Annotated in this window: 106 protein-coding genes, 8 tRNA genes and 1 riboswitch (2 of these 115 only partly in view); of the genes, 43 read left to right on the top strand and 71 right to left on the bottom strand. The window is 62.0% G+C overall.

From position 1 onward, the window contains the following. A protein-coding gene (locus ACP3TE_RS15220) for a TrkH family potassium uptake protein (RefSeq protein WP_105656661.1) crosses the window boundary here: on the top strand, positions 1–511 show its 3' end. 851 nt of this gene lie to the left of the window's left edge; 511 of the gene's 1,362 nt are visible here — the last part of the coding sequence; its start codon lies off the left edge, out of view; the stop codon is at positions 509–511. Next, complete coding sequence (locus ACP3TE_RS15215; protein WP_426734105.1) at positions 504–1,199, top strand: potassium channel family protein; 696 nt, start codon at positions 504–506, stop codon at positions 1,197–1,199. Before ACP3TE_RS15220 ends, ACP3TE_RS15215 begins: the two co-directional genes overlap by 8 nt. Before the next feature lie 66 nt (positions 1,200–1,265). On the opposite strand, the gene secG is transcribed toward ACP3TE_RS15215, so the two are convergent. The 12 genes from secG to uvrA form a co-directional block, all read right to left on the bottom strand. Further along, a complete protein-coding gene (gene secG, locus ACP3TE_RS15210) occupies positions 1,266–1,517 on the bottom strand; it encodes a preprotein translocase subunit SecG (RefSeq protein ID WP_105656662.1) in 252 nt (83 codons plus the stop codon). Positions 1,518–1,539: 22 nt separating this feature from the next. Beyond that, a complete protein-coding gene (tpiA, locus tag ACP3TE_RS15205) occupies positions 1,540–2,355 on the bottom strand; it encodes a triose-phosphate isomerase (protein ID WP_105656663.1) in 816 nt (271 codons plus the stop codon). A 2-nt stretch (positions 2,356–2,357) separates the two neighbouring features. Beyond that, positions 2,358–3,587: a phosphoglycerate kinase gene (locus tag ACP3TE_RS15200; RefSeq protein ID WP_133834207.1), complete on the bottom strand. Its 1,230-nt coding sequence runs from the start codon at positions 3,585–3,587 to the stop codon at positions 2,358–2,360. A gap of 16 nt (positions 3,588–3,603) precedes the next feature. Beyond that, positions 3,604–4,611 carry a type I glyceraldehyde-3-phosphate dehydrogenase gene (gap, locus tag ACP3TE_RS15195; RefSeq protein ID WP_332498357.1) on the bottom strand — a complete coding sequence of 336 codons (1,008 nt, stop codon included), beginning with the start codon at positions 4,609–4,611 and terminating at the stop codon, positions 3,604–3,606. A gap of 184 nt (positions 4,612–4,795) precedes the next feature. Continuing rightward, positions 4,796–5,425: a superoxide dismutase gene (locus tag ACP3TE_RS15190; protein ID WP_105656666.1), complete on the bottom strand. Its 630-nt coding sequence runs from the start codon at positions 5,423–5,425 to the stop codon at positions 4,796–4,798. 60 nt (positions 5,426–5,485) lie between these two features. Next, positions 5,486–6,466 carry a DNA-binding protein WhiA gene (gene whiA, locus ACP3TE_RS15185; protein WP_105656667.1) on the bottom strand — a complete coding sequence of 327 codons (981 nt, stop codon included), beginning with the start codon at positions 6,464–6,466 and terminating at the stop codon, positions 5,486–5,488. Between the two features lie 27 nt (positions 6,467–6,493). Next, positions 6,494–7,519 (bottom strand): gluconeogenesis factor YvcK family protein, encoded by a 1,026-nt coding sequence (locus ACP3TE_RS15180; RefSeq protein WP_105656668.1) that lies wholly within the window; start codon positions 7,517–7,519, stop codon positions 6,494–6,496. 5 nt (positions 7,520–7,524) lie between these two features. Next, positions 7,525–8,418 (bottom strand): RNase adapter RapZ, encoded by an 894-nt coding sequence (rapZ, locus tag ACP3TE_RS15175; RefSeq protein WP_105656669.1) that lies wholly within the window; start codon positions 8,416–8,418, stop codon positions 7,525–7,527. A 9-nt stretch (positions 8,419–8,427) separates the two neighbouring features. Continuing rightward, positions 8,428–10,371 carry an excinuclease ABC subunit UvrC gene (uvrC, locus tag ACP3TE_RS15170; RefSeq protein ID WP_426734101.1) on the bottom strand — a complete coding sequence of 648 codons (1,944 nt, stop codon included), beginning with the start codon at positions 10,369–10,371 and terminating at the stop codon, positions 8,428–8,430. A gap of 3 nt (positions 10,372–10,374) precedes the next feature. Further along, positions 10,375–11,046: a lysophospholipid acyltransferase family protein gene (locus ACP3TE_RS15165; RefSeq protein WP_105656671.1), complete on the bottom strand. Its 672-nt coding sequence runs from the start codon at positions 11,044–11,046 to the stop codon at positions 10,375–10,377. Next, entirely contained in the window at positions 11,047–11,751 is a 705-nt protein-coding gene (locus tag ACP3TE_RS15160; RefSeq protein WP_332498358.1) for an HAD hydrolase-like protein, read from the bottom strand. A gap of 86 nt (positions 11,752–11,837) precedes the next feature. Next, positions 11,838–14,708 carry an excinuclease ABC subunit UvrA gene (gene uvrA, locus ACP3TE_RS15155; RefSeq protein WP_286134096.1) on the bottom strand — a complete coding sequence of 957 codons (2,871 nt, stop codon included), beginning with the start codon at positions 14,706–14,708 and terminating at the stop codon, positions 11,838–11,840. Positions 14,709–15,490: 782 nt separating this feature from the next. Between uvrA and ACP3TE_RS15150 the strand changes: the two genes are divergently transcribed. Beyond that, positions 15,491–15,892 carry a nuclear transport factor 2 family protein gene (locus ACP3TE_RS15150; protein ID WP_181148795.1) on the top strand — a complete coding sequence of 134 codons (402 nt, stop codon included), beginning with the start codon at positions 15,491–15,493 and terminating at the stop codon, positions 15,890–15,892. Positions 15,893–15,999: 107 nt separating this feature from the next. Here the strand turns inward: ACP3TE_RS15150 and ACP3TE_RS15145 are convergent, their stop codons facing one another. After that, positions 16,000–16,398: a hypothetical protein gene (locus ACP3TE_RS15145; RefSeq protein WP_105656675.1), complete on the bottom strand. Its 399-nt coding sequence runs from the start codon at positions 16,396–16,398 to the stop codon at positions 16,000–16,002. 207 nt (positions 16,399–16,605) lie between these two features. Here ACP3TE_RS15145 and ACP3TE_RS15140 point away from each other — a divergent pair, with 207 nt between their 5' ends. Then, positions 16,606–17,091, top strand: a complete 486-nt coding sequence (locus ACP3TE_RS15140; protein ID WP_105656676.1) for a GNAT family N-acetyltransferase — start codon at positions 16,606–16,608, stop codon at positions 17,089–17,091. A gap of 121 nt (positions 17,092–17,212) precedes the next feature. On the opposite strand, the gene ACP3TE_RS15135 is transcribed toward ACP3TE_RS15140, so the two are convergent. Next, entirely contained in the window at positions 17,213–18,061 is an 849-nt protein-coding gene (locus tag ACP3TE_RS15135) for a hypothetical protein (protein ID WP_105656677.1), read from the bottom strand. 198 nt (positions 18,062–18,259) lie between these two features. Further along, on the bottom strand, positions 18,260–18,637 hold the full coding sequence (locus ACP3TE_RS15130) for a GntR family transcriptional regulator (protein WP_105656678.1): 378 nt from the start codon (positions 18,635–18,637) through the stop codon (positions 18,260–18,262). A gap of 82 nt (positions 18,638–18,719) precedes the next feature. Here ACP3TE_RS15130 and ACP3TE_RS15125 point away from each other — a divergent pair, with 82 nt between their 5' ends. Both ACP3TE_RS15125 and ACP3TE_RS15120 read left to right on the top strand, forming a co-directional pair. Further along, positions 18,720–19,373, top strand: coding sequence for an MBL fold metallo-hydrolase (locus ACP3TE_RS15125; RefSeq protein WP_105656679.1), 654 nt, complete (start codon positions 18,720–18,722; stop codon positions 19,371–19,373). Positions 19,374–19,485: 112 nt separating this feature from the next. Next, on the top strand, positions 19,486–20,127 hold the full coding sequence (locus tag ACP3TE_RS15120; RefSeq protein WP_219844113.1) for a phosphatase PAP2 family protein: 642 nt from the start codon (positions 19,486–19,488) through the stop codon (positions 20,125–20,127). A gap of 47 nt (positions 20,128–20,174) precedes the next feature. On the opposite strand, the gene ACP3TE_RS15115 is transcribed toward ACP3TE_RS15120, so the two are convergent. Then, complete coding sequence (locus ACP3TE_RS15115; protein ID WP_105656680.1) at positions 20,175–20,966, bottom strand: trans-aconitate 2-methyltransferase; 792 nt, start codon at positions 20,964–20,966, stop codon at positions 20,175–20,177. A 77-nt stretch (positions 20,967–21,043) separates the two neighbouring features. Between ACP3TE_RS15115 and ACP3TE_RS15110 the strand changes: the two genes are divergently transcribed. The 3 genes from ACP3TE_RS15110 (at position 21,044) to ACP3TE_RS15100 (ending at position 24,311) form a co-directional block, all read left to right on the top strand. Continuing rightward, a complete protein-coding gene (locus tag ACP3TE_RS15110; protein WP_426734095.1) occupies positions 21,044–23,578 on the top strand; it encodes a DEAD/DEAH box helicase in 2,535 nt (844 codons plus the stop codon). Continuing rightward, a complete protein-coding gene (locus ACP3TE_RS15105; protein WP_332486769.1) occupies positions 23,578–24,045 on the top strand; it encodes an NUDIX domain-containing protein in 468 nt (155 codons plus the stop codon). Before ACP3TE_RS15110 ends, ACP3TE_RS15105 begins: the two co-directional genes overlap by 1 nt. 74 nt (positions 24,046–24,119) lie before the next feature. Continuing rightward, on the top strand, positions 24,120–24,311 hold the full coding sequence (locus ACP3TE_RS15100) for a hypothetical protein (protein WP_332486767.1): 192 nt from the start codon (positions 24,120–24,122) through the stop codon (positions 24,309–24,311). A 16-nt stretch (positions 24,312–24,327) separates the two neighbouring features. On the opposite strand, the gene ACP3TE_RS15095 is transcribed toward ACP3TE_RS15100, so the two are convergent. Next, positions 24,328–25,266, bottom strand: a complete 939-nt coding sequence (locus tag ACP3TE_RS15095; protein WP_332486765.1) for a phosphotransferase — start codon at positions 25,264–25,266, stop codon at positions 24,328–24,330. A 78-nt stretch (positions 25,267–25,344) separates the two neighbouring features. Next, complete coding sequence (locus ACP3TE_RS15090; RefSeq protein ID WP_105656685.1) at positions 25,345–26,097, bottom strand: metal-dependent hydrolase; 753 nt, start codon at positions 26,095–26,097, stop codon at positions 25,345–25,347. A gap of 62 nt (positions 26,098–26,159) precedes the next feature. Here ACP3TE_RS15090 and ACP3TE_RS15085 point away from each other — a divergent pair, with 62 nt between their 5' ends. Together ACP3TE_RS15085 and ACP3TE_RS15080 are read left to right on the top strand one after the other, a co-directional pair. After that, positions 26,160–26,648 (top strand): GNAT family N-acetyltransferase, encoded by a 489-nt coding sequence (locus tag ACP3TE_RS15085; RefSeq protein WP_133834222.1) that lies wholly within the window; start codon positions 26,160–26,162, stop codon positions 26,646–26,648. Next, entirely contained in the window at positions 26,648–27,934 is a 1,287-nt protein-coding gene (locus ACP3TE_RS15080; RefSeq protein WP_332486761.1) for an alpha/beta fold hydrolase, read from the top strand. Before ACP3TE_RS15085 ends, ACP3TE_RS15080 begins: the two co-directional genes overlap by 1 nt. 81 nt (positions 27,935–28,015) lie before the next feature. Here the strand turns inward: ACP3TE_RS15080 and ACP3TE_RS15075 are convergent, their stop codons facing one another. The 5 genes from ACP3TE_RS15075 to coaE all read right to left on the bottom strand — a co-directional run bounded on the left by ACP3TE_RS15075 (position 28,016) and on the right by coaE (position 32,863). Continuing rightward, positions 28,016–28,468, bottom strand: coding sequence for a MarR family winged helix-turn-helix transcriptional regulator (locus ACP3TE_RS15075; RefSeq protein WP_105656688.1), 453 nt, complete (start codon positions 28,466–28,468; stop codon positions 28,016–28,018). A gap of 100 nt (positions 28,469–28,568) precedes the next feature. After that, complete coding sequence (locus ACP3TE_RS15070; protein ID WP_105656689.1) at positions 28,569–29,609, bottom strand: TerC family protein; 1,041 nt, start codon at positions 29,607–29,609, stop codon at positions 28,569–28,571. 246 nt (positions 29,610–29,855) lie between these two features. Next, entirely contained in the window at positions 29,856–31,943 is a 2,088-nt protein-coding gene (uvrB, locus tag ACP3TE_RS15065) for an excinuclease ABC subunit UvrB (RefSeq protein ID WP_105656690.1), read from the bottom strand. A 72-nt stretch (positions 31,944–32,015) separates the two neighbouring features. Then, positions 32,016–32,264 (bottom strand): hypothetical protein, encoded by a 249-nt coding sequence (locus tag ACP3TE_RS15060; RefSeq protein ID WP_105656691.1) that lies wholly within the window; start codon positions 32,262–32,264, stop codon positions 32,016–32,018. A gap of 2 nt (positions 32,265–32,266) precedes the next feature. After that, a complete protein-coding gene (gene coaE, locus ACP3TE_RS15055) occupies positions 32,267–32,863 on the bottom strand; it encodes a dephospho-CoA kinase (RefSeq protein ID WP_105656692.1) in 597 nt (198 codons plus the stop codon). Positions 32,864–32,888: 25 nt separating this feature from the next. Between coaE and ACP3TE_RS15050 the strand changes: the two genes are divergently transcribed. From ACP3TE_RS15050 to ACP3TE_RS15040, 3 genes are all read left to right on the top strand, one after another. After that, positions 32,889–33,563: an IMPACT family protein gene (locus ACP3TE_RS15050; protein ID WP_105656693.1), complete on the top strand. Its 675-nt coding sequence runs from the start codon at positions 32,889–32,891 to the stop codon at positions 33,561–33,563. Continuing rightward, a complete protein-coding gene (locus ACP3TE_RS15045; RefSeq protein ID WP_332486755.1) occupies positions 33,560–34,744 on the top strand; it encodes a class I SAM-dependent methyltransferase in 1,185 nt (394 codons plus the stop codon). Before ACP3TE_RS15050 ends, ACP3TE_RS15045 begins: the two co-directional genes overlap by 4 nt. A 62-nt stretch (positions 34,745–34,806) precedes the next feature. Beyond that, positions 34,807–36,483, top strand: a complete 1,677-nt coding sequence (locus ACP3TE_RS15040) for an HNH endonuclease signature motif containing protein (protein ID WP_332486753.1) — start codon at positions 34,807–34,809, stop codon at positions 36,481–36,483. Between the two features lie 28 nt (positions 36,484–36,511). Here ACP3TE_RS15040 and ACP3TE_RS15035 read toward each other — a convergent pair whose 3' ends face one another. The 5 genes from ACP3TE_RS15035 to polA form a co-directional block, all read right to left on the bottom strand. After that, positions 36,512–37,822, bottom strand: coding sequence for a hypothetical protein (locus ACP3TE_RS15035; RefSeq protein ID WP_402734785.1), 1,311 nt, complete (start codon positions 37,820–37,822; stop codon positions 36,512–36,514). Positions 37,823–38,068: 246 nt separating this feature from the next. Continuing rightward, on the bottom strand, positions 38,069–39,544 hold the full coding sequence (gene rpsA, locus ACP3TE_RS15030) for a 30S ribosomal protein S1 (protein WP_013349277.1): 1,476 nt from the start codon (positions 39,542–39,544) through the stop codon (positions 38,069–38,071). Positions 39,545–39,762: 218 nt separating this feature from the next. After that, entirely contained in the window at positions 39,763–41,076 is a 1,314-nt protein-coding gene (locus ACP3TE_RS15025) for a GNAT family N-acetyltransferase (RefSeq protein ID WP_426734089.1), read from the bottom strand. Between the two features lie 69 nt (positions 41,077–41,145). After that, positions 41,146–42,063, bottom strand: coding sequence for a polysaccharide deacetylase family protein (locus tag ACP3TE_RS15020; RefSeq protein ID WP_332502769.1), 918 nt, complete (start codon positions 42,061–42,063; stop codon positions 41,146–41,148). A gap of 67 nt (positions 42,064–42,130) precedes the next feature. Further along, a complete protein-coding gene (gene polA, locus ACP3TE_RS15015; protein ID WP_286172237.1) occupies positions 42,131–44,743 on the bottom strand; it encodes a DNA polymerase I in 2,613 nt (870 codons plus the stop codon). Positions 44,744–44,828: 85 nt separating this feature from the next. On the opposite strand from polA, the gene ACP3TE_RS15010 reads away from it, so the two are divergent. After that, a complete protein-coding gene (locus ACP3TE_RS15010; protein WP_105656699.1) occupies positions 44,829–45,314 on the top strand; it encodes a hotdog fold thioesterase in 486 nt (161 codons plus the stop codon). An 84-nt stretch (positions 45,315–45,398) separates the two neighbouring features. Here the strand turns inward: ACP3TE_RS15010 and ACP3TE_RS15005 are convergent, their stop codons facing one another. The 4 genes from ACP3TE_RS15005 to ACP3TE_RS14990 all read right to left on the bottom strand — a co-directional run bounded on the left by ACP3TE_RS15005 (position 45,399) and on the right by ACP3TE_RS14990 (position 48,424). Beyond that, positions 45,399–45,944, bottom strand: a complete 546-nt coding sequence (locus tag ACP3TE_RS15005; protein WP_105656700.1) for a dihydrofolate reductase family protein — start codon at positions 45,942–45,944, stop codon at positions 45,399–45,401. A gap of 94 nt (positions 45,945–46,038) precedes the next feature. Continuing rightward, positions 46,039–46,287, bottom strand: a complete 249-nt coding sequence (locus ACP3TE_RS15000; protein WP_105656701.1) for a hypothetical protein — start codon at positions 46,285–46,287, stop codon at positions 46,039–46,041. Then, on the bottom strand, positions 46,284–47,516 hold the full coding sequence (locus ACP3TE_RS14995) for an inorganic phosphate transporter (RefSeq protein WP_105656702.1): 1,233 nt from the start codon (positions 47,514–47,516) through the stop codon (positions 46,284–46,286). The genes ACP3TE_RS15000 and ACP3TE_RS14995 overlap by 4 nt, the downstream gene beginning before the upstream one ends. 290 nt (positions 47,517–47,806) lie before the next feature. After that, positions 47,807–48,424, bottom strand: a complete 618-nt coding sequence (locus ACP3TE_RS14990; RefSeq protein WP_105656703.1) for an ANTAR domain-containing response regulator — start codon at positions 48,422–48,424, stop codon at positions 47,807–47,809. 189 nt (positions 48,425–48,613) lie between these two features. On the opposite strand from ACP3TE_RS14990, the gene ACP3TE_RS14985 reads away from it, so the two are divergent. Further along, positions 48,614–48,698, top strand: a tRNA-Leu gene (locus tag ACP3TE_RS14985). A gap of 182 nt (positions 48,699–48,880) precedes the next feature. Here ACP3TE_RS14985 and pyk read toward each other — a convergent pair. The 12 genes from pyk to hisI form a co-directional block, all read right to left on the bottom strand. Next, positions 48,881–50,392 carry a pyruvate kinase gene (gene pyk, locus ACP3TE_RS14980; RefSeq protein ID WP_133834232.1) on the bottom strand — a complete coding sequence of 504 codons (1,512 nt, stop codon included), beginning with the start codon at positions 50,390–50,392 and terminating at the stop codon, positions 48,881–48,883. Positions 50,393–50,478: 86 nt separating this feature from the next. Further along, entirely contained in the window at positions 50,479–51,948 is a 1,470-nt protein-coding gene (locus tag ACP3TE_RS14975) for a glutamate synthase subunit beta (protein ID WP_105656705.1), read from the bottom strand. Beyond that, complete coding sequence (gene gltB / locus ACP3TE_RS14970) at positions 51,941–56,560, bottom strand: glutamate synthase large subunit (protein WP_426734083.1); 4,620 nt, start codon at positions 56,558–56,560, stop codon at positions 51,941–51,943. The genes ACP3TE_RS14975 and gltB overlap by 8 nt, the downstream gene beginning before the upstream one ends. Positions 56,561–56,865: 305 nt before the next feature. After that, positions 56,866–57,030, bottom strand: coding sequence for a hypothetical protein (locus tag ACP3TE_RS14965; protein WP_166650793.1), 165 nt, complete (start codon positions 57,028–57,030; stop codon positions 56,866–56,868). Positions 57,031–57,122: 92 nt separating this feature from the next. Then, positions 57,123–58,121, bottom strand: coding sequence for a prolipoprotein diacylglyceryl transferase (gene lgt, locus ACP3TE_RS14960; protein ID WP_332486733.1), 999 nt, complete (start codon positions 58,119–58,121; stop codon positions 57,123–57,125). Next, the gene (gene trpA, locus ACP3TE_RS14955; RefSeq protein ID WP_402734782.1) at positions 58,121–58,903 is read right to left on the bottom strand and encodes a tryptophan synthase subunit alpha; all 783 of its coding nucleotides are present in this window, start codon (positions 58,901–58,903) and stop codon (positions 58,121–58,123) included. Before trpA ends, lgt begins: the two co-directional genes overlap by 1 nt. Beyond that, positions 58,904–60,235 carry a tryptophan synthase subunit beta gene (gene trpB, locus ACP3TE_RS14950; protein ID WP_105656707.1) on the bottom strand — a complete coding sequence of 444 codons (1,332 nt, stop codon included), beginning with the start codon at positions 60,233–60,235 and terminating at the stop codon, positions 58,904–58,906. A 110-nt stretch (positions 60,236–60,345) separates the two neighbouring features. Next, positions 60,346–61,170, bottom strand: coding sequence for an indole-3-glycerol phosphate synthase TrpC (gene trpC, locus ACP3TE_RS14945; protein ID WP_105656708.1), 825 nt, complete (start codon positions 61,168–61,170; stop codon positions 60,346–60,348). A 1-nt stretch (position 61,171) separates the two neighbouring features. Then, positions 61,172–61,420 (bottom strand): HGxxPAAW family protein, encoded by a 249-nt coding sequence (locus tag ACP3TE_RS14940; protein ID WP_105656709.1) that lies wholly within the window; start codon positions 61,418–61,420, stop codon positions 61,172–61,174. A gap of 156 nt (positions 61,421–61,576) precedes the next feature. Beyond that, positions 61,577–62,167: a Trp biosynthesis-associated membrane protein gene (locus tag ACP3TE_RS14935; protein WP_105656710.1), complete on the bottom strand. Its 591-nt coding sequence runs from the start codon at positions 62,165–62,167 to the stop codon at positions 61,577–61,579. Beyond that, positions 62,164–63,735, bottom strand: a complete 1,572-nt coding sequence (locus tag ACP3TE_RS14930) for an anthranilate synthase component I (protein WP_402734781.1) — start codon at positions 63,733–63,735, stop codon at positions 62,164–62,166. The genes ACP3TE_RS14935 and ACP3TE_RS14930 overlap by 4 nt, the downstream gene beginning before the upstream one ends. A 103-nt stretch (positions 63,736–63,838) precedes the next feature. Further along, on the bottom strand, positions 63,839–64,240 hold the full coding sequence (gene hisI / locus ACP3TE_RS14925; protein WP_402734780.1) for a phosphoribosyl-AMP cyclohydrolase: 402 nt from the start codon (positions 64,238–64,240) through the stop codon (positions 63,839–63,841). Positions 64,241–64,374: 134 nt separating this feature from the next. Here hisI and ACP3TE_RS14920 point away from each other — a divergent pair, with 134 nt between their 5' ends. The 4 genes from ACP3TE_RS14920 to ACP3TE_RS14905 all read left to right on the top strand — a co-directional run bounded on the left by ACP3TE_RS14920 (position 64,375) and on the right by ACP3TE_RS14905 (position 67,515). Then, positions 64,375–65,016 (top strand): TIGR03085 family metal-binding protein, encoded by a 642-nt coding sequence (locus ACP3TE_RS14920; RefSeq protein WP_286134102.1) that lies wholly within the window; start codon positions 64,375–64,377, stop codon positions 65,014–65,016. A gap of 102 nt (positions 65,017–65,118) precedes the next feature. Further along, the gene (locus ACP3TE_RS14915) at positions 65,119–65,751 is read left to right on the top strand and encodes a hypothetical protein (protein ID WP_402696022.1); all 633 of its coding nucleotides are present in this window, start codon (positions 65,119–65,121) and stop codon (positions 65,749–65,751) included. 229 nt (positions 65,752–65,980) lie between these two features. Then, positions 65,981–66,616 carry a DUF6318 family protein gene (locus ACP3TE_RS14910; protein WP_133834239.1) on the top strand — a complete coding sequence of 212 codons (636 nt, stop codon included), beginning with the start codon at positions 65,981–65,983 and terminating at the stop codon, positions 66,614–66,616. Continuing rightward, positions 66,616–67,515, top strand: coding sequence for a PKD domain-containing protein (locus ACP3TE_RS14905; RefSeq protein ID WP_402696020.1), 900 nt, complete (start codon positions 66,616–66,618; stop codon positions 67,513–67,515). Before ACP3TE_RS14910 ends, ACP3TE_RS14905 begins: the two co-directional genes overlap by 1 nt. Positions 67,516–67,569: 54 nt before the next feature. Here the strand turns inward: ACP3TE_RS14905 and hisF are convergent, their stop codons facing one another. The 13 genes from hisF to ACP3TE_RS14840 form a co-directional block, all read right to left on the bottom strand. Continuing rightward, on the bottom strand, positions 67,570–68,340 hold the full coding sequence (gene hisF / locus ACP3TE_RS14900; RefSeq protein ID WP_105656715.1) for an imidazole glycerol phosphate synthase subunit HisF: 771 nt from the start codon (positions 68,338–68,340) through the stop codon (positions 67,570–67,572). Positions 68,341–68,361: 21 nt separating this feature from the next. After that, on the bottom strand, positions 68,362–69,210 hold the full coding sequence (gene hisG, locus ACP3TE_RS14895; protein WP_105656716.1) for an ATP phosphoribosyltransferase: 849 nt from the start codon (positions 69,208–69,210) through the stop codon (positions 68,362–68,364). Positions 69,211–69,352: 142 nt separating this feature from the next. Then, positions 69,353–69,616, bottom strand: coding sequence for a phosphoribosyl-ATP diphosphatase (locus ACP3TE_RS14890; protein WP_038991810.1), 264 nt, complete (start codon positions 69,614–69,616; stop codon positions 69,353–69,355). Positions 69,617–69,688: 72 nt separating this feature from the next. Next, positions 69,689–70,180 carry a 6,7-dimethyl-8-ribityllumazine synthase gene (gene ribH, locus ACP3TE_RS14885; protein ID WP_332594955.1) on the bottom strand — a complete coding sequence of 164 codons (492 nt, stop codon included), beginning with the start codon at positions 70,178–70,180 and terminating at the stop codon, positions 69,689–69,691. A 36-nt stretch (positions 70,181–70,216) separates the two neighbouring features. Beyond that, entirely contained in the window at positions 70,217–71,464 is a 1,248-nt protein-coding gene (ribB, locus tag ACP3TE_RS14880) for a 3,4-dihydroxy-2-butanone-4-phosphate synthase (protein ID WP_105656718.1), read from the bottom strand. Continuing rightward, positions 71,464–72,087, bottom strand: coding sequence for a riboflavin synthase (locus ACP3TE_RS14875; protein WP_105656719.1), 624 nt, complete (start codon positions 72,085–72,087; stop codon positions 71,464–71,466). The genes ribB and ACP3TE_RS14875 overlap by 1 nt, the downstream gene beginning before the upstream one ends. A 34-nt stretch (positions 72,088–72,121) precedes the next feature. Further along, a complete protein-coding gene (gene ribD, locus ACP3TE_RS14870) occupies positions 72,122–73,162 on the bottom strand; it encodes a bifunctional diaminohydroxyphosphoribosylaminopyrimidine deaminase/5-amino-6-(5-phosphoribosylamino)uracil reductase RibD (RefSeq protein ID WP_105656720.1) in 1,041 nt (346 codons plus the stop codon). Positions 73,163–73,177: 15 nt separating this feature from the next. Next, on the bottom strand, positions 73,178–73,879 hold the full coding sequence (gene pnuC / locus ACP3TE_RS14865) for a nicotinamide riboside transporter PnuC (RefSeq protein ID WP_105661574.1): 702 nt from the start codon (positions 73,877–73,879) through the stop codon (positions 73,178–73,180). A 115-nt stretch (positions 73,880–73,994) separates the two neighbouring features. After that, positions 73,995–74,132, bottom strand: a riboswitch (FMN riboswitch). Positions 74,133–74,173: 41 nt separating this feature from the next. Then, positions 74,174–74,836: a ribulose-phosphate 3-epimerase gene (gene rpe, locus ACP3TE_RS14860; RefSeq protein WP_402734779.1), complete on the bottom strand. Its 663-nt coding sequence runs from the start codon at positions 74,834–74,836 to the stop codon at positions 74,174–74,176. Between the two features lie 28 nt (positions 74,837–74,864). After that, the gene (locus ACP3TE_RS14855; RefSeq protein WP_402734778.1) at positions 74,865–76,388 is read right to left on the bottom strand and encodes an RsmB/NOP family class I SAM-dependent RNA methyltransferase; all 1,524 of its coding nucleotides are present in this window, start codon (positions 76,386–76,388) and stop codon (positions 74,865–74,867) included. Further along, the gene (gene fmt, locus ACP3TE_RS14850; RefSeq protein ID WP_402734777.1) at positions 76,385–77,317 is read right to left on the bottom strand and encodes a methionyl-tRNA formyltransferase; all 933 of its coding nucleotides are present in this window, start codon (positions 77,315–77,317) and stop codon (positions 76,385–76,387) included. The genes ACP3TE_RS14855 and fmt overlap by 4 nt, the downstream gene beginning before the upstream one ends. A 3-nt stretch (positions 77,318–77,320) precedes the next feature. Further along, entirely contained in the window at positions 77,321–77,884 is a 564-nt protein-coding gene (gene def, locus ACP3TE_RS14845; protein ID WP_402734776.1) for a peptide deformylase, read from the bottom strand. 93 nt (positions 77,885–77,977) lie between these two features. Continuing rightward, complete coding sequence (locus tag ACP3TE_RS14840) at positions 77,978–78,820, bottom strand: PD-(D/E)XK nuclease family protein (protein ID WP_402734775.1); 843 nt, start codon at positions 78,818–78,820, stop codon at positions 77,978–77,980. A 192-nt stretch (positions 78,821–79,012) separates the two neighbouring features. Here ACP3TE_RS14840 and ACP3TE_RS14835 point away from each other — a divergent pair. From ACP3TE_RS14835 to ACP3TE_RS14795, 9 genes are all read left to right on the top strand, one after another. Next, positions 79,013–79,085: transfer RNA gene (locus ACP3TE_RS14835), tRNA-Gly, on the top strand. A gap of 54 nt (positions 79,086–79,139) precedes the next feature. Then, positions 79,140–79,210 (top strand) — tRNA-Cys (locus ACP3TE_RS14830). A 27-nt stretch (positions 79,211–79,237) separates the two neighbouring features. Next, positions 79,238–79,309, top strand: a tRNA-Val gene (locus ACP3TE_RS14825). Between the two features lie 45 nt (positions 79,310–79,354). Further along, positions 79,355–79,427: transfer RNA gene (locus ACP3TE_RS14820), tRNA-Gly, on the top strand. Positions 79,428–79,481: 54 nt separating this feature from the next. Then, positions 79,482–79,553 (top strand) — tRNA-Val (locus ACP3TE_RS14815). A gap of 45 nt (positions 79,554–79,598) precedes the next feature. Next, positions 79,599–79,674: transfer RNA gene (locus tag ACP3TE_RS14810), tRNA-Gly, on the top strand. A 19-nt stretch (positions 79,675–79,693) separates the two neighbouring features. Then, positions 79,694–79,769: transfer RNA gene (locus ACP3TE_RS14805), tRNA-Gly, on the top strand. A gap of 237 nt (positions 79,770–80,006) precedes the next feature. Further along, a complete protein-coding gene (locus ACP3TE_RS14800; RefSeq protein ID WP_133834248.1) occupies positions 80,007–80,216 on the top strand; it encodes an antitoxin in 210 nt (69 codons plus the stop codon). A gap of 145 nt (positions 80,217–80,361) precedes the next feature. Further along, on the top strand, positions 80,362–81,549 hold the full coding sequence (locus ACP3TE_RS14795) for a benzoate/H(+) symporter BenE family transporter (protein WP_332498792.1): 1,188 nt from the start codon (positions 80,362–80,364) through the stop codon (positions 81,547–81,549). Positions 81,550–81,573: 24 nt separating this feature from the next. On the opposite strand, the gene zapE is transcribed toward ACP3TE_RS14795, so the two are convergent. Beyond that, positions 81,574–82,614, bottom strand: coding sequence for a cell division protein ZapE (gene zapE / locus ACP3TE_RS14790; RefSeq protein ID WP_426734074.1), 1,041 nt, complete (start codon positions 82,612–82,614; stop codon positions 81,574–81,576). A gap of 214 nt (positions 82,615–82,828) precedes the next feature. Here zapE and ACP3TE_RS14785 point away from each other — a divergent pair, with 214 nt between their 5' ends. Genes ACP3TE_RS14785 through ybaK form a run of 3 tightly spaced genes read left to right on the top strand, consistent with a single transcriptional unit; the run spans position 82,829 to position 84,741 of the window. Then, positions 82,829–83,743, top strand: a complete 915-nt coding sequence (locus ACP3TE_RS14785; RefSeq protein WP_426734072.1) for a sulfurtransferase — start codon at positions 82,829–82,831, stop codon at positions 83,741–83,743. Beyond that, entirely contained in the window at positions 83,740–84,180 is a 441-nt protein-coding gene (locus ACP3TE_RS14780; protein ID WP_105656729.1) for a SufE family protein, read from the top strand. Before ACP3TE_RS14785 ends, ACP3TE_RS14780 begins: the two co-directional genes overlap by 4 nt. Positions 84,181–84,237: 57 nt before the next feature. Then, on the top strand, positions 84,238–84,741 hold the full coding sequence (ybaK, locus tag ACP3TE_RS14775; RefSeq protein ID WP_332594950.1) for a Cys-tRNA(Pro) deacylase: 504 nt from the start codon (positions 84,238–84,240) through the stop codon (positions 84,739–84,741). Positions 84,742–84,826: 85 nt separating this feature from the next. On the opposite strand, the gene ACP3TE_RS14770 is transcribed toward ybaK, so the two are convergent. Beyond that, entirely contained in the window at positions 84,827–86,050 is a 1,224-nt protein-coding gene (locus ACP3TE_RS14770; RefSeq protein ID WP_426734070.1) for an alpha/beta hydrolase family protein, read from the bottom strand. A gap of 62 nt (positions 86,051–86,112) precedes the next feature. Here ACP3TE_RS14770 and msrB point away from each other — a divergent pair, with 62 nt between their 5' ends. The 8 genes from msrB to ACP3TE_RS14730 all read left to right on the top strand — a co-directional run bounded on the left by msrB (position 86,113) and on the right by ACP3TE_RS14730 (position 95,501). Next, a complete protein-coding gene (gene msrB, locus ACP3TE_RS14765) occupies positions 86,113–86,556 on the top strand; it encodes a peptide-methionine (R)-S-oxide reductase MsrB (protein ID WP_332498793.1) in 444 nt (147 codons plus the stop codon). A gap of 149 nt (positions 86,557–86,705) precedes the next feature. After that, positions 86,706–88,091 carry a DUF6421 family protein gene (locus ACP3TE_RS14760; RefSeq protein WP_332486054.1) on the top strand — a complete coding sequence of 462 codons (1,386 nt, stop codon included), beginning with the start codon at positions 86,706–86,708 and terminating at the stop codon, positions 88,089–88,091. Positions 88,092–88,113: 22 nt separating this feature from the next. Then, on the top strand, positions 88,114–88,818 hold the full coding sequence (locus tag ACP3TE_RS14755) for an SDR family oxidoreductase (RefSeq protein WP_426734067.1): 705 nt from the start codon (positions 88,114–88,116) through the stop codon (positions 88,816–88,818). 82 nt (positions 88,819–88,900) lie between these two features. Continuing rightward, on the top strand, positions 88,901–89,962 hold the full coding sequence (locus tag ACP3TE_RS14750) for a threonine aldolase family protein (protein WP_105656735.1): 1,062 nt from the start codon (positions 88,901–88,903) through the stop codon (positions 89,960–89,962). A gap of 61 nt (positions 89,963–90,023) precedes the next feature. Further along, positions 90,024–90,662 carry a DUF3000 domain-containing protein gene (locus tag ACP3TE_RS14745; RefSeq protein WP_426734065.1) on the top strand — a complete coding sequence of 213 codons (639 nt, stop codon included), beginning with the start codon at positions 90,024–90,026 and terminating at the stop codon, positions 90,660–90,662. A 46-nt stretch (positions 90,663–90,708) separates the two neighbouring features. Continuing rightward, complete coding sequence (locus tag ACP3TE_RS14740; protein WP_332486048.1) at positions 90,709–91,959, top strand: HRDC domain-containing protein; 1,251 nt, start codon at positions 90,709–90,711, stop codon at positions 91,957–91,959. A 157-nt stretch (positions 91,960–92,116) separates the two neighbouring features. After that, positions 92,117–93,367 (top strand): thiolase family protein, encoded by a 1,251-nt coding sequence (locus ACP3TE_RS14735; RefSeq protein ID WP_426734063.1) that lies wholly within the window; start codon positions 92,117–92,119, stop codon positions 93,365–93,367. A gap of 10 nt (positions 93,368–93,377) precedes the next feature. Further along, positions 93,378–95,501 carry a 3-hydroxyacyl-CoA dehydrogenase NAD-binding domain-containing protein gene (locus ACP3TE_RS14730; protein ID WP_426734061.1) on the top strand — a complete coding sequence of 708 codons (2,124 nt, stop codon included), beginning with the start codon at positions 93,378–93,380 and terminating at the stop codon, positions 95,499–95,501. A 201-nt stretch (positions 95,502–95,702) separates the two neighbouring features. Here the strand turns inward: ACP3TE_RS14730 and ACP3TE_RS14725 are convergent, their stop codons facing one another. Next, positions 95,703–95,834 carry a putative transporter small subunit gene (locus ACP3TE_RS14725; protein ID WP_426734060.1) on the bottom strand — a complete coding sequence of 44 codons (132 nt, stop codon included), beginning with the start codon at positions 95,832–95,834 and terminating at the stop codon, positions 95,703–95,705. Then, positions 95,834–97,525: a sodium:solute symporter family protein gene (locus tag ACP3TE_RS14720; RefSeq protein ID WP_400288210.1), complete on the bottom strand. Its 1,692-nt coding sequence runs from the start codon at positions 97,523–97,525 to the stop codon at positions 95,834–95,836. The genes ACP3TE_RS14725 and ACP3TE_RS14720 overlap by 1 nt, the downstream gene beginning before the upstream one ends. Positions 97,526–98,525: 1,000 nt before the next feature. Here ACP3TE_RS14720 and ACP3TE_RS14715 point away from each other — a divergent pair. Continuing rightward, the gene (locus tag ACP3TE_RS14715; protein ID WP_426734058.1) at positions 98,526–98,999 is read left to right on the top strand and encodes a Rieske (2Fe-2S) protein; all 474 of its coding nucleotides are present in this window, start codon (positions 98,526–98,528) and stop codon (positions 98,997–98,999) included. A gap of 74 nt (positions 99,000–99,073) precedes the next feature. Here ACP3TE_RS14715 and ACP3TE_RS14710 read toward each other — a convergent pair whose 3' ends face one another. After that, positions 99,074–100,048 carry an aldo/keto reductase gene (locus ACP3TE_RS14710; protein ID WP_426736235.1) on the bottom strand — a complete coding sequence of 325 codons (975 nt, stop codon included), beginning with the start codon at positions 100,046–100,048 and terminating at the stop codon, positions 99,074–99,076. A gap of 135 nt (positions 100,049–100,183) precedes the next feature. Here ACP3TE_RS14710 and argG point away from each other — a divergent pair, with 135 nt between their 5' ends. After that, positions 100,184–101,611 carry an argininosuccinate synthase gene (gene argG / locus ACP3TE_RS14705; protein WP_426734056.1) on the top strand — a complete coding sequence of 476 codons (1,428 nt, stop codon included), beginning with the start codon at positions 100,184–100,186 and terminating at the stop codon, positions 101,609–101,611. Between the two features lie 145 nt (positions 101,612–101,756). Here argG and ACP3TE_RS14700 read toward each other — a convergent pair whose 3' ends face one another. From ACP3TE_RS14700 to ACP3TE_RS14675, 6 genes are all read right to left on the bottom strand, one after another. Next, positions 101,757–102,092 (bottom strand): hypothetical protein, encoded by a 336-nt coding sequence (locus ACP3TE_RS14700; protein ID WP_426734055.1) that lies wholly within the window; start codon positions 102,090–102,092, stop codon positions 101,757–101,759. Positions 102,093–102,113: 21 nt separating this feature from the next. Then, complete coding sequence (locus ACP3TE_RS14695) at positions 102,114–102,575, bottom strand: N-acetyltransferase family protein (RefSeq protein WP_426734054.1); 462 nt, start codon at positions 102,573–102,575, stop codon at positions 102,114–102,116. 36 nt (positions 102,576–102,611) lie between these two features. Next, a complete protein-coding gene (locus ACP3TE_RS14690) occupies positions 102,612–103,181 on the bottom strand; it encodes a hypothetical protein (protein ID WP_133834259.1) in 570 nt (189 codons plus the stop codon). A gap of 28 nt (positions 103,182–103,209) precedes the next feature. Beyond that, complete coding sequence (locus ACP3TE_RS14685; protein ID WP_426734051.1) at positions 103,210–103,761, bottom strand: DUF402 domain-containing protein; 552 nt, start codon at positions 103,759–103,761, stop codon at positions 103,210–103,212. 65 nt (positions 103,762–103,826) lie between these two features. Then, entirely contained in the window at positions 103,827–105,794 is a 1,968-nt protein-coding gene (gene dxs, locus ACP3TE_RS14680) for a 1-deoxy-D-xylulose-5-phosphate synthase (protein ID WP_105656856.1), read from the bottom strand. A gap of 168 nt (positions 105,795–105,962) precedes the next feature. Then, positions 105,963–106,817 carry a phosphotransferase gene (locus ACP3TE_RS14675; protein WP_426734049.1) on the bottom strand — a complete coding sequence of 285 codons (855 nt, stop codon included), beginning with the start codon at positions 106,815–106,817 and terminating at the stop codon, positions 105,963–105,965. A gap of 94 nt (positions 106,818–106,911) precedes the next feature. Here ACP3TE_RS14675 and ACP3TE_RS14670 point away from each other — a divergent pair, with 94 nt between their 5' ends. After that, positions 106,912–107,526: a class I SAM-dependent methyltransferase gene (locus ACP3TE_RS14670; RefSeq protein WP_426734047.1), complete on the top strand. Its 615-nt coding sequence runs from the start codon at positions 106,912–106,914 to the stop codon at positions 107,524–107,526. Positions 107,527–107,621: 95 nt separating this feature from the next. Here the strand turns inward: ACP3TE_RS14670 and acnA are convergent, their stop codons facing one another. The 3 genes from acnA to ACP3TE_RS14655 all read right to left on the bottom strand — a co-directional run. Then, a complete protein-coding gene (gene acnA, locus ACP3TE_RS14665; protein WP_426734045.1) occupies positions 107,622–110,357 on the bottom strand; it encodes an aconitate hydratase AcnA in 2,736 nt (911 codons plus the stop codon). Between the two features lie 164 nt (positions 110,358–110,521). Continuing rightward, the gene (locus ACP3TE_RS14660; RefSeq protein ID WP_426734042.1) at positions 110,522–111,844 is read right to left on the bottom strand and encodes a class I SAM-dependent RNA methyltransferase; all 1,323 of its coding nucleotides are present in this window, start codon (positions 111,842–111,844) and stop codon (positions 110,522–110,524) included. 30 nt (positions 111,845–111,874) lie between these two features. Beyond that, positions 111,875–113,293 carry the 3' portion of an APC family permease gene (locus tag ACP3TE_RS14655; RefSeq protein ID WP_426734040.1) on the bottom strand. Its footprint extends 576 nt past the window's final position, so the window shows 1,419 of its 1,995 coding nt (coding positions 577–1,995); the start codon falls outside the window, past its right edge; the stop codon is at positions 111,875–111,877.

The following is a 113,293-nucleotide window of genomic DNA, read 5'->3' as shown; positions in this document are numbered from 1 at the left end:
TACCGCTGGCTTCAATTCCATCGATATCGGCGCGATGCATCCAGCCTCCTGGCTGGGCATGGATGTGCTGATGTTCATCGGCGGAGGGCCTGCCGGCACCGCCGGCGGCATTAAGATCACCACGGCTGCGATCCTGCTGTTCATCATCATGACCGAACTTCGCGGCGAGACCGCCGTCAATGTCCTAGGCAAGCGCCTGTCCCGCTCGGTGCACCGGCAGGCCATCACGGTGGCGCTGATGGGCGTAGCGGCGGTATTCGTCGGCACCATGGGCCTGCTGCTGCTGACCGGCTATTCCCTGGACCGCTGCCTCTTTGAAGCCACCTCCGCATTCGGCACCGTCGGGCTGTCCACCGGCATTACCCCGGATTTGCCGGACCCTGCCAAGGGCATCCTCATTGCATTGATGTACCTGGGCCGCGTCGGGGTCCTCTCGCTGGGCTCCGCGCTGGCCCTGCGCGATCGAAAAGCGCTCTACGAACTCCCCAAGGAAAGGCCTTCAATTGGCTAAGCTACTGAATTTTCGAAATGACGCCAAGGGCCTGTCTAAGGCGGACTCCGTTGCAGTGATCGGGCTCGGGCGATTTGGCGAATCCCTGGCCCTGGAACTGATGAAGTCCGGTACCCATGTCCTGGGCATTGACGTGCACGAGAACATCGTCCAGTCCCTGAATGGGGAATTGACTCAGGTGGTTCGCGCCGACGCCTCAAGCCGGGAAATCCTTGAACAGCTCTCGATCCACGAGTTCGACCGCGTGGTGGTTGCCGTAGGCAGCCACCTGCAGTCATCCATCCTGTGCTGCTCGCTCTTGGTCAGCATGGGGATCCCGCAGATCTGGGCCAAGGCGCAGGACGATCGGCACGGTCTGATCCTGGAGCAGCTCGGAATCCACCACATCGTCTACCCGGAGAAGGACATGGGCAAGCGAGTCGCCCACCTGGTGCGCGGATCCATGATGGACTACCTGGAAGTCGATCCAGGCTATGCCATGGTGAAAATGAGCGCACCAGCCACATTGCACGGTGTGAAACTCAGTGATGCCGGGGTACGCAATAAATACCGGGTGACCATCGCTGCCACGACCAATGCGGCCGGCGAATGGAAGAACACGGACGGAAACACCGTCCTGCAGACCGGAGACAAGATCCTCGTGCTGGGATCGATTGCCGATACCGAGAAGTTCGGGCAAATGGCCTGAGACGCGCAATAGGCGCCTTCCACATGATGTGGAAGGCGCCTATTGACTGCTACGGAAGGGTACTGCCTAGGCTTCGATGCTGAATCGCAGGACCAGAGCGAGGCCGATAATCACGGCACCCCAGATCAGACCAAGAATAATGGTGATGCGGTTCAGGTTGCGCTCGGCTACACCCGAAGATCCCATTGAGCTGGTCATGCCGCCGCCGAACATGTCGGACATACCGCCACCACGGCCCTTGTGCAAAAGGATCAGCAGGGTCAGCAGGACGCTTGTAATGCCCAGCAATACCTGCAAAATGATCTTGATAATATCCAAGTCGACGGTTCCTTAGTTAGATTCAGTCGGTGACGAGATGATGCTCGAACCTGACAATATTAGCAAATTCCTCGGCATCCAGGCTGGCACCGCCAACCAACACGCCATCAACATCGCGTTCGCGCATGATCGATGCGGCATTTGCTGCCTTAACACTACCGCCATAGAGCAGTTGAGTCTTCTCGGCAATCTCTGCACCGAAGCGTTCAGCCAGCGCACCGCGAATTGCGGCGCACATTTCCTGCGCGTCAGCTGGTCCGGCAACTTCGCCCGTACCGATGGCCCAGACTGGTTCGTAGGCGATGACCAGGCTTGCGGCCTGCTCAGCGGTTACGCCTTCCAGCGACTGAGCCAACTGGTCCAGGGTGAATGCCACATGCTCGCCGGCCTTGCGTACTTCCAGGCCTTCGCCGACGCAGAGCATCGGGGTCAGGTCGTGGCGGTAGGCAGCAGCCAGCTTGGCGGCAATCACCTGGTTGGTTTCATTGTGGTACTCGCGACGCTCGGAGTGGCCTACCAAAACGTAGGTGCAGCCGAGCTTCTTGAGGAACTGGCCCGAAATTTCACCAGTGTACGCACCTGAGTCCTGTGCGGACAGATCCTGGGCACCGTAAACGATATCCAGTTTGTCGCCCAGGGTCAGTGTCTGCACGCCGCGGATGTCGGTGAAGGGAGGGAACACTGCGACCTCGGCACGATCGTAATCGTGCTCATGGTCCTTCAGGGTCCACGCCAGCTTCTGCACCAGGGTGATGCCCTGGACGTGGTCCATGTTCATCTTCCAGTTGCCGGCAATCAGCGGCTGGCGCACAAAGGCGCCGTTCTGCGAAATGGTCATTATTAGCCTTCCAATGCGGCAACACCCGGCAGGGTCTTGCCTTCGAGGTACTCCAGCGAAGCGCCGCCACCGGTGGAGATATGGCCGAAGTCATCCTCCGAGAAGCCCAGTGCGCGCACGGCTGCAGCGGAATCGCCGCCGCCTACGACGCTGAACGCTTCCGAGTCCGCCAGAGCCTGCGCGACGGTACGGGTACCTTCGGCGAAAGCAGGGATCTCGAAGACGCCCATCGGGCCATTCCAGAACACGGTATTTGCGCTGGTGATGTAGCTTGCGAACAGTTCAGCGGACTTTGGTCCGATGTCCAGGCCAAGGCCGTTGGAGCCGAAGCTGGCTTCTTCGATCATGTCTGCGGCCAGCACCTCGTGCTCTGCGTCGGCACCGAACTTGCTTGCCACTACGACGTCGCTAGGCACGATGATGTCGCAGCCGAGCTTCTCGGCCCGCTGCAGGTATTCCTGGCAGGTCGCGATCTGGTCTTCTTCAAGCAGCGAGCTGCCAATGGCGAAGCCCTGCGCCTTGAGGAAAGTGAAGGCCATGCCGCCACCGATCAGCAGCTGATCGGCCTTGCCCAGTAGGTTGTCGATGACAGCGAGCTTGTCCGATACCTTGGACCCTCCGAGCACCACAACGTATGGGCGCTTCGGGGCCTCGGTCAGGGTCTTGAGGACCTTGACCTCGGTAGCAACCAGGTCGCCCTGGTAGCTAGGGAGCAGACTGGCGATGTCGTAGACCGAAGCGTGCTTCCGGTGCACAGCACCGAAAGCGTCGTTCACGTAAGCGCCGTTCTGACCGGTCAGCGCAGCCAATTCCTTGGCGAACTCTTCGCGCTGCGCATCATCCTTGGAGGTTTCGCGAGCATCGAAGCGGACGTTCTCCAGAACCAGCACGGAGCCCTCTTCGAGGTTTGCCGCCAACTGGCGAGCGGAGTCGCCCACCACGTCTTCGGCAACAGCTACGTCGAAGTCAGCCAGTTCGTCCAGGCGGTTAGCCGCAGGAGCGATGGAGTACTTGGCATCGACCTGGCCCTTGGGGCGTCCCAAGTGGGCCATTACGATGACCTTTGCGCCAGCTTCAGCCAGCTTGCCGATGACTGGCAGCGACGCGCGGACGCGGCCATCATCGGTCACAGTTGCACCGTCGAGCGGTACGTTCAGGTCACTGCGGACCAGAACGTACCGTCCGCGGACGCCGTTGTCAGCGATCAATTCGTCAATGGTGTGAGAAGACATGTCTCTAGGTTATCGACTAGAGGCTGGATCCCACGAATTCAACGAGGTCAACAAGTCGCGAGGAGTAGCCCCACTCGTTGTCGTACCACGCGACGACCTTCACGCTGTTGCCCATCACGGTGGTCAGACCGGAGTCGAAAACTGCCGAGTGGGGGTTGGTCACGATGTCCGAAGAAACCAGTGGATCGGTGGAGTACTCAAGGTATCCGCTCAATGCACCCTCGGCAGCTGCCTTCTCGAATGCTGCGTTGATTTCTTCCACAGTTGCGGTGCGGGCCAGGTTCACGGTCAGGTCGGTGGCCGAACCGGTTGGAACTGGTACGCGCATAGCGTAACCGTGCAGCTTGCCCTTCAGCTCTGGGAGCACCACGCCGATGGCCTTTGCGGCACCGGTCGAGGTCGGGATGACGTTCAGCGCCGCGGCGCGGGCACGGCGTGGGTCGCTGTGCGGTGCATCCTGCAGGCGCTGGTCTGCGGTGTAAGCGTGGATGGTGGTCATCAGGCCATCAACAATGCCGAACTCTTCGTTCAGCACCTTGGCTACTGGAGCCAGGCAGTTGGTGGTGCATGACGCGTTCGAAATGATGGCGTGGTTTGCAGGATCGTACTTGTCCTGGTTGACGCCCATCACGATGGTGATGTCTTCATTCTTGGCAGGAGCCGAGATGATGACCTTCTTTGCGCCAGCAGCTACGTGCTTCTTGGCGTCTTCTGCGTTGGTGAAGAATCCGGTCGATTCAATGACGACATCGACGTTCAATTCGCCCCATGGAAGGTTGGCTGGCTCGCGCTCAGACAGAACCTTGATACGGCGTTCTCCGACGACGATGGTATCGCCGTCCACGGATACCAGCTCGCCCACTGGGCCGAGCACGGAATCGAACTTCACCAGGTGAGCAAGCGAATCGATTGAACCAAGGTCATTGACGGCGACGATTTCAATGTCTGCCTTATGGGCCAGAACTGCACGCAGGAAGTTGCGTCCGATACGACCGAAACCATTGATTCCAACACGGGTTGTCACGTGACTATCTCCTCTAAATGGGATGATGATGCCACGACCGCACGCGAGCGGAGGTGGCCTTCTTTAAGAGGACACTCCGTTGTGCCGTGCTTGCGGATCCCAACGAATTGCCGGGATCCGCAACACACTTGAAACATACTACGCTACATTAGCGCAGAATGTGAGCTAACTTACCAGATAAGTCTTACTTACCTGGAAGGATCAGCGCTGCTGCGCCGTTGCGGGCAGCTTCGAAACGAGCCTGGACATCTGCCCAGTTCACGATGTTCCAGAATGCCTTGACGTAGTCAGCCTTGACGTTGACGTAGTCCAGGTAGAAGGCGTGCTCCCACATGTCCAGCATCAGCAGCGGGGTGGTTGCCACTGGGATGTTGCCCTGCTGGTCGTACAGCTGCTCGATGACCAGCTGGCCGCCCAGTGCGTCGTAAGCCAGCACTGCCCAGCCCGAGCCCTGCAGGCTCATGGCCGAAGCGGTGAAGTGGCCACGGAAAGCGTCGAACGAACCGAAGAAGTCGTCGATGGCCGCTGCCAGCTCGCCCTCAGGCTTGTCGCCACCCTCTGGGGACAGGTTGTTCCAGAAGATCGAGTGGTTGGTGTGGCCACCCAGGTGGAACGCCAGGTCCTTGGACAGCTTAGGGATATTGCCGAATTCGCCCTTTTCGCGAGCTTCAGCCAACTGCTCCAGTGCCGAGTTTGCGCCAGCAACGTAAGTTGCATGGTGCTTGGAGTGGTGCAGTTCCATGATGCGAGCCGAGATGTTCGGCTCCAGTGCGGCGTAGTCGTACTGCAGTTCTGGCAGTGAATAAACAGCCATGATTCTCCTCAATCTTCTCAATTGGTTGAATCTCCGCGGGAGGGCTCCCGCGGGGACATTTTAATGTTCCAGTTCATCTCCTGGAACGCTGGACTCCGTACCTGGTATTCCCAGATCGCTCGCCTTTTTATCCGCCATAGCCAAAAGGCGGCGGATTCGGCCAGCGATGGCGTCCTTGGTCATTGGCGGTTCGGCCATGCGGCCGAGCTCATCCAAGGAGGCTTGCTTGTGCTCAAGGCGCAGCAGTCCCGCATAGCGCAAGTGCTCGGGAACCTCGTCGCCCAAGATGCCCAGTGCACGCTCAACGCGGGCACCGGCAGCTACCGCTGCCTGGGCACTGCGCCGCAGGTTGGCGTCGTCGAAGTTCGCCAAGCGGTTCGCCGTCGCGCGCACTTCCTTGCGCATGCGCCGTTCTTCCCAGACCATGAGCGCATCGTGAGCGCCCATGCGGGTCAGCAGTTGGGCGATGGCATCGCCATCACGGATCACAACGCGGTCCACACCGCGCACTTCACGCGCCTTGACCGTCAGTCCCAGGCGGCGAGCTGCACCGACCAGCGCCAAAGCGGCTTCTGGCCCAGGGCAGGTGATTTCCAAAGCGGAGCTGCGTCCGGGTTCGGTCAACGATCCGTGGGACAGGAATGCGCCGCGCCATACAGCTTCAGCGTCGGCGGTGGAACCGTTGACGATCACCGAGGGCAGGCCGCGTACCGGCCGGCCGCGCTGGTCAAGCAGGCCAGTTTGGCGTGCAAGCACTTCGCCGTCCTTGGAAACACGCACAATGTAGCGGCTCCCCTTGCGGATGCCCGATCCGGAAACCATGACGATTTCGGCATCGTGGCCGTACAGCTCGCCGATAGCAATCTTCAACCGCCGGGCCGTCGCCGCGAGGTCCACTTCTGCTTCGATGACAATTCGTCCGGAGACGATGTGCAGCCCGCCGCTGAAGCGGAGCATGGTCGAAACCTCGGCCTTGCGGACCGATGGCTTGCGAATCTCTACCCGCGACAGCTCGTCTTTGACGGAAGCCGTCAATGCCATGAATCAAACTCCCTTACTTGGATCTTCCTAAGACCCGATCGCGGTAAACACCTCGTGATAGGCCGCCGCTAGTCGCAACGGGTCGTGCACAGCACGACCGTCAGATACTCCTACTGTACTAAAAAAGACACGCGCACCGAGTTTTTGCGCTGCCAGCTCAAATCGATCCCTGTTAAGAATCTTTGATTCGTCGGCAATAATTGCATCGAATTTGACCTCGGGTGCGTAACGTCCCAGCACCTCCAAGTGCGCCGCGGCGTCCATCCCGGAAGTCTCTGCCGTATCAAAGGCCAGGTTCATGGTCAGCAGCTTCTTGGCCGTGGTCGATGCCAGGGCCTGGCGCATATCCGGCAGCAGCAGATGCGGGAGCACCGAGGTGTACCAGGAACCGGGACCGAGAATCACCCAGTCCGCCAGATCGATGGATTCCAGCGCTTCGGAGCAGGCCGGCGCATCGGACGGTTCCAGGTACACGTGGGTAACCAGGCCGCCGGAACCGGCGCGAGCCAGCTTGGCCTGCCCATCGATTCGGCGACGCACCAAGGTGTCGTTCACCGGGTCGGATTCAAGAACCTCGCCATGGATGGACAGCGGAACCGTGCTCATTGGCAGGACCTGCCCGCGCGCGCCAAGCAGGGCACCTGCCCAACGCAGGCCAGCTACCGGGTTATCGAGCAACTCCCACAGCGCCAGGATCAGCAAATTGCCAACGGCATGGCCGTTCAATGGCTCGTCGGCGTTTTCGGTCGATTCAAAGCGGTACTGCATGACATCGCGCCAGGTACGGCCCCAGTCATTGTCGTCGCACAGCGCAGCCAGCGCCATGCGCAAGTCTCCCGGGGGCAGCACATCGAAGGATCCCCGAAGCCGCCCGGAACTGCCGCCGTCATCGGCCACCGTTACTACGGCGGTGAGGTCGGTAGTCAGACGGCGCAGGGCAGAGAGCGACGAGGACAGCCCGTGTCCCCCGCCCAAGGCCACCACCGATGGGTTGCGGTAATCATCACTTCGAGTCAGTCCCTGGATCGGGATCGGACCTGTAGCAAAGGCCATGGCGGCTACTCACGCCCCAGATCACGGTGGCTGATATTCACCCTGACGTTCGGGAACTGCGCCAGGCGCCGGCCCAGCTCAATGGTGGTTGCTACCGAGCGGTGCTTGCCGCCGGTGCAGCCCACGGCAATAGTCGCGTAGTGCTTATTCTCGCGGCGGTAACCTTCAAAGACCGGTTCCAATGCCTTGAGGTAGTTCTCGATGAACTCGCTCGTGCCTTCCTGGCTCAGCACATAGTCCGACACTTCTTTGTCCTTGCCTGTCTGCGGGCGCAGTTCAGGTACCCAATGGGGGTTGGGGATGAAACGGACATCTGCCACGTAGTTGGCATCAGCGGGCAGGCCGTACTTGAACCCGAAGCTCATCACGTTGATGCGCAGGATGATCGGCCCGGATTCGCTGAACAGTTCGTTGACTGCACGTGCCAGGTCGTGCACCGACATGGTCGTGGAATCCAAGATGATTTCGGCAGCTTCACGCAATTGATCGGTGATCCCGCGTTCGCGCTTGATGCCGTCGACAATGCGGCCGTCATCCTGCAGCGGATGCGGCCGGCGACCCTGCTCAAAGCGGCGGATCAGCACCTCGTCGCTGGCGTCGAGGTAGACCAGGCGGAACTTCACCCCGCTGGCTGTCAGGTTCGCCAAGGCATCGCGGATTTCCGGGAACATTTCCTTGGAGCGCACGTCCATCACGACAGCCATCTTCGGGATGGAGCCCTGCGAACGGCTCATCATCTCCGTCAAGGGTCCAAGCATGGCCGGTGGAAGGTTCTCCACTACGTACCAGCCCTGGTCTTCCAGAGCATGCGCGACTGTGGTGCGACCGGCACCTGACATGCCGGTTACGATCACGAGTTCGGACTCAGGGGGTTTTACTGCTTCATACTCAGCGGTCATATCACAAGGCTAGTCGACAATTTCGCCTGTAGTCATATTCACACCGGTTAATGAAGCGTCTTCTAGGGACTCTTTGATGGAAGCCGCAAGTTTTTCACCGACTCCTGGCACGTCCATCAGCTCCTCGATGCTCGCCGCACGGATCTTCTTCATCGACCCGAAGTGCTTGCGCAGGGCAGCCTGCTTGGACTTGCCCAGCCCCGGGATCGCGTCCAAATCCGAGGCGATCATGGATTTAGCACGCTTGGCGCGGTGGAAGTTGATCGCAAAACGGTGCGCCTCGTCGCGAAGCCGCTGCACCAAATACAGGGCAGCTGAGGCACGCGGCAGGATCACCGGGAACGGATCGTCGGGCAGCCACAGTTCTTCCAAGCGCTTAGCCAGGCCGACCACTGGAATGTCATCGATTCCCAGGTCGTCCATGGCCTTCTGCGCCGCGGCCACCTGGGGCGGTCCGCCGTCAACGATCACCAGAGATGGCGGGTAGGAGAATCGCTTCTTTTCCTGCTCACCGGTTTCTTCATTCATTTCCCCGGTTGCAAAGCTCTTGGGGTCGATCTTCTCCTTCAGATAGCGGCTGAAGCGACGGTAGATCACGTCGTACATGCTGGCGGTATCATCGCGTGCTGCATCACCGGTGATGGAGAACTTTCGATATTCGCTCTTCTTGGGCAATCCATCTTCAAAGACCACCATGGAAGCAACCACGTTGGTGCCTTGGGTATGCGACGCGTCATAGCATTCGATGCGAAGCAGTGCTTGTTCGGCTCCCAGTGCATCCTGCAGTTCCTGCATCGCCAGCGAACGCGTGGTGATATCACCTGCTCGCTTCGATTTGTGCAGGCGCAGCGCTTGTTCGGCGTTCTCCACGACGGTGGATGCCAGTGCCGCCTTGTCGCCGCGTTGGGCGACGCGCAAGGAGACTTTGGAACCGCGCAGCTCAGTGAGCCAGGTCGTGACATCCTCAATGTCTTCGGGCAGAGTCGGAACCAGGATTTCCTTGGGAATCCGGTCCGCGTGATCTGCGTAGACCTGGGTGAGAAGCTGCTCGACGAATTCAGCGCCGGTGGTATCCGCAACCTTTTCGACGACCCAGCCTCGTTGCGAACGGATACGGCCGTCGCGGACATGGAATACCTGCACGGCGGCTTCCAATTCATCGCCATGAATGCCGAAGATATCAGCTTCGGTACGGTCATCAAGGACCACGGCGTTGCGTTCAAAAACTCTGTTCAGTGCCGCAATGTCATCGCGGTAGCGGGCGGCCTTCTCGTATTCGAGTTCTGCCACCGCCTCTTGCATCTTGGCTGTCAGGGCCTTGGTGAACTTAGTAGCCTCACCGCTCATGAAGGTGCATAGGTCATCAGCCAGTTGACGGTGGTTTTCTTCGCTGATGCGCCCCACGCAAGGCGCCGAGCATTTGTCTATGTACCCCAAGAGGCAAGGGCGACCCGATGCTTCGGCACGCTTGAACACGCCCGGCGCACAGCTGCGCACAGGAAAGACCCGCAACAGCGTATCGAGGGTTTCCCGGATGGCCTTGGCCGGATAGAACGGCCCGAAATACTTCACGCCCTTGCGCTTGTCCCCGCGCATGACCAGGGCGCGCGGGTACTTTTCGTTCAAGGTGACAGCAAGGTACGGGTAGGTCTTGTCATCACGGAAAACAATATTGAACCGGGGATTGTATTCCTTGATCCAGGAGTACTCCAGCTGCAGCGCTTCCAATTCGGAACCCACCACGGTCCACTCCACGCTGCCGGCGGTGAATACCATGGCCCGGGTTTTGGGCGTGAGCCGGTCAGGATTGGCGAAGTAGGAGGTCAAGCGGTTGCGCAGGACCTTGGCCTTGCCAACGTAGATGACACGGCCGTGTTCATCGCGGAAACGGTACACGCCCGGTTTCGTGGGAATGTCCGAAGTTCTCGGACGGTAACTTGCCGGATCAGCCATGGTCTATTTCGCGTCCGGTGGCAGCTGGTTGTAGGAATCGACGCGTTCCTGGCCGGAAAGCTCGGCAATCGCATCAACGATCCGGTCCGTGGCCTGGCGGCGCTGCGGCAACGGGTGCTTGCGTCCGAGCTGGTCGAAGTACAGCGGCTCGCCATAGTGGATATGGAATTTGGCAGGACGGAAACCCTTTGAACCAGCAGGCTGCAGCTTCTCCGTGCCGATCAAGCCCACCGGTACCACTGGTACACCGGTGGTCAGCGCCAGCCAGCCCACGCCGGTGCGTCCGCGGTACAACTTGCCATCGCGCGAGCGAGTGCCCTCGGGGTAGATGCCGATGCCCTTGCCGCCTTCGACGATTTCCACCAGGGAATCGAGGGCGGCAACCGAAGCTGCCTGTTCGCCACGCTGCACCGGAATGGATCCCACGGATTCGAAGAAGGTCTTCATCACCTTGCCCTTCAGTCCCGGGGTGGTGAAGTATTCCGCCTTGGCGAAGAACGCCACGTCGCGCGGGGTCAGCGCCTGAATGATCAAGGAGTCGAAGAATGACAGGTGGTTGGAGGCGACAATGAAGCCGCCTTCCTTGGGAACGTTCTCAAGCCCGGTCACTTCCGCACGGCAGACACCGTGGATGACGCCCCGAATCGACGAACGGGTCATGGTGTAGATGCTCATCTACTTTGCACCTTCCTGCATGAGGTCATCGTCGAGGTTCAGCGTGTTTGCCAGCTGTGCTCCGAGCAGGAGCTCAGCAAGGTCCCGGGTTGTCGCCACAGTGGCGCCTGCCTGCTGCAGTTCATCGTCCTGGGCAAAGCCCCACGCGACGCCGACCGAAGCCACCGAATTCTCGCGGGCGGCATCCCAATCGTAGTACCGGTCCCCCACAACGACGCTGCTCGCCGGGTCCAGCTGCCCGTGCTCCAAAGCCTCAGCGACAATGTGCGTCTTGCTCGAACCCATGCTCCCGTGCTCATCCGCGTTGCCGTGAATCGCATCGAGATGCTCATCCAGCCCCTTGCGTGCAATGAGCTGGCGCGCAATGTTGATGGGCTTGGCCGTGGTCACTGCGACGTAGATCCCGGCCGCGCGCAACGCGTCCAGGAGCGCCACAATGCCCGGGTAGATCACGGATTCGGCCATGCCCACCTCGGCATAGCGGGCGCGGTAGGCCGCGATGATGGAGTCGATGTTCTCGTCGGTGACGCCGTCAAGCGTACGCAGCCCGATTTGGAGGGGCGGGCCTACCAGCGCTTCAACTCGTGCTTCGCCCGGATCGGCCAAACCATGGGAGGTGACCGCGTGGCGGATACCCGAAGTTATGGCACCGGCAGGGTCCACGAGGGTCCCATCCAGATCGAAGAGCACACTTGTTACCGACATATTCACCTAGCCATCTTCCCATGAAGCGGACGCGGGTTAGCAATCCATAACTGAAATCGCATATGTCGAACATTCTCCGCCAGGCATTACAGGATCTCGGAGAGGAACTTCCCGGTGTGCGATTCGCTCACCTTGGCCACCTTTTCCGGGGTGCCAGCAGCCAGGATCGTGCCGCCGCCTGAGCCGCCTTCCGGGCCGAGGTCGATGACCCAGTCAGCCGACTTGATGACATCCAGGTTGTGCTCGATGGTCAACACGGTGTTGCCCTTGTCGACCAATCCCTGCAGCACCTTGAGCAGCTTGCGGATATCTTCGAAGTGCAGACCGGTGGTCGGCTCGTCCAGGACGTAGATGGAGCGGCCATTGGAACGCTTCTGCAGTTCCGCAGCCAGCTTCACGCGCTGGGCCTCGCCACCGGAGAGGGTGGTTGCCGGCTGACCCAGGCGCACGTAGCCCAACCCCACGTCCACCAGCGTGCGCAGGTGGCGGGCGATCGGGGTGAAGGCACTGAAGAACTCGGCGCCTTCGGCAATCGGCATATCCAGCACATCGGCAATGTTCTTGCCCTTGTACAGCACCTGCAGGGTTTCGCGGTTGTAGCGGGCACCCTGGCAGACCTCGCAGGGCACGTAGACGTCCGGCAGGAAGTTCATCTCGATCTTCAGCGTGCCGTCACCCGAGCAGGATTCGCAGCGTCCGCCCTTGACGTTGAAGGAGAAACGGCCCGGCTGGTAGCCGCGCAGCTTCGCCTCATTGGTCTCCGCAAACAGCTTGCGGATGTGGTCGAACACGCCGGTATAGGTCGCAGGGTTCGAACGCGGGGTCCGGCCGATCGGCGACTGGTCAACGTGGACCACCTTGTCCAGGTGCTCCAGGCCCTGCACGCGGGTGTGGCGGCCGGGCACCTGCTTGGCGCCGTTGAGCTTGTTGGCCAGCACCTTGTACAGGATGTCATTGACCAGGGTGGACTTGCCCGAGCCGGACACGCCGGTCACAGCGGTCAGCACGCCCAGCGGGAACTCCACCGACACATTCTGCAGGTTGTTCTCGTTGGCACCGACCACCTTGAGCTTGCGCTCCTTGTCGATCTTGCGGCGCTTGGACGGGATGTCGATCTGCTTGCGGCCCGAAAGGTAGTCTCCGGTCAGCGACTTGGTGTTCTGCTTCAGGCCCTCCAGGGATCCGGAGTGCACCACTTCGCCGCCGTGCTCGCCGGCGCCCGGGCCGATGTCCACGATCCAGTCGGCTTCGGCAATGGTGTCTTCGTCGTGCTCCACCACGATCAGGGTGTTGCCCAGCGATCGCAGGTGCAGCAGGGTGTCGATCAGGCGGCGGTTATCGCGCTGGTGCAGGCCGATGGAAGGCTCGTCCAGAACGTAGAGCACGCCGACCAGGCCCGAACCAATCTGCGTAGCCAGGCGAATGCGCTGCGCCTCGCCGCCGGACAGGGTGCCAGCAGCGCGTTCCAGGGTCAGGTACTCCAGTCCGACGTCCAGCAGGAACTTCATGCGCGCGTCGATTTCCTTGAGCACCTGCGCGGCGATCTGCGCCTCGCGTGCGGTGAGCACGATCGTGGAGAGGAATTCCGCGGCGCTGCGCAGGTCCATGGCGGCAACTTCAGCGATGGAACGCCCGCCCACCAAGACCGAGAGCGATGCCGGGTTCAGGCGCGCGCCGCCGCAGGTAGGGCACGGGATCTGGCGCATGTACTGCTCGTAGCGGTCGCGGGCGTGATCCGATTCGGTTTCCTGGTGCTTGCGGTGCACGTAGGAGATGACGCCCTCGAAGCCGGTGGAGTACTTGCGCTCGCGGCCGAAGCGGTTCTTGTACTGCACGACTACCTTGTGGTCCTTGCCATTCAGGATCGCTTCGCGGGCGGCAGCCGGCAGCTCCTGCCACTGGGTGTCCATGGTGAAGCCCAGCTCATGGCCCAGGCCTTCGATCAAGCGGTTCCAGTATTCGGTGGTTGCCTTGCCTAGCGACCATGGGGCGATCGCTCCCTCGGCCAAGGTGACCTCGCCGTCCGGAACGATCAGGTGCTCATCGACCTCCAGCTTGGTGCCGATGCCGGAACAGGCCGAACAAGCACCGAACGGGTTGTTGAAGGAGAAAGTGCGCGGCTCGATCTCATCGATGGCCAGCGGATGCTCATTGGGGCAGGCCAGGTTCTCGGAGAACGCGCGCACGCGCTGGGGATCATCCTCGTCCAGGTCCACGAAGTCGGCCAGCACGCGTCCTTCGGCGATGCCCAGGGCCGTTTCGATGGAGTCAGTCAAGCGCTGGCGGGCATCTTCCTTGATGGCCAGGCGGTCGACGACCACCTCAATGGTGTGCTTGACCTGCTTGGCCAGCTTCGGCGGATCGTTCAGCTGGATGGTGGTGCCGTCAACGCGGGCACGGGCGAAGCCCTTGGAAGAGAGCTCCGCGAACAGGTCGACGAATTCGCCCTTGCGCGAACGCACTACCGGGGCGAGGATCTGGAAGCGGGTTTTCTCCGGTAGCTCCATCAGCTGGTCGACGATCTGCTGCGGAGTCTGCTTGGAGATCGGTTCGTGGCAGATCGGGCAATGCGGACGGCCCACGCGTGCCCACAACAGACGCATGTAGTCGTACACTTCGGTAATCGTGCCCACGGTGGAACGCGGGTTGCGGCTGGTCGACTTCTGGTCGATGGACACCGCTGGCGACAGTCCCTCGATGAAATCCACATCGGGCTTGTCCACCTGGCCGAGGAACATGCGGGCGTAGGCAGAGAGCGATTCGACGTAGCGGCGCTGGCCTTCGGCAAAGATGGTGTCGAAGGCCAAGGAGGACTTGCCCGAGCCGGACAGGCCGGTAAAGACAATCATTGCGTCACGCGGGAGATCAATGTCCACGTTTTTCAGGTTATGCTCGCGTGCACCCTTGACGACCAGGCGAGTCAGATCAGTTCTTTTACTCTGCGATGAAATAGCCACGAGGCAATACTAATCGAAAACTACTTCGAATACGTGTACGAATGGACGCAACTCACAGTTAATTCTCCAAACCCCTGATCCGGCGCACGGCGAGCGCTATGCGTGCTCGTCCACCCACCCGGAATGTCGACCGGTGAGCCAGCGTCCCCATGAATCCAGATCGGACCACGACCTCCCTATGGAGGTACCGGTTGCCCTTGGATTCCCGCTTGTGCCTGTCACGTGTGCGTCCCCTCCCCAAGTTCGCAGCTATCTCGTAGATGCCAATGAGCGGCGAGCGCATGCTCTGTGTTGCACGAGCGGGAAAACGGATAAAATTCGACGTTCGGTTCACGCCGCCAACCAGGGGCACCGCAACCGCTGATCCGCAATGCAACAACATAGCGAACCTGGCCAAATGTTCCGCGCAATGGCATCGTCCGCGGTGCATGTCATCCGACAGCAATTGTTTTCTGTGCAAGCATTCGACATCATGAGGCAGCGCCACACCGTTCCGTTTCGCGCCCCCCTCACCGGTCACTACACGGACGGGGCATACGGAACGGCCGGTGTTCCTGTAAATCCATGAAACTTCTGCGATGCGAGTCAGCACGTGGCGCGATCCTATTTGTGACCGGCTTTCGGGACACTTTGAGAAAAGTGAGCACTAAGCAACACTGAACGAACCTACAACGTGAATCTGCTCGACCGATAGTAGCGTTGCAATACTTATGGATGCAGGGTTACTCGCACAGCCCGAACAACCTGCAGTCACCAATCATCTACGTCAACAGGAAATCAACATGCAAACTACCGAAGCCGCGCAACGCTGGGCGACAACATGGGCCAACGCTTGGCCACTCAAGGACGTGAATGCAATTGTCCAGTTGCAAGCTGATGACGGCGACCACTGGGCCTCGATGTTCAGACGATTACGTGGGCCTAACGGGCTGCGCACTTATCTAGAGGAATGCTTCGCGGAGGAAACCCAACCGGCAGAAACATGGTTCAGCGAACCAATCGTCAACGGAAGTTCAGCTTCCGTCGAGTACTGGGTCGTGATGTTCATCAAGGACCAGCCAATGACCGTCTCGGGATGCACTGTGCTTTCATTCGACGATTCAGGCTTAGTAACAACAGCGCGAGACTACTCACACGTCAAAGACGGGCACCACTTGCGACCTGAGCTTCCATTCAGCGCCTGACATCACACTCTGTCCCGTTCAAGGTTCCGTTCACGGGCGGCACAGCACTAAGGAGCAAAGACATGAGGCGTTGTCAGCTTTGAACACTCACACCAGCCGTCGATACGTTAGCTGAACCTCTTGAGCTTCCACTGCCGTCCGTGATTACTCGGCATGCAGAGATAAGACCGTCGAAAAATGGAGCTTTCACGAACCACCAGCGGTTCCGAGCTGAGGACAAAAGACGCTACATCGTCAATCGTTTCTTCCGCGAATTCAATGACCTCGTCCAACCCTTCAGGAATCGTTTGGTATCCGATATATCGCTCATCGTAGACGAGTTCCGGTGACTCGCTTCCCAACACTAGAGTGAAGACGCCAAGTCTAGGGCCCTGAAGATCTAAGTGGATAGAGTGTTTACGATCGTAGGCTCGACCACTGATATCCTCCGGTAAGGTCATGATGACCTCCTCAACCCGAGCCCTCAGCAGGGCGAGGTAATTCAGAACCTTTGGGTCATCTCTCATGGATCGAACACTATATCCCTCTCGTTTGAAATGCGTTCAAGTGTCTGAGCAATACAGGAACGATCGCATCCGTTCCCGGAGGAGGTCCCGGAACGGTCGGTTCAGAGTGCGCGATCTCGGCATGCCCCAGGGCCGAGAGGACAAATAGAAGCGCTTATTCTTGGGGATACTCTCCCTCAACATCCGAAGCTCCGATAGGTTTGTGGCATGAATAACCTTTCGATTCGCAAAGCCACCCTTGATGATGTTCAGGCTATCCGGTCTATCGGGATTCTTACATGGCCAGCAACATACCTTGGTTTCACGAGCCCGGATTTCGTCATGGATAATCTCAATACCTGGTGGTCACACGACTCTGTCAGTGCTTCAATCACCGATGATACGACGTACGTTGCTCTGCAGAATGGCGAAGCCGTTGGAACTCTAACGGTCGGGCAGTTTGAGGGCGAACCTGTCATATGGAAAATTTATGTGTTGCCGGAATCCCATGGCCACGGCATCGGCACCGAACTAATGAACACAGCACTTGATGCCTTCGGCCGCACTCAAGATCTGAGGATCGAGTTCGTGAGAGGCAACCCGTCGGCCCAGGCATTCTATGAACGGCGTGGCTTCAGATTCGATTTCGAAGAAAAAATGGCGGAGGGGCTGGCTACAGTCTGGCTTCGACGACCAGCTGGCCGGGTCACCTGAGGACTAGCAACGTTCCCACAGAGGGTTCGACTTAACGAACACTGAGCTGTTGTGCAGACAGCCTGTGAATTCGAGATCGATAGCGGGTATTCGCTGTCACGAAGTCACCGAGAGCGGGAGATCAGAGTTCGTCGAAGTAGGGCTCCTCTGATCCGGGAAGCAGCGGATGCGACGCAATGCTGAAACTCTCGTCCCAATCATCCGGCCTGTGGGGCCACGCCTCGACCAGCCATTTTGGCGGATTGGTCGAGTATCCAACAGTGACCCTTTTAGCTTGCAGGTCCCAGAACGACGAGCCCGGGTCAAACCGGCGAACCCCTTCTAAATACAGGTATTGAAAGGGGCGGACCTTTGACGCCAGCACTATCCCCTTGAGAGACCCAATAATGGTAAAACTCACGACCTCGGGCCAAGCGCCAGCAGGTGCAACGACCTCTATGCTCCCCGATTGATTGATTTCGATCTGGTCCAGCTGGGTCAGCCTGTCCCAGGCCCTAGGGTCTGCGGCACCCTTCACGCGTTGCAATAGGACCTTGCGCACTGTTTCCGCCATGTGCCTGAGCAGATCGAGAGTTCCGCCTTCGATCTCCATATCTTGCAGGTGAGGGGAAGCAATGAGTTGCTCGGTGGCCCCTTGCGCGTACGGCATGAGCAATCGGGTCAAGGCCATGACTCCATTTCCCGAACCGCCATAGGGCAGTATGCCGTCGCATTGATGAATGATTAGTGATGAGAGCAACGGCAGGTTCTCAATCCCCGTCAAGTCAAGGTTGCCACCATCATCCAAGTCGATTGAAACAGCTTGGACATCCGGCGCTATGGCACCGACCTCGTCCGCGAACAATCCAGTTTCGGGTAGTTGGCGGATGTTGGCGAAACGAAGCCGTGCATAGGAATCCTGGGACATCCGGACTTTTTCCACTTTGTTGTTCCAAATCAGCCCCGAAGCCGATTCATGTCTAACCGACATGCCTGCCCTTCCTGTTTCATTCGGATTTTCCGCAGCTTCGGCACAACTATTACTAGTCGCCCGTTACCTTGCTGGCAGCTAATCAACCCCGGGAAATATTGGAGCTGCCAACAGCCAAACATACCTCTGTGCCATTTCGCATTCATCAGGTTCCACCTGCGGCTGGTTCCCGGATTCACTTCCAGAGGCGCCTTGGGTCTACCTTGGCAGGGAACTAAATGCCGCGCGCAAGTACTTCACCGCGGTCGCTTCGTCGACCGACCACAGTTGGGCGATGCGGGCCAGATCGGCGGCCGCATCGCTGACTTCCTGCTCTGCACGATTCTCCGCGGCTTGGACCACGGTTCCATGGCGGCCGCGGGTGACCACTGCACCCTGCAGCTCAAGTTCCTTGTAGACCTTGGCGACGGTATTCACCGCGAGGTTCAAGGTGCCCGAGAGCGCACGAACCGACGGCAATTTGGTGCCCGGAGCTAGTTTGCCCTTGGCGATAGCTGAGAGGATCTGCTCGCGGACCTGCTGATACGGCGCCACGCCCGAGTTCGGCTCGATCTTGATGAATTCCAGTTCGGTCATCCTGCACTCCATCCTTTGGACTGTGTTTGGCATTTATCCGAGCCTATCGCGTCAGCCGGGATCTGCACCGTAGTCTGGTTGCATGAACGAACTATTGCTGAACGATGTGACCGTCCGTTGGGTCTCAGTATCCGACATGGCAAACAACGTGTACCTGGTAACTAATCGGAAGACCGGCGAACAGCTGCTGGTGGATGCGGCGGATGACATGCCGGCCATCGAGCGGCTCATCCAGGCGGCCAGTGAAGACGCGAGCGATCCGCGCCTTATCGGCATCGCCACGACGCATCAGCACTGGGACCACGTGCGCGCGTTGGCCGAAGCCGTGGAGAAGTACCCGGTGCCAACCTACGCCGGTGCAGACGATGTCGCCGGCATCGCTGAAGAATGCGGGGTCAAGATCGAGCATGCGCTGAACCACGGCGACCAGCTGAAGCTGGGCGATGTGATCATCGAGGCGATCCACCTGCGAGGGCATACACCGGGTTCGCTCGGCTATGCGCTGGTTGATTCCTCCGGCCAGCCGGTAGTGCTCAGCGGCGACAGCTTGTTCCCCGGAGGCGTGGGCAACACATGGAAGGACCCGCAGCGGTTCCTCTCTTTGCTCACCGACGTCACCGAACGCATCTTCGACCGCTTCCCGGACGAAACCAAGGTTCTGCCGGGGCACGGAGATTCGACGACACTGGGGACAGAACGCCCGAATTTGGAGCAGTGGCGCGAACGCGGGTGGTAGCCCTTTGACTGCATTGCCAGCGGCATCCGTGCCGCTGGCAGCAGCGTTTAATGGTGCGGGACCTCTTCCAGCTGATGCTTGCAGCCGGAACAGATCCGTATAATCACCACTTGTGAATTCACGGTCCTCCGCACCAATTTCCGTCTTCCCTTCGCGGACAGCCATCATCGTCGCGGTTCTCGCCGTGCTGGCGATGGCCTCCTATCCGTTGCGTGATGCCTTGTACCTGGGGATTTCAGGAACTGTTGCCCAGTCGGCGCTGCTCTCCGCAGCGGCTGTGTTCTTTTCCGAGATCTTGCTCTTGATGCTGATGGCCGGGGCCTGCACGCTCGCCGTCCTGTGCTGGTTCCGTAATCGAGTTGCGTTTTGGCGCCTGGTTTCAGGCGCGATTGGTGCGGTAGCGGCCTATGGCCTGAGCGAGCTGGCCAAGATCCTGGTCGCCGAGGAACGCCCCTGCCGCGCCCTGGATGCTCTCACCGCAGTGGCATGCCCGGAAGCAGGCGACTGGTCCTGGCCCTCCAACCATTCGGTCGTCGCCGCCGGCGTCGCCGCAGCCTGCACGCTGGCCCTTCCGAAGCTGGCCAAGTACGCGATACCGGCCGTCTTGCTCATTGCCCTGTCCCGCGTGGGCGTAGGCGCCCACTTCGTCCACGATGTCTTCTCCGGGGTGGCGTTGGGCATCCTGGTTGTCCTGGTCTGCGTCCGCGTGCTGCCCGGCATCGTGCAAAGGTGCCTGGCGGGAAGCAATCGCTGAGCCAGCTCACCCTCGAAGCGCTCTGACGATGCCGAGCCTGGAGCAAATCAGCCGAGCTTGTGCCCGATCATGAAAATCCTGCGGAACGGGAAGTTCGTCAGGACGGTACCGTCCTGCGAAGCAAATGACGGGTAGTGCGTGGAGACTTCGGCCCGGTAGTCGTTTTCGAACTCCCGATAGTCTTCGTCGCTGAGCGTGTGGCGAATGGGCAGCAGCGCCGTCCCGCGAACCCAGTTCAGGATCGGGTCCTCCCCCGCGAGCAGCTGATGGTAGGTGGTTTCCCAGACATTAGCCTGGAACCCCGCGTCCAGGAAGATCCGCTGGTATTCGCCGGGCTCGCCCACCACGTCGTCATGGCGCAGCACCCCTGCCAGCTGGCCGGACCACTTCGGGCTGTCGGCAACTGCGCGCATCACCGCATGCGACGGAGAGCCGAAATTGCCCGGGACCTGGATGGCCACGTTCGCTCCGGGCTTCAGGTGCTCCAGCCAACCGGCCAGCAACTCGCGGTGCCCCGGAAGCCATTGCAGCATCGCGTTGGAGAACAGCAGGTCCGTGTCGGAGTCAGGGGTCCACGCCGTGGCATCGGCCAGCGCGAAGCCCAGGTTTTCCTCGTGCTCGCTCTGCGTGGCCCTGGCGATCATCTCCGGTGAGGAATCAAGTCCGGTGACCTGCGCTTGCGGCCAGCGCTGGGCCAGCAGCCGGGTCATATTTCCCGGCCCGCACCCCAGATCGATGACCTTCGACGCGTCAACCGAGACCAGCTGCCCCAGCAAATCCAGGTACGGGCGGCCCCGGTAATCGGAGAATTCGGTGTATTTCGTCGGATCCCATTTCATATTCCCGAGCCTAAACGAGAGGCGCACGCAACAACTAGCCCCCAGTCACAGTTCTCAACCGATAGGCTAGGAACATCATGTTGCTCACCGATTATCTGCCAGCAGACGCCAAGAACGTATCCGACGACGAAATCTACGAGGCTTTCGGCCAATGGGTCGCAACCCGTGGCATCAACCTCTACCCCGCACAGGACGAAGCGTCGATGGCGCTGGCCGGCGGCAACAACGTCATCCTGGCCACGCCCACCGGCTCGGGCAAGTCCATGGTTGCCATCGCAGCCCACTTCTACGCCATGGCCCGCGACCAGATCAGCTTCTACACCGCGCCGATCAAGGCGCTGGTCTCCGAGAAGTTCTTCGACCTGTGCAAGATCTTCGGCGCAGAGAACGTCGGCATGGTCACCGGCGATTCCTCGGTGAACGCCGACGCCCCGATCATCTGCTGCACCGCTGAGATCCTGGCGAACATCGCCCTGCGCGAAGGCTCCAAGGCGGACGTGGGCTGCGTGATCATGGACGAGTTCCACTTCTACGCCGATCCGCAGCGCGGCTGGGCCTGGCAGGTGCCGCTGATCGAACTGCCGCAGGCGCAGTTCCTGCTGATGAGCGCCACCCTGGGCGATGTCACCCGCTTCGAGCAGGAACTCGAAGAGCGCACCGGCACCCCGACGGTGACCGTCGCGCACACCGAGCGCCCAATCCCGCTGCACTTCTACTACTCCATGGAGCCGGTGCAGGAGGCCGTGGAGGAACTGATCAAGACCAAGCAGGTGCCGATCTACATCGTGCACTTCTCGCAGCTCGATGTCATCGACCGCGCCACCGGGCTGATGAGCGTGAATGTGGCCACGCGCGAGGAGAAGGAAAAGATCTCCGAGATGATCGGCGGATTCCGCTTTGCCGCCGGGTTCGGCAAGACGCTGAACCGCCTGGTGCGCCACGGCATCGGCATCCACCACGCCGGCATGCTGCCCAAGTACCGCCGCCTGGTCGAGCAGCTGGCACAGGCCGGCCTGCTCAAGGTCATCTGCGGCACCGACACCCTGGGGGTGGGAATCAACGTGCCGATCCGCACCGTGGTGATCACCGCGCTGTCCAAGTTCGACGGCACCCGTACGCGCATCGTGAACGCCCGCGAATTCCACCAGATTGCCGGGCGCGCGGGCCGCGCAGGTTTCGATACCGCAGGCACCGTGCTGGTGCAGGCTCCGGAGCATGCGATCGAGAACCACAAGGCCATGGAAAAGGCGCTGAAGAAGCACGGCGAGGGCTCGTCCAAGCTCAAGCAGATCCCGAAGAAGAAGCCGCCGCAGAACTTCGTGACCTGGGGCGAGAAGACCTTCGAGAAGATCGTCGAGGCCGCCCCCGAGACGCTGAAGTCCTCATTCCAGGTCTCGCACTCGATGCTGCTGAACCTGCTGGAGCGCGAGGACAATTCGTTCGAGGCCGCCCAGCGCCTGCTCAGCGAAAACCACGAGACCCCGGCGTCCCAGCGCAAGCTGAAGCTGCGCGCCCTGGGAATCCTGCGCGAACTGATCGCCACCGAGGTGGTCGTGCGCCGCAATGAGCCAGACGAATACGGCAACTACTATGAGCTGACCGTGCACCTGCAGCAGAACTTCGCGCTGAACCAGCCGCTCTCGCCCTTCGCGCTGGCCGCCCTGGACCTGCTGGATCCGGATTCGGCCAGCTATGCGCTGGATGTCGTTTCGGTGATCGAGGCGACCTTGGAAAAGCCGCGCCAGGTGCTCTCCGGACAGGAGAAGAAGGCCCGCGGCGAGGCCATCGCCGCGATGAAGGCCGAAGGCATGGACTACAACGACCGCATGAACGCACTGGATGAAATCACCTATGCGATGCCGCTGGCCGAGAAGCTGGAAAGCGCCTTCGAGCAGTACCGCTCCGGCGCGCCGTGGCTCTCGGACTTCGAACTGGCGCCGAAGTCGATCGTGCGCGACATGTACGAACGCGCCATGGGCTTCTCCGATTTCGTCCAGTACTACCAGCTGGCCCGCTCCGAGGGCGTGCTGCTGCGCTACCTCACCGATGCCTACAAGGCCCTGCGACAGACCGTTCCCCAGGACGCGCTGCGCGAGGACCTCGAAGACCTGATCGAATGGCTCGGCGAGATGATCCGCCAGATCGACTCCTCGCTGCTGGACGAATGGGAAGAGCTCTCCCGCGGCGAGCTGAGCGAGGCAACCGAAACCGCACCGCCTCCGGCACCGGAAAAGCTGACCAGCAATGTGCGCGCCTTCCGCGTAATGGTCCGCAACGAGATGTTCCGACGCGTGAAGCTGTTCGCCGACGAGCAGGACAAGGCCCTAGGCGAGCTCGACGGGCATAGCGGCTTCGACGCGGACACCTGGGCCGATGCCATGGACGACTACTTCGACGAGCACGAGGACATCGACGACGGTCCCGCCGGACGCGGCTCGAAGCTGTTCATCATCAAGGACATGCCCCAGCGCACCTGGGAGGTGCGCCAGATCTTCGCCGACCCATCCGAGCACCACGACTGGGGCATCACCGCCACCATCTCGCTGGATGACTCGGACGAGGCCGGCGAACCTGTGGTCAAGGTGACTTCGGTGGGCCGCCTGGACTCCTGATGCCCGCCATCAGCTACGCCATCTTGCGGCGCGCCGACGAAGTCCTGCTTCAACTGAGGTCGGGAACCGGCTACATGGACGGGTTCTGGAGCACGGCGGCCGCCGGGCACGTTGAGCCCGGCGAGGCTGCCGTTGCCGCCGCCGTTCGCGAAGCCCGTGAGGAACTGGGCATCCGGATCGCGGCAGACCAGCTCCAGCCGCTGTGCACGGTGCACCGCTACCTGCAAGCGGGCAGCGGCGCCCAATCCCCTGTGGATTTCTTCTTCCTGGCGCGCCAGTGGGACGGTACTCCGCGCCTCATGGAACCGGAGAAAGCCTGCGAGCTTCGCTGGTTCCCGCTCGATGCCCTGCCGCAGAACCTCGTTGCGCAGGAACAGCTGGTACTTTCCCGGCTGGATTCCGGCTTGCCGCCAATTATCTGCATGGGATCCGGCACGGCGCTGGACCAGCCCCGGCATCTGGGCTAGTCGCGCACTCGATGCCCGAGGCATCTTCCCGGAGTCCGGTGGCAATGCCGCGGACAGTGCCGTAGGGTATGGCCATGAACGGGTACAAGCTTCGCCTGCTCGGGGCAGTCCTCCTGCTGCTGGTCCTGGTCGGGCTGCTCAGCGGCTGGTCCGAGCTCTTTGCTTCCGGCGCGTGGCTGGCGACCTTGGTCCAGCTCGGTTCGCTGGTCCTGGGCCTGGCCCTGGTCTACCGCGGGGAAAATGCCACGCCGGCCCGGTTCAGTTAGCCCCTGCAACAGCCAGCTAGGCTAGCCGCGCCTTGAGCCATCCAACGGTGGCTGCCGCCTGCTTCGCGTGATAGCTGCGCAGCGTGGGCAGCCCGGGAACCTCGGGCCTGCGCGCCGCGTCCACATAGTAGGCGGCCAGTCCAGCTAAGACCGCGCTGACCGCGTCCGCGCCCACCGATTCGAAGATCGGGTGGGAGGCGGCAATGGCATCCGCATCCAGCGCCGGGTCGAAGATCCGCGCTTCAACCAGCACCGTCAACGCGTCATACCATGCGGCGCCCCGCGAAGCCCACGGCCAATCCACCAGCAGCACTTCTCCGCCGTCGCCCAGCAGGATGTTGTCCGAGCGCAGATCCGAATGCACCAGCTGGTCTCCGGCCAGCGCCCCGATACCGTCCATGGCCAGCCCATGGAGTTCTTCCAGGTTCTGTGCCACCCAGGGATCAGCTGGAAGCCAGCCGTCCTGCATGATCCGCCCAAAACCGGCTACGTCCTCGCGCAGTTCCTCTTCCAGCGGCGGCAGCAGCTCGATCAAGGAAAAAGGGGCCTGATGAGCCAGCTGCGCCAGCGTGTCCAGTACCCGTTCGAGCTGTCCGACCGGCCAGGGAAGCTGCGGGCTGGCCCCTGGGCCTTCAGCGAAGACCAAGGCCTCCCAGCCTTGCCAGCTGATGCGCCCCAGGAACTGCGGAACCGGCAAGGCCGCCGGGAGCTTGGCCGCTATTGCCGCTTCGCGGGCGTGCAATGCCGTGGCCGGGGCACTGAGGCCCGGATGCACCGCCTTGGCGAAGACCCGCTGGCCATCGGCGGTGAGCAGCCGATCGGCGCTGCCCGGGGAAAACCCCGAGGCTTGGCTTAGCGCCCGGATCACCCGGGATCCAAGGTGCGATTCGATCCGAGCGCGCAGTTCGCCAGGAAGCTGATCCCAGGTGATGCGCCGGGTGAATTGAATCTGCATGGTTCGAATCATGCCAGATCACCGGCTGCCAGCCACAGCGCGTTGCACTGCGGCGAGCCGGCAGCGGGCCGGGGGCCCTCAGGCGACGATCAGCGCGATGCCCACATAGGTAGTGAGCAGCGTCGCGAGCAGCCATTCTGCGGTGGAGCCCGTCTCGGCCAGAATCGGCAATGCCACCCGCCCATTGGACTTCCAGCAGCCGCCAATCAGCGGCAGCCGGCGGAACCAGCGCGGCGAGCCGATCTTGATCGGCCACAGCAGGTTGCAGCCGCCGATGGTCAGCATGTCGCCCAGCACGTGCACGATCGCGCCCAGGGAGACTGCCATCAGGAACCAGAGGTTCTGCTCCGGCGCATTCATCCCGACGAAAGTCCCGGCGGCCAAGGCGATAATCCAGCACAGCAGCGGCGGCATGAATTTCATGGTCTTCACCGCGAAGGAAATCAGCAGGATCGCGAACAGCGCCGCGGCCGGGTAGACCGTGCCCAACGCCGCGGTCTGCACATCCCAGCCGTTGGCCAGCCAGGCCAGGAAGATGAAGAAGGCGATGCCGATCAGCGAATGGGTGCCGTTGCGGTGCCCGCCCGAAACCGAACCGACAATCCGCGTGAAAATGCTGGAGAACGGGGGCAGCGAGCGCGCGATCGTGGCCCCATGGTGATCCGCGTCGGGCAGCAGGGCCGCGCCAGCGCAGACGATCGCGCCGGCCAGGGTTTCCCAGCGGTCCATCTGGAAAGTTCCCAGCCCCAGGTTCACCGAACCCACGGTGACGTCAGTTGTAATTGCCAACCATGCGGCTGCGCCGCTCACCGCGTGGTGTCCACCCATCATGCATTCAACCTTAGGTCTGGTCACCGACGTTTTAGCGGTGCGACGGAGGTAAGCTGGAACACATGAGTATTGTGCGTGAAGCTGTTCCGGGCGACTGCCCGCAGATCTTGGCGATGATCCAGGAATTGGCCGACTATGAAAGGGAACCTGATGCGGTGCTCAACACCGCAGCAGACCTCCAATCCCATCTGTTCGGCCCCAATCCCCAGGTCTTCGCCCATGTTGCCGAGGATGAAACCGGGACGCTCAGGGGCATGGCCCTGTGGTATCTGACCTACTCCACTTGGGAAGGCCGGCACGGCATCCATCTGGAGGATCTGTATGTGCGCGAATCCCAGCGCGGTTCAGGCACCGGCACCGCGTTGCTGCGCACGCTGGCGCAGATCTGCGTCGAACGCGGCTACAAGCGCCTGGAATGGTCAGTGCTGGATTGGAATGAGCCGGCCATCAGGTTCTACGACGCCATCGGTTCCAGCTCCATGGACGGCTGGAGCACCCGGCGCCTGGACGGCGAAGCACTGCAACAACTTGGCATGCAAGGAGCGAGCTAATGCGCCACTACCGCGGTATGGATGTCACCGACCATCGCATCGAGGTTCCACTGGATCACGCCGATCCGCAGGGCGAAAAGATCTCGGTCTTCGCCCGCGAGATCAGCACCGGCACGGCCAAGCCCTGGCTGCTGTTCCTGCAGGGCGGTCCAGGGGGCAAATCCCCGCGCCCCGGTTCCTTGTCGGGGTGGTTGGCCGAAGCCACCAAGCACTTCCGCGTGCTGCTGCTGGACCAGCGCGGCACCGGACTGTCCACCCCGGCTAACCGCAAGTCCTTGCCGCTGCGCGGGGACTCGGCCGCCCAGGCCCGCTACCTCTCGCATTTCCGCGCCGACTCGATTGTGCGCGACGCCGAAGCCCTGCGCGAGCACCTGGGCATCGAGCAGTGGAGCACCCTGGGGCAGAGCTACGGCGGGTTCTGCACCCTGACCTATCTCTCGCTCTTCCCGCAGTCGCTCACCCGCTGCCTGGTCACCGGCGGGCTGGCCTCGCTGGATGCCGATGCGAAGACCGTCTACCGCGCCACCTACCAGCGGATGGCAGAACGCAACCGCGAGTACTTCTCCTGGTACCCCGAGGACTTCCAGACCCTGCACAGGATCTACGAGCATGTGCGCACCAATGACGATGAGCTGCTGCCCAACGGCCAGCGCGTCACCGTGCCGCTGGTGCAGATGCTGGGCATGTACCTGGGCGGAAACACCCGGGTGCACCTGCTGCATCACATCTTCGAGGAGGCCTTCAGCTTCACCCCGGGCGGCGACCGCCTCTCGGATAGCTTCCTCGAAGCGCTCTTGGCCCAGAGCTCTTTCGCCTCGAACCCGCTCTATGCGCTGATGCATGAAACCATCTATGCCCAAGGCGAGCCGACCAATTTCGCGGCCGAACAAGTCCTGCCGGAGTTCGCCGACTTCACCCGCCACGCGGCGACCCCGCTGCTAACCGGCGAGATGATCTACAGCTGGCACTTCGCCGAAGATCCAGCCCTGCGCCCCCTGGAGGACGTGGCCCGCATCCTGGCCGAGCACGAAGGCTTCGGCCCGCTCTACGATCTGGACGTCCTGGCCAAGAACACCGTGCCTGTGGCCGCCGCGGTCTACCATGACGACGTCTATGTGGACCGCGAGCTCTCGCTGCGCACCGCCTCGCAGGTGGCCGGGTTGCAGACCTGGGTGACCGATCAATTCCACCATGACGGCATCGGCGACGATGGCCCGGCGATCTTCCGCCGGCTGCTGGCCATGGCCAACGGCGAAGACCCGGACGCCGCGGCCCAGGACAGCTAGCCCGCGCACCGGCTAGGTTAACGCGCAGGGCGCTTGAATCCCCCGGGGATTCAAGCGCCCTGCGCGTTAAGCCTTCTGCTGCTAATGGTCCAGCTTCGCGGCAACCTGGTCATTCAACCGTTGCAGCAGCGGCACAGCCTGCGCCAGAATCCGCCGTTCCTCGGCGCTGAAGGAATCGATGCCGCCGGCCAGCGAGGAAATCGCGCGCTGCCGGTAGGCTTCGATGGCCTCCTTGCCGTCGCCGGTCAGGCTCACCAAGCTGGCGCGGCCGTCCCCAGGGTCCGGTTGTCGCTGGACCAACTGGTCGTTTTCCATGCGGATGACCAGACCGGTCATGGTCGGCTGGGCCACGCGCTGCTCGATCGCCAAGTCGCCCACGCGCTGGGGGCCCAACCGGTCCAGGGTGGAAAGCACCCGCCAAGCGGTCACCGATCGGCCTTGCCCGGCCGCGCGTCCAAGCAGCCGGGACATGGTGCCCGACGCTAGTGCTACGCCGGTGGCAATGCCACTGGCTTCTGTCGATAGGTCGCTCATGGAAATTACCTTAGCAGAACAGCATAGGCACACTATGCGGGTACGGAAAACCCGCCGGGGCCAGTTGGAAGCAACTGGTCACGGCGGGTAATTGTGCGGATTACTTGGCCGCGTCCTGCTCTGCAGCTTCCGCTGCGCCGGCGAGCTCCGCGGCTTCAGCCGAAGCAGCAGCACGCTTGCCCCATGGGCTCCACAGCGACAGCACGGTTGCGATAACGATCGCGCCCAGGATGACCAGCAGCGAAACACCCACGGAAATGTCCAGCCACGCGTAATGCAGAGGCTCGCCGCCGTTGATGAACGGCAGGCTGTTCTCGTGCAGGGCGTGGAAGACCAGCTTCACGCCGATGAAAGCGAGGATGAAGCTCAGTGCGTGCTTCAGGAAGACCAGGCGGTTCATCAGGCCACCGAGCAGGAAGTACAGCTGGCGCAAGCCCATCAGCGCGAAGATGTTCGCGGTGAACACAATGAACGCGGACTTGGTCAGGCCGAAGATCGCCGGGATCGAGTCGAAGGCGAACAGCAGGTCGGTCATGCCGATGGTCACGAAGACCAGCACCATCGGGGTGAACAGCTTCTTGCCGTCGACCACGGTGCGCAGCTTGGCGCCATCGAAGTCCTTGGAAATCGGCAGCTTGGAGGTCAGCTTCTTGACCAGGCCGCTTTCCTCGTCCTCATCCTCGTCCTTGAGCTGGTTCCATGCGGTCCACAGCAAGAAGGCGCCGAAGATGTAGAAGACCCACGACCACTGCTCGATGATCGCGGCGCCGAGCACAATGAAGATTGCGCGCAGGACCAACGCGATGATGATGCCGAACATCAGCACTTCCTGCTGGTACTTACGCGGTACCGAGAAGCGCGCCATGATGATGATGAAGACGAACAGGTTGTCCACCGACAACGCGTATTCGGTGACCCAGCCGGCGTAGAATTCCTGGCCAAGCTGGGGTCCAGCCTGCGTCCAGATCACGGCACCGAAGATCAATGCCAAGGAGATGTAGATGCCGACAAAAATGCCTGCTTCCTTCATGGAAGGAATGTGCGGACGCTTGGTGACGTACAGCAGGTCTGCGATGAGCACCGCGCACAGAACAATCAGCGCGATGATCTCGAATTGAATAGTTAACCCATTAGTGCCCACGGACGAGCGACCTTTCGTTGGAGGGTATGGAAAATCGCCGCAAGTCTCTCCGCCGCCACACCAGAATTCGAAACACTTCGATAGCTGGCTCAGTGATCGGCTGCTGTGCCCGGCGAAACATCATTGGTTCGCGTGTTGACGTCCACAGCATTGGGATACTCCCCTACGTCCAGTGATCAAGTGTAGCGCACAGGAACTGCACAGGCTTGGCGCATGTCCCAATTACTGCGCCGGACAGCAGCAGGGCTACGCGTGCCCGGCAGCCTTCATCTGGCGCAATTCCTTCTTCAACTCGGAAACTTCATCGCGGATCCGGGCGGCCAGTTCGAACTGCAACTCAGCGGCCGCGGCGTGCATCTGCTCGGTCATTTCCCCGATCTGGGCCAGCAGGTCCTCGGCCGGGGCGGCGGCCAGCCCATCCTTGCGCACCGCGGACGAGGCCTTGGTGCGCTTGGCATTCTTCGCCAACCGGTTGTTGTTCAGCAGTTCCTGGGTGTCGGCATCCTCACGCGCCAGCTGGTCGGTGATGTCAGCGATCTTCTTGCGCAGCGGCGTGGGGTCGATCCCGTGCTCCTTGTTGTGCGCTTCCTGGATTGCCCGTCGGCGATTGGTCTCCTCGATCGCCTGGTCCATCGCATCGGTGATCTTGTCGGCATACATGATCACCTGGCCCGAGACGTTACGTGCGGCACGGCCGATGGTCTGGATCAGGCTGGTGGCCGAACGCAGGAAGCCCTGCTTGTCGGCATCCAGGATCGCGACCAGCGAAACCTCGGGCAAATCCAGGCCCTCGCGCAGCAGGTTAATGCCCACCAGCACGTCGAAGGAACCCATGCGCAGCTCGCGCAGCAGCTCCACGCGGCGGATGGTGTCCACATCGGAGTGCAGGTACTGTACCCGCACCTGGTGCTCGGTGAGGTAGTCTGTCAGGTCCTCGGCCATGCGCTTGGTCAGCGTGGTGACCAGCACGCGCTCATCGCGATCCACACGGGTACGGATCTCATCGAGCAGGTCATCGATCTGGCCCTTGGTGGGCTTGACGATGATCTCGGGGTCGATCAGCCCGGTGGGGCGGATGATCTGCTCCACGAACCCGTCGGACTTGCCCAGCTCGTACTTGCCCGGGGTGGCCGAAAGGTACACGGTCTGCCCGATGCGCTCAAGGAACTCATCCCATTTCAGCGGGCGGTTGTCCATGGCACTTGGCAGGCGGAAGCCGTGTTCCACCAGCGTGCGCTTGCGGGACATGTCGCCCTCGTACATGGCGCCGATCTGCGGCACGGTGACATGCGACTCGTCGATCACCAGCAGGAAGTCATCGGGGAAATAGTCGATCAGGCAGTGCGGGGCGCTGCCGGCATCGCGGCCGTCGATATGGCGCGAGTAGTTCTCGATGCCGTTGCAGAAACCCATCTGCTCCATCATTTCCAGGTCGTAGGTGGTGCGCATGCGCAGCCGCTGGGCCTCGACGAGCTTGTTCTGCGATTCCAGCTCCTTCAGGCGCACCGCCAGCTCGTCCTCGATCCGCTTGATCGCCTTGTGCATCCGCTCGGCACCGGCCACATAGTGGCTGGCCGGGAAGATGTACATCTCGGTCTCCTCGCGGATCACCTCGCCGGTGACCGGGTGCAGGGTGTGGATCGCTTCCACCTCGTCGCCGAAGAACTCGATGCGCACGGCCTGCTCTTCGTACATCGGGATGATCTCCACCGTGTCCCCGCGCACGCGGAAGGTGCCGCGGTGGAAATCCATGTCGTTGCGGGTGTACTGCATGGCCACGAACTGGCGCAGCATCGCGTCGCGGTTCAGTTCCTCGCCGGTGCGCACGGTGACCATCCCGGCCACGTATTCCTCGGGAGTGCCCAGGCCGTAGATGCACGAGACGGTGGCGACCACAATGGTGTCGCGGCGGGTGAGCAGGGAGTTGGTGGCCGAGTGGCGCAGGCGCTCGACTTCCTCGTTGATCGAGGAGTCCTTCTCGATGAAGGTATCGGTCTGCGGGACGTAGGCCTCGGGCTGGTAGTAGTCGTAGTAGGAGACGAAGTACTCCACCGCGTTATTGGGCATCAGCTCGCGGAACTCGTTGGCCAGCTGGGCGGCCAGGGTCTTGTTCTGCACCAGCACCAGGGTGGGGCGCTGCACCTGCTCCACCAGCCAGGCGGTGGTCGCGGACTTGCCGGTACCGGTGGCACCGAGCAGCACGATGTCCTTCTCGCCGGCGTTGATCCGCTCGGTCAGCTGCTTGATGGCCTGCGGCTGGTCGCCGGCAGGCTGGTACTCGCTGATGACTTCGAAGGGGGCGACCACGCGCTTGATCGGCTGTGCAAGACTCATGCTTCCAGCATATCCACTTGCCCCGACCGTTGGGGTCGCGCCCTAGCCAGCTTTCAGCTTAAACCCGGGGTGCTATTTGCGCATCCCGTAGCGGATCGCATTGCGCTTGACGGTGCGCTGGATGCTGCTGCCGAAGAATCCCACGGTCATGATGGTGGCGGCAATCAGCCCCAGCAAGGCCAGGCAGCCGGAAATGTAGACCACCGGCGAATACGGCCCGGATTCGCTGGCAACGAATTCGGCGCGGCCGCCAAAACCGAGCCACAGCACCAAGGCGACGGCGAAAGCGATCAGGGTGCTCCACTTGCAGATCTTGTACATTCCTACTCCTGTGCTGGCGCCAATTGGCGGTAGAGGGCAGAAACCTGCCCCTCCAGTTCTTCCAAGGTACCGGAATTATCCAGCAGGTAGTCGGCTACGGCCGCCCGCTGGTCATCCGTGGCCTGCGCGGCCATCCGGGCCTCGGCGTCTTCCCGGGTCCAGCCGCGATCCTGGACCATGCGGCGAATGCGTTCGGCGTGCGGGGCGGCCACGACGACCACCGCGTCGAAGCTGTCCAGCTGGCCGGTCTCGACCAGCAGCGGGATGTCCTCGACCACCAGCGAGCCGGCTGGCGCTCCTTGGCGCAACTTCGCCGCTTGCTCCCGCACCAGCGGGTGCACGATCGCGTTGAGCTTGGCCCGCGCCGCCTCGTCGGCGAAGACTATCGCGCCTAATGCGGGACGGTTCAGCGACCCGTCGGCCAGCAAAACGGCTTCGCCAAACGTGTCCTTGATCGCAGCCAGCCCGGGCGTGCCGGGTTCGACCACCTGGCGCGCCAACGCGTCGGCATCGATGACTACGGCTCCCAGGGCGGCCAATTTGGCCGCGACCGCAGATTTTCCGGAGGCCACTCCCCCGGTCAGTCCCACATGCATCATGTTCCCACCCTATAAACTAAGAGGGATGAACACCAACGACTCGGCCGCGACACGGTACACGACCTTGACCAGCGATTGCGTGCACGAGCTGGAAATCAAGCGTTCGCGATTCATCACCTACCTCTACCGGGTCGAAACCGAGGCCGCCGCCCGCGCGCAGATCGCGGCCCTGCGCAAGACCCACTTCGATGCCCGCCACCACTGCAGCGCGTTCATCCTGGGCCCCGATCGCATGGCCCAGCGCTCCAACGACGACGGCGAGCCCTCGGGCACCGCCGGCATCCCGATGCTCGATGCCCTGGCCAAGCGCGAAATCGCCGACGGCAGCGTGCTCTCGGACGTGCTGGCCGTGGTGGTCCGCTACTTCGGCGGGATCAAGCTTGGCGCCGGCGGACTGGTCCGCGCATATTCCGAGGCGGTATCTTCCGGGCTGGACAATGCGCAGCTGCACCTGCGCCAGCGCATGCGGATCTTCACCTTCGCCGCCGCCCACGCCGACGCGGCCCGCTACGAGAACGAGCTGCGCGCCGCCGGCTACCAGGTCGAACCGACCCTCTGGCAGGCCGATGCCGCAATCGTGCAGATCGGCATCCCGGACACGCCCGAAGCCGCCGCGCAGCTGCGCACCGGCATCGCCTCACTCACCTCCGGCGCCGGGGAACTGGCCGCCGCCAACACGCAATGGGTTGATCTGATTTGAACTCCGCCGCCAATCCCGAAGGCACGCCCGCTGCCGCCAGCAGCCTCCAGGCCCTGCTGCCCGCCCTGCGCCGCTGGCCCGATGTCGAAGCCGCCAACCTCTACGCCGCCGACGCCTGCGACCGGCTCATCCTGGACACCTGCGCCGCCGCGGCCGGACCCTCGGACCGCTGGCCGGATGCCATCGCGGTCATCGGCGACCACTACGGCGCGCTGGCCCTGGGCGCACTGGCACTAGGCAGCACGAGCGTGCGCGTGCACACCGATTCGCTCACCGCGCGCCGGGCCATCGAGGCCAACCTCGCCCGGCTCATGCCCGAGCGGGCCGGACACCTCGAATTCTGCACCCTGGAACAGGTTGCCCAGGGCGCCAGTTCGATCCTGCTGGCCCTGCCTCGCGGACTGGACGTGCTGGGCGAACAGGCCGCCGCGGCAGCAGCCGTCGCCGATCCCGGCGCGAAGCTTTTCGCCGGGGGCCGCATCAAGCACATGAGCCGTTCCATGAACGAGGTGCTCGCGGAGCATTTCACCCGCGTCGACGTCTCGCTGGCCCGGCAGAAATCCCGGGTGCTCACCGCCAGCACCCCGCGCGCCGAACAGCCCGCCAGCAGCTTCCCGGCCACTGCCACCCACCAGGTGCGCGGCACCAGCTTCACGCTGCATGCCGGTGCCGGGACCTTCGGTGCCGCCCGGCTGGATCCGGGCACCCGGCTGCTGCTGGAAAACCTTCCGGACCTCTCCGGGCACGCCACGCTGGTCGATCTGGCCTGCGGCAACGGCGCGATCGGCATCTGCGCAGCACTGGAAAACCCGCAGCTGCGCGTGGACGCCTCGGACCATTCGGCCTCCGCGGTCGCCTCCACCCTGGCCGCCGCTCAACGCAACAACCTGGACGGTCGCCTCACTGCCGTGCAGGATGACGCCCTGGGCCGCCTGCCCGACGCCAGCGCCACCCTGGTCACGCTGAACCCGCCCTTCCACATCGGCAACACCGTCACCGCCGACATCGCGTTCAAGCTGATCGACGACGCCGCCCGCGTGCTCGCTCCCGGAGGCACCCTGCTGTGCGTGTTCAACTCGCACCTGCGCTACCGCAGCGAATTGGCCCGCCGCGTTGGCCCCACCGAACAGCTGGCCCGCGACAGGACCTTCACCGTGACTGCATCAACCCGCGCGCACTAGGCTTTTCCACAGGCCGTATTGCCGGCCGGCACGCCGCGCACCGCCTGGCGCATGCTGGGGCCATGAACAGAACTGTCAGCCAGGCGCTAGCCGGGCTTGCCCAAGCGATCAAGGACGCGCCGGCCCTCGCGGTGGACGACGCCCTGGCCGTCGCCGCGTTCATCCCCGTCCTGCACCAGACCCTGCTCTGCGCCGATCCAGCCACCGGCCCCGAGTCCCACTACCTGCACGATCCGCGCTACGCCTTGGCCCTGTCCACCGCGGCTGAAGCTTCGGCCCACCAGGCCCTTCGCACCCAGATCTACGCAGCCCACCTGGTCGATGACACCGCGGCGCACACCCTGGCCCAGGTTGAACTCGCCGCAGCCCGCCAGGGCACCACCGATTTCTCCGTCCCTGCCCAGCGCACCGGAAAGCGGCCCAGCTTCACCGGCCCTGCGGCACTGCTGGCATCCTGGCTGCGCACCGACCATTTCGAGGCCAAGCGCCGCATCCAGTCCGCCAGCCACGTCTTCGCGCAATACGACTACCAACATCAGCGGCACCAGGCACAGTTCCCTTTGCTGGCGCGGCGCTTCGCCGATCTGCGCCAGCCGCCAGCCGAAGTGCTCAGCGCGGCCCGGCGCCTGGGCGCTCTGGAACCCCAACGCGACGAATACGCCGCACCGGCCACCGCCTCGGCGCTCACCGAAGATGGCGAGCTGCTTGAATCCATCGTCAACCAGCAATTGGACGAGCCCGACCCCGGCACCCGCAGGCAATTGGTCAACAGCTTCCTGAAATCCCAGAAGGAACGCTTGGGCAAGAAGCGGCCCGAAGCCCAGGAAGGCCTGTACCGGCGGGGCGAACGCGGCGGCCTGGTCCACTACGACCTCGCCCTGCGCCCTACGCGCGCAGAACTCTTCGAATCGGGCATTTCGCAAAGCGACAATCCCCGCTCCGGTTCCGGCCAAGCCGCACGGGAGGCTTTTGCCCAGTCTCCGGGACAACGTACAGAGCAGGATGCTGCCCCTGGCACTTCCTACCAGGCCGACGCCGGAGGCCATCCGGACTTCTTGACCGATGAGGAAGCTGCCGCCAGCGAAGATCCTGTTTCCCCACCGCTTTCTCCCGCGGCACGCCGCCTCAACGGCCTGATGAATCTGCTGGAGATCAACACGAAGCGGCTCCAGGAGCTGCTGGATGCCGCGCGCAATGGCGGGACCCCCAAGGGCGCCGATGGGAATGATGCAGGCACCGTGGATGTCCCCACCATCACCCCGCAGGTCGTGGTCATGCTGACCTTGGACGAGTTGGAAGGCCGCGCGAGAACCCATGGCATCACCCAGCACGGTTTCAAGCTCGATGCAACTGACCTGCGCCAGACCCTGTCCAGGGCACGCATCATCCCGATGGTGCTCGGCGGCAGGGGCGAGCTGCTTGATATCGGGCGCAGCCAGCGCAAGCATCCGAACTACATGCGTCTGGGTGTTGCGGTGCGCGATCGCGGCTGCATAGTTCCCGGGTGCACCATGGATCCCGAACGCTGCAACATCCACCACATCTGGTTCTGGTCCGAGGGCGGTGTCACTGCGGTCTACTGGAGCGCGATGCTCTGCGACACGCATCATCATGACGTTCATGCCGGGTTGATCAAGGTCATTGCCGACGATGGCGTACCCAAGGTCATCCTGCCCAGCTTCGTCGATCCCACCCAGACCCCGGTGCGCAACAGCTACCACATGGCCAAGGCCGCCTAGTTCGCGGCAATGCGCCGGCGCCATCCGGCTAGATCAAGAAAGGGCGTCCACCGTGCACGCGGACGGCTTGGGCGTTGATCCCCAATGGACGAAGGTCGATCCGGTCGATCTCGCCCCGCTCATTATTCTCGAAAGTATCAGCCGTAACCGAATCACCGGCAGGGGTCAGAACCGCCAGGCGGCGCTTGGTTCTGGCCAGAGGCTCGCGTGCCGATGCCGGGACGTAGTAGGCGCTGGCCTGCTTCCCTCCACCGTAGAGCCATGAAACGCGCACCGCGACCGGGCGTGAGCCCCAGCCGCTGAGCCCTGCAATGACCAAGCGCTGGCCGGTTGCCTCTAGCAGTTTCCCATTCAGGTTCTCCCCATAGACCCAGGGCTGGGAGGCGATGCCCAGGAACTCTTCGGCCGAGCGCTGGTTGACCGCATGCACCCCGTGCACCGGGCACACCTCTGAGCAGAAAATGAATCGCGGATCCTCAAATTTCTGCTTGGATCCGTTCTTGTCGTCGTTGCGGCACAGGCAGGCCCCGGTTTCTTCCGTTTCGATGAGGATCGCGTTGCCATAGGCCCGCAATGACGTTGGACCAATTCGGTGGTCCGCTGGAACTTCGAGTGCGAAAAGTCCCATCGATTTCAAGCGCATCCAGCGCAGCATGCTCAGCAGCAGGCTGATGCCCAGCAGGACGGCCGCGGCGTACACGTCAAGGCGGTAGCCTTCATCCAAGTCATGCAGCGAATGAACTTCCGTGCTGACCAGTTCCCAGCCCAGCCGGAGCAGCGGGTAGATCAGTGCTCCTACCGCAAGCTTCCATACCATGGGCGACATTTGCTTGGTGATTCCAAAATCGCTCTCTTGCCCCGGTGCCAAGGCGATGCCTCCTGAGGCTTCACGCTTCCAGGTTCTCAGCAGGCGTCGAAACCGTGCGTCCATGAGATCTACGGACAGTGCGAGCAGCAGGAAATAGCCCAGCGCCAGCATCAGGATCCTTTGCAGGTCCCCGGCCGGAGCCAGCAGGAAATAGATTCCGGCGGCTACGCCCAAGCCCATCCAGGGTGATTGCCGTCCGCCGCCAAAGATCATGGCCAGGACGGTAGCGACCATGGAGAAGGAGAGGATGTCCATGATGCCCTTGTCCAGGTACGGGGAATGCAGAAGATCCGAACGGACGAGGACCACCAGTGCAACCAGCGGAAGCCAGGTCGCTGCGGCAACCCAGAAATTGGGAATAGTGCGCGGTACAGTCTCCCACTCCTCGTGGCTGACCTGGCGCACCGGGATCTGCTGTCCGGCAGTTGGGCCTGCCGCATAGTCTGCCGGCGAATTTCCTGTCGTTGCCATGTGCTACTACCTGCCGTTAGTGAGTCCACCTGATCGGTGCACTTTTAGTCTAACCTCAGCAAGTATTAAGAGCAGTGCTTCTTCGGAGCTATTCCTGTCCGGCGGATGTCAGCAGAAATAATGACGTGCCAGCCATGCCGGCAAGCAAAAAACCAGTTAAACAACGAAGGCCCAACCCTTGCAGGGTTGGACCTTCGTGAATCAGCTAGAGCTAATCACGATCTCTGCACGAGGCAGAAGCCGGAATTAGTTGCCGGTCAGCTTCTCGCGCAGTGCAGCCAGTGCTTCGTCCGAAGCCAGGGTGCCTGCATCGGTGGCTGGTGCCTCCGAGGAGTACGAAGCTGGAGCTGGCTCGGAACCACCGGCAGCAGCAGGCTCTGCTTCTGCGTCGGCAGCGATAGCGGCAACAACCTGCTTCTTGTGTGCTTCCCAACGCTCCTGGGCAGCAGCGTACTGTGCTTCCCATGCAGCGCGCTGGGTGTCGAAGCCCTCGAGCCATTCGTTCGACTCTGGGTCGAAGCCCTCTGGGTACTTGTAGTTGCCGGCCTCATCGTACTCTGCAGCCATGCCGTAGAGTGCTGGGTCGAACTCGGTGCCCTCTGGGTCAACACCTTCGTTAGCCTGCTTGAGCGACAGCGAGATGCGGCGGCGCTCCAGGTCGATGTCGATGACCTTGACGAACAGTTCGTCGCCAACGGAGACAACCTGCTCAGCCAGTTCAACGTGGCGAACTGCAAGCTCGGAGATGTGAACCAGGCCTTCGATGCCGTCTTCGACGCGTACGAACGCACCGAATGGAACCAGCTTGGTAACCTTGCCCGGTACAACCTGACCCAGTGCGTGGGTGCGGGCGAAGGTCTGCCAAGGATCTTCCTGGGTAGCCTTCAGCGACAGGGAAACGCGCTCGCGGTCCAGATCGACTTCCAGAACCTCTACGGTTACTTCCTGGCCAACCTCGACAACCTCGGATGGGTGGTCGATGTGCTTCCAGGACAGCTCGGAAACGTGTACCAGGCCGTCTACGCCGCCCAGGTCCACGAATGCACCGAAGTTGACGATGGAGGAAACAACGCCCGGACGAACCTGGCCCTTTTCCAGCTTGTTGAGGAAGGTCGAGCGAACCTCGGACTGGGTCTGCTCGAGCCATGCACGGCGGGAAAGCACAACGTTGTTGCGGTTCTTGTCCAGCTCGATGATCTTGGCTTCGATTTCCTGGCCGATGTATGGAGCCAGGTCGCGCACACGGCGCATCTCGACGAGCGATGCTGGCAGGAAGCCACGCAGGCCGATGTCCAGGATGAGGCCACCCTTGACAACCTCGATGACGGTACCGGTAACGACGCCGTCCTCTTCCTTGATCTTTTCGATGTCGCCCCAAGCGCGCTCGTACTGCGCACGCTTCTTGGACAGGATCAGGCGGCCTTCCTTGTCTTCCTTGGTCAGGACCAAGGCTTCGACGCTGTCGCCAACGGTGACAACTTCACCTGGGTCAACGTCGTGCTTGATGGAAAGCTCGCGGGAAGGGATGACACCTTCGGTCTTGTAACCGATGTCGAGCAGAACTTCGTCGTGGTCAACCTTGACGACGGTGCCTTCGACGAGGTCACCATCGTTGAAGTACTTGATGGTGGCGTCGACTGCGGCCAAGAAGTCCTCAGCAGATCCAATGTCGTTGATCGCGACGACTGGTGCGCTGTTGTTCTCGTTCGAGGTGATGGTCATGTAGTAGGGACTCCGATGTGGATAGATTTGATCAGTCGAAACCCCGGAAGTCCCGGAATTTCGAAGGGGGTAGAACATGAATGCGGACATGACGAAGCCATGGCACGCTGTTCAAGTCTACGCGCCTAGCACACCGCGGGTCAAAGCGTAACCCGCTAACATCCTCGCCAGCATTTTGTGAACTTCGTCATATCAACCGGATAATGCGACCCGTCCCACTAGAAACCGTGCGGCGTGAAACCCTCGCGAGCCACGCTGAACAAGTGAACCCAGTCCCCCGCAGCTCCCCCGCCGACCAGTTCGGCGCGTCCCGAATCCAGCAATTGGTCCAGCTGCACGGTGCCCAGGTACAGTCCAGCCAGCTCCCGCTCCGAAAGCGCCACGCGCGGCAGCCCGGAGTCGGCCTGCACGTCCTCGATCCGGCTCACCGTGGCGCGGGAATCGGACACCTCGAAGAGGTAGGTTCCGGAGATCAGCTCCAGCCGGTCGCTCACGCTCAATAGCAGCCGGGCATCGCGCTGGTAGCCGCGCGCTTGGAAGGCGGCAACAACATCGAGCACGCGCAGCCACAGCACATCGTCAATGGAACGCACGTGGTAGTCCCGCACGTTCTCCAGCACCTGGCGCAGTGGATCGGCCACCGGGCCTTGGCCATGCACTTCTTCGACCAGATCATGGTTGCCCAGGTACTCGAAGAGCTTGATGCGCGCGGCGTCGCTGGTGGCCACCAGCTTATGCACCACCAGCTTCGCCTTGGGCTCATCCCAGCCGCCGAACTTGTAGGTGGCGAATCCGCCGAGCTGGCCAGCGTCATCGTAGTAGGCGGCAAAACGCAGGTTCTTCGGCTTTTCCAGGGTCTCCCAGGTGTCCCAGCGGCCCAGGGCAAAGCCATTGTCGAACTCGGTGCTGTCCACGGAGCCGAAGGTCTGCTCGAGCGCGCGCACGGCCAGCGCGGCATAGCCGGGCCCGAAATGCTGCGGATCGGCATCCACCACCCGGCCGGGAACCTGCACGCGCAGCTTCACCCCGTGGGCGCACTTGAGCGTGAATCGGCTTTGGTAGGTAGCTGGCTCGAAGCCGTACCGCCCGTAGATCGTCGCTTCCGACGCGGTCAAAGCCGCAATAGGGAAACCCGCCTGCTGGGCATAGGCCAGGTCGGCGGTGATTTGCCTGGACAGGATGCCGCGGCGCCGATAGCTCGGCGCGACGGTGACCGCGGAGATCTTGTGCGTTGCCACCGGCGCCTCGCCGCCGGCATTGAGCAGCCCGGGGAATGCTCCATAGGTGTGCACCGGGTAGGTTGCATGGCGCGAGTGCGGTTCGGCCTGCTGATCGAACACCAGGGAGAAGCGCATTTTCTGCGCATAAGTCAGGTCCAGGTAGTGCGTCCAATTGGGCTCTTCGGGCAGCTGCTCGTAGAAGCCGATCCCGGTGGCCTGATGGAACAGCTTGATCGATTCGTCGAGTTCCGGACTGCGGATCGCAGCCTGGCAGGTCCGGGTTTCCAGCTGCGGCGGGGTCTCTGGTCTCATCGTGCTCCTTGGCGAGGAAATCGGCTGATCACAGTCTATGCGCCTGTCCGGCCGGCGCAAGGGGTGCATTCACCAGGCAGCGGAGAGCGTGGTGAACCGCAGGCCGGAATCCAGCACCTGCCCCAGCCCGAGCGCCACGCCCTTGGCAGTACCCGAGGCGGGCTGGTTGAAGTGCCCGATGCCGACGTCCCCGGCGGCCAGCTGGCGGACCTGGGCGGCCACGGCTTGCGCGCCAAAGGTCGCCCCGGCGTCCAGGTTGACGGTGAAGTTCATCGGCACCACGCCCAGGTCCCGGCACATTGCCGCGCCGGCTTCGTCCATATGGGCGGTGCCGGAGCGGAAGAATTTCGCGGTGATGCCGAATTGATCGGCAAGATACCGCTGGTTGCCCATCACCTCGTCGTAGGCCTGGCCGATCGACTCCGTGCCCCCGATGCCGTAGGCTGCCTGCCCGGAAGTGGCCAGCGGGGCGTGGCTGGTTCCGTGGTTGGCGATCTCGAACAGCTCGTCGCTGGCCAGCTCGGCCATCAGCGGCGCGTTGGCGCGTGCCCAGCGTTCGTTCACGAAGAGGGTCGCGGGCACCTGCTTGGCACGCAAGGCGTCCAGCAGGGCCCCATCCACCCCCGAGCCCCGGGGTCCCCCGCAGGCATCGAAGGTCAACGCCGCGGCGGCATTGCCCTTGGGCAGGCCCAGCTCGATGCCCGGGACTTCCAGCCCGAACTGCCCTGCAGGAACATTCTTGAACTTTTCCATGACCTGGCTCCGGCTCGGATACACCGTCTGGAGGCTGGCGGTAGGCCGGGGTGAAGCAGTGGCGGTGGGCGAAGGACTCGCCGTTGCCGAGGCCGCCGCGGACCCGGCTCGTTCCGCCGGTCCGCCGGTACTGCAACCGGAGACCAGCGCGGCGGCCAGCGCCCCCAGCCCCAGGCTTCCGGTTTTCAGCGCCCAACGGCGCGAGTAGTGCTCCAAGTTCGTCTCTTTCCCCAAGCCCATTCGATCCTGCCGAAAGGGGCAGGAACACCCGCGGTGCCCCTGCCCCTTTCGATTGCTGCCCCTAGTGCGCGGCGTCGTGCCAGGTCCGGCCGATGCCCGGCTGGACATCCAGCGGCACCAGCAGATCTGCGGCCTGTCCCATTTCGCGGGTCACCAGCTCCTGCACTGCTTCCAGCTCCCCCTCGGCGATCTCCAGGATGAGTTCGTCATGGACCTGCAGCAGCATCCGGGACTTGTACTGCCCAGCGCGCAGTCCCTCATCGATGCGCAGCATGGCCACCTTCACCAGGTCGGCGGCCGAACCCTGGATCGGGGCGTTCAACGCGGCACGCTCGGCGATGTCGCGCAGCCGGCGATCCGAGCTGTTCAGCTCCGGCAGGTAGCGGCGGCGTCCGAAAATGGTTTCGGTGTAGCCATCCTTGCGGGCCTGGTCGACGACCGAACGCAGGTAGGTGCGCACGGCACCGAAGCGGTCGAAGTAGTCCTTCATCAGCTTGCGGGCCTCGTCCACGCCGATCTTCAGCTGCTTGGACAGCCCGAAGCTGCTCAGCCCATAGGCCAGGCCGTAGCTCATCGCCTTGACCTTCGAGCGCATCTCCGAGGTGACCTCGTCCGGCTCGACGTTGAACACGCGCGAACCGACATAGCGGTGCAGGTCCTCGCCGTTCTGGTAGGCCTCGATCAGCCCCTCGTCTTCGGAGAGGTGCGCCATGATGCGCATTTCGATCTGCGAGTAGTCCACTGTCAGCAGGCTCTGGTAGCCGGCCCCGACCATGAAGACGTCGCGGATGCGACGGCCCTCTTCCGAACGCACCGGGATGTTCTGCAGGTTCGGGTTCAGGCTGGAGAGGCGCCCGGTCGCGGCCACGGTCTGCGCATAGGTGGTGTGGATCCGGCCATCATCGTGGGTGGCCTTGAGCAGGCCGTCCACGGTCTGGCGCAGCTTGATCGCGTCGCGGTAGGCCATCAGCGCGACCAGGAACGGGTGCCCGGTCTTGACCAGCAGATCCTGCAGCGACTCGGCATCGGTGGTGAAACCGGTCTTGATCTTCTTGGTGCGCGGCAGATCCAGCTCTTCGAACAACACCACCTGCAGCTGCTTCGGGCTGGAGAGGTTGACTTCGTGGCCGATCGCGGCGAACGCGTCGTTGGTGGCCTGGTCCACCTGCTCGGTGAAGTGGGCACGCAGTTCGTTCAGGCGATCCACGTCCACTGCCACGCCGGCGCGTTCCATCTCGAAGAGCACCGGAATCAGCGGCAGCTCCATCTCGGCAGCCAGTTTGTCCGCGTGCTTCTCGGCCAGCTTGGTAGCCAGGTAGGCGGAGAGGTCGTGGATGGCCTGCGCCTGGGCCAACGTTGGCTCGGCAAGATCCGAAGTGAGCCCCAGATCCAGTTCGCCCTTCTTGGCCTGATGCACCGGCACGGCGTACTTCAGGTGGTACTGCACCACGTCCACCAGGTCGTGGCTGCGGCGATCGGGCTGGATCAGGTAGGCGCTGATCAAGGTGTCGTCCTTGATGCCGGCGATCCGCAGCCCGCGCTCGATGAGCAGGTGCATGGCGGCCTTGGCATCGTGGAAGAGCTTCGGCGCGTTCTCATCGGCCAGGAACTGCGCAAGCACGCCTTCGGTGGCTTCATCGAGTTCGGCCAGTTCCAGCCAGAGGGCTTCCGACCCGCGGAAAAGGGCCAGACCCACGGCTTCGCCGTCAACCGCAGCAGGCTGGATTGCGATCGGCGCGCCCTTCCCGGCCCCGATGAATCCGTCCAGTGCGTCGGCATCGGCGCCGAGCACCCGGGAGAATTCGGCAACTTCGGGTGCCGCTTCCTCTTCCTGGGCTGCAAACAGGTCGAACAGGCGCTTGCGCAGGGTGTTGAATTCCAGCGCGTCGAACAGGTTCTCGATCTCTTCGCGGTTCGGGGCTTCGAGTTCCATCTGATCGAGCGTGACCGGGAGTTCCAGGTCGTGCTTGAGCTGGTTCAACCGGCGGTTGCGGGTCACGTTGTCCACGTGCTCGCGCAGCGACTCGCCGACCTTGCCCTTGATGTTCTCCACATTCTCCAGGATGCCAGCCAGGTCCCCGTAGAGGTTGATCCATTTGGCGGCGGTCTTCGGCCCCACACCTGGCACACCGGGCAAGTTATCCGCGGTTTCGCCGACCAGAGCCGCCAAATCCGAGTAGCGCTCGGGACGCACGAAGTACTTGGCTTCCACCGCTGCGGCATCCATCGGCGGGATATCGCTGATGCCCTTCTTCGGGTACAGCACCAGGGTCTTGTCGGTGATCAGCTGGAAGGCGTCGCGGTCGCCGGACACCACCAGCACGTTGAAACCGGCCTCTTCGCCCTGGGTGGCCAGCGTGGCCAGGATGTCATCGGCCTCGAAACTCTCCAGGGTGATCGAAGGGATGTTCATCGCCTTCATGACTTCCTGGATCAGATCGATCTGCCCGTAGAACTCTTCGGGCGTCTTATTGCGTCCGCCCTTGTACTCGGTGTACTCCAGCGAGCGGAAAGTCGGGGTGTCCAAGTCGAAGGCCACCGCAACGTGGGTGGGCTTTTGCTGGCGGATCATCGTCAGCAGCATCGATACGAATCCGTGCACGGCATTGGTGTGCTGGCCGGTGCTTGTTGCGAAGTTCTCTGCAGGCAGCGCATAGAACGCGCGGAAGGCCATGGAGTGTCCGTCAATAATCAGCAGTCTCTTGTCCGACGAGGCAGTCGGTTTGGTAGTTTCGCTCACACCTGAAAGCCTAGTTGCCATGAGCGACAATTTCACTTCTCGAACCACGCAATCTTCGGCACATCCGTTTGCCGCGCAGCTGGCCCGCCACGGCATTCCCGAATCCATGTGGCCCTACCTGCTGCACAATGGCGTGGGCGAACTCGTGGAGAAACTGGAAATCATCTTCACCGGGTTCGAACCCCAGCGCGTTGCCGCCACCATGCCGGTGGCGGGCAACACCCAGGTCTACGGCATCCTGCATGGCGGCGCTTCGGCGGCACTTGCCGAAACCCTCGGTTCGATGGCCGCTGCGCTGCACGGTGCCGGCCGGGCCAACCCGGTCGGCGTGGATTTGAACATCACCCACCACAAGGCCGGGCGCACCGGGCTGGTCACCGGGGTATGCACGCCGGTGCATCTGGGCCGCAGCAGCACCTGCCATGAGATCGTGATCAGCAATGAGCAGGGCCAGCGTGTCGCGACCGCTCGCATCACCAATATGCTGCTGCCGGTCGAAAACTGATCCCCGCAGGCGCCGTTCGCGCCAAGCGCGGCGGATCCGGCTTTTCCGGAGCGCTGGCCCTGGCCGGCTGGTCCCCTTGGCCGTTTAGCCGATCGCGTAGCGCGAGAGGAAGATATCCGCGCCGAGCTCGGTGATCCCCAGGGCCGAGAGCTGCGTGCTGATCCCGCGGCCAAAGATATTGGCCCCGTCGCCCAGCACCTCCGGAACGGTGACCAGAAGCAGCTCATCGAGCGCATCGGCTTCGACGAACGCTCCAGCCAGGTCGGCACCGCCAACCACCCACACGTCCCCGGCCCCTGCGCTCTGGGCGATGTCCCGGCTCCAGAAGCCCACCTCGCCGCGGATGAAGGTCAGGTCCGCTCCGGGCAGTGTCGGCAGTTCATGGTGTGTGAAGACCCACACCGGCTTCTCGCCGAACACCCACGGCACGGTTCCCTCGGCAGCATCACGGACGATGTTCTCGTAGGTCTTGCCACCGATCACTACGGCGCCGACGCTCCCGAAGAACTCGTCGAAATGCTTTTTCACTCCCGGCTGCGTGGCATAGGGGATGAACCATTGGACGCTTCCGCTGCGATCGGCGATAAAACCATCGATGGAGGCACCCACGTAGTACTTGAAGCTAGTCATGGCTCCAGTCTAGGGGTGCCTCCATCGAAGGCAATATCAAGTTGTCGAGGGACCCGAAAATCGTGTCGGATCCACCCGCAGCCGCGAGCAGTTCCTAGTGGCTCGAGGAGAAGCCCAGGATCGCTTCGCTCAGCTGCGGCACGATCAGCACCACGCCGAAGAGGACGATCAGGCCGCAAATCGCGAAGCAAGCGTAGGCTCCGGCATTGCTCAGGCTCTGGTTGCGGCCCTCGTCCTTGGCAACTGCCAGCAGGCGGACGCCGAAGGAGTAGGCCGCCACGATCGCCATCGCGGAAAACCAGGTGATGGCGGCGACGATGAGAAAGGCTGTCCAGTCAATCATGAATTATCGGCTTCCTTCTGCGCTGCGGCAGCCTTGGCCAGCTTGGCTTCCGCCTTGGCCTTGGCACGGCGTTCCTTCTTGGTCAGGATGTTCACCGCTGCGCCCGAGTTATCGATGTCGGAAATGTTCGACTCGTGGTCATGCGGCTGCTTGCGCGAGAGGAACCAGATGGTCAGCATGGCGCCGGTGCCGGCGATCGCGACGATCACGATGCCGATGGTGCCCAGGTGGGTGATCGCTGCGGCCACGCCGCCAACGGCCGCGGCTGCTGGCAGGGTGAACAGCCAGCCCAACGCGATGCGTCCTGCGGTGCCCCAGCGGACTTCGCCGCCCTTGCGGCCCATGCCCGAACCGATCACGGAGCCGGAGGCTACCTGGGTGGTGGACAGCGCGAAGCCCAGGTGCGAGGAGGTCAGGATCGCCGAAGCGGTGGACATCTCGGCTGCGAAGCCCTGCGCGGGCTTCACGTCGGTCAGGCCCGAACCCATGGTGGCGATGATGCGCCAGCCGCCGGTGTAGGTACCCAGCGCGATGGCGAAGGCACAGGTGGCAACAACCCAGAACTGCACGCCGGAGTCGGAATCCTGCAGGCCAGAAGCCACCAGGGTCAGGGTGATGATGCCCATGGTCTTCTGCGCATCGTTAGTGCCGTGGGACAGCGCGACCAGCGAGGAAGAGAAGATCTGCCCGTAGCGGAAGCCGCCGCGCTTGGGCGCCGCTCCATTCTCGCGCTTGGTGATCGCGTAGGCCAGCTTGGTGCACAGGTACGCGGAGATGCCGGCGATCACCGGCGCGCACAGGGCCGGAAGCAGCACCTTGGAGAGCAGCACGCTGTAGTTCACCGAGGCGAAGCCTGCACCGACGATCGCGGCGCCTACCAGGCCGCCGAACAATGCGTGGGAGGAGCTCGAAGGCAGTCCCAGCAACCAGGTGAACAGGTTCCAGATCACGGCGCCCATCAGGCCGGCGAAAATCATCGCCGGCCCAATAGCCACGCCCGAGGTCGGGTCTTCGTTGATGATGCCACCTGAAATGGTCTTCGCTACCTCGGTGGAGAGGAATGCGCCAACCAGGTTCAGAATTGCGGCGAGGGCAACTGCCTTCTTAGGGGAAATTGCTCCGGTTGCGATTGGGGTGGCCATCGCATTGGCCGTGTCATGGAAACCATTGGTGAAGTCGAAAAACAACGCCAAGGCAATGACCAGGACGACGATAAGCGTCAAATCCATTGAATACCAGCCTGAGGGGTCGAACGGCAAGGAAAAAGAGAACGGGCCAGAAATAGGATCCTGCGAAAGGCATTGGCGTGCAGGACTTCGTTCTAAGCGCAATTTCCATCTTAGGCGTACGGCGCAGTACGTCAATCCGGAACTTCAACCCCATCCGGGGAAAACTCGGATGAACAACTGGTTACCAGAGGGTTAACTAGCCTCCAAGCGCGGTATCGGCGCATCGCAGGCATAAAAAATGTGCGCCAAACCATAAGTGGCTTGGCGCACAATCCAGTGCTTGGCGGTCCCTACTTGACCTGGTCGACGACCGTCTCGGCAACCTGGCGCATGCTCAGGCGGCGATCCATGGAGGTCTTCTGGATCCAGCGGAACGCTTCCGGCTCGGTCAAGCCCATCTTGGTGATGAGCAGCGACTTGGCGCGATCAACCAGCTTGCGGGTTTCGAACTGCTCGGCCAGGTTGCTGACTTCTTCCTCCAGCGCGCGCAGCTCGTCATTGCGGGAAATCGCGATTTCGATGGCCGGAGTGAGGTCTGCCGGGGTGAACGGCTTGACCACGTAGGCCATGGCACCGGCTTCGCGGGCACGCTCCACCAGTTCCTTCTGGCTGAAGGCGGTCAGCAAGACGACCGGGGCGATGCGTTCCTTGACGATGGCTTCGGCGGCGGTGATGCCATCCATGACCGGCATCTTCACGTCCATGAGCACCAGATCGGGCTTCAATTCGCGCGCCTTCTCCAGGGCGGTCTGGCCGTTGTCGGCTTCGGCGACGACGTCGTACCCTTCGGAACGGAGAATTTCGACGATATCCAAGCGGATCAGGGTTTCATCCTCGGCAACGACCACTCGACGCGGAGTGGATTGCACCTCGGATGGGATGCGGGTGATTTCAGGTAGTTCGCTCATTGGCGCCTTCCTCCATGGTCAGAAATCCTGCCCGCTGAATGGGCAGTATCTAGATGGTTTCAGTTCAGCGAAGCCACGTTGCCTCGGTTTCACATCTAAGCCTACTGGCATGTACTCTTGTTGAGGCGAAGACGCGAGGTTCCTGATTAGGAAATCTGGAAAACCTCTAGTAAAGTAGTCAAAGTGCCAGCCCAAGTGGCGGAATCGGTAGACGCGCCGCACTCAAAATGCGGTATCGAAAGATGTGTGGGTTCGAGTCCCACCTTGGGCACCAGCATGAAGGCCGTTGGATCGGAAATTGTCCGGTTCAACGGCCTTTTTTTGCGCGCGCAACCACAGGGCACGTGCTCGAGTTCACAATCGTGCTTTGCGGGCGCCAAGGCAAAAAATCCGCCCTGCTCCAGAATTCTGGAGCAGGGCGGATTTTCTTGCCTCAGCTAGTGCGCGACAGAGCGTCTACAGGTTTTTCGGCGTGGAGACGTTTTCCGGTGCCCACGGACCGACCTTCTCGCGAGCAGGCATCGGCTTGCCATTGACCAGCTGGCCGGCATCGGCGAGGTCGCCGACCTTGTGCACGCGCAGCGAGTTGGTGGACCCCGCCTGTCCCGGAGGGGAGCCGGCGGCGATGCACACGATGTCGTTGAGCTCCGCCAGGCCTTCGGAGAGCAGCGCCTCGTCCACCTGGGCGGTCATCTTGTCAGTGTGGTCGGCGTAGGCCACCAGGCGTGCCTGCACACCCCACATCAGGGTCATGATGTTGTAGGTCTGCTGCAGCGGGGTGAAAGCCAGGACCGGCTTCTTCGGGCGCAGGCGCGAGAGGCGCCGTGCCGAGTCGCCGGACTGGGTGAAGGCGACGATGTACTTCGCGTCGAGCTGATCGGCGATCTCCACCGCGGCACGGGTGATCGCGCCGCCGCGGGTCTTCGGCTGGGAGCCCAAGCGGGGAATGCGATCCAGGCCGTGCTGCTCGGTCGAGGAGATGATGCGCGACATGGTCTCCACGGTTTCCACCGGGTACGCGCCCACGGAGGTCTCCCCCGAGAGCATGACCGCGTCGGCGCCGTCGAGCACCGCATTGGCGCAGTCCGAAGCCTCGGCGCGGGTCGGGGTCGGCGATTCGATCATCGATTCGAGCACCTGGGTGGCGACGATGACCGGCTTGGCCCAGCGGCGTGCCAGCTCCACGGCACGCTTCTGCACGACCGGAACTTCTTCCAGCGGCAGCTCCACGCCCAAGTCGCCGCGGGCGACCATGATGGCGTCGAAGGCATTGATGATTTCTTCCAGCGCGGCCACGGCCTGCGGCTTCTCGATCTTGGCGATCACCGGCACGCGTCGGCCTTCTTCGTCCATGATCTCGTGCACGCGCTCGATGTCCTCGGCATTGCGCACGAAGGACAGTGCGACCATGTCGATGCCGGCACGCAGTGCCCAGCGCAGGTCGTCCTCGTCCTTTTCGCTCAATGCGGGAACGTTCACCGCGACGCCTGGCAGGTTGATGCCCTTGTTATTGGACACCTCGCCTCCGACGACAACCTCGGAACGCACCGAGGTCTGGTCAACTGCCAGCGCCTTGAGCTTGACCTTGCCATCGTTGATCAGCAGGAAATCGCCCGGCTGGACATCGGTGGGAAGGCCCTTGAAGGTGGTGGAGCACAGGTTGCGGGTACCTTCGATGTCCTCAATGGTGATGGTGAATTCCTCACCAGCCTCGAGGATGTACTTGGCGTTGTCCTTGAAGCGGCCAAGGCGGATCTTCGGACCCTGCAGGTCGGCGAAGATGCCAACCGCGCGGCCGATCTCCGCGGCCGCATTGCGCACATTCGCCAGGGATTGTGCGTGCATGGAGTGGTCTCCATGGCTCATGTTCAGGCGGGCTACGTCTACGCCCGCCTTCAGTACCGCTACAGTATTTTCATAACTTGCCAGGGCCGGGCCCCAGGTTGCCACAATCTTTGCGCGTCTCATTCCGTCAGCCAAATGCCTTTCATGTTCACATAGGCAAAATGCGGCCCACCCGGCATCCGGGTGCGCCGCATTCAAGCCTATGTCACTCAAATGATGCTGATGGCCCTATCGGTTGGAGCAACCGGTGCAGGAAGGGTAGTCGAACCCATGAGGAACTTGTCGACCGCGGCCGCGCAAGCGCGTCCTTCGGCGATAGCCCACACGATCAGCGACTGTCCCCGACCGGCGTCTCCGGCGACGAATACCGATTCGGTGTTCGTCATGTAGTAGCCATCTCGGGCGACGTTGCCCCGGTTGTCGAATTCGATACTGACCTGTTCGTCCAATCCGGAAACTTCCGGACCGGTGAACCCGAGGGCAAGCAGAACCAGATCCGCTTTGATTACGCGTTCGGTTCCAGGCTTCGGGAGGCGCTTGCCAGCAACAAATTCTGTCTCTGCAACTGTAACACCGATCACCTTGTTTTGCTCAGTTCCCTCGCCGGAGATGAAGTTCACGGTCGAAGCCAGGTAGGTTCGCTCGCCGCCTTCCTCATGGGAGGTCTGCACCTCGAAAAGCACCGGCATCATCGGCCACGGCTGGTCTTCGCGGCGCTCGGTGCCCGGCTGCTGGCCGATGGCCAGCGTCGTGACGCTCGCCGCTCCCTGGCGCAGGGCGGTGCCGATGCAGTCCGATCCGGTGTCTCCGCCGCCCAGCACGATCACGTGCTTGCCCGCCGCATCGATGCGCGGGGCATCGAGCTGGCCGGCGACCACGCGGTTGCTCTCGGTGAGGAACTCCATGGCATGGTGCACGCCCTCGAGCTTGTTGCCCGGCACCGGCAGCTCGCGCGGCACCGTGGCACCGGTGGCTACGATGACCGCGTCGTAGTCGCGGCGCAGCTGCTTCCAGGAGATGTCCTTGCCGATCTCGATGCCGGTGCGGAAGATCGTTCCTTCGGCTTCCATCTGGGCCAGGCGCAGGTCGATGACCTGCTTCTCCAGCTTGAAGTCCGGGATGCCGAAGCGCAGCAGGCCGCCGATGGCTTCGTCGCGCTCGTAGACGGCCACGGTGTGCCCGGCACGGGTCAGCTGCTGGGCGGCTGCCAATCCGGCCGGCCCCGAACCGACGATCGCCACGCGGTGCTCGGTGTGGCGGGCAGGCGGCTGCGGCACGAAGTCGCCGGCGTCCATCAGGTGGCCAGCGAGTTCGGCTTCGACCTGCTTGATGGTCACCGCGGGCTGGTTGATGCCCAGCACGCAGGAGGACTCGCACGGGGCCGGGCACAGCTTGCCGGTGAGCTCCGGGAAATTGTTGGTGCTCAGCAGCCGGGCGGCCGCATCATCCATCCGGCCCCTGTAGGCCAGGTCGTTGAACTCCGGGATCAGGTTGCCCAGCGGGCATCCCGAATGGCAGAACGGGACGCCGCAGTCCATGCAACGGCCGGCCTGCTCCTCCAGGATGCCGGACTTCTGGCGCTCGACGACCTCCTTGTAGTCCATCAGGCGCACCGGCACCGGGCGCTTGGGCTGGGTGACACGTTCGGTCACCTTCAGGAATCCACGTGGATCAGCCACGGGTCACCTCCAAAATCTTGTTCCATACCTGCGGCGAATCCGGGTTCTGCCCGTTGGCTACTGCGTCGCTGCGCAGCTGCTGCACGGCGGCGAAGTCGCGCGGGGTGATGCTGGTCAGCCGGCTGCGGGTTCGTTCCCAGTCCAGCAGCAGGCGGGAGGCCAGCGGGGATGCGGTCAATGCGATGTGCTCGGTGAGCAGCTCGTGGATGCGTTCGGCTTCGGCATCGGTAATCGGCGCTACCAGCAGGTCCGACTGCCCGGCAGCCAGCGGGTTCAGCTTGGCTGCATCGAAGTCCAGCACCCAGGCCACGCCGCCAGAGAACCCGGCGCCGAAGTTGCGGCCGGTGGCTCCCAGGATCACCACCTGTCCCCCGGTCATGTACTCGCAGCCGTGCTCGCCGATGCCTTCGGTGACAATCGTGGCCCCGGAGTTGCGCACCGCGAAGCGTTCGCCGACCATGCCGTTGATGAACAGCTCCCCGCTGGTGGCGCCGTAGCCGACCACGTTGCCGGCGATGACCTGCTCCTCGGGTTTGGACAGGGTGGTGTGCGGCGGGTGGATCGCGATCCGGCCGCCGGACAATCCCTTGCCGACGTAGTCATTCGCGTCGCCCGAGAGCTTGAGCGTAATGCCCTCGGGAAGGAAGGCGCCCAGCGACTGGCCGGCGCGGCCCGAGAGGTTCACCTTGATGGTGTCCCGCTCCAGGGTCTGCAGCCCGAAGGTCTTGGTCACATGGTGGCCCAGCAGCGTGCCGGTGGAGCGGTCGGTATTCACGATCGCCGCGTCGATGCTGACCGGCAGGCGGTCAGCCAGCGCCGGTCCGGCCGCGGCGAGCAGCTGCTGGTCCAGGTGCGTGTCCAGCCCGTGGTCCTGGCCGATGCGGCGGCGGCGCGCCGCCAGCTCGGTATCCGGCACGTGGGTGATCGCATCCAGCGCCAGCCCGGAGACCTTGTCGTGCGCGGCGAACTGGGCGGGATCGGCCTGGAGCAGTTCGACCTTGCCGATCACCTCGTCCAGGGTGCGCGCCCCCAGCGAGGCGAGCAGCTCGCGCACCTCCTGGGCGATGAACTCGAAGAAGTTCACCACGAACTCGGCCTTGCCGGTGAAGCGTTCGCGCAGCGCAGGATTCTGCGTGGCCACGCCCACCGGGCAGGTGTCCAGGTGGCACACGCGCATCATGATGCAGCCCGAGACCACCAGCGGGGCGGTGGCGAAGCCGAATTCCTCGGCACCCAGCAGGGCGCCGATCAGCACGTCGCGCCCGGTTTTCAGCTGGCCATCGACCTGCACGGTGACGCGGTCGCGCAACCCGTTGAGGATCAGCGTCTGCTGCGCTTCGGCCAAGCCGATTTCCCACGGGGTGCCGGCATGCTTCAGCGAATTCATCGGCGAGGCGCCGGTGCCGCCATCGTGCCCGGAAATCAGCACGACGTCGGCCTTGGCCTTGGCCACGCCGGCCGCGACGGTGCCGATGCCGGACTCGGAGACCAGCTTCACGTGCACGCGGGCGGAAGGGTTGGCGCACTTCGCGTCGTGGATCAGCTGGGCCAGGTCCTCGATCGAGTAGATGTCGTGGTGCGGCGGCGGGGAGATCAGCCCGACACCCGGGGTGGAGTGGCGAGTCTTGGCGATCCAGGGGTAGAGCTTGGCGCTCATCAGCTGGCCGCCTTCGCCGGGCTTGGCGCCCTGGGCCATCTTGATCTGGATGTCATCGGCGTTGGCCAGGTACAAGCTGGTCACCCCGAAGCGGCCCGAGGCGATCTGCTTGACCGCGCTGCGGCGCACCGGATCGAGCAGCCGCTCCGGATCCTCGCCGCCTTCGCCGGTGTTGGACTTCGCGCCCAGCTGGTTCATCGCGATGGCCAGGGTTTCGTGGGCCTCGGCCGAAATCGAGCCGTAGCTCATCGCGCCGGTGGCGAAGCGCTTCACGATGGAGCTGACCGGCTCCACCTCGTCGATGGCGATCGGGGTGATCCCCTCGGTCTTGAACTTCAGCAGCCCGCGCAGGGTCTTGAGCTGTGCGGCCTGGTCGTCGACGGCCTTGGTGTACTCCTTGAACACGTCGTAGCGGCGGGTGCGGGTGGAGTGCTGCAGGCGGAAGACGGTTTCCGGGTTGAACAGGTGCGGCGGGCCTTCGCGGCGCCACTGGTACTCTCCCCCGGTTTCCAGTTCCAGCGGCTGGGCGCCGCCGTCGATCTCCGGGTAGGCGCGGGCATGGCGGGCGGCGGCCTCGGCGGCCACCACATCCAGCTCGATGCCCGAGAGCTTGGTGGCGGTGCCGGTGAAGTACTGGTCGACCACGCGCTGGGACAGGCCCACGGCCTCGAAGGTCTGCGCGCCGCAGTAGCTGGAGACCGTGGAGATGCCCATCTTGGACATGATCTTCAGCACTCCCTTGCCCAGCGCCTTGATCAGGTTGCTGCTGGCCTGGTGCCCGTCAACTCCGGGCAGCTCGCCGTTCTCGGCCATCTGCTCGACCGATTCCAGGGCGAGGTAGGGGTTGATGGCGCTGGCGCCGTAGCCGATGAGCAGGGCGATGTGGTGCACTTCGCGGGCGTCGCCGGACTCGATGATCAGCGAAACGCGGGTGCGGTTGGAGCTCTTGAGCAGGTGGTGGTGCACCGCGGAAGTCAGCAGCAGCGACGGGATCGGCGCCCAGGCCGCGGAGGAATCGCGGTCCGAGAGCACGATGTAGCGCACCCCGCGGTTCACCGCGGCGGAAACCTTCTCGCAGATTTCCTGCAGGCGGGCGCGCAGCTCGGATTCGCCGCCGGCCGGGCGGTACAGGCCGCGCACCTTCAGCGAGTACTTGGACCCGGATTCGTCGCGCAGGTGCACGATCTTGGCCAGCTGGTCGTTGGTCAGCACCGGGTAGTCCAGCGCGATCTGGGTTTGCGGGACACGGTCCAGGGACAGCAGGTTGCCGTCGGGGCCGATCGCGGTGCCCATCGAGGTGACCAGCTCTTCGCGGATTGCATCCAGCGGCGGGTTGGTGACCTGGGCGAAGGACTGGGTGAAGTAGTCGAACAGCAGGCGCGCCCGGTCAGCCAGGGCGGCAATCGGGGTGTCGGTGCCCATGGCGGCCAGCGGTTCGGCACCGGTGGCGGCCATGGGAGCGAGCAGCACGCGCAGCTCCTCGGTGGTGTAGCCGAAGGTCAGCTGGCGCAGGGCCACGGAGGCGGAGTTGTGGCGCACGTGCTCCAGGTCCGGGAAGTCGGCCAGCGTCTTCAGGTTCTGCGAAACCCATTCGCGCCATGGCTTGGCGGCGGCCACTTCGGCCTTGATCTCGGCGTCCTCGACAATACGCTGGGCGTCCAGGTCCACGGCGAACATCTTGCCCGGGGCGACACGGCCCTTCTTCACGATGTGCTCTTCGTCGACGTCGATCACGCCGACCTCGCTGGCCAGGACCACCAGGCCGTCGTCGGTGACCCACCAGCGGGCTGGGCGCAGGCCATTGCGGTCCAGCACCGCGCCGGCCATCGCGCCATCGGTGAAGCAGACGGCGGCGGGGCCATCCCACGGCTCGATGAGCATGGACTGGTACTGGTAGAAGGCGCGCAGGTCCGCGTCCATCTGATCGTCGTTTTCCCACGGCTGCGGGATCATCATCATGATGGTCTCGGTCACGTTGCGGCCCGAGAGCATGAGCATTTCGGCGACCTCGTCGAAGGAGGCCGAGTCCGAGGCGCCGGCGGTGCAGATCGGGAACAGTTCTTCGGGCACCTCGCCGAGCAGCTCGGATTCCAGGGTCGACTGGCGGGCGCGCATCCAGTTGCGGTTGCCCTTGACGGTGTTGATCTCGCCGTTGTGCGCGATGGTGCGGAAAGGCTGGGCCAGCGGCCACGACGGGAAGGTGTTGGTGGAGAAGCGCGAGTGCACGATCGCGCAGCGGCTGGTGAAGCGGGCGTCGGACAGGTCCGGGTAGAACGGCTCGAGCTGCGCGGTGGAGACCATGCCCTTGTAGACGATGGACTGCGAGGAGAACGAGGCGAAGTACACGCCCATCTTGTTGTGCGCGCGGCGGCGGATGCGCCAGGCGGCGGCGTCCAGCTCGCGGCGGGTGGCGGCCGGGGCGCCAGCGTGGGCGCCGATGAAGATCTGGGCGATGTACGGCATCACCTTGCGGGCCGAGGCGCCGAGCACGTCGGAATCAACCGGTACCTCGCGCCAGCCGAGCACCGCCAGGTTCTCCTCGGCGGCCATGGTTTCCAGTTCTTCCTGGGCGAAGGCACGTTCGCCGGCGTCGGCCGGGAGGAAGCCCATGCCCACGGCGTAGGAGCCGGCGGCGGGAAGATCGAATGCGGTGACGCTGCGCAGGAAGGCGTCGGGCAGATGCAGCAGGATGCCGGCGCCGTCGCCGGTGCCTTCATCGGCCCCGATGGCGCCGCGGTGCTCAAGCCGGCGCAGGGCGGTCAGCGCGTGGGCGACGATCTCGTGGCTGGCATCGTTCTTCAGGGACGCGATCATCGCCAGGCCGCAGGCATCCTTTTCGGCCGCTGGGTCATACAGACCCTGCGCGCCAGGCAGCGCGGAAAAACGGGTGTAGGGCGAGGGGACCTCCTCGCCAAAACCTGGCGAGGCGTTCATCTGGACTCCGGTCATGCTCATGAGCGTGCCTTTCTGTGGTTCATGCAGGATAGGCGCGCGGCAGCCCCCGGTAAAGGGCTTATTCTTGGCAAGGGCTTCCGGCCGCCTGGATGTTTCATCTAGCTGAAACTTTTCGACAGTGCTAAGCGGGGTCTGCTTGCGCATCGAGGTTTCGGGGACGAACATTTCCCACCTCGTTGTGGTGCTGCACCAGCTGGCCTTTCCAGGGGTCGATCGACCAGCGTGGCGCGTGGATCACACGTTACGCAGGTTTTGTTTCTCGCATGCGCGTGCTTGTGTTTCAGGAATGTTAAAAACTTCTGCCGCTACCGGCGCGGAAAAAGCAGTTTTTTGCGGGCGGGGATCGCGAAAACCGGTTTTGCCAGCCGGTTTTGATAGCCGCCCAATGTTTCGGGCATGTTGCGCCCGAGGGACGGAAAACTGCCCAGATTTTCCGGACATTTCGCCATATTGGGGCCAGGGCGCGTCATGAAAGCGGATCCGGGCAGCTGCTGGCGCGGCTTAAACCACCGGTGGCCGGCAAGCGTGGATGCTTGCCGGCCACCGGAATGGGGCTATGGAATTATTGCTGCCGCTCTGTGGCGTCGCTGCCCGGATCGGAGCTGGACTCCGCCGGTGAGTGCGCGGCGGGCTTGGCGCGATCTGCTTCGACCGGCTGCGCCGGGGCCCTGCCTGGCAGGTAGAACGGATCGACCTGCTGCCTGCGCAGCTTGCCCAGGACCACGATCAGCGCGAGGATGCCGGCGATGGCGATGCCGATCGCCAGCCACTGGTGCACGCGCAGGGCCAGCGGCCCGATGGCGATGATTTCGGCCGGGTCCAGGCGCAGCGATTCGGTGAAGGTGCGGCCGATGCCGTACCAGATCATGTAGCAGCAGAACAGTGAGCCGCGGCGCAGCTTGAACTTCCGGTCCAGCGCGATCAGCACGAAGGCGCCCAGCACATTCCACAGCGACTCGTACAGGAAGGTCGGGTGGAAGAGCGTGTCCGCGGGCAGCCCGGCCGGGAAGTTGTAGCTGTCCGCATCGATCTCCAGGCCCCACGGCAAGTCGGTCGGCGCGCCGAACAGCTCCTGGTTGAACCAGTTGCCCCAGCGCCCGGCCGCCTGCGCCAGCAGCAGGCCGGGCACGGCCGCGTCGACGAAGGCCGAGAGCCGGATGCCGGCTTTCCGGCAACCGATCCACGCTCCGAGTGCACCGAGCGACACCGCGCCCATGATGCCCAGCCCGCCAAGCCAGATCTGCGGGATCTCGGCCAGGTGGGCGGTTTGCCCGCCGAGCCCGAAGTAGTACATCGGGTCGGTGATCAGCACATGGTAGAGGCGTCCGCCGATGATGCCGAAGGGGATCGTCCAGATGGCGATGTCCCAGAGCATGTCGGAGTTGCCGCCGCGGGCACCGAGGCGCTTGTTGGTCAGCCACAGCGCGATCAGGATGCCCGCGAGGATGCACAGCGCGTAGGCGTGGATGGTCAGCGGGCCGATCGAGATCCTGGCGAATTCCGGCGGCGGCGAAGGGATGGAGGCGGGCAAGGCAAGCGCCAGCTGCGCGGCAAAAGCCATCAGGCCCGTCCGCTCAGTTCGGCGGCCAGGGCGCCCACGGCCGGCACTCCCCCGTCACGCAGGGCGGCGACCAGCGCGGTGCCGACGATCACGCCGTCGGCGTAGGCGCCGATTTCTTCCACGTGCTCGCGGCGCGAGACGCCCAGGCCCACGCAGGCATTCTCGGCGCCGGCGTTGTGGGCGGCGGCGACCACTGCCTGCGCGGCGGAGGAAACCTCGGTACGGGCGCCGGTGACGCCCATCAGCGACACGCAGTAGACGAAGCCGGAGGACGCATCCACGGTGCGCTGCACCCTCGCTTCGGTGGACGAAGGGGCAATGAGGAACACGCGCTCCAGGCCGTGCTTCTCGCTGGCCTGGATCCATTCGGCGGCCTCGTCGGGCACCAGATCCGGGGTGATCAGGCCGGCGCCGCCGGCTTCGGCGAAGCGCCGGGAGAACTCGTCCACGCCCAGGCGCAGCACCGGGTTCCAGTAGGTCATGACCATTACGGCCACGTCGGTGCGTTCGGTGATTCCGCGCACGATGTCGAAGATCTGCGGGACCTTGAAGCCGTTGGCCAGCGCCTGCACGGTCGCTTCCTGGATCACCGAACCGTCCATCACCGGGTCGGAGTACGGGATGCCGATCTCGATGACATCCACGCCGTTCTCGGCCAGCGCCACGGCGGCCTCGATGCTGGTGGCGACGTCGGGGAAGCCGGCAGGCAGGTAGCCGATGAGGGCCGGGCGGCCCTCGGCGCGGGCTACGGCGATCTTCTGGGCGCTGGTCACGCGGGTCATCTACTTCTCCTCGGATTTCTGCGAGCCGGAGTTCTGCGCAGTGGCCGCGTTGATTTCGGCCTCGGCGTCTTTTTCGTCGATCATGTTGAACCAGGCGGCAGCGGTGCCCACGTCCTTGTCCCCGCGGCCCGAGAGGTTCGCGATGATGATGGTCTCTTCGGGGACCGCGCCTTCGGCGATCTTGCGCGCCGCCAGGCGGATGGTGCCGGCCAGGGCGTGCGCGGACTCGATCGCCGGCAGGATGCCCTCGGTGCGGCACAGCGCCTTGAACGCGTCCATCGCCTCGGTGTCGGTGACCGGCTCGTACTTCACGCGGCCGATGTCGGCCAGGTAGGCGTGCTCCGGGCCGACGCCCGGGTAGTCCAGGCCCGCGGAGATGGAGTGCGATTCGACGGTCTGCCCGTCCTCGTCCTGCATCAGGTAGGACTTCGCGCCATGCAGCACGCCCGGGCGGCCCAGGGTGATGGTCGCGGCGTGGCGGTCGGTGTCTACGCCGTCGCCGCCGGCCTCGTAGCCGTAGATCTCCACCTCGGGATCGTCGAGGAAGCCGTGGAAGATGCCGATCGCGTTCGATCCGCCGCCGATGCAGGCGGTGACCGCGTCGGGCAGGCGGCCGGCCTGGGCCAGGATCTGCTCGCGGGCCTCGTCGCCGATGACCTCGTGGAAGTAGCGGACCATGGCCGGGAACGGTGCGCCGCCGGCGGCGGTGCCCAGCAGGTAGTGGGTGTTATCCACGTTGGCCACCCAGTCGCGCAGCGCCTCGTTGATCGCGTCCTTCAGCGTCTGGGAGCCGACGGTGACCGGGATGACGGTGGCGCCGAGCAGGCGCATGCGCGCGACATTCAGCGCCTGCCGGCGGGTGTCTTCCGCGCCCATGTAGACCACGCATTCAAGGCCCATCAGGGCCGCGGCGGTGGCCGAGGCGACGCCGTGCTGGCCGGCGCCGGTCTCGGCGATGATGCGGGTCTTGCCCATGCGCTTGGCCAGCAGCGCCTGGCCGAGCACGTTGTTGATCTTGTGGCTGCCGGTGTGGTTCAAGTCCTCGCGCTTGAGGAAGATCCGCACCCCGCCGCAGTACTGCTCGGAAAAGCGCTTGGCTTCGGTGAGCAGGGAGGGGCGCCCCGAGTAGTTCTTGTTCAGGTCCTTGACCTGGGCGATGAACTCGGGGTCGTTCTTGGCCGCTTCGAAGGTCTCGTTCAGCTCGTCCATGGCGGCCATGAGGGACTCGGGCATCCATCGCCCGCCGTAGGCACCAAAGTACGGGCCGCTTGCGTGCCTTAGCGACTGTGCATCGATCGACTGGCGGTGCTCGGAGTTTTCCGGAGTGCTCATCGATTCCCTCTTTCCTCGTACGGAGCTTGATTCGTGGTAAGTCTCGTGCCCCGCCGGAAACTCCTGCGGGGCACGAAAAGCAGTTCTGGGTCCTTCGCCGCCGTGCGCGGCTAGCGCTGCGGCTTGGCGCCGGTACCGGCCTTGATGAACGCGGCGACCGAAGCGCGCGGATCGGCATGCTTCACCAGCGCTTCGCCCACCAAGACCGCGTCGGCGCCGGCCGCACCGTATTGGACGACCTGTTCGGTGGATTCCACACCGGACTCGGCGACGATCACCGCCTGGGCCGGCAGCAGCGGAGCGAGCTTGCCGAAGGTGGCTGGATCGACGTCCAGCGTCTTCAGGTTGCGCACGTTCACACCGATGATCTTCGCTCCGGCCTTGCTGGCGCGGGCGATTTCCTCCTCGGTGTGGGTCTCCACCAGGGCGTTCATTCCCAGCTGGTGAGTCAATTCTAGGAAAGATGCCAGCAATTCATCATTCAGCGCCGCAACAATGAGCAACACGAGGTCAGCGCCGTGGGCGCGGGCTTCGTAGATCTGGTACTCGTCGACCGTGAAATCCTTGCGCAGCACCGGAATCTGCACGGCAGCGCGTACCGCATCGAGATCCTGCAGCGAACCGCCGAAACGGCGGGCTTCGGTGAGCACGGAAATCACCGAGGCGCCACCGGCCTCGTATTCAGCGGCCAGTACGGCAGGCTCCGGGATATCTGCCAGCGCGCCCTTGGACGGGGACTTGCGCTTGACCTCGGAGATGACACGCAGCGTGGTGTCGCGGGCGGCCTGGTCGGCGTGGCCACCGAGCGCGGCGAAAGCATCGCGCGCAGGAGCTGCCGCTGCCGCGGCCTGCTTGATCGCTTCCAGGCTGGTGATTGCGCGACGGGCGCCCAGGTCTTCCCGGACGCCCGCGATGATCTCATCAAGAACAGTCAATTTAGTGCGATGCTCCGCTGCGAGCGCCGCCCACGCCGAAACCGGCTGCCTTCAGGATCCAGCCCAGGAGCAGGCCAACCACCATGATGCCGCAACCGACCCAGACGATGGACCAGGCGAAGTAGGCGAAGGCGATGCCGGCCACGATTGAACCGGCAATCATGGTCAGTACGCAGGCCCACGCTGCGATGGAGTTACCGTGGCCAATCTCTTCGGTGTATACCGGATCGAGCTCGGTGTTCTGCGACATGTTCGATGTCTCCTCATGTTGTGATGCTGCGTCCCGGCAGGGCGTTGCTGCCCGGGACGTTGGTCTTCAGGTTCCATTCTGCCACCTGCGCGCGGGAACCTCCTATTCCGGAAGCCTTCGTTTCGCGCCGGTGGTGCGAATCACGATCCGCCCGGGTTATTTCCGGCCAGCAGTCGGGTCTTCGCCGTCCGAGAGCTGCTCCCAGCTGGCGATGTTGCGCGAGGACTGGTCCTTGGGCTCCGCGCTGGACCTTGCCGCCTGCCGATCGTACTTGCTGGCCTTGGCGGGCCAGCGGCCGGCGAAGACGAACACCAGCACGGCCTGCAGCACCATCAGCGCTCCGGCGAACACCGCCACCGCTGGCCACGCGCTGAGCGTGTACTCGCCGACGTTCTGGGCCAATCCGGTAGCTTCGGCCACGGTAGTGGAGGCGACGGCCTGCGGATCGCGCAGCGCCCCGAGGCCGGCGGCAACCACGGTGGCACCGGCGAGCAGGCAGATCGCCGCAATGATGTAGCGGGCGATCTTCCCGGCGATCAGCAGCGCCAGCGAACCGGCCAGCACCACCACGGAGACCGCGGTGACCGAGGCGGCCGCGGTGGCGCCGTCGATGGCGATCTGCGGGATCTGCACGGAGCTGGAGGCCACATCGACGGTGATCCATGTGCGGGTGGCCGACCAGAGGCCGATCAGTGCGCCGGCCATGCCGAAGAGGGCGAGGGTGCGGGCGCTGGTCAATTTCTTCACTTCGTTTCACCTGATTCGGTGTTGATGTTGTGGGCCGCACGCATCGACTGCGCAGCCCAGACGGCGCGCAGCGGAGCGGCTGCCTTGTTCACGGTTTCCAGGGCTTCGTCGGCGAACTTCGAGTCGTTGACGATGCCGCCGCCGGCTTGCACATAGGCGCGTTCCCCCTTGAGCAGGGCGGAGCGGATGGCGATGGCCATGTCCATGTCGCCGGCGAAGTCCAGGTAGCCGACCACGCCGCCGTAGATGCCGCGGCGGTACGGTTCGTACTCGTCCAGCAGCTGCAGGGCGCGGGGCTTCGGTGCGCCGGAGAGCGTGCCGGCCGGGAAGGTCGCGGCCAGCACGTCGTAGGCGTCCACGTCGTCGCGGGTCTTGCCCACCACATTGGAGACCAGGTGCATGATGTGGCTGAAGCGCTCGACCTCCATGAACTGGGTGACTTCCACGGTGCCGGCCTTGCAGACCCGCGAGAGGTCGTTGCGCGAAAGGTCAACCAGCATCAGGTGCTCGGCGCGCTCCTTCTCGTCGTTGAGCAGCGACTTCTCGTGCAACTGGTCGTCCTCGTAGTTCGCCCCGCGCGGGCGGGAACCGGCGATCGGGTGGGTGACCACGTGCGAATCGTTGACGGTGACCAGCGCTTCGGGCGAGGATCCGACGATCTCGAACCGTTCGCCGTGCTCGTTGACGAAGTTGAACAGGTACATGTACGGGCTCGGGTTAGTCGCGCGCAGCACGCGGTAGACATCCAGCGCGTCGGCCTGCGTTTCCAGCTCGAAGCGGCGCGAGACGACGATCTGGAAGACCTCTCCGTCCACGATCGCGGTCTTGGACTTGGCCAGCGCCTTGAGGTACTCGTTCTCATCCCAGGAGTGGGTGACAGCTTCCATCAGGGTTTCGCGCGGCACATCGGTACCGGTGAGCACCGCCGCGGCCGAATCCACCGGCACCGCGAGCTGGTCGAGCATCGCCTGCAGGCGGGTGACGGCACGGTCGTAGGCGTCGTCGACATTCTCGTCGCTGCCATCGAAATTGATCGCGTTGGCGATCAGCGTGACGGTGCCTTCGGCCGCATCATGGGCAGCCATGTCTGCTACCAGGTTCATGCTCAGCTCAGGCAGGTTCAGATCATCGGCCGGCGGGTTGGGCAGCTTCTCCCAGTGGCGCACGCATTCCCAGCCGATGAAGCCGACCATGCCGCCGGTCAAGGGAGGCATGCCGGGAACGGGTTCGGTCTTCAGCGCGCGCACGGTGTCGCGCAAGACCTCCACGCCCGCACCGCCGGCAGGCAGGCCAGCTGGCGCATGGCCCTGCCAGTAGGCTTCTGAACCACGGGTGCTCAGCGTTGCCGGGGAGTTCACTCCAATGAAGGAATAGCGGCTCCAGACACCGCCCGGGGCAGCCGATTCCATCAGGAAAGTGCCCGGGCGGCCCTGCGCCAGGGTGCGGTAGAGGCCGATGGGCGTGAGCGAGTCAGCCAGCACGGTGATGGTCACGGGGATGACACGACGGTTCGCGGCCATGGCGCGGAAGGACTCGCGGGACGGGGAAATCTTGCCAAGGGTTTTCATCTGTGTTCTTCTTCTACGTATTCTTCGAGCGCGTGCTGCGATGCGCAGCTGGGCGCGGCATTCCCGGCGCTAGCCAACCGCGTGTGCCGGTGCTTCGAAAGTCCTACTCGGGGCGGTGGTCCACGACGGCCGGCAATTCACGATCGGTGAAGCAGGATTCGGTGCCGGTGTGGCAGGCGGCGCCTACCTGGTCGACCTGCACCAGCAGCGCGTCCCCGTCGCAATCCAGGGCAACGGACTTCACGAACTGGAAGTGGCCGGAGGTGTCGCCCTTGCGCCAGTACTCCTGGCGGGAACGGGAGTAGAAGGTGACCCGGCCAGTGGTCAACGTGCGGTGCAACGCTTCATCGTCCATCCAGCCGAGCATCAGCACTTTCCCGGAGTCGTACTGCTGCGCGATGGCAGCAAACAGGCCATTGGCATCTCGCTTGAGACGCCTGGCAATAGCCGGGTCGAGGCTATGGGATTCAGGGCTCGGATTCGAGCCGTCGTTAGAAGTAGACATCACCATTAGCATACTGGTTTTCCGCGGAATCCAGAGACCTGTGACGTACCGCTCGTCGACGCGCCACGCCGTCTTGGCGACACCACTTTCACCTTGCACAATTAGTCACTTGGAGCGTGCTAGTTTCAGAAGTGATGCACTTAGTTCAGGCTTCCAGACTTGCGTTGGCCGAGACCCTGCTTGCGGCAGGACCTACCGCCGACACCCTTTGCGACGGTTGGCAGACCCGCCATCTCGCCGCTCACCTTGTGTTGCGCGAAAGCTCACTGCTTTCTGCCGGCATGTTCTTCAAACCGCTGTCCAAGAAGCTCGAGGCGAAGCAGAACCAAATGGTGATCGCGGCGCAGACTCCCGAAGGCTATGCCGGGTTGGTCCGCAGCTTCCGATCGGGTCCGCCCGCTTTCTCGCCCTTCGCCATCGACAAGGTCAACCAGTCGGCGAACCTCTCCGAGTTCTTCATCCACACCGAAGATGTGCGGCGTGCCCGCGGCCAGTGGGCTCCGCGGGTCCTGGACACCGAGTACACCGAACTGCTCTGGCAGTCGCTGACCCGCATGTCTCGCCTGCTGTTCCGCCATGCGCCAATTGGCATCATCCTGACGCGTCCCGATGGCCAGCGTCATGTCGCCAAGAAGGCTCCGAACGCTGTTTCGATTACCGGCCCGGTCACCGAGCTGATGATGTACTCGTTCGGCCGCATCGACCAGAGCCTGGTCTTGTTCGAAGGCGGGGAAACCGCATTGGAAATCGTCAAGGGCTTCAAGCCAGGGCTATAAAGCTCCCTTGGTTATCCACATTCGTGGGTGTGCCGTCCAAGTTCGCGTCGCACCGGCCTAGGATTTCGAGCAATCGATATCCAACAGGTCTGGAGCTTGGCCATGAACACGCGCAGAGTCCTTGAGCATTACCCCAGTGTCGCTATCGCCATCGTGCCCGCGTTCGTCTTGGTTGCCCTGGTTTCAGCACTCTTCGTTTCAGTCGCTCCCGCCGATCCGGCGTCCTCGGCTTCATTGCCGACTGCTTCAAGTACCACGCAGGCACCTCCATCAAGCGAACTGGAGCTTCCGGAGTCGGCAGATATCACGTATGAAAAATCGGATTACGGAGTCCAGGACGCCGCAACGTACTTCTTCGACTTGCTCAATTATGAAATCATCTACCAAGACTCCGCCGATTTCACCCCGATAGTTACCGGAACATGCAAAGCGGAACAGTGCTGGAAGACCTTCCGCGAGCAAGAAGACCTCCGAACAGGTCCGGAATACATGCAAACCGGCGGCTACTACTTCCTGCACACGGACTATATCGTCCGGTTTGACGGTAATTCTGCTTATCTGATGGGCGAGCTGACCTTGTCTGAACGTTCGCGCCTTCGTCCCGATCAGGAAAACATCATTGTCGAAGAACAAAATCTGGGTGAAATCACCATGGGACTTGAATACACCGACAACGGATGGAAAGTTTCTGCCATCGCGCTTGAGAGTCCCCCGAGTAAAGCACCGCTCAGCTAATTGAACGTGCCTGATTTCAGGCTAGGCGATTCCATGAGTCCTGAAATCAAACGTCGCCAGCCGCATCGTTTCACTCCAGTCCGTCATCAAACGTGGTTACAGGTAGTTGGGATTCGGGATTTAGCTGCCCTGAGTTTTCCACAGATTCCTCGAAAACTCTCCACTTTCTTGAAACACGGGCATAGGATGGCGCACAACCTGGCATTCCCAATGATCATGGAGAGTTCGAATGGACACTCGGAAAATTGCAGTTGTCGCGTCCGTTGCAGCTGTTGCGCTCGCACTATCAGGCTGCAACGCCGGGAACGCTGAAGGGCCAAAGACCTCACCGTCCGCCGCTATCGAGACGTCACCGAATCCGGTTTCGACAGCAGAGAAGCCGTCGCCGGCCGAAAGCCTCAAGTACAAGCCTGCCTCAGCCGATGGACCCGCAGAAAATGTTCCTGTCCCGGAACGGCCAGCACTTGCGGGCGAGTACAGCGAGGACGGAGCAGCCGCCTTCACCAAGTTCTATTTTGATCTAGTGAACTATTCCATCGAAACTAACGATGCGGCGCCTCTAAAAAAGGTAACCACCAAAGAATGTATTGTGTGTGGCGTTTCAATAATCGATGAAGCGACAGAAGCGGAGGAATTAGGTAAATGGCAGGTCGGTGGAAAACATCACCCCAAGATTCTTGATGCCTATATAACTGGGGAAAACTTAGCGGCGGTCACTGTCGAGTACACAGCTGATAATGCAGAAATTTATCTCGCCCCACATGAACTTGCTTCTAAATTAGACAAGCTAGAACCAACTACTGTAGCTGTGGGCGTGAAATTCGATCGTGACTGGAAAGTTTACGAAATTATCGGTGCGGAATAATGAAGTTGAAAGTATCAATGAGAGTGTCGTTAGTTCTCACATTTTCCGTTGGCTTACCAGCTCTTCTTGGCATACAAGCACCCCTCGGTTTAGCAGACCAAGATGAGCGCGGGATTCGCATGCGCCCCGAATCAATTCACGAAAGTCACGACGAAAAGAAAGATTTCAACTATCAGGAGGAATCTCGAAATTCGCAACCCAAAAAACAACCCCATTCGAAGCCTTCTCCTAAAGAGCAATTCTCCATACGCGATTACGAAAGTTGTGACCCCAGAAGCTCGAAGGCGCGATTCTGTATCAGCATTCCTGAGGAAGGAAATTGCCCAGATGGGGCGGCCCCGGTATATCGCCAAGTGATCGATAGTCAAGGTTACGTCGTTCGGCAGTACCGTTACTGCGCCGGAAACCCACCAAAAATCGACCTACCTGAAGACTCGATTACCCAGGAAATATTGATAGATATAAACACATTCAAAGAATATCCAATACTCCCTTCGAAAATAATGAGTTACCCAAAGAAATTTTCTCTAAGAAACGGGAATACGCATTTCTTGGCTACCGAAGAAGTCCAATCTTTCTCATCTAACCTCTCTGGCTCAAATATAAGTATCAGGGCAATACCGATTCAGTGGAACTGGAACTATGGCGATGGGACTACTCGAAATCTTGATTTCCCTGGAGATCCGATGCCTCACCATACGCTGAGAGATAAAACCCCCACGAGTCATTCGTACAGCGAGACTGGCACATTCAAAGTAGGGGTGACCACTCTCTACCGCGGAGAATTCAGCGTCGATGGTGGCGCGTGGCAAGCTATACCCGGCCAGGCTGCCGTCGCCAGCGTTCCTATTGAAATTGACGTCTGGCGGACCGAGAAGGAACTGATTGCCAACGATTAGCCGGGTACAGCTAAGGCCCAGCTCCATTTGGTGCTGGGCCTTCGGCTTACGTGCCTAGCGAACTGGGTAGCCAGCTTCGCGGATGGCCTGTTTGACCTTGGCGATCATGTCCTTCGGACCGAAGTGGAAAATCGAGGCGGCCAAAACAGCGTCGGCGCCTGCTTCGATTGCTGGAGGGAAGTCCTCAGGCTTTCCTGCACCACCCGATGCGATCAGCGGGACCGAGACCTCGGCGCGAACTGCACGGATCATTTCCAGATCGAAACCATCCTTGGTGCCATCAGCATCGATCGAGTTCAGCAGGATCTCCCCCACGCCTCGTTCAGCCGCTTCCTTGGCCCAAGCTACGGCGCACATGCCCGTGCCGGTCCGACCACCATGAGTAGTAACCTCGTAGCCCGATGCAATCGTCGGATCATCTGTGCGTCGGGCGTCGAGCGACAGCACGAGTACCTGGGAGCCGAAGCGCTGGGTAATCTCGTTGATGACCTCAGGACGGTTCACCGCCGCGGTATTGATCGAGGCCTTGTCGGCGCCGTTGCGCAGCAGGCGATCGACGTCTTCGGCAGCGCGGACGCCTCCGCCTACGGTCAGCGGGATGAAAACTTCTTCTGCGGTATGGCGAACGACCTCATAAGTAGTTTCACGATCCGCGCTGGATGCGGTGACATCCAAGAAGGTCAACTCGTCGGCACCTGCATCATTGTAGCGACGGGCAAGCTCAACGGGATCGCCAGCATCGCGAAGCCCCGCAAAGTTCACGCCCTTCACAACACGTCCGGCGTCAACGTCGAGGCAAGGAATAACACGAATTGCAACGCTCATCAGCGAATTTTCCTTGTCTACTTAGATGCGGCAGGCGTGGATCTGGCTGACCAAGATGGCGCGGGCGCCAACTTCGTACAGCTCGTCCATGATGTTATTGGTCTGCGACTTCTTGACCATGGCGCGCACGGCCACCCAATCGGAGTTTGCAAGGTCCGACACGGTTGGCGATTCCAGGCCAGGGGTCAGCTCGCAAGCCTGGTCGGCAAGCTCGCGGCGGACGTCGTAGTCGAGCATGACGTACTGGCGGGCAACGAGCACACCGTTCAGGCGGCGGATCAGTACGTCCAAGCCGGATGGCTTGTGGCCGACACGGCCGATCATGACTGCTTCGGAGTTCAGCAGCGGATCGCCGAAGATCTCCATGCCAGCGGCCTTGATGGTATTGCCGGTTTCTACAACGTCAGCGATGGCATCGGCCACGCCCAGCCGGACCGAGGATTCGATGGCACCGTCAAGGCGCACGATCGAAGCCTGGATGCCGGACTTTTCGAGGTAGTGGCGCAGCAGCACGTCATAGCTGGTGGCAATGCGCTTGCCATTGAGCTGCTGTGCATCGTTGAAGGCGCCAACCGGGGCAGCGAAGCGGAAAGCCGATTTCCCGATGCCTAGCGAGAGCTGCTCTTCGACAGCGTCGTCGACATCTGCGTCAAGGTACAGATCGCGACCGGTGATGCCTACGTCCAGGATTCCCCGGCCGACATAGACTGCGATGTCGCGCGGACGCAGGTAGAAGAATTCAACTTGGTTTTCCTCATCGACCAGGACCAGTTCGCGGGAATCGCGGCGCTGGAGGTAGCCGGCTTCCTTGAACATGGTGGAAGCGATTTCGGATAGGGCACCCTTATTGGGTAGGGCTACGCGGAGCATTATTGACTCATTTCGTCATGAATGGCGCTGCGGCGATTAGCCATAAACAAGCGCCAAGGATTAATTCGTTGGCCGTTGTTTCTGCCGCCGTGCGTTGACTGCGCCCTGATCGGCAGTGGATCAGGCCGCAATCGCGCGACGGCTATAGATGCTTGTAAACGTCGGCCAAGGTCATTCCCTTGGCGATCATGAGGACCTGAAGGTGGTACAGCAGCTGGGAGATCTCCTCCGCCGCGGCCTCATCGGTTTCGTACTCCGCAGCCATCCAAACTTCAGCGGCTTCCTCGACGATCTTCTTGCCGATGCCATGGACACCAGAGTCGAGTTCGGTGACGGTACGTGAGCCTTCCGGGCGGGATTGTGCCTTGAGCGATAGTTCGCTGAAGAGCTCGTCAAAAGTTTTCACGGAACTTATCCTAGCTGTTTTCTCTGCAGGGGCTGCATTCTGGTGGCCCTTTGTGACAGGGCCACCCGAATGCTATGGCAGTGCGGCTACCGTCATGACGGCAGCCGAGTAGGCTTCATAGCCTTTGTCCTCGCTGGAGTTTTCCAAGCCAGCGCGGTCAAGGGCCTGCTCTTCGTTATCGCAGGTGAGCACGCCAAAACCGATTGGTGTTTTGGTGTCCACGCTCACATTGGTTAAGCCATTGGTCGCGGCCAAGCAGACGTAGTCAAAGTGCGGGGTACCGCCACGGATGACCACGCCGAGCGCGATGACCGCGTCGTAGTCGCCGGCAAGGGTGGAGGCAGCGACCGGCAATTCGAAGGTGCCCGGTACACGGACCAGGGTGGTGCTCGATTCCAGACCGGCATCCTTGGCGGCGCGCTCGGCGCCGTCAATCAGTCCGTTCATGATCACCTCGTGCCAGCTCGCGGCCACGATGGCCACCTTGAGCTGTGAGAACTTCTCCTGAACGGCCAGGGCCTTCAGCTGTTCGCTGACATCGGCAGGTGCGCCATGCTTGCTCATCTTGATGCTCCTTCTATTCTTCTGGATTCGTGGGGTTCAGGCGCCGTGGTAGGCGTCGGCCTGCTGGTCATCGTCGGCATCGGGCAGATCCAGGTGGTGGCCGAAGCGCGTCTGCTTGGTGCGCAGGTAGGCCGAGTTCTGCTCACGCGGTGCAATCTGCAGGCCGATCAGCTCTGCTACCTTGATTCCCGCGTCATTCAGCTGTTCCTGCTTGTCCGGGTTGTTGCTCAGCAATCGGATTTCGTCCATGCCCATGGCCTTGAGGATGGCAGCGACGGCGAAGTACTCGCGTGCGTCGGCAGGGAAGCCCAGATGCAGGTTGGCGTCCAGGGTATCCATGCCGCCTTCCTGCAGGGCGTAGGCGCGCAGCTTGTTGGCCAGGCCGATGCCGCGGCCTTCGTGCCCGCGGATGTAGATGACGTGACCGCCTTCGCGGGCGATGGTTTCCATTGAAGCATGCAGCTGTTCGCCGCAGTCGCACCGGTAGGAACCGAAAATGTCCCCGGTGAGGCACTCCGAATGGATGCGCACCAGGTTGCCGGGCTTAGCGCCGTCGGGGCCGGCGTGGCTGAGCACGACGTGCTCGTGGCCTTCTGCGGTAGCAGCGCGGGCGGTGAAGTCCCCGAAGGCGGTGGGCAGCTTGATCGGATCGGTCAGCTCGATCTCGTCGTTGACTCGGCGCCAGCGGGCCAGGTCGTCGATGGAGATCAGCGGCAAGTTGTGTTCAGCTGCGAAGACGCGCAGGTCATCCAGGCGCATCATTTCACCGTCGTCCTTGGTGATTTCGCCGATCACCCCAACCGGTTCCAAGCCGGCGGCCTGGCACAGGTCGACCGCCGCTTCGGTGTGCCCGCGACGTTCCAGCACTCCCCCGGCCGCAGCTCGCAGCGGGAAGATATGGCCCGGGCGGGAGAGCTGGGCCGGTTCGGTGGCCGGGTCGGCCAGCAGTCGGCTGGTCAGCGCACGATCGGCAGCGGAAATACCGGTGGTGATCCCTTCGGCGGCGTCGCAGGTGACGGTGAAGGCAGTGCCCTTGGCATCCTGGTTGATGCCGACCATCGGGGCCAGGCGCAGCGCGTCGGCCCGCTTGGCGCCCAAGGGCACGCAAATCACCCCTGAGGTGTAGCGGATGGTGAAGGCCATCAGCTCGGCCGTAGCGTGCTGGGCGGCGAAGATGATGTCGCCCTCGTTTTCCCGGTCCTCGTCGTCGACGACCACTACGGCTCGGCCGGCGGCCAGGGCTGCCAGCGCGGTAGGGATGGAATCCAAAGTCGAGGTGCCCATTACTGCTGGCCACCGAATTCATTCAGGCGTGCCACGTACTTGGCGAGCACGTCGACCTCGATATTGATCTTCTCGCCCACTTGGCGGGTGCCCATGGTGGTCTCGGCGAGGGTGATCGGAATGATGCCGACCTCGACCCAGTGCCCACCGGAATTCGTTGCCGGGGAGACTGCGGTAATGGTCAGCGAGATGCCGTCCAGCGCAATGGAACCCTTTTCCGCGGTCAGCGGCGCGTAAGCAGCGTCGATTCCAATGCGGAAGGTGGTCCACTGGCCGTGGTCTTCGCGGGCCAGCACCTCGCCGACGGTGTCTACGTGGCCCTGCACCACATGCCCATCGAGCCGGCCTCCGGCGGGGGTGCAGCGTTCGAGGTTGACCTGGTCGCCGGTTTTCAAGGCGCCGATGGTGGTGCGGCGCAGGGTTTCGCCCATGACGTCGACGCTGAGCGTGTCGCCTTCCAGCTCGGTGGCGGTCAGGCAGACCCCGTTGACGGCAAGAGAACCGCCAAGGCCCAGGTTTTCGGTGTGGCCCGGGGCACGCAGGGTCAGTACTGCCAGATCCTTGCCGCTGAAGGTCTCGATGCCTTCTATGACTCCCTGGCCGGTGACAATTCCGGTGAACATGATTACTCCTTGAAAAGTTTGGGGTTGCTGGCGCTTAGGCGCGGGGCAACGGTTCTAGATGCAGGGCAATATCATCGCCCAGCCGGGTCAACGATTCGTTGCTGGCCGAATCCAGCCGGAAACGCTGCGCGTCACTGAGTGTGGTGGTGCTTGGCATGTTGACCGATGAGCTGCCTGCGCCGATCAGCACTGGTGCTTGGTAGCAGTAGATTTCGTCGGCCAGATCTGCTGCGATGAAGGCCGAGGCGACCGTGGCGCCACCTTCAATCAGCAGGTGGGCCAGGCCCAACTCGTTAGCCCGGGCGATGGCCTCTTGCACGTCGTGGCTGCGGATCTGCGACCAATCGCTTCCCTGGGCGAGTGCCAGATCTGCTGGCAAATCGCGTTCGCCCATGACCAGGCGGAAGGGCTGGCGTTCATGCAGCTGCCCCTCGGGAGTGCGGGCGGTCAGCCGCGGATTGTCGATGATCGCCGTGTTCGTGCCGACCAGGATGCCATCCACGCGGGAGCGCAGGGTGTGCGCGTGGTTGCGCGAGGCCTCGGAGGTGATCCATTGGCTCGTGCCATCCGGTGCGTTGATCCGGCCGTCGAGCGACTGGGCAATTTTCACCGTGATGAACGGTCGGCCTTCGGCCTTGGCGATGAACCAGCGGTGGTTCAGCTGCTTCGCCGCGGAGAAATCCTCCAGCTGGGTGGCTTGGGTTCCGTGGCTGCGCAGGTAGTCGGCACCTCCGCTGGCGGCGGTGTTATCCGAGACTGCGTAGTACACCTGCCCGATGCCGGCTTCCACGATGGCTCGGGCACAGGGACCTGTGCGACCGGTGTGGTTGCACGGTTCGAGGGTCACTACCATCGTCAGTTCGCGGGCCTTGGCAGGAGGCATCTTGCCCAGGCGCCGCAGTGCGTCGACCTCGGCGTGCGGATGCCCCGCCCCGATATGAAAACCGGTGGCGATGATATTTCCCTCGGCATCCAGGACGCAGGCGCCGACCAGCGGGTTGGCCCCGCGGTGGCCGCGTCCGGCGGTTTCCAGCGCGGTGCGCAATGCGGCGTCGAGCTGCTGGGTCGTAATCATGGTGCTGCTCCCCTTTCAGCGTTGGCGCGAGATGGTTGGATCGAGCATTTCGGTTTCAATCTGGGGTTTCGCGTCGCGCTTGGACTTGGCCCAGACGAAGAAGCCGACCAGGGTGAATGCCCCGTAGAACAGGTACATGAACGCGCTGGCGTAGTAGCCGGCGGAGAACAGCAGCGGCACGCCTACGGCGTCGACGGCGACCCAGATCAGCCAGAATTCGACCCAGCCCTTGGCCATGCCGTACGTGGCGAGCATCGAGCCAACGAAGGTCCATGCATCAGCCCAGACAGGTTCATAGGAGCCGAGGAGGCGGAAGATCGGTGTCACTGCGAGAGTGCCGAGGATCAGCACGGCGATCAGGCCCAGGCGAGCCTTGTTGGAAGCCCATTCAGGGGTGACGGCGCTACCGGTGCCGTTCTTGGCCTGCTTCCAGCGGTACCAGCCGAAGACCGAGACGGCGATGAACATGATCTGCCGGCCGGCTTGGCCCCAGAGGTTGGCAGTGTATCCGGTATCGAAAATGCTGCCCAGGAACACCGTCAGCAGCAACAGGTTGCCGACGATTCCGATAGGCCAGGCCCAGACTTTGCGGCGCATGCCGCCCACGGCGCTGGCCAGGCCGAAGATATTGCCTACGACTTCGCGCACCAAAAGTGCCGACGAGCCGATCGCAATTTGTGAGTTGAAAGCTTCAATGAGCCACCGCAGGAAATCCATCATTCCACCCTTCTCGAAGCGGCGGCTCCGGGGGTGTGCATTTGATGGGCCTGTGGCTCTGCTTTAGGAGATAGACCCGGTGCGGGCTATCGGCAGTACCAGTAGGCATATCAAATTCGTGCTTCTCCCATCCAGACTTTAACTGTCGGTACCGGAATTTCACCAGTTCAACCGTTCCCTCAGCTTGTGGCTTTGGTTGCGGGTCGCGGACTATCACCGCCGGTTCGGACTTTCACCGACCCCGGAGCACGTATTCGTGTTTACTGAGTTTATTCTGACACACTTTGTGCGCCGCTAGTGACCGCCCAGCGCAAGATTGCGTAATACATCGATTTCCACCGATGGCTCCTGGGCCGAGTACACCGCGGAACCGGCGACGAAGACATCCGCACCGGCGTCGGCGGCGCGCAGGATCGTGTCGCGTGAAATGCCGCCGTCAACCTGCAGCGCAATCGGCTTGCCGCTGCCGTCAATGGCAGCCCGGGCACGCTTGATCTTGGGAAGGACCAGATCCAGGAACTTCTGGCCGCCGAAACCTGGTTCCACGGTCATCAGCAGAACCATGTCCAGCTCGCCGAGCATGTCCAGGTAGGGTTCGATCGGCGTGGCCGGGCGCAAGGCCATGGCGGCCCTGGACCCGGCGGAACGCAATTCACGAGCCAAGCGGACAGGAGCTGCCGAAGCCTCGGCGTGGAAAGTTACCGAATCCACGCCGAGCTGCGCGTATTCCGGGGCCCAGCGATCCGCGTTCTCAATCATCAGGTGCACATCGATCGGCAGCTTGCTGACCTTGTGCAGCGCATCAACCACGGGCAAGCCCAAGGTCAGATTGGGAACGAAATGGTTGTCCATGACATCCACGTGGACCGCGTCGGCAGTGTGGATGCGGTCCAGCTCGCTAGCGAGGTTCGCAAAATCGGCGGACAGGATCGACGGGTTGATCCGCGCATTACGCATGGATGCTCCTTGGAATACTCGGGCTTGGCTAGGCTTTTTTGGTCAGGATTGCCATGAACATGGCGTCGGTGCCGTGCACGTGCGGCCACAGCTGCACGGTGCTCCCATCGCCCAGTGCATGGCCTGCCGATGGCGCGTCCTGATACATCACCGAGGAAACCGCGGCGCTGGTATCCAGCAGTGCCGCGTTTTCGTGGTGCTTCAAGAAGTCTTCCACAACCAGGCGGGTTTCGGCCTGATGCGGCGAACAGGTGACGAAGCCGATGACGCCGCCGACGCGGACCGCGTTGAAGGCTGCAGCGAGCAGCTCGCCTTGCAACTTGGTCAGTTCCGGAATGTCGCGCGGGGCTTTGCGCCAACGCGATTCCGGGCGGCGGCGCAATGCGCCCAAGCCGGAGCAAGGGGCATCGACCATGATGCGGTCGTAGTCCCCTGCATAGTCCAGACCGCCGAAGCTGCGTCCGTCGTCACCGGTGACCATCCAGTAGTCATGCGGCACCGCAGCCAACGAGTTCTCGACCAGGCGAGCGCGGTGCGGTGTTGGCTCGTTGGCAGTCAGGCGGGCGTCGCGCTGCACGGCGATCGCTGCGAGCAGCGCCGCCTTTCCGCCTGGACCTGCGCAAAGATCCAGCCAGTAGCGGTCCTCGCCGGCTTCGGGCAATTCGATAGTAGCCAGGGCGCGGGCCATGACCTGGCTGCCGGCATCCTGGACACGCACGGTGCCTTCCTTGACACCTGGCACACGCGAGACGTCGCCGTGCTTGTAGGTGGCCGAATCAGCCAGCAAGGTGCCCGGTTCCGCCCCGGATTCCAGGGCGCCGGACAGATCGCCCAGCCCTGGCAGGGACACCAGGTTCACCAGCGGCGCCAGGTTATCCGCCTCCAGCAGGGCTTCGAGTTCGCTGGCGTCGCGGCCATGGGAAATCAGCGCGCCGCGCAAGGCACGGACAATCCAATCCGGGTGCGAGTGCTCGATGGCCAGCCGCTCGGACTCCGAAGCGGCAGCATTGCCCAGCAGCTCAGTCCACTCATCGGCTTCCTTGGCAGAAACGCGCCGCAGTACGGCGTTGATCAGGCCGGACGGGCCGGCGCCGATCTGCGCACGAGCCAGCGACACGGTTTCATCCAGGGCGGCGTGCTTGGGCACACGCATGGCCAGCAGCTGGTGGGCGCCCAGGCGCAGCGCATCGAGGATGGCCGGATCCAGCTCGGCCAGCGGACGGTCAACCAGGGTGGTCAGGATCGCGTCGTAGAACCCCTGTCCGCGCAGTGCCCCGTAGGCCAGTTCGGTGGCGAAGCCCGCGTCGCGGCGGTCAAGCTGGTATTCGCGGATCACCTTCGGCAGCACCAGGTTGGCGTAGGCATCCGCGCCGGATACCTCACGCAGGGTCTTGAAAGCTACCAGGCGTGCCGGGTCGGCCGCGCGCTTTCGCTGGCCGGGTGCGGATGCCGAATACTTGCGCGGGCCGGCCTGGCCGCGGTTGCGGGTACGGCCCTGCTCATTGCGGCGTTCATTGTCGCGGTATCCGCCGCGTGGTTCCTGTCCGCTCATGCGAAGCTCACTTTCGTTCCCTGGGTGAGCACTCCACGTGCCCAGTCGCTGGCGTTCATCATTTTCTTGCCCGGAGGCTGGATTTCGGTGGGCTGCAGGGCCCAGGTGGCGGTGCCGATGTATACCTTCGGCTGCTTGCCTGGCTCGATGCGCACTTCGCCTGGCGCAAGGTCGGCGATCTCGCGGTGCTCACGCAGTGGACCGAATTTGAAGCGCTTGTCTTCGGCCTTGACCCAGGCGCCCGGGGACGGGGTGGTTCCGTGGGCGCGCCGACGGATCTCCGTGGCGGTCCGGGTGAAGTCCAGCTCCGCATCCACGTCGGTAATCTTCGGTGCGTAGGTGTGCGATCCGGACTGCGGAATGGCAATGGCCTGCCCGGAATCCAGAGCTTGCAAGGTCTGCACCAGCAGGTTCGAGCCGGACCGGCTGAGCCGTTCGAGCATGATGCCTGCGGTGTCAAGTTCAGCAATTCTCTCGGTGACCTGTCCGAATACCGGACCTGTGTCCAGTCCGGTTTCCAGCTGGAAGGTGACTGCACCGGTGATGTCATCGCCGTTGATAATGGAATGCTGCACCGGAGCGGCACCCCGCCAGTGCGGCAGCAAGGAGAAGTGCAGGTTGATCCAGCCATAGGTGGGAACTGCCAATGCCGCCTCCGGCACTAGCCCTCCATAGGCGACGATGGCCGCGGCTTCAAGGTCCAAGGCCGCAAGTTCGGCGGTAGTTTCTTCGGTGATCTTGGCAGCCTTGATGATCGGCAGGCCAAGCTCTGCGGCGCGAGCGGCAACCGGCGATGGGGTCAGCACGCGTTTGCGTCCCAACGGGGCATCGGGACGGGTGAGCACTGCGGCAATTTCAAAACCGGCCTCGTGCAGGTAATCCAGGGAAGTGACGGCGACCTGTGGTGTGCCGGCGAATAAAATACGCATGATTTAGAACCCCAATCCTGCGCCAAAGCTGGAGCCGAGGGCTCCGGAACGTTTCTTTACGGTGGCGTTAGCGGTCTGCGAGTAGTTGTTGGCCCGCAAGGTGCGCCACGCCGCTTTCTTTTCTTCTGGTGCCAGCCGGTCCAGGAACAGGATGCCGTCCAGGTGATCGGTTTCGTGCTGGAAGCAGCGGGCGAGCATGTCGGCGCCTTCGAGTTCTACCGGGTTGCCGAGCTTATCGAAGCCGGTGGCCCTGACGTAGCGCCGGCGCCGAACTGGTGCTGCAATGCCCGGGATGGACAGGCAGCCCTCCACCTGGTCTTCCTGGTAATCCTCGCTGAGCTCCAGCACCGGATTCACGATATGTCCGCGTTTTTCGCCAATTTGGTAGGTGAAGACGCGCAGGGAAACACCGACCTGCGGTGCGGCAAGTCCTGCACCTGTGACGTTTTCCATCGTCTGGTCCATGTCTTCGACGAGCTTCTGGAGCTCCGGGCCAAAGTCGGTCACCTCCTGCGCCGGGGTGCGTAGAACGGGGTCTCCGATGATCCGAATTCCCAAAATCGCCATAATCCGCTGGTACCTTCCCTGCCGTGGACATTGGTATTAGGTTTCGCAATGCCGAAAGCTAACCGTTCCAGTCTACGCGGTGGGCGTGCGACTTTATTGAGCTGGCGGCGTGATTTCGGCCAGTGAGGCACGCGACTGCGCGATCCTGAATGAGGCTTCCCAATTCCGGCGCAAGGCATAGAACTTGGACCAGTAGTCGGGCAAAGCTGGAGGCGGGGCCATGAAGGTGCGCGCACCGGTCTCGCCCAGGGCTACGGCGAGCAGCATGACATCGGTCCCGTGCTCCCACTCTTCCCACGTGCCTTGTTCGGCATCGACTACTTGCTCTTCGGCTTTGCATGCGGCCGCGAGCTGCATGATCACCTTGTCGTCAGGACGCTTGACGAAGCCGTCGCGGTCGGTGTTTTTGGTCTTGTAGTCAACGAGACAGGTTCGACCGCCGATCTTGGCGACCAGGTCGATGGTGCCGGCGTAGCCGACGCTGTGATTCCAAACCGTCACCTCGGCGGCAAGGGGCCGGACATCGTAGTCTTCCCACCATTGGTCGAAGTGGCGTGCGAAGCCCAGCTCCTTATTCGCTTCGAGCGCGGCTTGGGCTGAGCCCAGGTCATGTTCCAGATCCAGCGCTTGCAGGGCGCGCTGCTCCGCGTAGTTATGCACCCGGTCCCCGCGCATGGCCGCGGAATCCCGATAAGCTTCGGCCGCACCGGCTGCATCTCGCACGAGTGAGCGCAATTGGCGCGGGTCTCCCACCGCTTGCACCAGCCGATGATCATCGGAAAGCGACTTGGCCGCCATGTACCCGGCCCAGCCGGAGAGGTCGAGCTTGTCCATGCCAATGACTGTGGTGATGGATGGGACAATCGCTTCCCCGCCGACTTTTCGGCTGTACATGCGGCCCAGGTCTGTTTGAATAGCCAGTTTTGGTGACGTCATGCACACGATCATGGCATGCGCTCGGCTTGCTTCGCTCCTAGTCGAGACGGAAAAATCAATTTTCCGCGTAGTTCCGCGGTTTTTAGGCCATGTGAACCAGATCTCAGCGTTTCGATTTGTGGGGATGCGAAAACTCGTATAGAGTTTTTACTCGTTGGAGCGAACGTAAACGTTCAGAAAACAACACATTTTGCGGACATAGCTCAGCTGGTAGAGCGCAACCTTGCCAAGGTTGAGGTCGCGAGTTCGAACCTCGTTGTCCGCTCGCAAAAAGATTCACCGACTAGGTAAAACTAGTCACTCTGACTTCGGTCAGTATGGTGGGGTGGCCGAGAGGCGAGGCAGCGGCCTGCAAAGCCGTATACGCGGGTTCGAATCCCGTCCCCACCTCGCAATGAAGATTGCTTGATCTTTTTTGCGCGATTGGCGCAGCGGTAGCGCGCTTCCCTGACACGGAAGAGGTCACTGGTTCGATCCCAGTATCGCGCACGGAATCATGGTTCACCAGACCATGGATCTAATAACTAAATATATGCGGTCATAGCTCAGCTGGTAGAGCGCAACCTTGCCAAGGTTGAGGTCGCGAGTTCGAACCTCGTTGACCGCTCTGTGAATTCATAAGGCAATTTTGAATTCTGTCGAGATTCCTTGCGAATCTTCGGCGCGATTGGCGCAGCGGTAGCGCGCTTCCCTGACACGGAAGAGGTCACTGGTTCGATCCCAGTATCGCGCACGGAATCATGGTTCACCAGACCATGGATCTACTAATTAAATATATGCGGTCATAGCTCAGCTGGTAGAGCGCAACCTTGCCAAGGTTGAGGTCGCGAGTTCGAACCTCGTTGACCGCTCCAAATAATTGAATATAGTTTTGCGGTCATAGCTCAGCTGGTAGAGCGCAACCTTGCCAAGGTTGAGGTCGCGAGTTCGAACCTCGTTGACCGCTCCAAATAAAGATGGGAATCACTTTTCGTGATTCCCATCTTTGCTTTAACCATCATTCCAGGCGGCTACCACTTCCCTGACTAGTAAATAGCTAACCTGTGTGCAATCTGACAGCCACCAGCAAAACACCGAGGCAACTCGGGAAATGTTCCTAATGCACTTCCATGCGTTGGCCTGAGCCTTTAGGGTGGGTAGTAGTTGTGGAGCTACAGGGGTTCCCACAGACGAATGGAGGTGCAGCATGGCAGGATTTGATGATCTGCGTGGCAAGGCAGAGGAATTCGCCAAGGAGAACCCGGAGCAGGTATCCCAGGGTATCGAACAGGCTGGTGATTTTGTCGATGACAAGACCGGCGGCAAGTTCGCCGAGCAGGTAGACGGTGTCCAGCAGGGCGCTGGCGACTACCTCAATGGCCTTGGCGGAGGCGAAGGCGAGAATAACGAGGCCTAATTCCTCGACGCACTCCCCTCGGCTTGCCCGAGCATCCTGGGAAGGTACCGACCGAGGTCGGTACCTTCCCTGCTTTAACGTCATATCAGGGGAATTAATTCATGCCGATTTTCGGCCAACCGGCGCCACCCTGTAGAAAAAGAGTATGACTCGTCACACGCCCCCAGATGGAGCTGGCCTTTTCCATTCCGTGCTTGCGGGATTGATCACCACCATGGTGGGGTTTGTAGCATCCTTCGCCGTCGTACTGGCCGGATTATTCCAGGTCGGAGCTTCTAGCGAACAGGCCGCCTCAGGCTTATTCGTCCTGTCCCTCTGCATAGGCCTGAGCACCATTGCGCTTTCGCTGCGATACCGCCAGCCGATCAGCATTGCATGGTCCACTCCCGGTGCCGCGATGCTCGCCTCACTGGCTCCCGGAGTGTTCGGGTTCAATCAGGCAGTGGGGGCATTCATCGTCAGCGGCGCACTGATCATGTTGACCGGTCTGGTACCGTCCTTGCACCGGCTGCTCACTCGTATTCCGGTCCCAATTGCCCAAGGCATGCTCGCCGGTGTCTTGATCCCGCTGTGCCTGAAACCATTTACAGCCGTGGCCAGCATCCCGTTGCCCGCGTTGGGTATCCTCCTGGTGTTCTTCGTCGGGCTCAGGATCCTTCCGAAATTCGCTGTAGCGCTGAGCATGCTGGCGGCGGTGGGGTTCGGCCTATGGCATATTGGACGCACCGCGACGTGGGATTCACTCGAAGTTCTTCCGCAGCTGCAATGGGTCAGTCCTGAATTCTCCTGGCAGGCCATTGCCAGCATCAGCGTTCCGTTGTTCGTGGTGACGATGGCATCGCAGAATATTCCGGGCGTGGCCGTGCTCAGCTCCTTCGGGTACACAGCGCCGTGGCGCCCCACCATGCTGGCGACCGGAGTGGGGTCGGCTAGCGGCGCGTTCTTCGGCGGGCATGCCATCAACCTGGCGGCAATCACCGCGGCGCTGGCTGCCGGAGAGCAGGCCGGCCCGGACCCCCGGCTGCGTTGGCGGGCGGCGGCGAGTTCAGGCGTGTTCTACTTGGTCTTCGGTGCCTTGAGCGCGCTGATCGTATCGGTGGCCAGCGCGTCGCCCGAGGGGCTGTTCCAGGCGGCGGCGGGCTTGGCGTTGCTGGCAACACTCGCCAATGCGCTGCTCGGAGCGATGGCCGATTCCTCCTGGCGGTTGAGCGCATTGGCCACGGTCCTGGTCGCTGCCGGCAATCTCACGCTCTTCGGGATCGGCGGAGCCTTCTGGGCCTTGGTGGCAGGGCTCTTAACGCACTTCATCGTCGAGCGCAGGGCTCGACGATGAAGTGGCGGGACCGGTGTTTCCGGCTTAGAGCGCTGGTTCTCCAACTTGGCCTTCACGAGCCAAAGCGGTCAGGCGCGAGACGGCGCGGAAGTACTTTTTCTGGTAGCCGCCGGACATCATTTCCGGGGTGAACAGTTCGCTGAATGGCTTGCCTGAGGCAACGATTGGCACGTCCTTGTCGTACAGGCGGTCAGCAAGAACCACGAAACGCAGGGCGATGGCCTGATCGGTGATGGTATCCACGTTGTGCAGAACCAGCACATCAGTCTCGGAAAGCAACTGGCGGTAACGCGACGGGTGAACCTTCGAAAGGTGAGCCACCAGATCGTCGAAGTTGTCATCGGCCAAGGTCTTGTCCGGGTAGCGATCCAGGGCGAATGCCTCGATGCTCGCATCGTCCAAGGGCTCGGGGGCATCGGGCAGGCCACGGTGGCGGAAGTCTTCGCCTTCGACGCGGTGCACGTCGAACTGCTCTGACAGGGTCTTGATTTCACGCTGGAAATCCACTGCCGCGAAGCGCCCCTCGCCCAGCGCACCAGGCAGGGTGTTGGAGGTTGCCGCCAGCTTCACGCCAGCATCGGACAGCTCGCGCATCAACCGGGACATCAGCACGGTGTCCCCCGGATCATCCAGTTCGAACTCGTCGATGCAGACCAGAGAGTATTGGCTGAGCACTTCAACGGTCTGGCGGAAGGACAGCGCGCCAACCAGGTTGGTGTACTCAACGAAGGTGCCGAAGGCCTTGCGGCCCGGGGCTGCATGCCACAGGGAGGCGAGCAGGTGGGTCTTGCCCACGCCGAAGCCGCCATCGAGGTAGATGCCGTTCTTGGTTTCCTTCTTCTTGCCGAAAAGCCTGGAGAGGAACGAACCGGAGCTGTTCTTGCCCACGGTTTCTGCGAAAGCCTTGAGCTTATTGACGGCTTCGGTCTGCGAAGGCTGGTTAGGATCCGGGCGATAAGTATTGAAGGACACTTCACCAAAGCGGTAGGACGGGTGGAATCCGGCCAGCAGTTCTTCGATTGAAAGATTCGGCTTGGTCTCGCTCAGGTGGGTGATCGTCGCCATTGGCTGTGGGAGTCCTTCAGTTGATTGCTCAGGAAATGGTCGGGAAGCCGTGGCTTTCCCATCGGCCAGTTTACCTTGAACGCGGCGAATCATTGCCGAAAATGTCGTAGAGCACACTGGGTTCGCAATGGATGAGGACTAGGCTAGAAGTAATGCCCGTGCCCGCTGTTTCCAGCGTGGCAAAAACTGACACCCGCAAGGATCGTGATTAGGAATGTCGTTGCCCGTCGAGTCCAACGAGAAATATGCAGCCTACGCTCACCCAGAACGACTGGTTTCCACCCAGTGGGTGGCAGACAACCTCGGAGCCGAGAATCTCGTAGTACTGGAATCGGATGAGGACATCTTGCTGTATTCCACTGGCCACGTGCCAGGCGCGCTGAAGATTGACTGGCACACGGAGCTGAACGACGAAGTCACGCGCGACTACGTCGACGGCGAAGGCTTCGCACAGCTGATGGCCGCCAAGGGCATCACCCGCGAGTCCACCGTGGTCATCTACGGCGACAAGTCCAACTGGTGGGCCGCCTATGCGCTGTGGGTCTTCACACTTTTCGGCCACGAAAATGTCCGCCTGATGGACGGCGGCCGCGACAAGTGGATCGCTGAAGGCCGCGAGCTGAGCACCGAGAAGCCGGCCGTGACCGCCACCGAATACCCGGTGGTCGAGCGCGTCGACTCCGAGATCCGCGCTTTCCTTCCGGAGGTCCTGAAGCACCTGGGCAACCCGCTGATCGACGTGCGTTCGGCCGAGGAATACACCGGCGAACGTACCCACATGCCGAATTACCCGGAAGAAGGCGCCCTGCGCGGCGGGCACATCCCAACCGCCGCATCGGTGCCATGGGCCAAGGCTGCGGCCGAGGACGGCACCTTCCGCTCGCGCGGAGAATTGGAAGCCATCTACCTCGACGGCGCCGGCCTGAAGCCGGGCGACGATGTGGTGGCCTACTGCCGCATCGGTGAACGTTCGAGCCACACCTGGTTCGTGCTCAAGCACCTGCTGGGCTTCGAAACCGTGCGCAACTACGACGGTTCATGGACCGAGTGGGGCAACGCGGTTGGCGTGCCCATCGTTCGCGGCGAAGCCGCCGGCGAGATGCCTGCACAGCGCGGAGCCCGCGCATGAGCCAGCTCCCCGATGCACTGAACGAAATCGTCGAGGAGTTCACCGAGGTGCCCGAGGCCGACCGCTTGGAACTGCTGCTGGAGTACTCGCGCGAGCTGCCCGAGCTTCCAGCACGCCTGGCTGATCATCCTGAACTATTCGAGCAGGTTGTCGAATGCCAGTCGCCGCTGTTCTTGGCCGTCGAGGTCTCGGCCGAAGCGAATAACCCGGTGGGACTGTTCTTCTCCGCTCCCCCGGAGGCTCCAACCACCCGCGGCTTCGCCTCGGTGCTGGCTGCCGGCCTGGACGGCGCGGAGGCCGCAGCGATTCTCGCCGTTCCCGATGACATGCCCCAGCAGCTGGGTCTGACCCGTGCGCTGTCGCCGTTGCGCATGCGCGGCATGACCGCCATGCTCGGCCGCATTAAGCGCCAGATCTCAGAGCAGCTGCCTGCGTAGGTTTTGCATCGAACGCAGCTAGAAGCCAATAAGCAGTAGTTAAGGATCCCCAAGCACGTGGGCAAGAAGAAGCAGGCCGCCTCCACCCCGGCGACCGCCGCGCTGGATGCGGCAGGTATCAACTATGTAGCGCACAGCTATGCGCATAGCGACTTGGCCGAAAGCTACGGCGCCGAAGCAGCCGAGCAATTGGGTGCCAGTGGCGACCGGGTCTTCAAGACCCTGATGGTCTCCACCGGGGCCAACGCCGCCCAGGATCTGGCCGTCGCAGTGGTGCCAGTGAATGCGAAGCTGGATCTGAAGGCGATTGGCACCGCGTTGGGCAAGAAGAAGGCGCAGATGGCTGACAGGGCTGCCGCCCAGCGACGCAGCGGCTATGTCCTGGGCGGGATTTCCCCGTTCGGGCAGCGCCAGAAAACCGCTACCGTCATTGACTCCAGTGCGCAGCAGTTCGAGACGGTATTCATTTCTGGCGGGCGCCGCGGTTTCAGCCTGGAGATCGCTCCGCGAGATGCCGCGAAGGCGACCGGAGCCATTTGGGCGCCGATCGCCTCCGGCTAGACAGCGCTTGGCCAAAAAAGGGCCCTGCCTGCGGGATCGAAATCTGTTGATCGTTCTCGCGGGCAGGGCCCTTTGCCGCCTTGGGCTACTGGACTTGAAGCAGCGACATGCGCTTGCTCAAGAAGTCGGTGATCGCCCGGGCAAAACCCTGTGGATCCACATTCGGCTCACGCGTGTGCCCTGCCTTGGCAAAGGTCTTGAGCGTGACCAAATCCGGGCGGAGCGCCGCCAGTTTCAAGCTCGGGACATTAGGGACGAACTCGTCATCACGGCTGTGCATTATCAGCGTCGGGAATTTCAATTCGTCCGCGCGATCCACCCAATTCAACCGGCGCAGATTGACCGGAGCCGCTTGGCCGGTGACCCAGCGCCCTGCCTTATTGGACAGCAGCCACTGGCCGAACAGTCCCACCGATTGCGGGATCTTATTGGCCCGGGCCTGGTGCGAAAGCACATCTACCCAATTGATTACCGGGCCGACCAGCATGAGCGAGTCAATATGGTGGGCCAGCTTGCTCCGATCGGCGGCCTGCAGGCTGATGGCACCTCCCATGGACCAGCCCAGCAAGATGATCTGCTTTGCTCCGCGGTCCAGTGCGAATTGGATACCCGATTCCACGTCATGCCATTCGGTATCGCCCAGACCGTAGCGGCCATCCGGGGCGCTCGGAGCCAACCCGTCATTGCGGTAGCTCATCAGCAAGGTCGTCACCCCGAGTTCGCTCAAGGCAGGCAGCGCCCGAATGGTCTCGTTGCGTCGGGCGCCTCGGCCGTGCACGCCAATCACCCAGACATCTTCGTTCGTGGAGCCACGCACCAGCCAGGCTGGGCCGTCGCCGCCATCCAGGGGCACGACTACGTCTTCTGCGTCAAAGCCCAGGTCCGCGGGGTGCTCGTAGATTGCCCCGGATAAGTTGCCGCGGCGTACTCCATGGAGGGTGCCGTGATAGATCTTCTCGATTTTGCGCGCAACCAGGCGGGATTTGCCCGGAACGGCTTCCGGTGCGGAAAGCCGCAGCGCGCAGGAGTCGAATTCGGTCAGGAAGCTGCACGGACCAGGTTCGCTGGTATCGGCGTCCTTGTTGAAATGCAACCAGAGTTTGCCCTCGGCATCGGTGACGACCTCCCGGATGATGCTGTTGCCGGTGCGGCGTTCTTCCGGGGTCACTACACGTCGGGCGAAGTAACCGGCGAGCGCTGATACGCTGGCGGCCACCAGGGAACCGGCGCCCAGTCCCAGTCCAACCCCAATCAGGGTTGCAGGCACTGCGCTGCGGGGTTGCATGGTATCTACGATGTTCCGAGCCATGTTTTCATCTTTCCATGACCTGGCCCGGGAATCATCTAGCCTGCTCAAGCGTTTTATATTGCATGAATGATGAATCGGTAAACCAATCAGCACAGCCAGCAGACGAAGCAGCCGCGCGCAGCGATGTGCAGTGGCAGCAGATCCTCTCTTCCGAGGAATTCCGCGTATTGCGCCAAGCAGGGACCGAGCGTCCATTTACCGGCGAATACTGGGATACCACTACCGAGGGCGTGTATTCCTGCCGAGCCTGTGGTTCGGAACTGTTCGCCAGCACCACGAAGTTCGATGCCGGTTGCGGCTGGCCTTCCTTCTTCGCGCCGTTGGCCGAAGATCGGGTGCGCTATATCAGCGATGAGTCCATGGGCATGAAGCGTGTTGAGGTGCGTTGCGCCAATTGCGATTCGCATATGGGCCACGTTTTCGAGGGCGAAGGTTTCCAAACCCCAACCGATCTGCGTTACTGCATGAACTCTTTGAGCTTGACCCTGCGTCCGGCTCAGGGCTAATGCCTTTGTCGGTGGCAAGGCATGGATCACATTTAGAGCAAGAGTTGCTTATTCACTGATGACTCAGCATCACCTTTTCTGTTGTTTGAGCGTAGCGTTCAAGGTAAGCACTTGAGCGCTGCCCCAAACATGAAAAGAAGGTGTATGAAATGACTCAGATTTCCTCCAAGCCAGTACCGGCCACCGACGCAGAAGTACTGCAGATCGCAAACTCGGAAGCTTGGCTGACGCTGAAGTCTGCCGCCACCGAGTTCCAGGGCCTCCAGGCACAGGACGGTTCCTTGGCCGACAGCGCATCTGCACCACAGGCTGCCAAGCTCGTTGATTCCATCATCGAGTCGGTGCAGTCCTTGCGCGTGCACTTCGAGCACGACGCAGAGTACCTCGAACAGCTGGTCACGGACCTGCGCCAGTGGGCAGATGCAGGCTTCGGCGTTCCCGACTTCCTCGATTCGCTGATGCAGTTCCAGCCGCAGGCCCAGCGCATTGACGGCCTGCTGCATCTGGTGCTTTTCCCGATGTACACCCAGAACGGTTCAACCAACCGCCACCTCGAAGCCGTGCTGGTGCAGGTCATGTGGCCTGAGTTCATTGCCGACCTGGAGAGCAAGGACTACGCCAACGCCCTGTTCGTGCCGCTGCGCTTCATCGACTTCACCGAAGGCTACAACACCAATTCCGCGGTGCTCTTCCCGGAGTCGGTCGCCATTCGGCAGACGCCGTCATTCACTTGGGGCGCGATATTCCAGGATCGTGAGGCTGTACGCTTCCGCAAGGTACTGCAGGAAGCTACACGCATCACCAACCTCGAACTGCCCGATGACGCCGCAGAGCTGCTCAAGGACCAGCACCTGACCGAAGAAACCTTCATCATGTGGGACCTGATTCACGACCGCACCCACATGCGTGGCGATCTGCCATTCGACCCGTTCATGATCAAGCAGCGCATGCCGTTCTTCCTTTACTCGCTCGAAGAACTGCGTTGCGATTTGACCGCGTTCCGCGAATGCATGAAGATCGCCGCCAACCCGGCTTCGGATCAGAAGAGCGCCAAGATGGCCAAGCTGGTGCAATACGCGGTGATCTTCGACCGCATCTTCCGCTTCGCCATCACCGGCTCGCGCGTACGCAACTACGACGGTCTCGGTGGCCAGTTGCTGTTCGCATGGATGCACCAGCACCATGTACTGCACTGGACCGACACCAAGCTGAGCATCGATTGGGATCAGGTACCCGAGGTGGTTGCAGCCTTGGGGGATGCGATCGACGAGCTGTATTGGAAGTCCATCGACCGTCCGAAGCTGGCTCACTGGCTTGCCGCCTACGAACTGGTTTCGGCCACCGTCACCCCGAACCCCGCGTCGGTCTGGGCCAAGGGTCCGGATGCCCTGCCGCTGACCGCGCCGCTACGTGAAATCACCGACCAGGTCATGGACGATGAATTCCCGCTGTCGATGTTCTACGAAGCTCTGAATAAGAAAATGGCCACCGTCATCGAATCGACCAAGGGCATGACCGGGGCAACGAAAATCTAACCTTTCCTCTAGGCTAGAAAATGTGAGCAAAGAAAGAATCTCCTTGAACGAGACATCCAGACTAGTGCTCCTTGCCGGTGCTACTTCCGCCTCCGGCATTGCCAGCGCCACCGCGCTGGTTGATGCCGGAGCGCGTGTGCTTGCAGTGGGAAGCAACCAAGAGCGCCTCGACGAACGCCTCCCGTTCGTTCATGCCCGCTATGAATGCGATCTGAGCGACTTCGCAGCGGTCAAGCAATTGGCGCTGCGGATTCATGAAGAGCACGGCAGCATCGATGCGCTGATCCACCTGGTAGGTGGCTGGCGTGGCGGTAAGTCGATCACAGGCCAAACCGACGAGGACTGGGATTTCTTGCACAGCAGCGTGCTGACCACCCTGCGCAACACCTCCCGCGCCTTCGTCGACGATCTGGTCGCCTCCCCCGCAGGCCGCTTGGCGATAGTCAGTGCGGAGGCAGTGCTGAATCCGACCCCGTCCAATGCCAACTACGGTGCGGTCAAGGCCGCAGCAGAACACTGGGTCAATGCCATCGCCCGCCTGTTCGCCAAGCAGGCAGAAAATGCCGCAGCGGTGAGTTGGGTCGTCAAGGCATTGAGCGACAAGTCTCCCGAAGAAACGCCTTCCGGGCAGACCCCGGTGCAGTTCCTTGCCCAGGCCGCAGTGGCTTTGCTTGGCCAGGATGCCCGCGAGCTCAACGGCACCCGGGTTGCATTGCCCAAGGCCTGATTACTGGCCGGTGCACACCTCTGGGCGCTGCACTGGCATAGCTTTCGACTTCACCCCTTGAACTACTAAGGACCTCCACAGCATGACTTTTACCCACGACGCTTCGATTCGCGGATTCGCTTCGGATAACTATTCTGGCGTGCACCCGCGCATCATGGATGCGATTGCCCGCGCCAACGGCGGCCACCAGATCTCCTACGGTGAGGACCAGTACACCGAGGAACTAGGCAACGTCGCCCGCAATGCCTTTGGCCCGGAAGCCCAGATCTTCCCGGTTTTCAACGGCACCGGCGCCAACGTCATCGCCTTGCAGTCCTTGCTTCCACGCTGGGGCGCTGTCATCTGCGCATCTTCTGCACATATCAACGTGGATGAGAACGGTGCCCCGGAGCGTATCGGCGGCTTCAAGCTGCTGCAGGTTGACACTCCCGACGGCAAACTGACTCCAGAGCTGATCGACCAGGAGGCATGGGGCTGGGGCGACGAGCACCGCGCGCAGCCGCTGGCTGTGTCGATCACCCAGGCCACCGAGCTGGGCACCCTGTACACCCCTGGGGAAATTAAGGCCATCACCGACCACGCGCACAAGCTGGGCATGAAAGTGCATCTGGATGGCTCGCGCCTGTCCAACGCCGCGGCCTCCCTGGGCGTGCCGTTGCGCGCGCTGACCACTGACGTCGGCGTGGACATTGTTTCCCTCGGCGGCACCAAGAACGGCATCCTGCTCGGCGAGGGCATTCTGACTCTGCGCAGCGAACTGGCCCAGGACCTGAAGTACCTGCGCAAGATGAACATGCAGCTGGGTTCGAAAATGCGCTTCATCTCCGCACAGCTGATCGAGCTCTACGGCACCGATCTGTGGCGCGAATTGGCAAGCCACTCCAACGCCATGGCCGCCAAGCTCTCGCAGGCAGTTGAGGAAATTGACGGAGTCCAGCTGGTCTACCCGACTCAGGCCAACGGCGTCTTCGCCCAGCTGCCTACCGAGGTCAGCGACCAGCTGCGCGAGCACTTCCGCTTCTACGACTGGGATCGCGCGGCCGGCCAAGTGCGCTGGATGTGCTCGTTCGACACCACCGAGGAAGATGTTGCAGCGTTCATTGCCAAGCTGCACGAGCTGCTCGGCGCCTACGCCGCCGCTTAGCATGAACCCGCGGTCGGCGCGCCGTACCCATGCTCGGGTACGGCGCGCTTAGACTCAAATTGTGACCAATGATCGCCCTGCTTCCGCCATTCCGAAGGCCTTTGCCACGGCCCTTGAAGAGTTGTCGCATGCCAAGGTGCGCAAGGAACTGAAATTCACCGAAATTCCGGCCCCTGGCAGGCTGGCGCCGTTCGCGCTGGCACTCAGCGGCGACGTGATGGATGTGGTTGCTCCCGGACACGGCCCCCAGGGCCAGGAGATTGGCCGCACCCCGTTCCTCCAACCAGCCGAGCAGCTGGCCACCGGACGCTTCATCCTCCTCTTCGACCCCGCAGGCCAAGAACTGTGGAATGGCCAGTTCCGCATCGTCACCTACATTCGGGCCCGCCTGGATCATGAAATGGGCCAGGATTCCATGCTGGCTTCCGTCGCGTGGTCATGGCTCGAAGAAGCGCTGCGCGATCGCGACGCCGCATACCATTCCGCTGGCGGTACTGCGACGCGGGTAATTTCCGAGTCCTTCGGCAATCTCGCCGGGGAACAAGACCATATCGATATCGAACTGCGTGCTTCCTGGTCCCCGGACTCTGACCGTCTGGGAACGCACCTGAGCGCGTGGGCCGATATGGTTTGCACATTCGCCGGCCTGCCTCCCCTGCCCGAAGGCGTGCAGCAGCTGCCTCATCGCCGCCTGAGCTAGCGATTATCAATGCGATGGAGCCGAATAGTCCTAGAATGGAAGCACCATGCCGAATTCTGACTCTTCCGCTCCCGCATCATCCACCACTGCCAACGAGGCCGCCGCACCCGTTCTGACGCCACTAAGTGCGCCGCGCGACGGTATCCCCGAAGTCATCGACACCGCACCTGCCTTGCGCCGTGCAGTGCGGGCGCTGGAAGCCGGCACCGGCGATCTGGCCGTGGACACCGAACGAGCCAGCGGGTTCCGCTACGGCCAGCGCGCCTTCTTGCTGCAGATTCGCCGAGAAGGTGCGGGTACTTGGCTGATCGACCCGGAGACCCTGGACGATCTGTCCCCGTTGCGCGAGTTCGTCAACGAGCAGCCCTGGATCCTGCATGCGGCCACCCAGGATTTGCCGTGCCTGCACGAATTGGGCATGTCCCCTACCTCGCTGTTCGACACCGAGATGGCTGGCCGTCTTGCGGGATTCCCCCGCGTCTCGCTGGGCACCATGGTGGGCGAATTGCTCGAGCTGCAGTTGGCCAAAGAACATTCGGCAGTGGACTGGTCCACCCGCCCGTTGCCTGAATCGTGGCTGAACTACGCCGCACTGGATGTGGAAGTTCTCGAAGAGCTGCGCCAGGCCATCACCGCGGTGCTGGAAGAGCAGGGCAAGCTGGATTTCGCCTTCCAGGAATTCGAGTACGAACGCAATCTGCCTGACCCTTCCCCGGCACAGGTGCCGTGGCGCAAATTGTCCGGCATCCATAAGCTCAAGAGCCGACGCAACCTGGCGGTAGCTCGCGAACTGTGGCTTTCCCGCGAAGCCCTGGCGCAGAGCCGCGACGTTGCCCCGGGTCGGCTCATTCCCGACCGCGCCATCATGGCCGCCGTGGATCAGCGCGCCACCAGCGTTCCAGCGCTCTTGCAGATCCCCGGGTTCCACACGCGCAATGCCAAACGCGATGCCGCACGCTGGGTCGACGCGATCAAGCGCGGCAATAGCACCAGGGACCTGCCGGACCTGCGCGCCCCCAAGCCGGACTTGCCGCACCCCCGCTCATGGGCCGAAAAGAACCCGGCCGCGGCGAACCGGCTGGACGCGGCCAAGCTGGTCGTCAATGAGGTGAGCGAGCACTGGAATATTCCGGGCGAGAATCTCTTGACCCCGAAGTACCTGCGTGAATTGTGCTGGAATGCGCCGGCTCGCATCAGCGAGGCAAGCGTAGCGGACATGCTGGAAAATCTCGGTGCCCGCCAGTGGCAGCGTGGACTTCTTGCGGACAAGCTGGCCATCGCGTTGAAGCAGGCCTAGGCGGTTTCCAGGAAGGATTCACCGCGGGTTCCCGGATTTGCGAGGTGCTGCACTTGCACTTCAAGTTACTACTGAGTAACGTATGGTTCAGGTCACAGTGATGCTGGCCACTGCCCGGTCTTCAGGGCAGCATGAACCAACCCCAAGGAGCCCGACGGTGAGTGCCAACGCTTCGACCGTGCGCAACAATGCGCGCCCTTCGCTCGACGACCGCGATGTCGTCTTCATCGACGGGGTACGCACCCCATTTGGCAAAGCGGGCGAGAAGGGGATCTACCACGGTACCCGCGCCGATGACCTTGCCGTCAAAGCCGTACGCGGCCTGCTGGAACGCAACCCGGAAGTTCCTGCCGAGAAGATCGACGAGATCTCCATTGCCGCAACTACGCAGTCCGGCGACCAGGGCTTGACCTTGGGCCGCACCGTGGGCCTGCTCTCCGGTATCCCCAAGTCCGTTCCGGGCTTCGCCATCGACCGCATGTGCGCCGGAGCGATGACCGCCGTCACCGCGACCGCCGGCGGCATCGCTTTCGGCGCCTACGACGTAGTGGTCGCCGGCGGCGTGGAGCACATGGGCAACCACCCAATGGGCGCCGGAGCGGACCCGAACCCGCGCTTCCTCTCCGAGCGCATCGTCGACCCGCAAGCATTGAACATGGGCAATACCGCGGAGAACCTGCACGACCGCTTCCCTGCGATCACCAAGGAACGCGCCGACCGCTATGCTGTCGCATCGCAGGCCAAGCTGGCCAAGGCCTACGAGAACCAGCAGATCCAGGCCGATCTGATCCCCGTGGCAGCCAAGCGGCCGGGCGAAGGCTGGGCCGTGAACTCGGCTGACGAACCGCCACGGCCAGGCACCACCATGGAATCGCTGGCCGAACTGCGCACCCCCTTCCGCGCCCACGGACGCGTGACCGCAGGCAACGCAGCGGGCTTGAACGACGGAGCCACCGCCGCCCTGCTGGCCAGCGGCGCGGCAGTGCGCGCGCTGGGACTGGATCCGAAGATGCGCATGGTCTCCTTCGCCTTCGCCGGCGTGGACCCCGACGTCATGGGCTACGGGCCGGTTCCGGCCACCGAAAAGGCCCTGGCCAAGGCCGGCCTTGGCATCAACGACATCGGCCTGTTCGAAATCAACGAGGCTTTCGCCGTGCAAGTGCTGTCCTTCCTCGACTACTACGGAATCGACCAGGACGATGAGCGCGTGAACCGGTACGGCGGTGCCATCGCGGTGGGGCACCCGCTGGCCTCTTCCGGCGTGCGCCTGATGTCCCAGCTGGCCCGCCAGTTCTCCGAGGACCATTCGGTGCGCTATGGCATCACCACCATGTGCATCGGCTTGGGCATGGGCGGCACAGTGATCTGGGAGAACCCAAACCACGCGGACTTCGGCAGCAAGGCATAAGGAAGAGACAATGACTGCAATGAGCAAAGATTTCCAGGCTGTCGCGCAGCTGATGCACGATGAGACTGTCACCCACACCTTCGTGAAGGATGTGGCCTTGCCAAGCGGCAAGACAATGGCACTGCTGACCCTGGATAACGGCCTGGACCACAAGAAGCCGACCACCCTCGGGCCCAATGGCCTGCTGGAGCTGCGCGCCGCGCTGGAAGTCCAAGCAGAACGCGCCAAGAATGGCGAGATCGATGCCCTGGCGATCACCGGCAAGCCGTACTTCCTGATTGCCGGTGCCGACCTGTCGGCCGTCACCCGCCTGAGCGCACCGGATCAAGCAACCGCCATGGCTTCGCTGGGCCACTACACCTATGAGCTGCTTGCCGATTTGGGCGTTCCGACCTTCGCTTTCATCAACGGCCTGGCGCTCGGCGGCGGCTTGGAAATCGCGCTGGCTTGCAACTACCGCACGGTCAGCACCGCCGCGGGCGCTTTGGGCCTGTCAGAAGGTTTCCTCGGCCTGATTCCGGGTTGGGCCGGCGTATACCGCCTGCCCCGCCTAGTCGGCCCCGAGAACGCGCTGAAGGTCATGATCGAGAACCCGCTGAACAGCAACCGCACCCTCTCCGGCCCGGCAGCTGCCAAGATGGGGGTGGCCGACGCCCTGTTCGAACCAGCTGACTTCATCGAGCACTCCATTGCCTTCGCTGACGGTGTCATCTCCGGAACCACAGAGGTCAAGCGCCCCAATGCGGTCGATCCAACCGATCCCGAGGTTGCTCGCCGCTGGCTGGATGCGGCCGACGCTGCCGAAAAGTTCGTCGATGCGAAGCTGTCCGGCGCGGCCCCGGCACCGTACAAGGTGCTTGAGGTCTTCCGCAAGGGCCTGGCCATCTCGCAGCAGGAATCAGCAGTCCTTGAAGTCGAAGCGCTGACTGGCCTGATGAGCACCCCGCAGTTCCAGAACACCGTGTACGCCTTCCTGGACCTGGTCCAGAAGCGCGGCAAGCGCCCCGCCGGCGCACCGGATCCAAAGCTCGCGCGCCCCGTCACCAAAGTGGGTGTCGTTGGCGCAGGGCTGATGGCTGGCCAGCTGGCCCTGCTGTTCGCCCGCCGCCTGAACGTTCCGGTGGTTATCACCGATCTGGATCAATCGCGCGTGGACAAGGGCCTTGCCTACATCCATGGCGAGATCGACAAGCTGCACGGCAAGGGCCGCATGAGCCAGGATGCGGTCAACCGCACCAAGGCTCTGGTCACCGGCTCGGTCACCAAAAAGGCGTTCGCTGATGCCGACTTCGTCATCGAGGCCGTGTTCGAAGAACTGAATGTGAAGAAGCAGGTTTTCGCAGAGGTTGAAGCCGTGGTCTCCCCCGAGTGCATCCTGGCCACCAACACTTCCTCGCTCTCTGTCACGGAGATGGGCCGCGACTTGTCGCATCCAGAGCGCCTGGTCGGCTTCCACTTCTTCAACCCGGTAGCCGTGATGCCGCTGCTGGAAATTGCTGCTACGGAGTGGACCAACGATTCCTCGCTGTCCACTGCATTCGTGCTGGGCAAGAAGCTGAAGAAGACCACGGTGAAAACCAAGGATTCTGCCGCATTCGTGGTCAACCGCGTACTGCTTCGCCTGATGAGTGAAGTCCAGGCGGCTTTCGACGAGGGCACCGACGCGAAGACAGCTGACTCGGCACTGACCCCCATGGGCCTGCCAATGAGCCCGTTGACCTTGTTGGCGATGGTAGGTCTGCCGGTCGCGCAGCATGTCAACGAGTCGCTGAACGCCGCTTTCGGCGAACGATTTGCCGTCTCGGAGAATCTGCAGAAACTGATCGATGCCAAGATCACTGCCCTCTGGGTCAAGGATGAGGCAGGCAACCAGGTGCTGAACCCCGAGGCTGAAAAGCTGATGGCCTTCGGCGATCAGCACTCGAGCAAGGAACAGATCCTGGTTCGTGTTCAAGATGCGCTGGCCGAGGAAATCGGGCTGCTGCTGGATGAGGGCGTCGTTGCCGAAGCCGCCGACGTTGATCTATGCATGATCACCGGCGCCGGCTGGCCAATGCACCTCGGTGGCATCACCCCGTATTTGGACCAGGTTGGCGCCTCCGAACGTGTCAACGGTAAGAAGTTCAACGGCTAGTACCTTCCGGGCCGCTCTTGGTTCCGGTGCTTCTCCCTGAGTGCTGGAACCATGCGAAAAGCCGGGACCAGCTTCCCTCATGAGGAAAGCTGGTCCCGGCTTCTTGCTGCCCCGTCAGGATGCAGGAACCCCGTACAGCTGGTAAATGCTGCTGTACGGGGTTCCTGCGCTCCATGGCGCGCCGCTTCGCCTGCCCGGTTACTAGATGATGTCTTCACCATTGCGGCGGGCTTCCAGCCATTCCTGGATGAACCCCTTGCTGATGAAGAACAGCACTCCGGCCACAATGACTGGCCATGCCAGCACGTACAGGCTCAAGAAAAACGTCGTCATTATTTGCCTCCCAGGCTCTTGGCATCGTGTCCGGCATCTGCAGCGTCAGGCTTTCCAGGTACTGCGTCGAAGTCGCCGGTGCGTACCGCGATGACATCGAAGTCGAATTCCATCTTGGATCTGAACGACAGCAGGTAGCAGACGATGGTACTGACCGAGTAGGCAACCAGCGAGGCGCTCAAGGTCGTGTAGTCGCGCAGGAAACCGAAGACGAACGGTGCGCTGGCCAGCATCGCGACGACACCGACAATCTTGGCAACGCGCAGGCCGAAGAACCCGAAGCTCATCAACGCCACGACCACGCCGATGCCAATCACCGACAGCAGCTCGATCAGCAAGCCGGTGACGCCATTGACTGGGATCAGTTCGAAGCGAACAGGGATGAAGATCGCCAGTGCAACGAGTACCGAAACGGTGAAGGCCTTGTTGGTGACCTTTTTCCAGTAGAAGCTGGCCAGAACCGGGAAGACCAGAGCACCCCAAAGAGCTCCGACGAAGACCAGCAGGTCCAGGATGTTCAGCTGCATGCTCGCGAAAGCGACTGCCAATGCGGTGGCAACGACCATGGTCGCACGGCCAATGAGCAGCATTTTCTTCGGATCGGCCTTGTCCTTGCCGGCAACGTTCTGGCCGTACACGTCAGCCATCACAATCGAGGACAGGGCCGCCAAGTCCGAGTCAGCAGTTGACGACAGCGCACCAATGATCATGATGAAGAACAATGCCAGCAGAACACCTGGCAGGTAGCTGGCAGCCATCTCGGGGATGAGGTTGTTCATGTCTCCACCCGACGGCTCGAACCCAAGGTACAGGGCGAGCACGCCGAGCATGCCCACGCCGATGACCATCGCTCCGTAGCCGATGGTTGCAGTGATGAAGGTTGGCTTGATCAAGTCCTCGCGTACTGCGAAGAGCCGCTGGGCAATAGTCTGGTTGCCAATTGCGTAGGCCAGAACGGCTGCAATGTAGGGTGCCCCTTGGCCCAGGAATGCTTCAGAGGAGAAGAAATTGGACTGTTGCGGGGTCAAGTTGCTCGCACCGGTTTCGAATGCGGCCGGGAACCCTGCGGCAAAGAAGATCGCCGGGACAATGATTGCTACAGCGCCCAGCATGCCTACGACCTGGACAAAGTCGGTCAGTACCGAAGCACGGAACCCGGACCACAGGGTGTAGAGCAGAACGCCACCGGCAACGGCCAGCACGCCCTGGATGAAGTTGAACGGCGAGAGCATCGAGATCAATACGCCACCGGCGATGAAGTTGGACATCAAGGAGATGACCGAACCGACAATATTCGACCCGGCCAGCATCAGCTGGCTGGAGCGGCCGTGGCGTGCATGCATGACCTCGGCGAGGGTGTGCGCGCGTGGCGCGACCTTGCGAATCCGCTTGCCGAATGGGTAGATGAACAGAATCATCAACGCGCCCCAGAGCCCATAGTGGATCGGACCGGAGATTCCATAGGTGTACCCGGAGGTGGCTGAGGCGTACATCGACGAAGCCCAGATCCAGGTAGCGGTCATGCTTGCAGCGGAAATGCCGAATCCAATTTTATTTCCCGCCGTCATGTAGTCGTCGGCGTTCTCTTTTTTCTTTCCGATTCGGGTGGAAATAAAGAAGGTGCCTCCGTAGAAGAGCACCAATAGCAAGACAACAGTTAGGGCGCTGAACTGCACTATTTCGTTATTCACGCGCCACCTCCCTCTAATAGACAGTGATGAGATTCGCGCCAGGAGCTAAATGCTCAACCGGCGACTTATCCTGCACGTCTTCCTGCGAGATTTCATCGCAAGGGGTAAATTTCAGCTGACGCGCACAAGCCCCTGGGCCCATGAACCACTTCCCTACACTCAAGTTTCGTTCGTTTCTCATTCGTATCGTTCATCCCTAGTCACGGGGAGCACCAGCTCGTGGATTCGTTCCAGAACCTGGCGCTTTTGGCTTCACAAAGTGAATCCGGACCCATGGTTTGCCTGCATCGCACTTGCGGCTATCCATATTGGCGCGCAATGGCGCTTCGGGTCAGTTCAGGCGCGGTACTCGCGTTGGCGAATACCGCCGGTTTTCCATCGGAGGGCTGCTACCCGGAACTCAACACGCGATTACTGCGCGGAGTTACTCAGTCGGCGATAAAACGCCGGACAGGAAAACAGCGAAAGCTCTCTCCGAAATTAGTAGCTTCAACTAACTACATACAAATATTAGCATGAATGCAAAGATATTCGAATCTTCCGCCGCAAGGCAGCGGGGCACCCCACTCACCGACCAGCCGGCAGGGGCGCGATGTTGAATCAGCCCATCGTCTGTATCAATTACGGGACGACCTTGCGGATGCGTGTAACGGTGCGCACATAAGTGCGGAAAGCCGGGATAAAAAATATCTAGTTCTGGCCGTTCTGTTCCCCACTGCGCAGCGGACAGGCATGATCCAATTACACCACCCGAAATGCCCTACCCGGATTACTAAACTTTCCCGAGTGCCGGATTCAGTGCCATGCCGAGCGAGTTCAGGGCACTGTGGATACTCTCAGGACTTCGAAAACACTGCATAAATATACACGGTATTCGATACCGCCTGGCGAACGCATGCAGACCGCTCCCCCGCCGATCAAGCTCATCACTTGCCGCACCCTCCTGACACGGGCGCTTCGCTCTTAGCGCCGGCACAGAGATCTCTGCCAGAATAGGTGCATGACTGACATTGCCCGACCAGCCCGTCGTACGTTCATTTGCGCCTCGGCAGCACTTGGTTCCGCCGCACTGCTCACTGCCTGCGGCGATGGACATTCTGAAGCCGACACCCCCGAGGCATTGCCGATTCCTGAACCATCAGGCGAAGGACAGGCCCTCATGAAGGCCACGGACCTTGCCATCGGATCGCGTGCACTCGCTCCAGCCAAGGATCCTTCCGGAAAAGAAGTAGGCGTTTTGCTCTTCCGCAAGGATGAGAAGACCGTTTTGGCCTACTCGAACGTCTGTACCCACCAGGGCTGCGCTGTGAGCCCGAAGTCCAGCAAGGAAGATTTCTACTGCGCCTGCCATGGCTCACGATTCGCACCCGCTGACGGTACCGTGGACGCAGGTCCAGCTATCGCAGCGCTGCCACGCTACGCTGCGGCAATTGAAGGTGACGACATCGTCGCCTACGTTACCGCCGCACAGTAGTTTCCCAGCACTTTTTAAGCACTGAAGGCTGAACCCGGATGGGGTTCACCCTTCAGTGCTTGCTAGAGGCACTCCTAGAACAGCGCAACTTTCTCTGGGGCCGGGAAGAGCTCATCCATCTGGGCCCGTTCTGCGGCGCTCGGAACCCAACGCACCGCTGCAGCGTTGGCTCGAATCTGCTCAGGACGGGTGGCACCGGCAATCACAGAGGCCACCGGCGACTGCGCTGCCAGCCAGGAAAATGCCAATTCGATCGGTGTCAGATCCCGTTCGGCAGCAAAGGCGTCGAATTGATCCAACTGCTCAAAATCGCTGGTTTCCACGAGATGCTGACGCGCGTGTGTCAGCCGGCTGCCCTCAGGGGCATGCCCCTTGGAGTACTTGCCGGTCAGCAGGCCGTTTGCCAGCGGGAAGTAGGGCAAGACTCCCAGATCGAATTCACGAGCCGCTGGAAGCACTTCCAGTTCTGCACGGCGGTCAATCAGGTTGTAATGATTCTGTGCCGAGACGAATCGCTCGGTTCCCAATTCACGGGCCACGTACTCCGCCTGGGCTATTTGCCAGCCGGTCCGGTTGGAATGGCCGATGTAGCGAACTTTGCCGCTGGTGACCAGGTCATCCATGGCCCGCAAGGTTTCTTCGATGGGAGTGTTCGCATCTGGAGTGTGGAACTGATACAGGTCGATGTAGTCCGTACCGAGCCGCTTGAGCGATGCTTCGACTGCTTTGACGATATAACGGCGCGAACCACGCGCATTGAAGTCCGGGCCATTTGCGCCCTGCATATCCATGCCGAATTTGGTGGCCAGAACGATGTCATTGCGTGCTTGCCCAAGCGCTTTGCCCAGACGGATTTCGGAAAGCCCTGGTTCCTTGCCATAGACATCCGCGACATCGAAGAGCGTAATACCCGCGTCAAGCGCCGCATGGATAACCGCGTCGGTTCCTTCTTGGGTTTCGGTCGCAGTTCCTGCGCGGCCAAGATTGTTGCACCCTAGCCCGACGACGGAAACACTCAGGCCGCTGCGGCCTAGCTGACGGAATTCCATGGACACCTCATCTGTTGGTTTGTTCATCCGCTTCACTGAGCGAGGTTATACCCATAGGCTATCTGGTAGGTAGTTGTGCTCAACATTTCACAGCACAATTCACTGCATTGCATATTTATCCATTAGGATGGAAACATGTCTAAAGTTCTTACCAATCTTCCTGTAGGCGAGCGCGTAGGTATCGCGTTCTCCGGTGGCCTCGACACTTCGGTGGCAGTAGCCTGGATGCGCGACAAGGGCGCCATCCCTTACACCTACACTGGCGACCTCGGCCAGTACGACGAGCCAGATATCGACGCCGTACCTGGCCGTGCACTGGAGTACGGTGCAGAGAACTCCCGCCTGGTTGATTGCAAGCCCGCTCTGGTTGAAGAAGGCCTAGCAGCACTCGCCTGCGGCGCTTTCCACATCCGCACCGGCGGCAAGACCTACTTCAACACCACCCCGCTGGGCCGCGCCGTCACCGGCACCCTGCTGGTCCGCGCAATGCGCGAAGATGGCGTGGATGTCTGGGGCGACGGTTCGACCTACAAGGGCAACGACATCGAGCGCTTCTACCGCTACGGCTTGATGGCCAACCCTAAGCTGCGCATCTACAAGCCATGGCTCGACCCCAACTTCGTTGCAGAGCTTGGTGGCCGCCAGGAAATGTCCGAATGGCTGCAGGAGCACGGTTTCCCTTACCGCGATTCGGCCGAAAAGGCCTACTCAACCGATGCCAACATCTGGGGCGCAACCCACGAGGCGAAGACCCTGGAACTGCTGAACAGCTCCATCGAGTCTGTTGAGCCGATCATGGGCGTGAAGTACTGGGACGAGAACGTAGAGATCAAGACCGAAGATGTCTCGGTTTCCTTCGTCGCTGGCCGCCCGATAGCCATCAATGGCAAGGAGTTCACCGATCCGGTGGCTCTGGTCAACGAAGCTAATATCATCGGCGGACGCCATGGTCTGGGCATGAGCGACCAGATCGAGAACCGCATCATCGAGGCCAAGTCCCGTGGCATCTACGAAGCACCAGCAATGGCGCTGCTGTACATCGCCTACGAACGCCTCGTGAACGCGATCCACAACGAAGACACCGTGGCCAGCTACCACAACGAAGGCCGCCGCTTGGGCCGTCTGATGTACGAAGGCCGCTGGCTGGACCCGCAGGCCCTGATGCTGCGCGAATCGCTGCAGCGCTGGGTCGGCTCGGCCATCACCGGTACCGTCACCATCCGCTTGCGCCGTGGCGACGACTACACGATCGTGAACACCGAGGGCGAGAACCTGAGCTACCACCCGGACAAGCTTTCGATGGAGCGCGTAGGCGACGCCGCTTTCGGCCCAGTGGACCGCATCGGCCAGCTGACCATGCGCAACCTGGATATCGCGGACTCCCGCGGCCGCCTGGAGCAGTACGCCAACATGGGCCTGGTCGGCGGCACCACCGCTGAACTCGTCGGCTCGCTGGAAGCTGGCGGAGCTGATGACATCGTGAACGCAACCCAGGTTGATAGCGATGACCTGGCGACCGACCGCGCTATCGAGTCTGCTGCATTCGACGCAGGCACCGACTAGACGCCAAGGCACAGCTAGAGGATCGGCCAGGTTCTCCCTTCACGGGGAGAACCTGGCCGATCTTTTATTCTGCCCGGAAACCGGTCAGCGCAAAAAAATAGTCCCAGACGTGTGAACGTCCGGGACTAGCCTGGGTTGCAGGCTGTCAGCCCTCGATCAAGGACAGCAGCGGGCTCACCGCGATGGTGAAACTAATCAAGGAAATCAGTCGAAGTACCATGCGGACACGTGCTCCCTGCTTGGTATTCGGTTCTGGCAGGCGGAAGCCCTGTTCAACGATCCACACCAATATGGCAATGACAACTCCGGTCAAGGCAACCTGCGCTGGGGCGAGGCCAGAAAGCAGGGACACCACTCCAATGCCGATGATGACACCGACGCAAGCCTGGAAAACCAGGTGCAACGGCGTGCGGGTTGCTCCCATCCGCGGGACTTTACGCTGGGCACCGGGGGTCTCGTCCCGGTCTTCTTGTGGAATCATTTCTCCTTGTTTCCTGCTCGTTTAAACCCGTGCTTTCGCGGGGCCGCGCGAAGACACCACTTCCTTGGACAACAGCAGGCCACTGCCGCCGTTAAAAACCACAGTACCGAACCGTGGAGCCCGGGCTACTTCTTCGAATCCCAGGGCACGATGAAGCGCCAAAGACGCAGTATTCTGCGCGTTGACCACGCACCATGCGGTCGAAGCGCGCTGCGCAATCCATGACAGCCTGGCCTCGGTTAGGCTTCGTGCCACGCCCCGTTGCCGGTATCCGCAGGCAACCTCGATCCCGGCAAGGTAATAGCCAGCTGGCGCCAACGGATCAGCAGGCTCCCACCAATGGGCTCGAGCCCAGCCAAGCAGCTCGCCGGCCGGGTTCTTGACGACTACCTGGCATTCACCAGCGCCCCAATTTCCAGGTTCAGCCTGACGCCCCAAACTCTCCGACAGCCGACGGATGGCCGGGTGGTCCGCTGCCTGCATTGGCTGCGTCGCAACTATGGGGCTTATCATTCGTGATCAGTCGATGGACATCGGCTTTGGTGGCATCGGGTGCGCCATCTTCAGCTTGTTCAATTCCGCATAGGGCGCAACACCGATACTCATCTTGGTGAAGTCCAGCTTGGCTTCGCGGATGCACGTCTTGATCGCAGCGACTGCAAGCTTTGGAGCTGGTGATAGGACTCGGATGTTCAGCTTTCGGTTACCGAAATCGCTGGACTCCACCGTGCCAAGTCCGCGCCATGCCAAGTGGCCGGTCAGCGCTTCCTTGGCCTTCTTGTCCAGGTACTGGTCGCGCTCGGTGCCATTTGCGGATTTCAGCGCGTACTGCACGATAACCCACGACTGATCTTCTTCCTTGATCTCTGCATAGCCTTCGGCAGCACAGGCTTCAGCGAAACCAGCGAACAATTCGTCGGCGCGGTCGGTGTTTACGTCCTGGACTTCATTGGTCTTGGACATATGTCCCACGGTGCCGTGATTGATCACGAACTGACCCAATTCATCGTCCTCGAACTGCTGGAACCATGCCTCGCGGAATTCCAGTTCGTTCTTTTCGTTCATCCGGTAGGTGCGAATGATCGCCATGTGATTACCCCTTGGGTCTACGGTGTGCTTAGTTATCTAAATTTTTGGAGGCTTCGGCAAGCTGTGCGGCTAGGCGCTCAGCCTTGGATTGCCAGGTGGCGCGGTGTTCGGCATTGAACGGTGCATCGTTGTTGATCACGGTGCCGAGCAACAGTCCAGCTTCTCTTCCAATACTACGAACTAGGGAAGCTGGATAGTTCATGCATATTTCATGTTCGGCGAATTCATCTTCATCATCAAGGAACACGCCTTGGCTACGTGAACGAATCACGTCCAAATCCATGTCAATGGAGTTGACTTCCCAAGCGCCACGCTTCATCCGTCGCCATCCGATGTTGCTGGACAGGTCGATGTAGACATCAAAATCTTCCAGTGCATCCGCATAGAGGGTGGCAATCCACTGGCCCGAGTGTGGAATCAGGCAGAGCGCATTACTCGCTGCCAAGTGTGCGGTGCCCGGACGGGCTACCAGTGCGCCGGCCGGCTGGTGAAGCCAATGTCCGTATTTGTCCTGTCCGAGATAAAATCCGGGCACCACCCAGTGCGGGCTGGAATCATACTTCCAGGCGCGCGCTACCACCAAGGAACCCTCGGCGATAGTTTCTGGGCTACGGGGCAGGTCTACCGGGCAGCCGGACGGTGAGCTCACAGCTTCGGAATCTGACCGGTAGGCAGGTCTTGTCCAGGGAGGGGCCGGGCGAATGGAACCTTGGTTCCCAGAACCTGCGCCAGGGTATCGCGGGCTACCTGCTGTGCAGTCAGTCCAACGCGGTCCAAGACCTCAGCACGAGTTCCGTGCGCCAAGAATTCGGTAGGCAAACCTACTTCGTTCAGAGCCGTATCGACACCCGCTGCACGCATTTCGGTGCGCAAGCGCGAACCCACACCGCCGGCTCGGACGCCATCTTCGATGCAGACCACAATGCGGTGACGGGCTGCCAGTGAAATCACCGAGGTTGGCATTGGTAGAACCCAACGAGGATCCACCACGGTCACCGATACGCCCTGGCTGTTCAGTCGTTCTGCGACATCCAGCGAAAGCTCGCTCATGGCGCCCACGGAAACGATGAGAACATCCGGTGCGGAACGGTCCCCCAAGCGTGCCAGAACATCCACGCCATCTGGCAGGCGGTCCACAGCTTCGATGGGTTCACCCACCGAGCCCTTGGAGAATCGCACGACACTTGGCGCATCATTGATGTCAAGGGCTTCACGCAGTTCCTCCCGCAGGCGGTCGGCATCGCGCGGCGCAGCCAGATGCAGGTTAGGCACGATCTGGGTCAGCGCCATATCCCACATGCCGTGGTGGCTGGCGCCGTCCGGGCCGGTGACTCCAGCGCGGTCCAGCACGATGGTGACACCTGCCTTATGCAGGGCCACGTCCATCAGCAATTGGTCAAAGGCACGGTTGAGGAAGGTCGCGTAGACGCAGACCACCGGGTGCAGTCCGCCAAAGGCAAGGCCGGCGGCAGTAGTCATGGCGTGCTGTTCGGCGATGCCCACGTCAATGACGCGTTCAGGGTGTTCCTGGGACATTTTCTTCAGGCCCACTGGCTGCAGCATGGCACCGGTGATCGCCACAATGTCCTCGCGCTCGTTGGCCACCGCCGCGATCTCTTCGCCGAAGACGCTGGTCCAGCTCTGCGCGCTGGACTTGGAAACCGGCAGACCGGTGATTGGGTCGATAACGCCAACGGCGTGGAACTGGTCAGCTTCATCGGCGCGGGCCGGAGCGTAGCCGTGGCCCTTCTCAGTCAGGGCATGCACGAGCACTGGGCCCGCGTACTGCTTGGCCTGCTGCAGCGCTTCTTCTACTGCGCGCTGGTTGTGGCCATCGATCGGGCCGATGTACTTCAGGCCCAGGTCCTCGAACAGGCCTTGCGGTGCCCACCAGTCCTTGATGCCCTTCTTGGTGGCGTGAAGGGACTTGTAAGTGAAATCGCCTACTGGCCCGGATCCCTTGAGCTTGACCTTGAGCTTGTCCATGGCGTTCTCGTAGGCCGGGTGGGTACGGAACTTGTCCAGCTGCTGGCGCAGTCCCGAAAGCTGGTTGGCCAGGCCGCCGATGGTCGGGGCGTAGGAGCGGCCGTTGTCGTTGACCACGATGACTGCTTTGCGGTCCTTGTCGGCAGCGATGTTGTTGACTGCTTCCCAGGCCATGCCGCCGGTCAAGGCGCCATCGCCCACCAGGGCTACGGCGTAGCGGTCATTGTTATTCATCAGCTTGTTGGCGCGGGAAATTCCATCAACCCACGACAGCGAGGAGGAAGCATGGGAGGACTCAACCACATCGTGTTCTGATTCACCGCGGTCAGGGTAGCCCGACAGGCCTCCTTGCTGGCGCAAGGTCTCGAAATTCTGGCGTCCGGTAACCAGCTTGTGCACATACGACTGGTGTCCCGTATCGAAGACGATGGAGTCAGTTGGGGAATCGAAGACACGATGGATGCCCAAGGTCAGCTCGATAACACCGAGATTGGGACCCAAATGGCCGCCAGTACGAGCAACATTGTCGATGAGGAAGCCGCGGATTTCCTCCGCCAAGTCGTCGAGCTGCTCGAGGGTAAGCGCCCGCAGGTCACTTGGTTTCTTGATGGTCTTCAATAAAGACACGTTCATCCCCTTCACAAATTCGCCGACAATAGGCTGGAAAGCCCATGCGAAATACCTAGTTTACCGCGTTCAAGGCTTCTTTCATTATCCGTCAACGTCCGTGCTGGTGCTAATTTCCTAGCAATGACGTTCACTACCCCGAACGCATGTGCCCGTTCGCGTGCGAGCCTAGTTGCGGTCCAGCGTATCGGCCAGCATTTGCAGCCCTTGCGCTTCGAAGGATTCATCTCCAACTTCATAAGACCAGACGGCCGTGCCCAGGCCTTCACGTAGTTGCATCATTTTCCATGATAATTCTTCGCGCGGATCATAGCCGTAGCCCTGAAGGAAGGCTTGTTCCAGCTCCGGATGCCCCACCCACTGCTGTAGTGAGAGTCGCGCGAAGTCGCTGGAAGCTGGACGGAATTCAAAACGTCCAAAATCAATGACTTTCAGTTTTCCTTGGTCTACGAGCCAATTACGAGGCTGCCAGTCTCCGTGCGTTGGGACGACGGCCACGGATTTAGGCTCGTAGCTGGTGAACAGGTCCCTGATCTGCCGGCACCGTGAAGCACCGATGCGGTGCTTGCGTTCAAGCAGCTGAAGGAATTTTGCCGTCAGCCGGGCTTCGTAGCCATGAGCAACACGCTGTTCTTGATCGTGCAGCAACCTGAGCGCGTGTCCCGCCTGTCGATGCGAATCCGGCGCGTATTCATTTTCTGTCCCTACGCACAGTTCTCCGGGTTGGTAGTCCAGCACTGCCAGGCGGTGCACGTCGCTTGAAAAACGCAGCCGCGCGGCCAGCCCGGCTTCGGCAAGTACACGCGTGTACCGGCGATGTGCTTCCAGCTCCCGGATGATGTGATGGTTTCTTTCGCCCGCGGTCTTGAGCACGAAGTGCTTTCCGGCTGCGTCCAAATGGAGGACTTTAATGTCTGTCAGCCCCCAAGACATGTCCGAAACGACTGTTGCCTCTCCGAGCCAGGAACGCACTTGGTGCACTTGGCCCGCATTCAGCAGATCTTCAAGGGCAGGTGACGTCATCGGAAGTTCCTCTCCGCCAACAGTTTTCTGGAAGTGATTCCCGAGTCTAGCAATTGATCTCCAGGCTCCCTGCGGGCGGCGCTAAGCTGAGCGTATGCCACCTTCCTTCGATCCTCATCACGTCTCAGCGAGTTATTCGAGTCTCGCCAGCGCCTATATCGATCTGTTCGCTTCGCCCGAGCAGGCGGAGCTTGAAGACCGGGAGCTGATTGCGGCGTGGGCGGGGCAGCTGGAGGGGCCGGTCCTGGACGCTGGCTGCGGGCCTGGGCATTGGACACAGTTCATCGCCGATGCCCATCGGCCGGCTACAGGCGTTGACCTCGTTCCGGAGTTTCTGGACTTCGCACGGCGCAACTTCCAGAAGCCCGATTTCCTGCGTGCGGACTTGGCACAGTTGCCGTTCGAAGACCACCATTTTTCCGGGGTGCTCGCCTGGTACTCGGTAATCCATGCTCCTCCAGCCGAGCTTCCGCAGCTGTTGGGCGAGTTTGCCCGGGTGCTCAAGCCACGCGGCAAGCTGCTGCTCGGATTCTTTGCCGGGGATCAGCTAGAAGCCTTTGGCCACCAGGTCGCCCCGGCCTGGTATTGGCCGCCCGGGGAATTGGAGCTGTTGTTGGAAACGTCAGGCTTCAGCGTGCTGGAAGTTGGCACCCGCACCCGGTCCACGGCCCGCACCCATGGTCAGCTGAGTGCGCAAAAGGCTGGTTAAAACCTGAGACCCAAGGCAATTGCCTTGGGTCTCAGGTTTTCCCGCGATGCGGAACTACTTAGAGATTCGCTTCGACCGGAGCCGAGGTGGATCTGCTAGTTGGCAGCGGCGATCTGGCGCAGTACGTACTGCAGGATGCCACCGTTGCGGTAGTAGTCAGCTTCACCTGGGGTGTCGATGCGCAGAACTGCGTCGAACTCGGTAACCTTGCCGTCTTGTGCGGTTGCGGTAACCTTCAGGGTCTTCGGGGTGGTGCCGTTGTTCAGCTCGGTCACGCCGGAGACAGCGAAGGTCTCGGTTCCGGTCAGACCCAGCGAATCAGCGGATTCGCCGTCTGGGAACTGCAGCGGCAGAACGCCCATGCCGATCAGGTTCGAGCGGTGGATACGCTCGAATGATTCGGTGATGACGGCCTTGACGCCCAGCAATGCGGTGCCCTTGGCAGCCCAGTCACGCGAGGAGCCCGAGCCGTATTCCTTGCCGCCAAGAACGACCAGCGGGGTGCCGGCAGCCTTGTAGTTCTCTGCAGCGTCGTAGACGTAAGCCTGCGGAGCATCAGCCTGGGTGAAGTCGCGGGTGAAGCCACCCTCGACGCCGTCCAGCAGCTGGTTCTTGATGCGGATGTTGGCGAAGGTACCGCGGATCATGACTTCGTGGTTGCCACGGCGCGAGCCGTAGGAGTTGAAGTCCTTGCGATCCACGCCGTTCTCGATCAGGTAGCGGCCAGCCGGGGTTTCCGACTTGAACGAACCTGCAGGCGAGATGTGGTCGGTGGTCACCGAGTCGCCCAGCTTCAGCAGCACGCGAGCGCCGCTGATGTCCTGGACTGGCTGCGGCTCGGCGGTCATGCCGTCGAAGTACGGTGCCTTGCGTGCGTAGGTCGACTTCTCGTCCCATGCGAAGGTCGAACCCTCCGGGGTGTCCAGTGCCTTCCAGCGAGCGTCCCCTTCGAAGACTCCGTCGTAGCCCTTGGCGAACATTTCCTTGTCGATCGACGAGTCAATGATTTCCTGGACCTCGACAGGCGATGGCCAGATGTCCTTCAGGAAGACATCGTTGCCCTCGGCGTCCTGGCCCAGTGCGTCGGTCTCGAAGTCGAAGTCCATGGTGCCAGCCAGTGCGTAGGCGATGACCAGTGGCGGGGAAGCCAGGTAGTTCATCTTCACGTCTGGGTTGATGCGGCCTTCGAAGTTGCGGTTACCCGAAAGAACTGCGGTAGCTGCGAGGTCGTTGGCGTTGATGGCCTCGGAGATCTCGGCATCCAGTGGACCGGAGTTGCCGATGCACGTTGCGCAACCGTAGCCCACAACGAAGAAGCCGAGCTTCTCCAGGTATGGCAGCAGGCCGGACTTCTCGTAGTACTCGGTAACGACCTTCGAGCCTGGCGCGACCGAAGTCTTGACCCATGGCTTGGAGGTCAGGCCCTTGTCAGCTGCGTTGCGAGCCAGTACGGCTGCGGCCAGCATGACCGAAGGGTTGGAGGTATTGGTGCACGAGGTGATCGAAGCGATCGAAACCAGGCCGTGGTCCAGGGTGAACTGGGTGCCATCTTCCTTGGTGACATCGACGGCTACCGACGGGCGGCCAGCGCCCTGGGTGTCGTCGGCGTTCGATACGTAGTTGTGCAGGTCCTTGCGGAACTGTTCCTTCGAGGAAGACAGCTCGATGCGGTCCTGTGGACGCTTCGGGCCGGCGATCGATGGAACCACGGTCGACAGATCCAGCTCGAGGTATTCCGAGAAACGGATCTCGCGGCTTGGATCGTGCCACATGCCCTGTTCCTTGGCGTAAGCCTCGACCAGTGCCACGTTCTCGTCGCTGCGGCCGGTCAGGCGCAGGTAGTCGAGGGTGACATCGTCGATCGGGAACATCGCGGCAGTGGAGCCGAATTCTGGGGACATGTTGCCGATGGTTGCACGGTTGGCCAGTGGCACTGCTGCAACGCCTTCGCCGTAGAACTCAACGAACTTGCCAACAACGCCGTGCTTGCGCAGCATTTCGGTGATGGTCAGCACCACGTCGGTTGCGGTGGCGCCAGCTGGGATCGAGCCAGCCAGCTTGAAGCCGACAACGCGTGGGATCAGCATGGAGACAGGCTGGCCGAGCATTGCTGCCTCGGCTTCGATGCCGCCAACGCCCCAACCCAGCACGCCCAGGCCGTTGACCATGGTGGTGTGGGAGTCGGTGCCTACGCAGCTATCCGGGTAAGCGCGCAGTACGCCGTTGACCTCGCGGGTCATGACGGTGCGTGCCAGGTACTCGATGTTGACCTGGTGCACGATACCGGTGCCTGGTGGGACGACCTTGAAGTCATCGAATGCAGTCTGGCCCCAGCGCAGGAACTGGTAACGCTCGCCGTTGCGCTGGTACTCGATCTCCATGTTGCGCTCGACAGCGCCTTCGAAACCGAAGGTGTCGATCTGCACGGAGTGGTCGATGACCATTTCGGCTGGTGCCAGCGGGTTAACGCGGGTTGGGTCACCGCCGAGGTCCTTGACGGCCTCGCGCATGGTTGCCAAGTCAACGACACAAGGCACGCCGGTGAAGTCCTGCATCAGCACACGTGCAGGGGTGAACTGGATTTCGGTGTTCGGCTGAGCCGAAGCATCCCACTGACCCAGTGCATTGATGTGCTCGTTGGTTACGTTCGCGCCGTCTTCGGTGCGAAGCAGGTTCTCAAGAAGAACCTTAAGGCTGTAAGGAAGGCTGTCCGAGCCTTCAACCGTATTTAGTCGGTAAATTTCGTATTCGGTTCCATTGACGTCAAGTACGCCCTTGGCACCGAAGCTGTCCACATTGCTCACGTGGGACTCCTCTCGCCAGACACTCATTCTGTTGCACACGCACACTGTAATTCCAGTTAGGAGTTCCTAACTGAGATAGTCAGGCTCCTAGCGTGGCAGAGCTAAAAACAGTCTATCGCCTAAGCTCATAAAAAGACTCCTCGGAATAAATTTTCATCCGAATTCGTGTCTAATCGGACAATTTCAGGTGTTTAACGGCGCACGAAGAGCCCGATGGACTCCATATGGTGGGTATGCGGGTACAAATCGTGAATCTCCATATGCTCTAATTCGTAGCCGCGTCCCATCAAACGCGCGGTATCACGGGCGAAAGCCGCAGGGTCGCAGGACACGTAACAAATCCGGGATGCAGCAATGGAAGCCAGCTCCCCAGCCACCTGCTTATCGATCCCGGTGCGGGGCGGGTCAAGTACCACGGCGTCCAGGGAGGCATCCCCGGCGACCTGCCGTAACACTCGCTCAACACGGCCTCGGATCACCGTGGCCTGCGAATAGGAGCGCAGATTCTTCTTCGCATCGGCATGCGTGCCCGGAGCGCCTTCAATTGAGAAGACCCGGCCCTGGGAGCCAACTGCCTTAGCCAACGGGACGGAGAACAAGCCAGCACCCGCATAGAGGTCGGCGATTTGCTCGCCAGCGGCTGGCTCGGTCAGTTCAACTACGCGCTGGGAAAGCAGGCTGGCCGCCTCTCGATGCACCTGCCAGAATCCTTCACCGGTAATCCGGAACTTCTCCCCCAGTACCTTTTCGGTCAGGAACGCCGAACCAGCCAAGGTCTGCAAGCTGCCTTTGCCGTCAGCCGCCGAGCCGCCCCGCTGGCTGAAAGCGGCGACATTGACACCCTCCGGGAACTGCTTTGCCACCTTTGCCGCGGCGCCGGTACTTGCTTCAGCCAGCAGGATCAGCACGGTCTGGTCATCCTGGCTGGATACCGCAGCCTCGACACGCTCGATTCCGCTGTAGTCCACAGAGTACAAGCCACTGGCCTCGATAGCCGGATGGGCCAATGGCATCTGCGCGATGCCGGTCAACTGGTTACTGCGGAATGCGCTCATCGCGAGCTTGCCCTGTGCGTCCACCGAATAGGACATCCGGGTACGCCAGCCCAGGCCGTCGGCCGCGCCCTTGACCGCTTGCACCGCAGGGAAGTTGTAGTCCTCCGCCTTCAGGCCGCCTAGACGGGTCATCTGCTCGGCAGCAACCTGCGACTTGAGCTCACGCTGGTGCTCAAGGGTGATGTGGCCGAACTCTGCGCCACCCACCGGGTCACGATGCTTCAGGGCATCAGCGGCATCCCAGAAGTGGGGCACGCGGTGCTCGCTGGCTTCGAGCACCTCGGCGACGTCGGCACGCCAGAATTTGGCCTCCGGCGCACTGTCCGTCAGGCACACATTCACCAGCTCTCCGGGAATGCCGTGGCGCACGAAGATCACGCGGCCCTCATGGCGGGCGACGGTGTGGCCGCCATGGGCAATCTTGCCCAGGCGGACGGTGAGCATTGGTGTTTCAGTCATCGATCTTGTCTTTCATCAGAAGCATTGAATTCAGCGGTGTGCCGAAGATTCTTCGGTCGGCCCGCCGCCCAGGGCATGCGAAGCACTGAGCAAGCGCCATGGAACCGAGGCGATCAAGACGCCCGGTTCATAGTGCAGCCGGTTTTTCACTCGTAAAGCGGTTTGGTTGTGCACCAGCTGTTCCCACCAGTGGCCCACTACGTATTCAGGGATGTACACGACGATCAGTTCCCGCGGGGATTCACGCTTGATGGAACGAATATGCTCAATCAGCGCCCCGGGGATATCGCGGTACGGAGAAGCCAGGGCGGTGATCGGCACCGGAATCTGCAGGCGTTCCCAGTCCCGGAGGGTCTTTTCGGTTTTGCTTCGTTCCACATCCACGATGATTGCTTCGAGCTTCGAGGGACGCGAAGCCCGGGCGAAGGCCAAGGCCCGCAGCACCGGCTTGCGCACGGTGGAGACCAGCACCAGTGCATGCACCCGGGAGGGCAGCGCCGTGGCGGCAACGTCCTCATCCACCGCCAGTTCGTCGTCAACCTTCTGGTAGTGGCGCTGCAGCGAATCCATGATCACCATCAATACCGCAATGCCCAGCACGGCCAACCACGCGCCGTGGACCAAGCGGGTGGCCAAGACGACCACGAGCACCAGCGCCGATAGGACCAGGCCCACCAGGTTCAGCAGGCGCTTGCGCTGCTTGGCCGCACGGATCCTGCGGTCGGCAATGGGAACCAGCACGCGTTTCCAGTGCTTGAGCATGGCCAGCTGGCTCAGCGTAAAGGAAACGAACACGCCCACCACGTACAGCTGGACCAGCAAGGTGACATCGCCTTGGAACAGCAGCACCAGTGCAATCGCGGCAACGCCCAGGGACAATATGCCGTTGGAGAAGCCCAGCCGATCACCGCGGGTACGCAGCTGGCGTGGCAGGAAGCCGTCGGTAGCCAGATGGCTGGCCAGCAGGGGGAAGGAGTTGAAGGCCTGGTTTCCGGCCAGCAGCAGCACGGCAATGGTCAGCACCGAAACAATGACCAGGCCGAAGGTGAAATCGCCGAACACGGCTTGCGCCAGCTGGCCAAGGACCGGGACCTGCACAAACCCTTCAGGGATCGGCGCACCGTCGAGCAAGAATGAGGCCTGCGGGTCGGCGACGACCTTGATGCCGGTGGCACGGGCAAGCATCAGCGTGCCAAGTGTCAGCACCCCGGAGAGCAGGCCCAGCACCAGCAGGATCCGCGCCGCGTTCTTGGCCCGCGGCTTAGCCAGGGTCTGCACGTTCGAGATCGGGACCTCGATACCGGTCAGCGCCGCCGAACCCGTACTGAAAGCACGCAGGATCAGAAGTGCACCGACGACACCGTGCAGCCCATTGGCAAACTCTTCTTCCGGCACAATCGTGAAATCCGCGCTCGGGGCAAGCCCGAGGGTACCGGTCAGCGCCATCAC

Source organism: Glutamicibacter sp. 2E12 (genome assembly GCF_050030965.1).
In the GTDB taxonomy this organism is placed as follows: Bacteria; Actinomycetota; Actinomycetes; order Actinomycetales; family Micrococcaceae; genus Glutamicibacter.
This window is presented reverse-complemented; position numbering and strand designations above follow the sequence as displayed.

Bases quoted from the DNA above. Each gene is read 5' to 3' on its own strand.
- tpiA (WP_105656663.1), bottom strand. From the start codon at position 2,355: ATGACCATTTCGCAGAACGGCGCCTTTGTGCGCCAGCCGCTGATTGCC.
- ACP3TE_RS15200 (WP_133834207.1), bottom strand. From the start codon at position 3,587: ATGTCTTCTCACACCATTGACGAATTGATCGCTGACAACGGCGTCCGC.
- ACP3TE_RS15190 (WP_105656666.1), bottom strand. From the start codon at position 5,425: ATGGCTGTTTATTCACTGCCAGAACTGCAGTACGACTACGCCGCACTG.
- whiA (WP_105656667.1), bottom strand. From the start codon at position 6,466: ATGGCATTGACGGCTTCCGTCAAAGACGAGCTGTCGCGGGTAGAGATT.
- ACP3TE_RS15180 (WP_105656668.1), bottom strand. From the start codon at position 7,519: ATGGCCTTTGCTACAGGTCCGATCCCGATCCAGGGACTGACTCGAAGT.
- rapZ (WP_105656669.1), bottom strand. From the start codon at position 8,418: ATGACCGCTGAGTATGAAGCAGTAAAACCCCCTGAGTCCGAACTCGTG.
- uvrC (WP_426734101.1), bottom strand. From the start codon at position 10,371: ATGGCTGATCCGGCAAGTTACCGTCCGAGAACTTCGGACATTCCCACG.
- ACP3TE_RS15165 (WP_105656671.1), bottom strand. From the start codon at position 11,046: ATGAGCATCTACACCATGACCCGTTCGTCGATTCGGGGCGTCATCCAC.
- ACP3TE_RS15160 (WP_332498358.1), bottom strand. From the start codon at position 11,751: ATGTCGGTAACAAGTGTGCTCTTCGATCTGGATGGGACCCTCGTGGAC.
- ACP3TE_RS15150 (WP_181148795.1), top strand. From the start codon at position 15,491: ATGCAAACTACCGAAGCCGCGCAACGCTGGGCGACAACATGGGCCAAC.
- ACP3TE_RS15145 (WP_105656675.1), bottom strand. From the start codon at position 16,398: ATGAGAGATGACCCAAAGGTTCTGAATTACCTCGCCCTGCTGAGGGCT.
- ACP3TE_RS15140 (WP_105656676.1), top strand. From the start codon at position 16,606: ATGAATAACCTTTCGATTCGCAAAGCCACCCTTGATGATGTTCAGGCT.
- ACP3TE_RS15135 (WP_105656677.1), bottom strand. From the start codon at position 18,061: ATGTCGGTTAGACATGAATCGGCTTCGGGGCTGATTTGGAACAACAAA.
- ACP3TE_RS15130 (WP_105656678.1), bottom strand. From the start codon at position 18,637: ATGACCGAACTGGAATTCATCAAGATCGAGCCGAACTCGGGCGTGGCG.
- ACP3TE_RS15125 (WP_105656679.1), top strand. From the start codon at position 18,720: ATGAACGAACTATTGCTGAACGATGTGACCGTCCGTTGGGTCTCAGTA.
- ACP3TE_RS15115 (WP_105656680.1), bottom strand. From the start codon at position 20,966: ATGAAATGGGATCCGACGAAATACACCGAATTCTCCGATTACCGGGGC.
- ACP3TE_RS15110 (WP_426734095.1), top strand. From the start codon at position 21,044: ATGTTGCTCACCGATTATCTGCCAGCAGACGCCAAGAACGTATCCGAC.
- ACP3TE_RS15105 (WP_332486769.1), top strand. From the start codon at position 23,578: ATGCCCGCCATCAGCTACGCCATCTTGCGGCGCGCCGACGAAGTCCTG.
- ACP3TE_RS15100 (WP_332486767.1), top strand. From the start codon at position 24,120: ATGAACGGGTACAAGCTTCGCCTGCTCGGGGCAGTCCTCCTGCTGCTG.
- ACP3TE_RS15095 (WP_332486765.1), bottom strand. From the start codon at position 25,266: ATGCAGATTCAATTCACCCGGCGCATCACCTGGGATCAGCTTCCTGGC.
- ACP3TE_RS15090 (WP_105656685.1), bottom strand. From the start codon at position 26,097: ATGATGGGTGGACACCACGCGGTGAGCGGCGCAGCCGCATGGTTGGCA.
- ACP3TE_RS15085 (WP_133834222.1), top strand. From the start codon at position 26,160: ATGAGTATTGTGCGTGAAGCTGTTCCGGGCGACTGCCCGCAGATCTTG.
- ACP3TE_RS15080 (WP_332486761.1), top strand. From the start codon at position 26,648: ATGCGCCACTACCGCGGTATGGATGTCACCGACCATCGCATCGAGGTT.
- ACP3TE_RS15075 (WP_105656688.1), bottom strand. From the start codon at position 28,468: ATGAGCGACCTATCGACAGAAGCCAGTGGCATTGCCACCGGCGTAGCA.
- uvrB (WP_105656690.1), bottom strand. From the start codon at position 31,943: ATGAGTCTTGCACAGCCGATCAAGCGCGTGGTCGCCCCCTTCGAAGTC.
- ACP3TE_RS15060 (WP_105656691.1), bottom strand. From the start codon at position 32,264: ATGTACAAGATCTGCAAGTGGAGCACCCTGATCGCTTTCGCCGTCGCC.
- coaE (WP_105656692.1), bottom strand. From the start codon at position 32,863: ATGATGCATGTGGGACTGACCGGGGGAGTGGCCTCCGGAAAATCTGCG.
- ACP3TE_RS15050 (WP_105656693.1), top strand. From the start codon at position 32,889: ATGAACACCAACGACTCGGCCGCGACACGGTACACGACCTTGACCAGC.
- ACP3TE_RS15040 (WP_332486753.1), top strand. From the start codon at position 34,807: ATGAACAGAACTGTCAGCCAGGCGCTAGCCGGGCTTGCCCAAGCGATC.
- ACP3TE_RS15035 (WP_402734785.1), bottom strand. From the start codon at position 37,822: ATGGCAACGACAGGAAATTCGCCGGCAGACTATGCGGCAGGCCCAACT.
- rpsA (WP_013349277.1), bottom strand. From the start codon at position 39,544: ATGACCATCACCTCGAACGAGAACAACAGCGCACCAGTCGTCGCGATC.
- ACP3TE_RS15025 (WP_426734089.1), bottom strand. From the start codon at position 41,076: ATGAGACCAGAGACCCCGCCGCAGCTGGAAACCCGGACCTGCCAGGCT.
- polA (WP_286172237.1), bottom strand. From the start codon at position 44,743: ATGGCCTTCCGCGCGTTCTATGCGCTGCCTGCAGAGAACTTCGCAACA.
- ACP3TE_RS15010 (WP_105656699.1), top strand. From the start codon at position 44,829: ATGAGCGACAATTTCACTTCTCGAACCACGCAATCTTCGGCACATCCG.
- ACP3TE_RS15005 (WP_105656700.1), bottom strand. From the start codon at position 45,944: ATGACTAGCTTCAAGTACTACGTGGGTGCCTCCATCGATGGTTTTATC.
- ACP3TE_RS15000 (WP_105656701.1), bottom strand. From the start codon at position 46,287: ATGATTGACTGGACAGCCTTTCTCATCGTCGCCGCCATCACCTGGTTT.
- ACP3TE_RS14995 (WP_105656702.1), bottom strand. From the start codon at position 47,516: ATGGATTTGACGCTTATCGTCGTCCTGGTCATTGCCTTGGCGTTGTTT.
- ACP3TE_RS14990 (WP_105656703.1), bottom strand. From the start codon at position 48,424: ATGAGCGAACTACCTGAAATCACCCGCATCCCATCCGAGGTGCAATCC.
- pyk (WP_133834232.1), bottom strand. From the start codon at position 50,392: ATGAGACGCGCAAAGATTGTGGCAACCTGGGGCCCGGCCCTGGCAAGT.
- gltB (WP_426734083.1), bottom strand. From the start codon at position 56,560: ATGAGCATGACCGGAGTCCAGATGAACGCCTCGCCAGGTTTTGGCGAG.
- ACP3TE_RS14965 (WP_166650793.1), bottom strand. From the start codon at position 57,030: ATGACGCGCCCTGGCCCCAATATGGCGAAATGTCCGGAAAATCTGGGC.
- lgt (WP_332486733.1), bottom strand. From the start codon at position 58,121: ATGGCTTTTGCCGCGCAGCTGGCGCTTGCCTTGCCCGCCTCCATCCCT.
- trpA (WP_402734782.1), bottom strand. From the start codon at position 58,903: ATGACCCGCGTGACCAGCGCCCAGAAGATCGCCGTAGCCCGCGCCGAG.
- trpB (WP_105656707.1), bottom strand. From the start codon at position 60,235: ATGAGCACTCCGGAAAACTCCGAGCACCGCCAGTCGATCGATGCACAG.
- ACP3TE_RS14940 (WP_105656709.1), bottom strand. From the start codon at position 61,420: ATGTCGCAGAACACCGAGCTCGATCCGGTATACACCGAAGAGATTGGC.
- ACP3TE_RS14930 (WP_402734781.1), bottom strand. From the start codon at position 63,735: ATGAAAACCCTTGGCAAGATTTCCCCGTCCCGCGAGTCCTTCCGCGCC.
- hisI (WP_402734780.1), bottom strand. From the start codon at position 64,240: ATGTCTACTTCTAACGACGGCTCGAATCCGAGCCCTGAATCCCATAGC.
- ACP3TE_RS14920 (WP_286134102.1), top strand. From the start codon at position 64,375: ATGCACTTAGTTCAGGCTTCCAGACTTGCGTTGGCCGAGACCCTGCTT.
- ACP3TE_RS14915 (WP_402696022.1), top strand. From the start codon at position 65,119: ATGAACACGCGCAGAGTCCTTGAGCATTACCCCAGTGTCGCTATCGCC.
- ACP3TE_RS14910 (WP_133834239.1), top strand. From the start codon at position 65,981: ATGGACACTCGGAAAATTGCAGTTGTCGCGTCCGTTGCAGCTGTTGCG.
- ACP3TE_RS14905 (WP_402696020.1), top strand. From the start codon at position 66,616: ATGAAGTTGAAAGTATCAATGAGAGTGTCGTTAGTTCTCACATTTTCC.
- hisF (WP_105656715.1), bottom strand. From the start codon at position 68,340: ATGAGCGTTGCAATTCGTGTTATTCCTTGCCTCGACGTTGACGCCGGA.
- hisG (WP_105656716.1), bottom strand. From the start codon at position 69,210: ATGCTCCGCGTAGCCCTACCCAATAAGGGTGCCCTATCCGAAATCGCT.
- ribH (WP_332594955.1), bottom strand. From the start codon at position 70,180: ATGAGCAAGCATGGCGCACCTGCCGATGTCAGCGAACAGCTGAAGGCC.
- ribB (WP_105656718.1), bottom strand. From the start codon at position 71,464: ATGGGCACCTCGACTTTGGATTCCATCCCTACCGCGCTGGCAGCCCTG.
- ACP3TE_RS14875 (WP_105656719.1), bottom strand. From the start codon at position 72,087: ATGTTCACCGGAATTGTCACCGGCCAGGGAGTCATAGAAGGCATCGAG.
- ribD (WP_105656720.1), bottom strand. From the start codon at position 73,162: ATGATTACGACCCAGCAGCTCGACGCCGCATTGCGCACCGCGCTGGAA.
- pnuC (WP_105661574.1), bottom strand. From the start codon at position 73,879: ATGGATTTCCTGCGGTGGCTCATTGAAGCTTTCAACTCACAAATTGCG.
- rpe (WP_402734779.1), bottom strand. From the start codon at position 74,836: ATGCGTAATGCGCGGATCAACCCGTCGATCCTGTCCGCCGATTTTGCG.
- ACP3TE_RS14855 (WP_402734778.1), bottom strand. From the start codon at position 76,388: ATGAGCGGACAGGAACCACGCGGCGGATACCGCGACAATGAACGCCGC.
- fmt (WP_402734777.1), bottom strand. From the start codon at position 77,317: ATGCGTATTTTATTCGCCGGCACACCACAGGTCGCCGTCACTTCCCTG.
- def (WP_402734776.1), bottom strand. From the start codon at position 77,884: ATGGCGATTTTGGGAATTCGGATCATCGGAGACCCCGTTCTACGCACC.
- ACP3TE_RS14840 (WP_402734775.1), bottom strand. From the start codon at position 78,820: ATGACGTCACCAAAACTGGCTATTCAAACAGACCTGGGCCGCATGTAC.
- ACP3TE_RS14800 (WP_133834248.1), top strand. From the start codon at position 80,007: ATGGCAGGATTTGATGATCTGCGTGGCAAGGCAGAGGAATTCGCCAAG.
- ACP3TE_RS14795 (WP_332498792.1), top strand. From the start codon at position 80,362: ATGACTCGTCACACGCCCCCAGATGGAGCTGGCCTTTTCCATTCCGTG.
- zapE (WP_426734074.1), bottom strand. From the start codon at position 82,614: ATGGCGACGATCACCCACCTGAGCGAGACCAAGCCGAATCTTTCAATC.
- ACP3TE_RS14785 (WP_426734072.1), top strand. From the start codon at position 82,829: ATGTCGTTGCCCGTCGAGTCCAACGAGAAATATGCAGCCTACGCTCAC.
- ACP3TE_RS14780 (WP_105656729.1), top strand. From the start codon at position 83,740: ATGAGCCAGCTCCCCGATGCACTGAACGAAATCGTCGAGGAGTTCACC.
- ACP3TE_RS14770 (WP_426734070.1), bottom strand. From the start codon at position 86,050: ATGGCTCGGAACATCGTAGATACCATGCAACCCCGCAGCGCAGTGCCT.
- msrB (WP_332498793.1), top strand. From the start codon at position 86,113: ATGAATGATGAATCGGTAAACCAATCAGCACAGCCAGCAGACGAAGCA.
- ACP3TE_RS14760 (WP_332486054.1), top strand. From the start codon at position 86,706: ATGACTCAGATTTCCTCCAAGCCAGTACCGGCCACCGACGCAGAAGTA.
- ACP3TE_RS14750 (WP_105656735.1), top strand. From the start codon at position 88,901: ATGACTTTTACCCACGACGCTTCGATTCGCGGATTCGCTTCGGATAAC.
- ACP3TE_RS14740 (WP_332486048.1), top strand. From the start codon at position 90,709: ATGCCGAATTCTGACTCTTCCGCTCCCGCATCATCCACCACTGCCAAC.
- ACP3TE_RS14730 (WP_426734061.1), top strand. From the start codon at position 93,378: ATGACTGCAATGAGCAAAGATTTCCAGGCTGTCGCGCAGCTGATGCAC.
- ACP3TE_RS14725 (WP_426734060.1), bottom strand. From the start codon at position 95,834: ATGACGACGTTTTTCTTGAGCCTGTACGTGCTGGCATGGCCAGTCATT.
- ACP3TE_RS14715 (WP_426734058.1), top strand. From the start codon at position 98,526: ATGACTGACATTGCCCGACCAGCCCGTCGTACGTTCATTTGCGCCTCG.
- ACP3TE_RS14710 (WP_426736235.1), bottom strand. From the start codon at position 100,048: ATGGAATTCCGTCAGCTAGGCCGCAGCGGCCTGAGTGTTTCCGTCGTC.
- argG (WP_426734056.1), top strand. From the start codon at position 100,184: ATGTCTAAAGTTCTTACCAATCTTCCTGTAGGCGAGCGCGTAGGTATC.
- ACP3TE_RS14700 (WP_426734055.1), bottom strand. From the start codon at position 102,092: ATGATTCCACAAGAAGACCGGGACGAGACCCCCGGTGCCCAGCGTAAA.
- ACP3TE_RS14695 (WP_426734054.1), bottom strand. From the start codon at position 102,575: ATGCAGGCAGCGGACCACCCGGCCATCCGTCGGCTGTCGGAGAGTTTG.
- ACP3TE_RS14690 (WP_133834259.1), bottom strand. From the start codon at position 103,181: ATGGCGATCATTCGCACCTACCGGATGAACGAAAAGAACGAACTGGAA.
- ACP3TE_RS14675 (WP_426734049.1), bottom strand. From the start codon at position 106,817: ATGACGTCACCTGCCCTTGAAGATCTGCTGAATGCGGGCCAAGTGCAC.
- ACP3TE_RS14670 (WP_426734047.1), top strand. From the start codon at position 106,912: ATGCCACCTTCCTTCGATCCTCATCACGTCTCAGCGAGTTATTCGAGT.
- acnA (WP_426734045.1), bottom strand. From the start codon at position 110,357: ATGAGTGTCTGGCGAGAGGAGTCCCACGTGAGCAATGTGGACAGCTTC.
- ACP3TE_RS14660 (WP_426734042.1), bottom strand. From the start codon at position 111,844: ATGACTGAAACACCAATGCTCACCGTCCGCCTGGGCAAGATTGCCCAT.